The organism is Alkalimonas mucilaginosa (genome assembly GCF_036327005.1).
GTDB lineage: Bacteria > Pseudomonadota > Gammaproteobacteria > Enterobacterales > Alteromonadaceae > Alkalimonas > Alkalimonas mucilaginosa.
In genome coordinates this window covers 57672-173014 of sequence record NZ_JAUGZK010000001.1, presented here as the reverse complement: position 1 = coordinate 173014, position 115343 = coordinate 57672, and the positions used below count along the sequence as shown (strand labels likewise).

General features: G+C 51.9%; 96 protein-coding genes, 7 tRNA genes and 1 other RNA gene (2 of these 104 cut by a window edge). 31 read left to right on the top strand and 73 right to left on the bottom strand.

The window, feature by feature from the left end; genetic code table 11:
- Nucleotides 1-362, top strand: the end of a protein-coding gene (gene lipA, locus QWF21_RS00770) for a lipoyl synthase (protein WP_330086123.1). It extends 622 nt beyond the left edge of the window; the window shows 362 of its 984 coding nt (coding positions 623-984); its start codon lies beyond the left edge, outside the window; the stop codon is at nucleotides 360-362.
- Here the strand turns inward: lipA and QWF21_RS00765 are convergent, their stop codons facing one another.
- Nucleotides 363-1883: a sensor domain-containing diguanylate cyclase gene (locus QWF21_RS00765; RefSeq protein WP_330086122.1), complete on the bottom strand. Its 1521-nt coding sequence runs from the start codon at nucleotides 1881-1883 to the stop codon at nucleotides 363-365.
- 110 nt (nucleotides 1884-1993) lie between these two features.
- Here QWF21_RS00765 and QWF21_RS00760 point away from each other — a divergent pair, with 110 nt between their 5' ends.
- Nucleotides 1994-2383, top strand: a complete 390-nt coding sequence (locus tag QWF21_RS00760; protein WP_330086121.1) for a PilZ domain-containing protein — start codon at nucleotides 1994-1996, stop codon at nucleotides 2381-2383.
- Here QWF21_RS00760 and QWF21_RS00755 read toward each other — a convergent pair.
- From QWF21_RS00755 to rlmE, 21 genes are all read right to left on the bottom strand, one after another.
- Nucleotides 2295-3584 carry a hypothetical protein gene (locus tag QWF21_RS00755; RefSeq protein ID WP_330086120.1) on the bottom strand — a complete coding sequence of 430 codons (1290 nt, stop codon included), beginning with the start codon at nucleotides 3582-3584 and terminating at the stop codon, nucleotides 2295-2297. The genes QWF21_RS00760 and QWF21_RS00755 overlap by 89 nt on opposite strands.
- Nucleotides 3571-4464: a lipoprotein NlpI gene (nlpI, locus tag QWF21_RS00750; RefSeq protein ID WP_330086119.1), complete on the bottom strand. Its 894-nt coding sequence runs from the start codon at nucleotides 4462-4464 to the stop codon at nucleotides 3571-3573. Before nlpI ends, QWF21_RS00755 begins: the two co-directional genes overlap by 14 nt.
- On the bottom strand, nucleotides 4457-6580 hold the full coding sequence (gene pnp, locus QWF21_RS00745) for a polyribonucleotide nucleotidyltransferase (protein ID WP_330086118.1): 2124 nt from the start codon (nucleotides 6578-6580) through the stop codon (nucleotides 4457-4459). The genes nlpI and pnp overlap by 8 nt, the downstream gene beginning before the upstream one ends.
- Before the next feature lie 227 nt (nucleotides 6581-6807).
- Nucleotides 6808-7107 carry a helix-turn-helix domain-containing protein gene (locus tag QWF21_RS00740; protein WP_330086117.1) on the bottom strand — a complete coding sequence of 100 codons (300 nt, stop codon included), beginning with the start codon at nucleotides 7105-7107 and terminating at the stop codon, nucleotides 6808-6810.
- Nucleotides 7100-7414, bottom strand: a complete 315-nt coding sequence (locus QWF21_RS00735) for a transcriptional regulator (RefSeq protein WP_330086397.1) — start codon at nucleotides 7412-7414, stop codon at nucleotides 7100-7102. The genes QWF21_RS00740 and QWF21_RS00735 overlap by 8 nt, the downstream gene beginning before the upstream one ends.
- Before the next feature lie 45 nt (nucleotides 7415-7459).
- Nucleotides 7460-7744, bottom strand: coding sequence for a hypothetical protein (locus QWF21_RS00730; protein WP_330086116.1), 285 nt, complete (start codon nucleotides 7742-7744; stop codon nucleotides 7460-7462).
- 411 nt (nucleotides 7745-8155) lie between these two features.
- Nucleotides 8156-8425: a DUF2442 domain-containing protein gene (locus tag QWF21_RS00720; RefSeq protein WP_330086115.1), complete on the bottom strand. Its 270-nt coding sequence runs from the start codon at nucleotides 8423-8425 to the stop codon at nucleotides 8156-8158.
- 81 nt (nucleotides 8426-8506) lie between these two features.
- Complete coding sequence (rpsO, locus tag QWF21_RS00715; RefSeq protein WP_330086114.1) at nucleotides 8507-8776, bottom strand: 30S ribosomal protein S15; 270 nt, start codon at nucleotides 8774-8776, stop codon at nucleotides 8507-8509.
- A gap of 109 nt (nucleotides 8777-8885) precedes the next feature.
- Nucleotides 8886-9824 carry a tRNA pseudouridine(55) synthase TruB gene (truB, locus tag QWF21_RS00710; protein WP_330086113.1) on the bottom strand — a complete coding sequence of 313 codons (939 nt, stop codon included), beginning with the start codon at nucleotides 9822-9824 and terminating at the stop codon, nucleotides 8886-8888.
- Entirely contained in the window at nucleotides 9825-10268 is a 444-nt protein-coding gene (gene rbfA, locus QWF21_RS00705; protein WP_330086112.1) for a 30S ribosome-binding factor RbfA, read from the bottom strand.
- Nucleotides 10269-10340: 72 nt separating this feature from the next.
- Nucleotides 10341-13022 (bottom strand): translation initiation factor IF-2, encoded by a 2682-nt coding sequence (gene infB / locus QWF21_RS00700; RefSeq protein ID WP_330086111.1) that lies wholly within the window; start codon nucleotides 13020-13022, stop codon nucleotides 10341-10343.
- 25 nt (nucleotides 13023-13047) lie between these two features.
- Nucleotides 13048-14544 (bottom strand): transcription termination factor NusA, encoded by a 1497-nt coding sequence (gene nusA, locus QWF21_RS00695; protein WP_330086110.1) that lies wholly within the window; start codon nucleotides 14542-14544, stop codon nucleotides 13048-13050.
- A gap of 32 nt (nucleotides 14545-14576) precedes the next feature.
- Complete coding sequence (gene rimP, locus QWF21_RS00690; RefSeq protein WP_330086109.1) at nucleotides 14577-15032, bottom strand: ribosome maturation factor RimP; 456 nt, start codon at nucleotides 15030-15032, stop codon at nucleotides 14577-14579.
- A 364-nt stretch (nucleotides 15033-15396) separates the two neighbouring features.
- Nucleotides 15397-15473 (bottom strand) — tRNA-Met (locus QWF21_RS00685).
- Nucleotides 15474-15557: 84 nt separating this feature from the next.
- Nucleotides 15558-15642: transfer RNA gene (locus QWF21_RS00680), tRNA-Leu, on the bottom strand.
- A 13-nt stretch (nucleotides 15643-15655) separates the two neighbouring features.
- Nucleotides 15656-15982: a preprotein translocase subunit SecG gene (secG, locus tag QWF21_RS00675; RefSeq protein ID WP_330086108.1), complete on the bottom strand. Its 327-nt coding sequence runs from the start codon at nucleotides 15980-15982 to the stop codon at nucleotides 15656-15658.
- A gap of 5 nt (nucleotides 15983-15987) precedes the next feature.
- A complete protein-coding gene (gene tpiA, locus QWF21_RS00670) occupies nucleotides 15988-16731 on the bottom strand; it encodes a triose-phosphate isomerase (protein WP_330086107.1) in 744 nt (247 codons plus the stop codon).
- A 79-nt stretch (nucleotides 16732-16810) separates the two neighbouring features.
- The gene (gene glmM, locus QWF21_RS00665; RefSeq protein WP_330086106.1) at nucleotides 16811-18145 is read right to left on the bottom strand and encodes a phosphoglucosamine mutase; all 1335 of its coding nucleotides are present in this window, start codon (nucleotides 18143-18145) and stop codon (nucleotides 16811-16813) included.
- A complete protein-coding gene (folP, locus tag QWF21_RS00660) occupies nucleotides 18142-18981 on the bottom strand; it encodes a dihydropteroate synthase (protein ID WP_330086105.1) in 840 nt (279 codons plus the stop codon). Before folP ends, glmM begins: the two co-directional genes overlap by 4 nt.
- A gap of 67 nt (nucleotides 18982-19048) precedes the next feature.
- Complete coding sequence (gene ftsH / locus QWF21_RS00655; RefSeq protein ID WP_330086104.1) at nucleotides 19049-20977, bottom strand: ATP-dependent zinc metalloprotease FtsH; 1929 nt, start codon at nucleotides 20975-20977, stop codon at nucleotides 19049-19051.
- Between the two features lie 40 nt (nucleotides 20978-21017).
- Complete coding sequence (gene rlmE / locus QWF21_RS00650) at nucleotides 21018-21650, bottom strand: 23S rRNA (uridine(2552)-2'-O)-methyltransferase RlmE (RefSeq protein ID WP_330086103.1); 633 nt, start codon at nucleotides 21648-21650, stop codon at nucleotides 21018-21020.
- A gap of 83 nt (nucleotides 21651-21733) precedes the next feature.
- Here rlmE and yhbY point away from each other — a divergent pair, with 83 nt between their 5' ends.
- Entirely contained in the window at nucleotides 21734-22030 is a 297-nt protein-coding gene (yhbY, locus tag QWF21_RS00645) for a ribosome assembly RNA-binding protein YhbY (protein ID WP_330086102.1), read from the top strand.
- On the opposite strand, the gene QWF21_RS00640 is transcribed toward yhbY, so the two are convergent.
- The 5 genes from QWF21_RS00640 to dapB all read right to left on the bottom strand — a co-directional run bounded on the left by QWF21_RS00640 (nucleotide 22012) and on the right by dapB (nucleotide 28490).
- Nucleotides 22012-22437, bottom strand: coding sequence for a hypothetical protein (locus tag QWF21_RS00640; protein ID WP_330086101.1), 426 nt, complete (start codon nucleotides 22435-22437; stop codon nucleotides 22012-22014). The two genes, yhbY and QWF21_RS00640, sit on opposite strands and share 19 nt — an antisense overlap.
- A 134-nt stretch (nucleotides 22438-22571) precedes the next feature.
- The gene (gene greA / locus QWF21_RS00635; protein ID WP_330086100.1) at nucleotides 22572-23045 is read right to left on the bottom strand and encodes a transcription elongation factor GreA; all 474 of its coding nucleotides are present in this window, start codon (nucleotides 23043-23045) and stop codon (nucleotides 22572-22574) included.
- Complete coding sequence (carB, locus tag QWF21_RS00630; protein WP_330086099.1) at nucleotides 23042-26263, bottom strand: carbamoyl-phosphate synthase large subunit; 3222 nt, start codon at nucleotides 26261-26263, stop codon at nucleotides 23042-23044. The genes greA and carB overlap by 4 nt, the downstream gene beginning before the upstream one ends.
- 32 nt (nucleotides 26264-26295) lie before the next feature.
- On the bottom strand, nucleotides 26296-27426 hold the full coding sequence (gene carA, locus QWF21_RS00625; protein WP_330086098.1) for a glutamine-hydrolyzing carbamoyl-phosphate synthase small subunit: 1131 nt from the start codon (nucleotides 27424-27426) through the stop codon (nucleotides 26296-26298).
- Between the two features lie 254 nt (nucleotides 27427-27680).
- Nucleotides 27681-28490: a 4-hydroxy-tetrahydrodipicolinate reductase gene (dapB, locus tag QWF21_RS00620; RefSeq protein ID WP_330086097.1), complete on the bottom strand. Its 810-nt coding sequence runs from the start codon at nucleotides 28488-28490 to the stop codon at nucleotides 27681-27683.
- Nucleotides 28491-28707: 217 nt separating this feature from the next.
- On the opposite strand from dapB, the gene QWF21_RS00615 reads away from it, so the two are divergent.
- Nucleotides 28708-29304, top strand: a complete 597-nt coding sequence (locus QWF21_RS00615) for a phage tail protein (protein WP_330086096.1) — start codon at nucleotides 28708-28710, stop codon at nucleotides 29302-29304.
- 558 nt (nucleotides 29305-29862) lie between these two features.
- A complete protein-coding gene (locus QWF21_RS00610; protein WP_330086095.1) occupies nucleotides 29863-34467 on the top strand; it encodes an InlB B-repeat-containing protein in 4605 nt (1534 codons plus the stop codon).
- A gap of 30 nt (nucleotides 34468-34497) precedes the next feature.
- Here QWF21_RS00610 and QWF21_RS00605 read toward each other — a convergent pair whose 3' ends face one another.
- Nucleotides 34498-35652: an iron-containing alcohol dehydrogenase gene (locus tag QWF21_RS00605; protein ID WP_330086094.1), complete on the bottom strand. Its 1155-nt coding sequence runs from the start codon at nucleotides 35650-35652 to the stop codon at nucleotides 34498-34500.
- 212 nt (nucleotides 35653-35864) lie between these two features.
- On the opposite strand from QWF21_RS00605, the gene QWF21_RS00600 reads away from it, so the two are divergent.
- The gene (locus QWF21_RS00600; protein ID WP_330086093.1) at nucleotides 35865-36296 is read left to right on the top strand and encodes an NfeD family protein; all 432 of its coding nucleotides are present in this window, start codon (nucleotides 35865-35867) and stop codon (nucleotides 36294-36296) included.
- Nucleotides 36297-36322: 26 nt separating this feature from the next.
- A complete protein-coding gene (locus tag QWF21_RS00595; protein WP_330086092.1) occupies nucleotides 36323-37252 on the top strand; it encodes an SPFH domain-containing protein in 930 nt (309 codons plus the stop codon).
- Between the two features lie 52 nt (nucleotides 37253-37304).
- Here the strand turns inward: QWF21_RS00595 and QWF21_RS00590 are convergent, their stop codons facing one another.
- On the bottom strand, nucleotides 37305-38330 hold the full coding sequence (locus QWF21_RS00590; protein ID WP_330086091.1) for an SGNH/GDSL hydrolase family protein: 1026 nt from the start codon (nucleotides 38328-38330) through the stop codon (nucleotides 37305-37307).
- A gap of 347 nt (nucleotides 38331-38677) precedes the next feature.
- Between QWF21_RS00590 and QWF21_RS00585 the strand changes: the two genes are divergently transcribed.
- A complete protein-coding gene (locus tag QWF21_RS00585; RefSeq protein ID WP_330086090.1) occupies nucleotides 38678-40021 on the top strand; it encodes a Na+/H+ antiporter NhaC family protein in 1344 nt (447 codons plus the stop codon).
- Nucleotides 40022-40032: 11 nt separating this feature from the next.
- On the opposite strand, the gene QWF21_RS00580 is transcribed toward QWF21_RS00585, so the two are convergent.
- From QWF21_RS00580 to kduD, 17 genes are all read right to left on the bottom strand, one after another.
- Nucleotides 40033-40848, bottom strand: coding sequence for a M48 family metallopeptidase (locus QWF21_RS00580; RefSeq protein ID WP_330086089.1), 816 nt, complete (start codon nucleotides 40846-40848; stop codon nucleotides 40033-40035).
- A gap of 142 nt (nucleotides 40849-40990) precedes the next feature.
- Nucleotides 40991-42124 carry a molecular chaperone DnaJ gene (gene dnaJ / locus QWF21_RS00575; RefSeq protein WP_330086088.1) on the bottom strand — a complete coding sequence of 378 codons (1134 nt, stop codon included), beginning with the start codon at nucleotides 42122-42124 and terminating at the stop codon, nucleotides 40991-40993.
- 56 nt (nucleotides 42125-42180) lie between these two features.
- On the bottom strand, nucleotides 42181-44088 hold the full coding sequence (gene dnaK / locus QWF21_RS00570; protein WP_330086087.1) for a molecular chaperone DnaK: 1908 nt from the start codon (nucleotides 44086-44088) through the stop codon (nucleotides 42181-42183).
- Nucleotides 44089-44263: 175 nt separating this feature from the next.
- The gene (locus tag QWF21_RS00565; protein ID WP_330086086.1) at nucleotides 44264-45889 is read right to left on the bottom strand and encodes an NADP-dependent glyceraldehyde-3-phosphate dehydrogenase; all 1626 of its coding nucleotides are present in this window, start codon (nucleotides 45887-45889) and stop codon (nucleotides 44264-44266) included.
- Between the two features lie 76 nt (nucleotides 45890-45965).
- Nucleotides 45966-46922, bottom strand: coding sequence for a sugar kinase (locus tag QWF21_RS00560; protein ID WP_330086085.1), 957 nt, complete (start codon nucleotides 46920-46922; stop codon nucleotides 45966-45968).
- A gap of 10 nt (nucleotides 46923-46932) precedes the next feature.
- A complete protein-coding gene (gene eda, locus QWF21_RS00555) occupies nucleotides 46933-47577 on the bottom strand; it encodes a bifunctional 4-hydroxy-2-oxoglutarate aldolase/2-dehydro-3-deoxy-phosphogluconate aldolase (protein WP_330086084.1) in 645 nt (214 codons plus the stop codon).
- A complete protein-coding gene (locus QWF21_RS00550; RefSeq protein WP_330086083.1) occupies nucleotides 47577-49043 on the bottom strand; it encodes a mannitol dehydrogenase family protein in 1467 nt (488 codons plus the stop codon). The genes eda and QWF21_RS00550 overlap by 1 nt, the downstream gene beginning before the upstream one ends.
- A gap of 34 nt (nucleotides 49044-49077) precedes the next feature.
- Complete coding sequence (uxaC, locus tag QWF21_RS00545) at nucleotides 49078-50523, bottom strand: glucuronate isomerase (protein ID WP_330086082.1); 1446 nt, start codon at nucleotides 50521-50523, stop codon at nucleotides 49078-49080.
- Between the two features lie 112 nt (nucleotides 50524-50635).
- The gene (locus tag QWF21_RS00540; RefSeq protein ID WP_330086081.1) at nucleotides 50636-52219 is read right to left on the bottom strand and encodes a UxaA family hydrolase; all 1584 of its coding nucleotides are present in this window, start codon (nucleotides 52217-52219) and stop codon (nucleotides 50636-50638) included.
- 65 nt (nucleotides 52220-52284) lie between these two features.
- Complete coding sequence (locus QWF21_RS00535; RefSeq protein WP_330086080.1) at nucleotides 52285-53733, bottom strand: glycoside hydrolase family 28 protein; 1449 nt, start codon at nucleotides 53731-53733, stop codon at nucleotides 52285-52287.
- Nucleotides 53734-53954: 221 nt separating this feature from the next.
- Nucleotides 53955-54989, bottom strand: coding sequence for a LacI family DNA-binding transcriptional regulator (locus tag QWF21_RS00530; RefSeq protein WP_330086079.1), 1035 nt, complete (start codon nucleotides 54987-54989; stop codon nucleotides 53955-53957).
- Between the two features lie 31 nt (nucleotides 54990-55020).
- Nucleotides 55021-55800 (bottom strand): IclR family transcriptional regulator, encoded by a 780-nt coding sequence (locus QWF21_RS00525; protein ID WP_330086078.1) that lies wholly within the window; start codon nucleotides 55798-55800, stop codon nucleotides 55021-55023.
- Nucleotides 55801-55825: 25 nt separating this feature from the next.
- A complete protein-coding gene (locus tag QWF21_RS00520) occupies nucleotides 55826-57124 on the bottom strand; it encodes a TRAP transporter large permease (protein ID WP_330086077.1) in 1299 nt (432 codons plus the stop codon).
- On the bottom strand, nucleotides 57124-57624 hold the full coding sequence (locus QWF21_RS00515) for a TRAP transporter small permease (protein WP_330086076.1): 501 nt from the start codon (nucleotides 57622-57624) through the stop codon (nucleotides 57124-57126). The genes QWF21_RS00520 and QWF21_RS00515 overlap by 1 nt, the downstream gene beginning before the upstream one ends.
- Nucleotides 57617-58609 (bottom strand): TRAP transporter substrate-binding protein, encoded by a 993-nt coding sequence (locus QWF21_RS00510; protein ID WP_330086396.1) that lies wholly within the window; start codon nucleotides 58607-58609, stop codon nucleotides 57617-57619. The genes QWF21_RS00515 and QWF21_RS00510 overlap by 8 nt, the downstream gene beginning before the upstream one ends.
- A gap of 109 nt (nucleotides 58610-58718) precedes the next feature.
- Complete coding sequence (kduI, locus tag QWF21_RS00505; protein ID WP_330086075.1) at nucleotides 58719-59561, bottom strand: 5-dehydro-4-deoxy-D-glucuronate isomerase; 843 nt, start codon at nucleotides 59559-59561, stop codon at nucleotides 58719-58721.
- A gap of 34 nt (nucleotides 59562-59595) precedes the next feature.
- Nucleotides 59596-60354, bottom strand: coding sequence for a 2-dehydro-3-deoxy-D-gluconate 5-dehydrogenase KduD (kduD, locus tag QWF21_RS00500; RefSeq protein ID WP_330086074.1), 759 nt, complete (start codon nucleotides 60352-60354; stop codon nucleotides 59596-59598).
- A gap of 411 nt (nucleotides 60355-60765) precedes the next feature.
- Between kduD and QWF21_RS00495 the strand changes: the two genes are divergently transcribed.
- The 3 genes from QWF21_RS00495 to QWF21_RS00485 are packed head-to-tail and all read left to right on the top strand — an operon-like array spanning nucleotide 60766 to nucleotide 67161.
- Entirely contained in the window at nucleotides 60766-63528 is a 2763-nt protein-coding gene (locus tag QWF21_RS00495) for a TonB-dependent receptor (RefSeq protein ID WP_330086073.1), read from the top strand.
- Between the two features lie 27 nt (nucleotides 63529-63555).
- Nucleotides 63556-66099, top strand: a complete 2544-nt coding sequence (locus tag QWF21_RS00490) for a glycoside hydrolase family 88 protein (RefSeq protein ID WP_330086072.1) — start codon at nucleotides 63556-63558, stop codon at nucleotides 66097-66099.
- 51 nt (nucleotides 66100-66150) lie between these two features.
- Nucleotides 66151-67161: a pectinesterase family protein gene (locus QWF21_RS00485; protein WP_330086071.1), complete on the top strand. Its 1011-nt coding sequence runs from the start codon at nucleotides 66151-66153 to the stop codon at nucleotides 67159-67161.
- Between the two features lie 104 nt (nucleotides 67162-67265).
- Here the strand turns inward: QWF21_RS00485 and grpE are convergent, their stop codons facing one another.
- Nucleotides 67266-67862, bottom strand: a complete 597-nt coding sequence (gene grpE / locus QWF21_RS00480; protein WP_330086070.1) for a nucleotide exchange factor GrpE — start codon at nucleotides 67860-67862, stop codon at nucleotides 67266-67268.
- Between the two features lie 69 nt (nucleotides 67863-67931).
- Nucleotides 67932-68945, bottom strand: a complete 1014-nt coding sequence (hrcA, locus tag QWF21_RS00475; protein ID WP_330086069.1) for a heat-inducible transcriptional repressor HrcA — start codon at nucleotides 68943-68945, stop codon at nucleotides 67932-67934.
- A 140-nt stretch (nucleotides 68946-69085) separates the two neighbouring features.
- Between hrcA and nadK the strand changes: the two genes are divergently transcribed.
- From nadK to QWF21_RS00460, 3 genes are all read left to right on the top strand, one after another.
- Nucleotides 69086-69967 carry an NAD(+) kinase gene (gene nadK, locus QWF21_RS00470; protein WP_330086068.1) on the top strand — a complete coding sequence of 294 codons (882 nt, stop codon included), beginning with the start codon at nucleotides 69086-69088 and terminating at the stop codon, nucleotides 69965-69967.
- A 137-nt stretch (nucleotides 69968-70104) separates the two neighbouring features.
- Nucleotides 70105-71772: a DNA repair protein RecN gene (gene recN / locus QWF21_RS00465; protein ID WP_330086067.1), complete on the top strand. Its 1668-nt coding sequence runs from the start codon at nucleotides 70105-70107 to the stop codon at nucleotides 71770-71772.
- A 62-nt stretch (nucleotides 71773-71834) separates the two neighbouring features.
- Nucleotides 71835-72194, top strand: coding sequence for an outer membrane protein assembly factor BamE (locus tag QWF21_RS00460; RefSeq protein ID WP_330086066.1), 360 nt, complete (start codon nucleotides 71835-71837; stop codon nucleotides 72192-72194).
- 88 nt (nucleotides 72195-72282) lie between these two features.
- On the opposite strand, the gene QWF21_RS00455 is transcribed toward QWF21_RS00460, so the two are convergent.
- The gene (locus QWF21_RS00455) at nucleotides 72283-72633 is read right to left on the bottom strand and encodes an RnfH family protein (protein ID WP_330086065.1); all 351 of its coding nucleotides are present in this window, start codon (nucleotides 72631-72633) and stop codon (nucleotides 72283-72285) included.
- Nucleotides 72626-73069: a type II toxin-antitoxin system RatA family toxin gene (locus QWF21_RS00450; RefSeq protein ID WP_330086064.1), complete on the bottom strand. Its 444-nt coding sequence runs from the start codon at nucleotides 73067-73069 to the stop codon at nucleotides 72626-72628. Before QWF21_RS00450 ends, QWF21_RS00455 begins: the two co-directional genes overlap by 8 nt.
- A gap of 105 nt (nucleotides 73070-73174) precedes the next feature.
- On the opposite strand from QWF21_RS00450, the gene smpB reads away from it, so the two are divergent.
- Nucleotides 73175-73654 carry an SsrA-binding protein SmpB gene (gene smpB, locus QWF21_RS00445; RefSeq protein ID WP_330086063.1) on the top strand — a complete coding sequence of 160 codons (480 nt, stop codon included), beginning with the start codon at nucleotides 73175-73177 and terminating at the stop codon, nucleotides 73652-73654.
- 156 nt (nucleotides 73655-73810) lie between these two features.
- Nucleotides 73811-74171: a transfer-messenger RNA gene (gene ssrA, locus QWF21_RS00440) on the top strand.
- Between the two features lie 71 nt (nucleotides 74172-74242).
- Here ssrA and rlmM read toward each other — a convergent pair.
- From rlmM to mutY, 6 genes are read right to left on the bottom strand one after another with little or no spacing between them, the layout of a single operon-like run.
- A complete protein-coding gene (gene rlmM / locus QWF21_RS00435; RefSeq protein ID WP_330086062.1) occupies nucleotides 74243-75316 on the bottom strand; it encodes a 23S rRNA (cytidine(2498)-2'-O)-methyltransferase RlmM in 1074 nt (357 codons plus the stop codon).
- Nucleotides 75313-75687, bottom strand: a complete 375-nt coding sequence (locus QWF21_RS00430) for a DUF423 domain-containing protein (protein ID WP_330086061.1) — start codon at nucleotides 75685-75687, stop codon at nucleotides 75313-75315. Before QWF21_RS00430 ends, rlmM begins: the two co-directional genes overlap by 4 nt.
- Complete coding sequence (locus QWF21_RS00425) at nucleotides 75672-76319, bottom strand: alpha/beta family hydrolase (protein WP_330086060.1); 648 nt, start codon at nucleotides 76317-76319, stop codon at nucleotides 75672-75674. The genes QWF21_RS00430 and QWF21_RS00425 overlap by 16 nt, the downstream gene beginning before the upstream one ends.
- Nucleotides 76282-77217 carry a transcriptional regulator GcvA gene (locus QWF21_RS00420; protein WP_330086059.1) on the bottom strand — a complete coding sequence of 312 codons (936 nt, stop codon included), beginning with the start codon at nucleotides 77215-77217 and terminating at the stop codon, nucleotides 76282-76284. Before QWF21_RS00420 ends, QWF21_RS00425 begins: the two co-directional genes overlap by 38 nt.
- A gap of 42 nt (nucleotides 77218-77259) precedes the next feature.
- Nucleotides 77260-77532 carry an oxidative damage protection protein gene (locus QWF21_RS00415; protein ID WP_330086058.1) on the bottom strand — a complete coding sequence of 91 codons (273 nt, stop codon included), beginning with the start codon at nucleotides 77530-77532 and terminating at the stop codon, nucleotides 77260-77262.
- Nucleotides 77533-77581: 49 nt separating this feature from the next.
- Nucleotides 77582-78622 carry an A/G-specific adenine glycosylase gene (mutY, locus tag QWF21_RS00410; protein ID WP_330086057.1) on the bottom strand — a complete coding sequence of 347 codons (1041 nt, stop codon included), beginning with the start codon at nucleotides 78620-78622 and terminating at the stop codon, nucleotides 77582-77584.
- A 131-nt stretch (nucleotides 78623-78753) separates the two neighbouring features.
- Between mutY and trmB the strand changes: the two genes are divergently transcribed.
- From trmB to QWF21_RS00395, 3 genes are read left to right on the top strand one after another with little or no spacing between them, the layout of a single operon-like run.
- The gene (gene trmB / locus QWF21_RS00405) at nucleotides 78754-79479 is read left to right on the top strand and encodes a tRNA (guanosine(46)-N7)-methyltransferase TrmB (RefSeq protein ID WP_330086056.1); all 726 of its coding nucleotides are present in this window, start codon (nucleotides 78754-78756) and stop codon (nucleotides 79477-79479) included.
- Nucleotide 79480: 1 nt separating this feature from the next.
- Nucleotides 79481-80497 carry a methyltransferase gene (locus tag QWF21_RS00400; protein ID WP_330086055.1) on the top strand — a complete coding sequence of 339 codons (1017 nt, stop codon included), beginning with the start codon at nucleotides 79481-79483 and terminating at the stop codon, nucleotides 80495-80497.
- A 4-nt stretch (nucleotides 80498-80501) separates the two neighbouring features.
- On the top strand, nucleotides 80502-80822 hold the full coding sequence (locus tag QWF21_RS00395) for a hypothetical protein (RefSeq protein ID WP_330086054.1): 321 nt from the start codon (nucleotides 80502-80504) through the stop codon (nucleotides 80820-80822).
- On the opposite strand, the gene QWF21_RS00390 is transcribed toward QWF21_RS00395, so the two are convergent.
- The gene (locus QWF21_RS00390) at nucleotides 80805-81203 is read right to left on the bottom strand and encodes a DUF3293 domain-containing protein (RefSeq protein ID WP_330086053.1); all 399 of its coding nucleotides are present in this window, start codon (nucleotides 81201-81203) and stop codon (nucleotides 80805-80807) included. The genes QWF21_RS00395 and QWF21_RS00390 overlap by 18 nt on opposite strands.
- 131 nt (nucleotides 81204-81334) lie before the next feature.
- On the opposite strand from QWF21_RS00390, the gene QWF21_RS00385 reads away from it, so the two are divergent.
- Nucleotides 81335-82954 carry an ATP-binding protein gene (locus QWF21_RS00385; RefSeq protein ID WP_330086052.1) on the top strand — a complete coding sequence of 540 codons (1620 nt, stop codon included), beginning with the start codon at nucleotides 81335-81337 and terminating at the stop codon, nucleotides 82952-82954.
- A 194-nt stretch (nucleotides 82955-83148) separates the two neighbouring features.
- Complete coding sequence (arcA, locus tag QWF21_RS00380) at nucleotides 83149-83859, top strand: two-component system response regulator ArcA (protein ID WP_330086051.1); 711 nt, start codon at nucleotides 83149-83151, stop codon at nucleotides 83857-83859.
- On the opposite strand, the gene QWF21_RS00375 is transcribed toward arcA, so the two are convergent.
- On the bottom strand, nucleotides 83860-86154 hold the full coding sequence (locus tag QWF21_RS00375; RefSeq protein ID WP_330086050.1) for an ATP-binding protein: 2295 nt from the start codon (nucleotides 86152-86154) through the stop codon (nucleotides 83860-83862).
- Between the two features lie 420 nt (nucleotides 86155-86574).
- On the opposite strand from QWF21_RS00375, the gene QWF21_RS00370 reads away from it, so the two are divergent.
- From QWF21_RS00370 to QWF21_RS00350, 5 genes are all read left to right on the top strand, one after another.
- The gene (locus QWF21_RS00370) at nucleotides 86575-89613 is read left to right on the top strand and encodes a TonB-dependent receptor plug domain-containing protein (protein ID WP_330086049.1); all 3039 of its coding nucleotides are present in this window, start codon (nucleotides 86575-86577) and stop codon (nucleotides 89611-89613) included.
- A 66-nt stretch (nucleotides 89614-89679) separates the two neighbouring features.
- Nucleotides 89680-91170 (top strand): putative basic amino acid antiporter YfcC, encoded by a 1491-nt coding sequence (yfcC, locus tag QWF21_RS00365; RefSeq protein WP_330086048.1) that lies wholly within the window; start codon nucleotides 89680-89682, stop codon nucleotides 91168-91170.
- 10 nt (nucleotides 91171-91180) lie between these two features.
- Nucleotides 91181-92362, top strand: a complete 1182-nt coding sequence (gene iadA, locus QWF21_RS00360) for a beta-aspartyl-peptidase (protein ID WP_330086047.1) — start codon at nucleotides 91181-91183, stop codon at nucleotides 92360-92362.
- A gap of 360 nt (nucleotides 92363-92722) precedes the next feature.
- Complete coding sequence (gltB, locus tag QWF21_RS00355) at nucleotides 92723-97186, top strand: glutamate synthase large subunit (RefSeq protein ID WP_330086046.1); 4464 nt, start codon at nucleotides 92723-92725, stop codon at nucleotides 97184-97186.
- Between the two features lie 10 nt (nucleotides 97187-97196).
- A complete protein-coding gene (locus QWF21_RS00350; RefSeq protein WP_330086045.1) occupies nucleotides 97197-98609 on the top strand; it encodes an FAD-dependent oxidoreductase in 1413 nt (470 codons plus the stop codon).
- Nucleotides 98610-98676: 67 nt separating this feature from the next.
- Here QWF21_RS00350 and QWF21_RS00345 read toward each other — a convergent pair whose 3' ends face one another.
- The 5 genes from QWF21_RS00345 to QWF21_RS00325 all read right to left on the bottom strand — a co-directional run bounded on the left by QWF21_RS00345 (nucleotide 98677) and on the right by QWF21_RS00325 (nucleotide 103250).
- Nucleotides 98677-99018: a hypothetical protein gene (locus QWF21_RS00345; RefSeq protein ID WP_330086044.1), complete on the bottom strand. Its 342-nt coding sequence runs from the start codon at nucleotides 99016-99018 to the stop codon at nucleotides 98677-98679.
- A 151-nt stretch (nucleotides 99019-99169) separates the two neighbouring features.
- The gene (locus QWF21_RS00340) at nucleotides 99170-99532 is read right to left on the bottom strand and encodes a DoxX-like family protein (protein ID WP_330086043.1); all 363 of its coding nucleotides are present in this window, start codon (nucleotides 99530-99532) and stop codon (nucleotides 99170-99172) included.
- 11 nt (nucleotides 99533-99543) lie between these two features.
- Nucleotides 99544-100017: a DUF2269 family protein gene (locus QWF21_RS00335; protein ID WP_330086042.1), complete on the bottom strand. Its 474-nt coding sequence runs from the start codon at nucleotides 100015-100017 to the stop codon at nucleotides 99544-99546.
- Nucleotides 100010-101143 carry a saccharopine dehydrogenase family protein gene (locus QWF21_RS00330; RefSeq protein ID WP_330086041.1) on the bottom strand — a complete coding sequence of 378 codons (1134 nt, stop codon included), beginning with the start codon at nucleotides 101141-101143 and terminating at the stop codon, nucleotides 100010-100012. Before QWF21_RS00330 ends, QWF21_RS00335 begins: the two co-directional genes overlap by 8 nt.
- A gap of 73 nt (nucleotides 101144-101216) precedes the next feature.
- Nucleotides 101217-103250 carry a spermidine synthase gene (locus QWF21_RS00325; protein ID WP_330086040.1) on the bottom strand — a complete coding sequence of 678 codons (2034 nt, stop codon included), beginning with the start codon at nucleotides 103248-103250 and terminating at the stop codon, nucleotides 101217-101219.
- Between the two features lie 165 nt (nucleotides 103251-103415).
- Here QWF21_RS00325 and QWF21_RS00320 point away from each other — a divergent pair, with 165 nt between their 5' ends.
- Nucleotides 103416-104867, top strand: coding sequence for a YfcC family protein (locus QWF21_RS00320; protein WP_330086039.1), 1452 nt, complete (start codon nucleotides 103416-103418; stop codon nucleotides 104865-104867).
- Nucleotides 104864-105721 (top strand): PA4780 family RIO1-like protein kinase, encoded by an 858-nt coding sequence (locus QWF21_RS00315; RefSeq protein ID WP_330086038.1) that lies wholly within the window; start codon nucleotides 104864-104866, stop codon nucleotides 105719-105721. Before QWF21_RS00320 ends, QWF21_RS00315 begins: the two co-directional genes overlap by 4 nt.
- 96 nt (nucleotides 105722-105817) lie before the next feature.
- Here the strand turns inward: QWF21_RS00315 and QWF21_RS00310 are convergent.
- The 7 genes from QWF21_RS00310 to dnaQ all read right to left on the bottom strand — a co-directional run bounded on the left by QWF21_RS00310 (nucleotide 105818) and on the right by dnaQ (nucleotide 108621).
- Nucleotides 105818-105908 (bottom strand) — tRNA-Asp (locus QWF21_RS00310).
- A 55-nt stretch (nucleotides 105909-105963) separates the two neighbouring features.
- Nucleotides 105964-106040, bottom strand: a tRNA-Asp gene (locus QWF21_RS00305).
- Nucleotides 106041-106089: 49 nt separating this feature from the next.
- Nucleotides 106090-106166, bottom strand: a tRNA-Asp gene (locus tag QWF21_RS00300).
- A 42-nt stretch (nucleotides 106167-106208) separates the two neighbouring features.
- A tRNA-Asp gene (locus QWF21_RS00295) sits at nucleotides 106209-106285 on the bottom strand.
- Between the two features lie 23 nt (nucleotides 106286-106308).
- Nucleotides 106309-106385, bottom strand: a tRNA-Asp gene (locus tag QWF21_RS00290).
- A 107-nt stretch (nucleotides 106386-106492) separates the two neighbouring features.
- Complete coding sequence (locus QWF21_RS00285; RefSeq protein ID WP_330086037.1) at nucleotides 106493-107926, bottom strand: TIGR03503 family protein; 1434 nt, start codon at nucleotides 107924-107926, stop codon at nucleotides 106493-106495.
- Entirely contained in the window at nucleotides 107911-108621 is a 711-nt protein-coding gene (gene dnaQ, locus QWF21_RS00280) for a DNA polymerase III subunit epsilon (protein ID WP_330086036.1), read from the bottom strand. Before dnaQ ends, QWF21_RS00285 begins: the two co-directional genes overlap by 16 nt.
- 101 nt (nucleotides 108622-108722) lie before the next feature.
- Here dnaQ and rnhA point away from each other — a divergent pair, with 101 nt between their 5' ends.
- The gene (rnhA, locus tag QWF21_RS00275; protein WP_330086035.1) at nucleotides 108723-109196 is read left to right on the top strand and encodes a ribonuclease HI; all 474 of its coding nucleotides are present in this window, start codon (nucleotides 108723-108725) and stop codon (nucleotides 109194-109196) included.
- A 6-nt stretch (nucleotides 109197-109202) separates the two neighbouring features.
- Here rnhA and QWF21_RS00270 read toward each other — a convergent pair whose 3' ends face one another.
- On the bottom strand, nucleotides 109203-109754 hold the full coding sequence (locus QWF21_RS00270) for a glutathione peroxidase (RefSeq protein ID WP_330086034.1): 552 nt from the start codon (nucleotides 109752-109754) through the stop codon (nucleotides 109203-109205).
- Between the two features lie 174 nt (nucleotides 109755-109928).
- On the opposite strand from QWF21_RS00270, the gene QWF21_RS00265 reads away from it, so the two are divergent.
- Nucleotides 109929-112886: a bifunctional diguanylate cyclase/phosphodiesterase gene (locus QWF21_RS00265; protein ID WP_330086033.1), complete on the top strand. Its 2958-nt coding sequence runs from the start codon at nucleotides 109929-109931 to the stop codon at nucleotides 112884-112886.
- 63 nt (nucleotides 112887-112949) lie between these two features.
- On the opposite strand, the gene folE is transcribed toward QWF21_RS00265, so the two are convergent.
- A complete protein-coding gene (gene folE / locus QWF21_RS00260; RefSeq protein WP_330086032.1) occupies nucleotides 112950-113597 on the bottom strand; it encodes a GTP cyclohydrolase I FolE in 648 nt (215 codons plus the stop codon).
- A gap of 92 nt (nucleotides 113598-113689) precedes the next feature.
- Nucleotides 113690-114043 (bottom strand): DUF2750 domain-containing protein, encoded by a 354-nt coding sequence (locus QWF21_RS00255; RefSeq protein ID WP_330086031.1) that lies wholly within the window; start codon nucleotides 114041-114043, stop codon nucleotides 113690-113692.
- A gap of 144 nt (nucleotides 114044-114187) precedes the next feature.
- Between QWF21_RS00255 and ettA the strand changes: the two genes are divergently transcribed.
- Nucleotides 114188-115343, top strand: the 5' portion of a protein-coding gene (gene ettA / locus QWF21_RS00250; RefSeq protein WP_330086030.1) for an energy-dependent translational throttle protein EttA. The gene runs 506 nt beyond the window's last position; the window shows 1156 of its 1662 coding nt (coding positions 1-1156); it begins with the start codon at nucleotides 114188-114190; its stop codon lies off the right edge, out of view.

Genomic DNA, 115343 nt, shown 5'->3' with positions numbered 1-115343 from the left:
GCGCTGATTACAAATGGTCTTTGCAGCTGCTTAAGCGTTTCAAAGAAGCCCACCCGCATATTTCCACCAAATCCGGCCTGATGGTTGGTCTTGGTGAAACCACTGAAGAGCTGATTGAAGTACTAAAAGACTTGCGGGCGCACGATGTCGATATGCTGACCGTTGGTCAGTACCTGCAACCCAGCAAACACCACTTGCCGGTAGAGCGCTATGTACCACCAGCCGAATTTGATGAAATTAAGCGCATTGCTTATGAGCTGGGCTTTAAACATGCTGCCTGCGGGCCTTTTGTGCGGTCCAGTTACCATGCTGATCGCCAGGCTGCTGGTGAAGAGATTGTCAGCAGCTTTAGCCCTGCTTAACTAGTCCCTGCTAGCCGCCTTGCGCTGTTGCTTCACCTGATACATGGCCTGATCTGCTTGCTGGATCAGGCTTTCCATATCTGCGCCTCCCGGCTGCCACAGTACCATGCCAATGCTGGGCCCAGCGTATTGCAACGATACCCCTTGTAAGACGAAGGTACCGCTGGTGGCTTGCTGCAGCTTTACGGACAGGCTATTACTAGCCCGATTGGCATCGTCCTCGGCTGCCAGGCAAGCCATCACAATAAACTCATCGCCGCCATAGCGCGCTACCAGATCGCCTTCACGCATCACGGCCTGCAGACGGCTAGCCAGCGCCACTAAAAAAGCATCCCCGATTTGATGGCCATGTTCATCATTGATCTGCTTAAACTTGTCCAAATCAATAAAAGCCAGCAACAACTGCCCACCATGGCGGCTTTTTTGCGCCATGGTGCGTTGCAAACTTTCCTGCAAATAACGCCGGTTGGCTAAACCAGTTAAGGGATCATGCAGTGCATGCACACTGAGTTCTTTGTTCATTTGCAGCAAACGGCTTTGGTCGTATAAGCGGGTAGCCAGCAGTGACAGGTAATTGGTGCAGCTAAGAATTAAGGATGGGTCCGGTAAGTCGTCGCTTTGGCTGAGCAATAAAATACCGCCTTCCAGTTCATCATGATTCTCGGCCGTAATACAGGCCACGGCACCGGTCGGTTTTAATCCCAGCATGGCTCGCATGGCACTGACCGCTTCATTTTCTTCCTGGCACAACCAGAGCACCTCGCCCTGCTCCATGGCTTTTTTGCTGTAACAGCGGATCAGGTAATACACGGCTTCATGTTGATCAGGCGTCAGTTTAAGCGTTACCAATAGTTCCGCCTTAGCTGCACGCTGCCGGAACGGCAGCACCAGGGGCCAGTCGGGCAAACGCTGCAATAAGACACTGGCTTTTTGCAGCACTTCGGTCAAGGAACTGGCCAATAAACACAGATCACCCAACTCGGCCAGTAATGACATGCCATGCAACCGATGCTCCGCATCCTGCGCCCGTTGAGATTGCAGCGACAATTGCCGTTCCCGTTCCAACTGCCAGGCAATCAGTTGAGCAAACAGCTGTAAAATCTTACTGTGTTTGGCCTCGACTTCGGTGGGTACCGCACTGGCTCCACAAAGGGTACCAAACAACTCACCATCACTTAAATACACGGGGACACTGACATAGGTTTGCAGCCCAAGCTCCCGGGCTGCATCCGAATCGCCCCATATCGCAGGCACATCCTGAGTGACAAAACGCTCTTGTAAAATAGCCCGACGACATAGGGTATCTTCCCAGGGGACTTTAAGACCTTCAGGCAAGGTCAATTCAGCAGTATTCATTGCATAGAGAATTTGCTGGAAGCCAGCCGTTTGATCAACTTTGGTAAGATAGGTGGAGTCCAAACCGGTCATTTCCTGCAACAAAGCCAGTAAAGGCCTGGTCAGGCTTTCCAGGTCCGATGCGGTCGTTACCGACTGCGCCAACTGCTCCAGATAGACATTCATAGCCACCACTATCGATTGCCAAATATGCCGGATACCCAAAGTGTACTGCAGCGATTCGATGTTTGCCAATTCAGGCAGTAAAAGAGATGATAATGTGTACTGAACCAGCTATGCTTAACCAAATTCTTTCACGGGGTACTTTGATGGATAACCGCCGCTTTCATCGCATTTCATTTCATGGGCCGGCCAGTGTTAAAACGGCTACTAGCACTTATGCGACTGAGCTGTTGGATCTATCGCTCAAGGGTGCTTTGGTTGCAAGACCAGCAGATTTTCCCAGCGAAACAGACTTGCTGGAGTTACATTTCCCACTGCAAGACAGCGCTCTCTGCATTGTGATGCAGGCTCGGGTAGCGCATCAAACCGAGCAACTACTAGGCCTGCACTGTGAAAAAATCGATCTGGACAGCATCAGTCACTTAAAGCGGCTGGTGCAGTTAAATCTGGGCGATGATCAGTTACTGGAGCGGGAGTTATCGGAGTTAAGCCACGCTGACTAAGCAGCCGGCTGGCATCCGGATAGCCCAACAGTTCTGCTAATTGCATTAAACGCCACCAGTCTGCTTTCCAACCATGCACGCGTGCTTTATAGGCCAGATAATATTGTACCGGCATCAGCAACTCCGGTTGCTTTAATTGTTGCTGCACCAACTGCAGATAATAATCCGGTAAATCCAGCTGATAAAACTCCATGCTGTTGCTTTCAGCGATTAGCCGGTAGGCCTGATAAGGGCTATGCAAACAAGTGGCTACCGGAGTGAGCACCAAAGGCTCAGGCAACCGGCCCCAGTGTTGTTGGTAGGCAGGTAGTTGCTCCTTTCCTATCAGAATATTCGGATAGATCTGCTCAGGCTGGCAGACTTCAGCTGCCGCTGCCGGCGGTAAAGCGTATTCGTCCATAAAGCGGAAAATGTGTAAAAACTCATGCCGCAGCAACGACAGTTCAGCACGTTCCGGCAACTGAATAATGCCATTGTTGTAGCTGGCCTTGCCACGCCCTGCCAGAATGACCAGTTGCTGCGCCCGGTGATCGCGAATATAGGGGACCAACTGTTGATAATCGCAAGCTATGCGGCTGTCAGAGCTTTCGCTGCAGGCAAGCTCAGTACTGCTCACCAATTGCAGTGCGCTAAAGCAGACCGGTAGCTGCGCCAATTGCGTATCCTGTTGCCAGGCCTGCTGTAAGCTTAACCACTGCTCGGCAGCAGCGGCATTAACGGCAACAGGCTGAATGGTCAACTGACAGCCCAGCTCGGGCTGCCAGCCAGGTTGGTCGGTCAGGCCTTGCTGCTGCCAAAAAGGCCAATCCATGCTTTGTTGCGGCTGTAAGTGCCAAAGGCCAAGTTCCGCCAGCTCAAGCCCCTGCTCGCTTAATTGCTGCATTTGCAGTTGCTGCTCCAACCACTGAGCTGTTGCTAATTTTCCTGACTGGCGCTGCCTTAGCATCAAGGCAGGTGTTGCGGCAGCATTTTGCCCCAGTACCCAGGCATGTTCAAACCAGTGCAATGCTGCATCCAACTCTTGCCGGGCCAAGCGCCGTTGTGCCAGCCGGTAAGCTGCTTCGGCATCCTGATGAGCAGCATCCATCAGTGCTTGTTCCGGGCTGGGCTGTTGTGGCTGGCACCCCAGCAGCAAACCAAGAGCAAAAAAGCCAGCAAGCTGGCTTTTCGATAAACAACGGTTGAGTTTAGAAGAACTCATCTTCCACGCTCAGAGGTTCATCACGCAACCGGGCTAACTCCAGCCGGGCATAGCGATGCTCGAGGAACTCGAACACATTGGTGGCCAGCGACAGCTTAAAGTTATGTATGGCACGCTCGGTATCTCCTTGCATGCTGTGCCATTTGGCCAGATAAAAATAAGCCTCACACAAACGCTCTGCCAGTTGCTTCTGGCTGGTCAGTTCATTGGTGACGCTATACAACAAGTCGGCTTCACTCAGGCGTCCTAAAAAGAAATCCGCTAACTGAGTCCCCCAGTTGTTGTCATTCAGAGTCGCGCGCTGCATAGCCAGCTGCTCTGCCGCTGTAGCAGGATCCAATTCCGACTGAGCCAGAAACAACCAGACTGCCCGGTATGGATCGGTCACATCACGCTGCTGAAACTCTACAAAGTCGTACAAGGACAAATCAATACGGCCGGCGTAGTACAGGGCCAGCGCCCGGTTTAAATAAGCAAATTCGTAACCTGGGTCCAGTTCCAACACAGAGTCAAAAGCCTCATAGGCTTGATCAAAGTTACCGGCCAGGGTGTAGTGAATGCCCATGAAGTTATAAGCACCCGCCAGATCCGGCTGCAACCGTAATGCCCGCATAAAGTCAAAGCGCGCCAGTGATGTCAGGCCAACACTTTCGTACATCACTCCACGATCATAGTGCAATTGCGCCGATTGCTGTTCCGTCAATTCCGCGCGATGCAGAATTTCCGTCAAACGGGCAATGGCCACTTCAGTTCGCTCTGGAACAGGCAAAGGTTCTGGCGTTAACCAGTAGGCAGGAGCATGGCTGTGCTGAGTTGCACAGCCAGTCAGTCCCAGCAGCAAAGCTGCTGCCAGGACACACAGCTGGATAGACTTAGGCATCAGCAGATTCAGCAGGTGCATCCTGCTTGCTTTGTGCTTCTTTGATGCTCAGGCGAACCCGTCCTTGCTTATCCACTTCCAGCACTTTGACCTTGACCTTCTGGCCCAAGGTCAAATGATCCGATACAGTATTCACCCGCTCTTCCGCGATTTGTGAAATGTGGACCAGGCCGTCTTTGCCAGGCAGCACATTAACAAAGGCACCGAAGTCTACGATACGGACTACTTCACCGTCGTAGATCCGCCCCACTTCCAGCTCAGCAGTGATCAGCATGATCTTATCGATCGCAACCTGTGCCTGCTTGCTGTTGGTGGCAGCTACTTTGACCGTGCCGTCGTCTTCGATTTCGATGGTACAGCCAGACTCTTCGGTGATCTGACGGATCACAGCACCACCTTTACCAATCACATCACGGATTTTTTCCGGGTTGATGCTTAAGGTGTAGATACGTGGCGCATGCTCAGACAGCTCTTCACGGTGCGAAGAAATCGCCTGATCCATCACTTGCAGAATGTGCAAACGAGCCGCTTTGGCTTGCTTTAACGCAATTTGCATGATGTCACGGGTAATGCCATCAATTTTAATGTCCATCTGCAGCGCAGTGATGCCTTCGGCAGTACCGGCTACTTTAAAGTCCATATCACCCAGGTGATCTTCGTCACCCAGAATATCGGACAGTACGACAAAGTTATCGCCTTCTTTTACCAGACCCATGGCAATACCGGCCACAGAGGCTTTAATCGGTACACCGGCATCCATCATCGCCAGTGAAGAACCACAAACAGACGCCATCGAGCTGGAGCCGTTCGATTCGGTGATTTCAGATACCAGACGAACCGTGTACGGGAACTCGTCAAAAGCTGGCATTACCGCTTGCACACCACGCTTGGCTAAACGGCCGTGACCGATTTCGCGACGCTTCGGTGAACCGACCATGCCAGTCTCGCCCACACAGTACGGAGGGAAGTTGTAATGCAGCATGAAGTAGTCTTTTTTCTCGCTCAGCAAGTCATCGACGTTCTGTGCATCACGGGCGGTACCTAAAGTACAGGTAACCAGCGCCTGAGTTTCACCACGGGTGAAGAGTGAAGAACCGTGGGTACGTGGCAGTACACCGGTCATCACGCTCAGGGCACGTACCATATCCGGCTCACGGCCATCGATGCGCGGCTCACCGGCAATGATGCGGCTACGCACGACCTGGCTTTCCAGGTTATGGAAAATCTCGCCAACTTCGTTTTCATCCAGCGTCTCGCCTTCGGCCAGTTGCTCTTTTAAGCTAGCGATCAGCTCTGCTTTGATTTCGCCAACGCGCTCATAGCGTTTGGCTTTTTCAGTAATGCGGTAAGCTTCGCCCACAGCGTCGGCAGACAGGCTGCGGATTTTTTCAATCAACGGCTCGTTCTTCGCCGGAGGTTGCCAATCCCAAACTGGCTTGCCAGCTTCGGCTTTCAGTTCGTTGATGGCAGTGATAGCGACCTGCATTTGCTCATGGCCGTAGACCACAGCGCCCAACATGATGTCTTCCGACAGCAGGTTGGCTTCGGATTCCACCATCAGCACGGCATTGTTGGTACCAGCGACTACAAGGTCCAGCTTGCTTTCTTTCAGCTCTACTTCTGATGGGTTCAGCACGTACTGGTCGTTGATGTAACCAACCCGGGCGGCACCGATAGGGCCAGCAAACGGAATACCAGACAGCGCCAGCGCCGCGGAGGTACCGATCAAAGCCACGATATCCGGCTGGATTTCAGGCTGCACAGAGACCACAGTCGCAATCACCTGAACTTCGTTGGTGAAGCCTTCAGGGAACAGCGGACGAATTGGGCGGTCGATCAGGCGCGATGTCAGGGTTTCACCCTCAGACGGCCGGCCTTCACGCTTGAAGAAACCGCCAGGCACACGGCCAGCAGCGTACATTTTTTCTTGATAATTTACGGTCAGTGGGAAAAAGTCCTGACCTGGTTTTGGTTGTTTTTTACCAACTACAGTGACCAGTACGGTGGTATCACCAATGCTGGCCAAAACAGCTGCGTCGGCCTGACGGGCGATAACGCCGGTTTCTAAAGTACAAGTGTGTTGGCCGAACGGGAAAGATTTAATGATGGGTGTCACGTGGGATTTTCCTTACAATTAACGCCTCATGGCGCATTCTATCTGTTTTCATTTCATTCCTGGCTAGTATACGCGTTCAGCGCGGGAAAAAGAAGCAGTGGGCCAAGGTTTCATCGGATTGACATAATCGGCAGTCAGTTCAAGCCACACCGTGCCTCTTGCTGGCACAGTGAGTGTTGCAAGTTGCTTGAATAGGGGAGAGTTATAGCAGGCGCTATAATTGGTTGTTACCCCTTAAGTGCAAGGTCTTCCCGAATAACTTCGGGATGGCGGAAAGCAATCTCGATCAATGCTTTTGCAGGACCAGAGGGTTGGCGACGGCCTTGCTCCCATTCTTGCAAGGTACGCGGGGAAATATGCAGTACCTCAGCAAATTCAACCTGGGTAAGGCCAGTCTTGCCCCGCGCCTTTGCAACCTCGTTGGGCTCAACACGGGTAGTTCGGGCCACTTTGCCAGCTTTCATTTCTTTAACGGATTGGAGCAACTTGTTCCCTAGTTCCTCTGCACTCAATATCTCGCTACTCATTTTCCAGTACCTCACGAACTGCCTTCAGGATATGTGCGGGTATATTTTCCTTCACGGCTTTTTTGTAGATCACTAATAACCAGATTTCACCATTAGCCATCTTGGTGAAGTAAATGACTCGCACCCCACCGCGCTTCCCTGCCCCCGCAACCGACCAACGAACCTTTCTACAACCACCACTGCCAGGAATGGGAGCGCCGACCTCAGGATTAGCCGCCAACCAAGCGAAAAACGAATTTCGTTCCTCTTCTGTCCAGATTTTTCTGGCATCCACTTCGAATGTAGGGGTTTCGATGATGGTAAACATACCAACATTATACGTCATTGACGTATATCCGCAAGGTTCAAACTTTTAAATACGCGTTGTTTGTAATTTTGAAGTAGTGATCATAATTTCTTTGTCTACTTTTGTTATTTGAGGATCTAAAAGCAGTAACTCCATATTTCTATTGATGATTCTCAAATTAAACTGATTAGGCTCATCGGTAACGAGAGCACTCTTTATTAGAGACATTTCGAAAGGCTCTTTTTCAGGAATGAGCACAATCACATCACCAGAATAAGTTACGATGTTTTGGTCCTGTGATACAACCACTGATTCTGCTTGAACTATCACCCCCGTGGACGCAGTTGACACCGTAGCAACCAGAGCACTTCCAAACAGTGCAAATACAAAACTCAGAATAAAGATAGGCTTCTTTGTAGGAGTAGGTCGTTTTTTACCACCTCCTTTGTTCTCTCTTAAAGCGATGTCTTTGACATCGATTCCAAAAGCCGAGCACAGCGCTTTTTGCGTCTCATAGGAAGCATTGCCTTCATTTTCTGCTCGTTGAATGGTCCTTAAGCTTACGTCACAAACATCAGCTAAATGCTGCTGGCTCCACGCTTTGTCTTTTCTTTTTTTTTATAACAATTTCAGAGTTAATTTTCATTTCCATTTTTGAGCACCTTTTGTCATGTCAGCTTTGACTTTAAGGCACAACCTCCTCATTCTGATACGACATTTGTATGCCAATCTAACGTCAAATGCATGCCAGGCTGGAAGCGCTCAAAGCAGCTGCGCAGTCCGCTTCGGCTGGCTTTGCATGTTATGTAGTCCTTTTAGAAACTCTGGAGCCAGATCTGCGCCGTTCGGCCAAACAACGGTCTCAAGCTCTGGATCAACCGATACCTTTCGGAAAACAGCAATATCCTTCAGCGGTTCAAATACAGGTCCGTTTAGTTCACCATCCAGATTGATTTCTCCAGCAGTACCATCATCAAACGCGACCCAAATGGTGTAATCAGCCACGTATTTTGCAGATTTAATATGCAACATAATGCACTCCAGCGGTGTGTGAATGCTGATTTTCAGGCATAAAAAAAGGGCTGAAATTCAGCCCTTATTCTTTGCGTTGAATTAACGACGCAGGCCAAGACGCTTGATCAAATCAGCGTAACGGTTTTGATCTTTGCCTTTCAGGTAATCCAGCAATTTACGACGCTGGCTAACCATACGCAGCAGACCGCGGCGTGAGTGGAAATCGTGCTTGTGATCAGCAAAGTGACCTTGCAGGTGGTTGATGTTTGCAGTCAGCAAAGCAACCTGTACTTCTGGTGAACCTGTGTCACCTTCTTTTTGTGCGTAATCCGCAACGATTTTTGCTTTTTCAGCAGCAGTTAAAGCCATGGTGTACTCCAATTCTGAGTGAGTTAATGAATGTATTGCCGCCGATCACTCATTCAGCCAACAATAAAAAGCGGGCGCATTGTACCATGCCGGTACGGCTTTACAAGCTTTATTGCTTGTTGGTACTTAGCAAACGCCGCGGTTTCAGCTCGCCCTGCTCCCGTTTGCCAATGCCTAAAAATTGCTGCTCAGCACTGTACAAGCGCACCGCTTCGGCATCCGGCAGCTCGCAGCCAAAACTTTGGCCGTGGGCAATACGGCGTTGCTGCTCGGCGCTTAGGGTTAAGGCCTCCAGACCGTGCAAGGCCGCATCGAGTGGCAGCAGCAGTTGATCCAATTCCGAAAAATCACGGCTTTGATGGCACGGCTCTGCCAGGGCTTCCAGTTTAGGCAGTGGCTGCATGGCTTCGGCCTGAAAAGGCCCGACCTGAGTACGGTGCAAAGCACTGACATAAGCGCCGCAGCCTAAGGCTTCGCCCAAATCATCAATCAGGGTGCGGATATAGGTTCCTTTGCTGCAATGCACTATAAAATCGGCGTCAGTTTGATCGCTGCTTTGGCGCAGGGCCAGCAACTCAAAACGAAAAATGCTGATCGGTCTGGCTTCGCGCGGTACCGTGATGCCCTGCCGGGCGTACTTGTACAGCGGCTGGCCCTGGTATTTCAGCGCCGAAAACATGGTTGGCACCTGCAGAATATCGCCCCGAAAGGCCTGCATCGCCTGCTCCAGCTGCTGCTGGTTGAACGCCACCGGCCGGGTACTGACCACCTCACCGGCTGCATCGCTGGTATCGGTACGGATGCCAAAACGGGCGCTGACCAGATAGGTTTTATCGGTATCCAGCAAAAACTGACTGAACTTGGTGGCTTCGCCAAAACAAATCGGTAGTAAGCCACTGGCCAGTGGATCCAGCGCACCGGTATGGCCGGCTTTTTGCGCCTGATACAGCCAGCGTACCTTTTGCAAAATACCATTGCTGGTAAATTCCAGCGGCTTGTCTAAAAGCAGAATGCCGTCGACGGCACGGCGTTTGTGTTGCTGTGTCATTTAATCCTGCTTGTCGGACTCAGTCGTGTTATCAGTGTCATGCTCTGCGGCATCATCGGCAGCACCAGCCGGACGCTTGGCTTCATCGGCGCGACGGGCAGACTCGACCAACGCGGTCAGACGAATGCCTTCATCCAGCGTGCTGTCGTAGTAAAACTGCACCTGAGGCACGATGCGGGTTTGGATCCGCTTGCCAATCAGACCGCGGATAAAACCTTTGGCATCGTTTAAGATCTTCAGGTTGTCTTTTACCTTGTCCTGCTCCAGGCCAAGAAAAGTGACGTAAATTTTGGCGTAGGATAAATCGCGCGACACATCGACCTGCGACACCGTAATCATATGGTGCAAACGGGGATCTTTGATTTCGCGCTGCAGGATCACGGCCAGCTCTTTTTGCAGCTGCTGCGACAGCCGGTCGACACGGGAAAACTCTTTGTGTGCCATCTTTTTTTCCTTTAAAAAAACAAACACCACCAGAAAGCACAGCCCCTGATGGTGTCTGATTAAGCGGTCGGATTACAGCGTACGTTCGACCTGAACCACCTCAAAGACTTCGATTTGATCGCCTTCGCGGACATCGTTGTAGTTTTTCACACCGATACCACACTCGAAGCCATTACGAACTTCGTTGACATCGTCTTTAAAGCGGCGCAGTGACTCCAACTCGCCTTCGTAGATCACCACGTTATCACGCAGTACCCGGATAGGGGCATTGCGTTTGATCACGCCTTCACTGACGATACAGCCGGCAATAGCGCCGAACTTCGGTGAGCGGAACACATCACGTACCTGTGCCAAACCAATGATTTGCTGTTTGAACTCAGGGGCCAGCATACCAGTCATCGCCTGCTTCACTTCATCCAGCAGCTCATAAATGATGCCGTAGTAACGCAGATCCAGACCTTCATCTTCAACGATACGGCGGGCTGACGCATCCGCACGCACGTTAAAGCCGATAATAATGGCTTGCGAGGCAGCGGCCAGGCTAACGTCGGTCTCGGTAATACCACCCACACCACTGCCGATGATTTTGATTTTGACTTCATCGGTCGACAGCTTGCTGAGTGATTCGGTGATGGCTTCCACAGAGCCCTGTACATCGGCCTTCAGTACGATGTTCAGTTCAGACACATCGCCTTCCGCCATGTTGGCAAACATATTTTCCAGCTTGGCTTTTTGCTGACGCGCCAGTTTCACATCGCGGAACTTGCCCTGACGGTACAGTGCGACTTCACGGGCTTTACGCTCGTCTTTCACCACGGTGACTTCATCACCAGCCTGCGGTACACCCGACAAGCCAAGGATTTCGACCGGAATGGACGGGCCAGCTTCGCTGACGGTACGGCCATTCTCATCACGCATAGCGCGAACTTTACCGTACTCGAAACCACAAAGCACCACGTCGCCCTGATTCAGCGTGCCTTCCTGCACCAGGATGGAAGCAACCGGACCACGACCTTTATCCAGGCGTGATTCAATCACTACACCACGCGCCAGACCCGCGCGAACGGCAGTCAGTTCCTGAATTTCGGCCAAATCAAGCACCGCATCCAGCAACTGGTCGATGCCGGTACCCGCTTTGGCAGACACTGGCACGAACTGGGTGTCACCGCCCCACTCTTCCGAAATAACATCGTACTGCGACAATTCGTTGCGCACCCGATCCGGATCGGCTTCTGGCTTATCCATTTTGTTGATGGCAACAATCAAAGGAACCCCAGCTGCCTTGGCATGCTGGATCGCTTCTTTGGTTTGCGGCATGACGCCATCGTCGGCAGCCACGACCAGAATTACGATATCAGTTGCTTTGGCACCACGGGCCCGCATCGAGGTAAAGGCAGCGTGACCTGGGGTATCCAGGAACGTCACCATACCGCGATCGGTATCCACGTGGTAAGCACCGATATGCTGGGTAATACCACCGGCTTCGCCATCGGCGACTTTGGCTTTACGGATGTAATCCAGTAACGAGGTTTTACCGTGGTCAACGTGGCCCATCACGGTCACTACCGGTGCACGTGGCTCCAGCTCACCGGTCTCGCCACGCTCAGACATCACCGCTTCTTCCAGCTCGTTCTCTTTGGTCAGCACGAACTTATGGCCCATTTCCTCACAGACAATGGCCGCAGTTTCCTGATCAATCACCTGATTGATGGTCGCCATAGCGCCCATTTTCATCATCGCCTTGATCACTTCCGTCGCTTTTACCGCCATTTTAGCAGCGAGTTCAGCCACAGTAATGGTTTCACCAATACGGACCTCACGCTCAACCGGCTGAGCTGGCTTGTTAAAGCCGTGCTGCATGCTGGACGGGGTTTTCTTTTTCTTGCTGTGTTTGTTGGCACGGTTGAAGGCTTCACGATCATTCCGATCATCTTTCTTTTTGCCTTTGGCCGGTGCTACTTTTTTCGCAGCAGCACCACGACGGCCAGCCCGCTCTTCGCGTGCATCGACTTCGTCTTCAGCTTGTTTGGCAAATTCGTTGCTGGTCAGGTGATAATCGCCATCTTCAGTACCTTTGGCTTTTTCTTCCTGCTCCCAACGCTCACGATTTTCTTCCGCCAAACGCTTGGCTTCTTCTGCCTGTTTGCGCGCTTCTTCCTCCAGCTTACGCAGAGCTTCCGCTTCTTGCTGTTGCTTCAAGCGCTCAGCTTCTTTCCGTGCTTCTTCACGGGCAGCACGACGGGCTGCTTCTTCAGGATCGTCTTTTTTCTGCTCTTCACGACGCTTGGCTTCAGCAGCTTTACGCTCAGCTTCTTCCTTCGCCCGACGCTCCGCTTCGGCTTTGGCTTTACGCTCTGCTTCCTGACGCTCACGCTCGGCACGCTCGGCCTCGGCCTTGGCTTTTTCTTCAGCCAGTCGAGCCTCTTCCTGAGCCTTTAAAGTGGCCTCATCCAGCATCGGCTTTTTGATGTACGTCTTTTGCTTACGCACTTCCACCGTCACTTCACGATTACGGCCAGCACCGCCTGGAATACTCAGGGTGCTTTTCTCTTTGCGTTTTAACGTCAGCTTGGACGGCGTCGCCGCCTCCGCACCATGCTGCCGGCTTAAATGTTGCAGCAGGGTACGTTTTTCATCTTCAGTGACCATGGCACCAGCAGTTTTACTGATACCGGCGTCTGCAAATTGTTGCACTAAGCGATCAACAGTTGTGTTTACATCTGTGGCGAGCTTTTCTATGGTGACATCTGCCATATAGGTTGTTACCTCCGTTGATCCATTAATTTTCTTCGCTGAACCAGACAATATTTCTGGCAGCCATGATCAGCGCCGCAGCCTGATCTTCACTCATTTCGGCTAAATCCAGCAGGTCATCAACGCCCTGCTCGGCCAAATCATCCAATGTCGCCACACCTTTGCTGGCCAGCACATAGGCGGTATGGGTATCCAATCCTTCAAGTGCTAACAATTGCTCGGATGGCTTAGCACCTTCCAGCGACTCTTCTGAGGCAAGCGCCTGAGTCGTCAGATAGGCTTTAGCGCGATTACGTAGTTCTTCTACAATCTCTTCATCAAAACCATCAATGGACAACAACTCAGAGACCGGAACATAGGCAATTTCTTCCAGGGTGGAGAAACCTTCGTCCACCAGCACAGAGGCAAAATCTTCATCAAGCTCCAGCGTGCTGGTGAAAAGATCCATAACTTTACTGGCTTCTTCCTGATGCTTCTTCTGCATGTCAGCAACCGTCATCACGTTCAATTCCCAACCAGTTAACTGGCTGGCAAGACGGATATTCTGACCATTGCGGCCAATGGCCATCGCAAGGTTGCCTTCCTCGACCGCGATATCCATGGAATGCGCTTCTTCATCTACTACGATGGAGGCAACTTCAGCAGGTGCCATCGCATTGATGACAAACTGGGCATCGTTATCGTCGTACAACACAATATCCACCCGCTCACCGCCCAGCTCACCGGAAACCGCCTGCACGCGTGAACCACGCATACCAACACAGGCACCGACCGGATCGATACGACGGTCATTGGTTTTTACTGCGATTTTAGCGCGTGAACCCGGATCGCGGGCAGCACCACGCAGTTCAATCATTTCTTCACCGATTTCCGGCACTTCAATACGGAACAATTCGATCAGCATTTCCGGGCGGGTACGGCTTAAGAACAGCTGAGCGCCACGGGCCTCCGGCTTTACTTCAAATAACAAGGCGCGTAAACGATCGCCGGTACGGTAAGTTTCACGTGGCAACATGTGCTCACGGGTCAGAATCGCTTCGGCGTTGTTACCAAGGTCGACGATGATGTTGTCGCGGTTGGCTTTTTTCACCACACCGGTTACCAACTCACCCACCTGATCCACATACGCTTCTACCACCTGAGAACGTTCTGCTTCCCGTACTTTTTGTACAATGACCTGTTTAGCCATCTGGGTGGTGATACGGTCGAATACGATGGACTCAATTTGCTCTTCCACGTAGTCGCCTACGTTGAGTTCCGGCTGCTCATACTGTGCTGCCGATAAAGTAATTTCCCGATAAGGATGTTCAATCGGTTGATCATCCGGCACCACTTCCCAGCGGCGGAAGGTGTCAAAAGAGCCGGTTTTACGATCGATGCTAACCCGAACTTCAATATCGCCTTCATTTTTCTTTTTAGTGGCGGCGGCCAGTGCGTATTCCAGCGCTTCGAAAATTTTCTCTCTAGGCACGGACTTTTCATTTGAAACCGCATCAACAACCAATAAAATTTCTTTTGCCATTTTTTTGCTGCCTCTGTTGGACCTGTCTGCAATCAGAACACAGGTACAATATTTGCTTTTTCAATATTATCCATCAGCAAACGAAACTGCTTGCCATCGATTTCCATTACCAACATATCCTGCTCAATCGCCAGCAATTGACCTTTAAACTTACGACGCCCATCCTGCGGGATCGCAAGTTTCACCTCAACCTTACCGCCAACGGCCTTCGCAAAGTGCGCAGGCGTGAATAAAGGCCGATCCAATCCTGGCGAAGAGACTTCCAGCATGTATTCATGCGAAATAGGATCTTCAACATCCAAAATAGCACCCACTTCACGACTGATGTTGGCACAATGCTCGACGGTTACCCCGTCTGGATGATCAATGTACAAGCGCACGGTGGAATGCTTGCCTGCACGCAACACTTCTATACCAAGCAATTCAAAACCAGCTGCCGACACTGTGGGTGCAAGCAACTCCATTAACTGCTGTTCCTGCTTCGCCAAGAAAACCTCCAGAGCCACTGGCCGGAATCGTCTCCATGCCAGCTACAGGTGTTAAATAAAAAATGGGCGAAACGCCCATTCCACAAACTCAGTTTGCAGATATAAAAACGCCCCGAACAAGCGGGGCGAATTTACTATCCGTAAGCACTGATTTATCGCCAAAATCAATGCTGAATTAATCGTGGCGAGCATCACTACTGACGATCGCTCCACAGTTCGGTGACTGTGAATTGGTCAAATTTAAAATTAATACAAATTTTAAATTGACTAAATTTGGTTGCGGGAGCCGGATTGAGACCTTCGCCCCGTGGTTATAAAGAGGAGCCCGAGGGCGCTTTCTTAATAACCATGCACACAACAAATTTGGTTGCGGGAGCCGGATTTGAACCGACGACCTTCGGGTTATGAGCCCGACGAGCTACCAGGCTGCTCCATCCCGCGTCCGTAATTGGCAGCTATTATATCGCTGTGAGGTTAGTATCGCAAGAGCTTCGCCTATTTAAGCCAGCGCTTGCTGATGTTGTTTGGTGCCGAGAGCGGGACTTGAACCCGCACGTCCGAAGACACTACCCCCTCAAGATAGCGTGTCTACCAATTTCACCACCTCGGCAGAAAAAACTGTATTAATTTCCTACTGGAATGTCGCTTTCAGCAGGACGCTGTGGTGCAGAATCGCTCATAGGAATGGACAGGTCTTGCCATGCATCAACCTGACTGCTTTGGCCTGCGGTATAACGACCCAACACAATACTGAGAACGAAGAAAACAACAGCTAAAATAGTAGTCATTTTGGTTAGGAAATTGCCTTTACCAGCAGAACCAAACACCGTAGAAGAAGCGCCTGCACCAAAGGCTGCGCCCATATCAGCGCCTTTGCCATGCTGGATCAGGATCAAGCCGATCAACGACAATGCCACCAACAAATACAACACCATAAAGACTTCAAACATATTCGTTAACCTTTTGCGCTTTGGCAAATCTGGAAAAATTCTTCAGCATTCAGGCTGGCACCACCGACCAAACCGCCATCAATGTCTTGCTGAGCAAACAGCTCTGCAGCATTTTTACCGTTAACGCTGCCACCATACAAAATGCGGACAGCCGCTGCCGCTTTGGCATCATAAGTCGCTAGCTGCTGACGGATACTGGCGTGTGCCTGCTGCGCCTGCTCTGGGCTTGCTGCCTCGCCCGTACCTATAGCCCAAACCGGCTCATAGGCAATCACCGATTTGGCGATGAATTCGGGATGCGCAGCATACACTGCAGCCAGTTGTTTCGCAAGCACTTGCTCGGTTTTTTCTTGCTGACGCTGCTGCAGGTTTTCACCAATACAAAACACTGGAGTTAAACCATGGCCAATGGCAGCTTGCATCTTAGCAGCCAGCAGCTCATCACTTTCACCAAATAGCGTACGGCGCTCGGAGTGGCCTATCAATACGTATTGGGCACCGGCCTCCATAAGCAGGGAAGCACTCAGCTCTCCGGTATAAGCGCCGGATGAAAACTGGCTAATATTTTGGGCTCCGATCAGACACTGCCCAGTAGCAGCTAGCCCTGGCAATAAAGTCGCTGGAGGACAGAGCAATACATCTATTTTGGACCAGTTGGTGGATGCCAATAGCGCAGTGATCTCTGCTAGCAGAGCTTGACTGCCATTCATTTTCCAATTGGCGGCGACCAGTGGCTTACGGTGTGTCATGCCTGTTCCTTGTAATTGCTGCGGGCAGATAGTACCCAATGCCCGCTGCTATCTCAAGTTTCCTGTCGAATTTGCCGCTTTAACTGGCTATTTTTACTGCATCGGCGATGGTTCGGGCATAGAGTTCAACCTCGGTTAACACTTCCCCCTCCACCATCACCCGGATTAAAGGCTCAGTACCAGACTTACGAATCAGCACCCGGCCTTTGCTGCCAAGCTTAGCCTCTACATCGAGGATAGCTTGCTTAACGTTTTGTTTTTCCAACGGGGCAGTCCCCTTTTCAAACTTCACATTAACCAGGACTTGGGGCAGTTTTGTCATGCCCTGACTGATCTCAGCTAAGCTCTGCCGCTCCTGGATCATGGCTGTCAGCACCTGCAAGGACGCAATAATGCCATCTCCGGTACAGGTATGATCGAGATTCAACACATGGCCAGAATTCTCTCCGCCAATACGCCAATCGTGCTCGCGCAGCAACTCCATCACATAACGGTCGCCGACCTTGCTGCGTAAGAATGGAATACCCAACTCTGCCAAGGCCAGTTCAAGGCCCATATTGCTCATCAGGGTGCCGACCACCCCCCCATGCAGACGATTCTGGCGTTGGGCGGCACGGGCAATAATGTACACAATCTCATCGCCATCAATCACACGACCATGCTGATCCACCATCATAACCCGATCCCCATCGCCATCGTAAGCGATACCCAGATCAGCCTTTAGCTCAACCACCTTTTCCTGCAACGGCAAAGTATGAGTTGCTCCACAATCTGCGTTGATGTTCAAACCATCCGGGCTGGCACCAATGACAGTGACCTCCGCCCCCAGCTCCCGAAACACATTGGGTGCGATATGGTAGGTGGCGCCATGCGCGCAATCGAGCACCAAACGAAAACCTTTCAACGACATATGGTTGGGCAGATGACTCTTGCAAAATTCGATATAGCGGCCAGCGGCGTCATCCACCCGCACAGCTTTACCAAGCTGTTCAGACGACACACACACCATCGGTTGCTCAAGCTCATTTTCAATGGCCAGTTCTACCTCATCCGGTAATTTGGTACCATCGGCAGAGAAAAACTTAATGCCATTGTCATAATAGGGGTTGTGTGACGCGCTGATCACTATGCCAGCTTCAGCCCGGAAGGTTCGGGTTAAATAAGCTACAGCAGGAGTTGGCATTGGACCAAGTAAGCGAACATCAATACCGGCAGCTACCAAACCTGCCTCCAGTGCCGTTTCCAACAGATAACCGGAAATACGGGTATCTTTACCGATCAATACTTTGCGGGTACCGCTTTTCGATAGCACCCGGCCAGCGGCCCAACCAAGCTTCATTGCAAATTCCGGGGTGATAGGGAAATCCCCGACTTTGCCGCGAACACCATCGGTACCAAAATATTTTCTGCTCATTGTTCTACTCCATGCAGGGTGGCATTGACCACAGCCAATGCGTCCACGGTTGCTTTGACGTCATGCACCCGGATTATCTGGGCTCCTTTCATGGCGGCTATTGTGGCACAGGCCAGACTACCTGCCAATCGCTCAGCTACTGGTTGATCCAACAAATGACCAATCATGGACTTGCGTGACATCCCCACCAATACAGGCAATTGCAATGCCTGCCATTGCTCCAGTTGTTGCAGCAATTGATAATTTTGTGCCAGTGTTTTACCAAAACCAAAGCCAGGGTCCAGCAGCAGTTGCTGACGTGCTATGCCAGCCGCTACGCAGCTTGCTATCCGCTGTTGCATGAAATCCAGTACATCAGCTGTCACATCCTGGTAGGCAGGCTGCTGCTGCATCGTTTTTGGTTGTCCCAACATATGCATCAAGCAAACCGGTACTCCAGTTGCCGCCGCTGCCGCTAAGGCACCGTCACCCCGTAGCGCATAAACATCATTAATCATATCGGCACCAGCCTGAACCGCAGCTGACATGACGCTGGCTTTGCTGGTATCAATGGATATCACACAATCAAAACGGCTGCGGATCCCCTCAATAACTGGCAGCACTCGATCCAGCTCCAGTTGCAACGACACGGGCTCCGAGCCTGGCCGGGTGGATTCACCACCAATATCCAGAATCACGGCCCCTTGTTGCAGCATTTGCTCGGCTTGGTACAGCGCGTTATCCAGCCGTTCAAAATGGCCACCATCGGAAAAAGAATCTGGGGTGACATTTAAAATACCCATCACTTTGGGATGCGATAAATCGAGCTTACGCTGACGGGGTAAAATTAATTGCATGGCAAAGTCTCAGGTTAATCAGCCAGAAAAAAACCCGGCAAGCCGGGTTTTTTCAATCATTGAACTATCAGTGCAGCTTACCCTCAGATGGTTCAGCGCTCGGGCCAACTGCCTCTTCCGCATCTGAATCATCGCTGGAGCTGCCTTTACCGCCTTTATCTCGTGGCTCCCAGTTTTCCGGGTCACGTACTGGCCGACGCTCCATCAAATCATCAATCTGACGGGCATCAATGGTTTCGTACTTCATGAGCGCATCTTTCATCGAATGCAGAATATCCATATTGTCTTTAATCAGATTCAATGCACGCTCATAATTGCGATCGATGAAGCTGCGAATTTCAGCATCAATGGTTTTTACCGTTTCTTCAGACATATGCTTGTTCTTGCTGACAGAGCGGCCTAGGAAAACCTCCCCATCTTCATCAGCATACAGCAACGGTCCCAGCTTCTCTGAGAAGCCCCATTGCGTGACCATTTTCCGCGCCAGATCAGTGGCACGTTCGATGTCGTTCGATGCGCCTGTGGTCACCATTTCAGAGCCGTAAATCACATCTTCGGCGATACGCCCACCAAACAGGGAGCTGATCATGCTTTCCAACTGCTGTTTGCTGTAGCTGACCCGATCACGCTCCGGTAAGTACATAGTGACACCCAGCGCACGGCCTCGCGGAATAATACTGACCTTGTACACCGGATCATGCTCTGGTACCAGACGACCGACAATGGCATGGCCAGCTTCATGGTAAGCTGTCATTTCTTTGTCTTTTTCGGTCATCACCATGGAGCGACGCTCTGCACCCATCATGATTTTGTCTTTGGCTTTTTCAAACTCGTCCATCGATACCGTACGGCGGTTACCACGAGCAGCAAATAAAGCAGCTTCATTCACCAGGTTCGCCAGATCAGCACCAGAGAAGCCAGGAGTTCCACGGGCAATGACCGAAGCATCGACATCTTCGCCCAGAGGTACTTTGCGCATATGCACTTTCAGAATTTGCTCACGCCCTTTTACATCTGGTAAGCCGACAACGACCTGACGATCAAAGCGGCCTGGACGCAGTAAGGCTGGGTCTAACACATCTGGACGGTTGGTGGCAGCAATCACAATAATGCCTTCATTGCCATCAAAGCCATCCATTTCAACCAGCATCTGGTTTAAGGTCTGCTCACGCTCATCATGACCACCGCCTAAGCCGGCACCACGTTGACGGCCGACGGCATCAATTTCATCGATGAAAATAATGCAAGGCGCTGCCTTCTTGGCCTGTTCAAACATATCCCGCACACGGGAGGCACCAACACCAACGAACATTTCAACAAAGTCAGAACCAGAAATGGTGAAAAATGGAACCTTGGCTTCACCAGCAATCGCCTTAGCCAGTAAGGTTTTACCAGTTCCTGGCGGGCCCACCATCAGAATACCAGTCGGGATTTTACCACCCAGCTTCTGGAAACGGGACGGATCGCGCAGGTAATCCACCAGCTCAGTCACTTCTTCTTTGGCTTCATCACAACCAGCCACATCCTTGAAGGTGGTTTTGATCTGATCTTCGCCCATCAACTTGGCTTTGCTCTTACCAAAAGACATTGCACCCTTACCACCACCACCTTGCATTTGGCGCATAAAGAATATCCAGACGCCAATTAACAACAGCATTGGGAACCAGGAAATAAAAATGGTGCCGAGTAAACTGCCTTCTTCCGGTGGAGTGCCAACAATGCGGACGTCGTGTTTGTAAAGATCGTCTATCAGTTTGCTGTCATAACCGCCAGGGATCACCGTATCAAAACGATCACCATTGCGATTCACACCGCTGATAACGCCAGAGCGCTCAATCTTAACTTCACGAACTTGCCGTTGCTCAACCTGCTTTAGGAACTGATCGTAACTGGTCATACGCTCGGTACTATCTCCAGGACCAAAGCTATTGAAAATCGACATCAAGACGACGGCGATCACCAGCCAGACGATAAGATTTTTAGCCATATCACTCAAGGTTGTAACCTCTTTCTTGCCGTTAAATTAAATCAGGCCACTACTGCGACTTGAAACCTGTTGCCACTATGTAGGCTTCACGGGAGCGGGAGCGCGAGGAATCCGGCTTTCGTGATTTTACTGTGGTAAATGCTTGTCGGACCGCTTTCAAATAGTCTTCAAAACCTTCACCATGAAATACTTTGACCACAAAACTACCATTTTGCTTCAATACCTGATGACACATATCGAGCGCCAGTTCGACCAGGTAAATTGCCCTTGCCTGATCGGTTGCCAGATTGCCACTCATATTGGGTGCCATATCCGATAATACCACATCTACGTTACGACCTTCGATTCGGCTCAGTAATGCTTGTAGAACAGCATCCTCACGGAAGTCACCCTGTAAAAATGATACGCCAGGTAACGGATCCATCGGAAGTATATCACAAGCTATCACCCGGCCCGAACCCTGCACTAATTTTGCTGCCATTTGTGACCAGCTGCCTGGTGCGGAGCCTAAGTCTACCACTGTCATACCGGGTTTGATCAGTCTGTCTTGCTGCTGGATTTCTTCCAGTTTAAAAGCGGCCCGGGAACGTAAGCCCTGCTTCTGCGCTTTTTGCACAAAATGATCATCAAAATGCTCTTTCAACCAGCGGGTTGAGCTGGCTGAGCGCTTTTTTCGCGTCATCTTACTACTCTGAAATGGCTATGACCTTTAGATGGCGGTACAATAGCATGAATTCAAGATTAAATTGTGGAAATCGTATCAAGATGGCACTAAGCAATAAGCAAAAACAATTTTTAAAATCCAAGGCACACGACCTCAAGCCTGTTGTACTGCTTGGCAGCAATGGTTTGACAGAGGGTGTGCTGGCAGAAATCGACCAGGCATTAGAGCATCACGAATTGCTGAAGGTGAAAGTTCCTGGCGAAGATCGTGAGCAGAAAGTACTGGTGATGGATGCCATTATCCGTGAGACCAAGGCAGAAAAAGTTCAGGTGATTGGCAAAACTCTGGTGTTGTTTCGGCCAGCAAAGGAGCCAAAAATTCAGCTGCCCAAAGCCTGAGACTCTTCCTGTTCAAGAAAACCAGCTCGCGTCAGGATAACGCGGGCTTCCGCTTTGTCAGCAACAATAGCTCGCTGATAATCCGCAGGCTTGGGGACATCGGTTGCCTTGGTAAATTGCCAGCGAAACAACGGATGCTCTGGTAATAGCACCACCCCAAACTTCAACTGATGTTGAAAGCACCAGCTTGAGTTGTCTTGCAAGGTTGCAAAAACATTAGCCGGACAAGCCTGCCAGCGGGTACCATCCAATATCATGGCCCATGGGGCCCCATCAAAAGTGCCCACCATCTCCCGCAACTGCTTGATGTAATCCTCGACCGTCCGAGTAGTCCAGGTATCCCAGGCCGTTAACCAGAGGGTATTGCTCTCTTTGACCAACTCAAACTTGATTTTTCCTGAATGCATCAAACAACCTCATCACTTGGTAATGCAACTACTGTAATAGATACGCAGTCACTATCAGGTCTGACCCTGTGCCGTCGTGCGACCAAAGTGCAAAAAAAAGCGGCCGAAGCCGCTTTTCAGTTGTGCAGGATCAATTAAAGGTACTGCACATCGGTAATTTCAAACTCAACCATGCCTTTAGGTGTGTTGATGGTGACCACATCGTCCTGTTCTTTGCCAATCAGGCCACGGGCGATGGGTGAATTGACCGAGATAAGATTCTTTTTAATATCGGCTTCATCATCACCTACAATGCGATAGCTCACTTCTTCCTCGGTATCAAGGTTTAAGATCGTGACGGTGGCACCAAAAATTACCTTGCCATTGTTTGGCATGCTACTGACATCAATAATCTGAGCATTGCCAAGCTTGCCTTCGATATCCTGGATACGCCCTTCACAGAAACTTTGGGCTTCACGGGCCGCATGGTATTCAGCATTCTCTTTCAAATCACCATGTTCACGCGCATCGGCAATGGCTTGAATAATCTGCGGCCGTTTCACCGATTTCAGTTCATTCAGTTCAGTACGCAGCATTTCTGCGCCCTGAACCGTCATTGGTATTTTCATCCGTTTACTCTCTTATGCAGCTCCTGCACCGAAGCTACCCGCTCAAAGGCACTGGCAGCACTGGCTTTACACGTTGCAAAAGCAGCATTTAATGTGGTTGTGTAATTGGCTTTATGCTGCAAGGCACCACGACGCAATACTCTGGAGTCTTCGATCGCCTGGCGGCCTTCGGTAGTATTGACAATGTAGCTGTACTCACCGTTTTTAATTCTATCCAGAATATGCGGCCGGCCTTCCAGCACCTTGTTGACCACCCTGCACTCAACACCTGCCTGTTGTAATGTGGCAGCAGTGCCCTTGGTAGCATCCAGCTCAAAACCTAGTGCCAACATATGTTTGGCTAGCTCAATCACCCGCACTTTATCGCTGTTACGGACCGAAAGTAAAGCACGGCCTCCGGTTGGGATCAAGGTACCACAGCCCAGCTCGGCCTTGGCAAAAGCTTCTTCAAAAGTATCGCCAACGCCCATCACTTCACCGGTAGACCGCATTTCCGGGCCCAGGATAGGATCAACACCCGGGAATTTATTGAAAGGGATCACCACTTCTTTTACCGAGAAATAGGGCGGAATCACTTCCTTCGTCACCCCTTGCTCGGCCAGGCTACGCCCGGCCATGCAGCGTGCCCCTACTTTGGCGATCTGAATGCCGGTTGCTTTGGAGACAAAAGGCACGGTCCGGGCAGCGCGCGGGTTCACCTCAATCAGGTAGACTTCCCCATCTTTCACTGCAAACTGGGTATTCATCAGGCCGACGACGCCCAATTCCAGTGCCAATTTACGCACCTGCTCGCGCATCACGTCCTGAATAGCCGCAGACAAGCTGTGCGGTGGCAAGCTACAGGCCGAATCACCTGAGTGCACGCCCGCCTGCTCGATATGCTCCATAATGCCGCCAATGACGACCTCTTTGCCATCACAAATGGCATCGATATCCACTTCAATGGCATCATCAAGGAAATTATCCAGCAGCACCGGCGCTTCATTCGATACACTGACCGCATCGGTCATGTAGCGTTTTAAATCAATGTCATCGTAGACAATTTCCATCGCCCGGCCACCCAACACATAGGAAGGACGTACCACCATTGGGAAACCAATATCACCGGCTTTCAGCAACGCCTCTTCCAGGCTGGTTACTGTGGCATTTTTCGGTTGCTTCAGGCCAAGACGCTCTACCGCTTGCTGGAAGCGCTCGCGGTCTTCCGCCCGGTCAATCGCATCCGGCGAGGTGCCGATAATAGGCACGCCGGCAGCTTCCAGTGCCCGCGCCAGCTTTAATGGCGTTTGACCGCCATACTGCACAATCACCCCTTTCGGTTGTTCTTTGGCAACAATTTCCAGCACATCTTCCAGGGTAATTGGCTCGAAATACAACCGATCAGAGGTATCGTAATCGGTAGAAACGGTTTCCGGGTTGCAGTTCACCATAATGGTTTCGAAGCCGTCTTCGCGCAGTGCCAAGGCCGCATGCACACAGCAATAGTCAAACTCAATACCCTGACCAATCCGATTCGGGCCACCACCTAAAATCATGATCTTATCGCGATTAGATGGCGCAGCCTCACACTCTTCATCGTAGCTGCTGTACATGTAAGCTGTGTTCGAAGCAAACTCAGCGGCACAGGTATCCACCCTTTTGTAGACCGGGTGCAAACCATAACCATGGCGCTTTTTGCGCACTTCATTTTCACTGACACCCAGCAGCTCGGCGATGCGCTTATCGGCAAAACCTTTGCGCTTGTATCGACGCAGGCTGGCTTCATCCAGGCCGGAGAAACCAGCATCGTGGATTGTCTGCTCTTCGCGCACCAAATCTTCAATTTGTACCAGGAACCAGGGGTCTACCTTGGTCAGCTCAAAAATTTCCTGCTGGCTCATGCCCATTCGAAACGCATCAGCAATGTACCAGATGCGGTGTGCGCCTGGTTCTTTCAGCTCACGCACAATGCGCTCTTTCGCATCGGCAGCGGTTAGATCCTGGATTGGATCCAGCCCGGAGACACCAATTTCCAGGCCACGTAAGGCTTTTTGCAGTGACTCTTGCTGGTTGCGGCCAATGGCCATTACTTCACCCACCGATTTCATCTGGGTAGTTAAACGATCATTGGCACCAGCAAATTTTTCAAAATTAAAACGCGGTACCTTGGTCACTACGTAATCAATGCTGGGTTCAAATGACGCCGGCGTGATGCCACCGGTAATTTCATTGGCCAGTTCATCCAGGGTATAGCCAACCGCCAGTTTGGCAGCCACTTTGGCAATAGGGAAACCTGTGGCTTTGGAAGCCAAAGCTGAGGAACGTGAAACCCGCGGATTCATCTCAATAATGACCATACGGCCATCTTCCGGATTGATACCAAACTGCACATTGGAGCCGCCGGTTTCTACACCAATCTCACGTAACACAGCCAAGGAGGCATTGCGCATCAGTTGGTATTCTTTATCGGTCAGGGTTTGTGCAGGGGCAACGGTAATAGAGTCGCCGGTATGCACGCCCATAGGATCAAAGTTTTCAATCGAGCAGACAATGATGCAGTTATCGTTTTTATCGCGCACCACTTCCATTTCATACTCTTTCCAACCAATCAGTGACTCGTCAATCAGCAGTTCTTTGGTGGGCGACAAATCCAGACCACGGGTACAGATTTCTTCAAACTCTTCACGATTGTATGCGATACCACCGCCAGAGCCCCCCATGGTGAAGGACGGGCGGATAATGCATGGGAAGCCAATGTCTTCCAACACGGCATAAGCTTCTTCCATCGAGTGCGCCATGCCAGCGCGCGGGCATTCCAGACCAATGGCACGCATCGCTTTATCAAAGCGGCTGCGGTCTTCCGCTTTGTCGATGGCATCGGCGGTCGCCCCAATCATTTCGACCTTGTATTTTTCAAGAACACCATGACGCTCCAAATCCAGCGCACAGTTTAGTGCTGTTTGCCCGCCCATGGTGGGTAACACCGCACAAGGCCGTTCTTTTTCAATGATTTTTTCCACCACCTGCCAGTGAATCGGCTCGATGTAGGTGGCATCGGCCATCTCAGGATCCGTCATGATGGTGGCAGGGTTGGAGTTCACCAGAATAACCCGGTAGCCCTCTTCGCGCAGGGCTTTGCAGGCCTGGGCGCCCGAGTAGTCAAATTCACAGGCCTGGCCAATGACAATAGGGCCGGCACCAAGGATAAGAATGCTTTTTAAATCAGTACGTTTTGGCATAATTTACTCTGTCTTTCCTCGCTAGCCTGAAATTAGTGCTGACGCTGACGCATCAGATCGATAAAGTGATCGAACAACTCGGCCGCATCGTGTGGCCCCGGGCTCGCTTCCGGGTGCCCCTGAAAACTGAACGCTGGCTTGTCAGTGCGGTGAATACCTTGCAAGCTGCCATCAAACAAGGATTTATGGGTTGCCCGTAAATTGGCTGGCATGCCGTCCTCTTCCACCGCAAATCCATGGTTCTGCGCCGTGATCATCACTTTGTTGTTATCGAGGTTTTGTACCGGGTGGTTACCGCCATGGTGACCAAATTTCATTTTGGTGGTTTTAGCACCACTGGCTAATGCCAACAACTGGTGACCAAGACAGATGCCAAAAATAGGCAGATCGGTCGCCAGCAATGCTTTGATGGCGTTAATGGCGTAGTCGCAAGGCGCTGGATCGCCAGGGCCATTCGATAAGAAAATGCCATCCGGATTCAGCGCCAGCACCTCGCTGGCCGGTGTCTGCGCAGGCACCACCGTCAAACGACAGCCTCGGTCAACCAACATCCGCAAAATATTGCGTTTTACACCGTAATCGTAAGCCACTACATGAAAGGGGGTCGATTCCGGTTTGACAAAACCTTTGCCCAGTTGCCAACTGCCTTCAGTCCAACTGTAGGGCTCGGCGACTGTGACTTCTTTGGCAAGGTCCATGCCTTTAAGGCCAGGGAAGGCCTTTGCCTGAGCCAGGGCTTGCGCGGTATCCAGTTCAACACCCGCCATCAGGCAACCATTTAAAGCACCTTTTTCACGTAAAATACGGGTGAGCTTGCGGGTATCGATATCGGCAATACCTAAAATACCACGCTGTTTTAAATAATCGGAGAGTGATGTCTGATTGCGGAAGTTGCTGGCTAACAGCGGGAGGTCACGAATAATCAGGCCTTTGGCCCAGATCCGGCTGGATTCTTCATCTTCATCATTGGTGCCGGTGTTGCCAATGTGCGGGTTGGTCAAAGTGACCATTTGTTCAGCATAGGAGGGATCGGTTAAGATCTCCTGATACCCGGTCATCGAGGTATTGAATACCACCTCTCCGACTGAAACTCCTTCGGCACCGATGGCCGTACCATGAAATACAGTGCCATCTTCTAAAACCAGCAAGGCAGACGTCGTCAAAATAACCTCCAAACAGCAAAAAACGGGCTTAAACCTGTTCGTTCAACACCCGTTTTTAATCCAAAGCAACTAGCAGCCCAAAACAGAATAAATATGCTAATTAACTGCATACCTACCCCACATTGAGAGACTCTCAATTCGCCCAGGCAAATTCTCGATATTTTATGTCAACTTGGCTGATACGTCTAATGCTTTTTTGAAGTTTGTGGAAAACAATCACTTTCAGTGCTTTTTAGTAACTAAACAGCAAAAACTTAATTCAACTCTGCCAATCCAAGCACTTGTTGCATGGAATAAAGTCCAGGCTGTTTATTTTGCAACCAGACGGCAGCCCTGATAGCACCTTGTGCGAAGGTGATTCGGCTACTTGCTTTGTGAGTTATTTCTAATCTTTCGCCTAAATCAGCAAAGAGTGCAGTATGATCGCCAATTATGTCGCCACCACGAACCGTAGCAAAACCTATGGTGTTGTGCTCCCGTTCGCCAGTCATGCCTTCCCGGCCATAGACAGCGCAGTCTGCGAGATCGCGCCCAAGCGTTTTTGCAATGCTGGCACCAATGGCCATGGCCGTGCCGGACGGCGCATCTTTTTTAAAACGATGGTGTGCTTCAATGATTTCGATATCTGCCGTTTGCCCCATCACTTTGGCCGCAGTTTGCACCAGATGCAGCAATAAGTTAACTCCCACACTCATATTAGGAGCCCAAACGACCGGGATTTGCGTGCTGGCCTGCTGCACGCGCTGATATTGCGCATCCGTCAGGCCGGTAACCCCAATCACCATCGCTTTTTGGGCTGCAACGGCCAGGGACAGATGCTCCAGCATCGGCTCAGGCATAGTGAAGTCCACCCAGACATCGGCACTTTGCACCGCTTCGGCAGAAGTAGCCACCAGCGGCAAACCAAAGCGGCCACAACCGGCTAGTTCACCGGCATCCTGTCCCAACCAACTGGATCCAGCCCGCACTGTAGCAGCAGCTAAATCCAACTGCTGCTCATGACAGACCTGCACCAAAGCACGCCCCATCCGGCCGTTGGCACCAAAAATTCCTATTTTTGCCATTGTGTTTTCTACCCATTGAATCATCGCGCAATATTAGAACAGAAGTAAGCCCAACTTTGAAGCAATAACACGGTCCACCAAGCAGCAGCCCCCATTGTTGTGCTGAAAAAATATTTATCAGAGATTTATCAGGTTTATTTTTTTCGCTTGGTCTATGACTAACTTTATAACCTGCCAAATTGTGTTGCAGAGTTTTACCACGACTAAGGAGTCATTCATGATTGAAGCCTATTTGGGTGAAATACGGATGTTTGCTGGTAACTATGCCCCTGAGGGCTGGGCTTTTTGTGCCGGCCAGGAGCTTGCTATCAGTAGCAATACCGCGCTTTTTTCAATTTTAGGCACCTCTTATGGTGGTAATGGCACCACGACATTCAAACTTCCTAACTTGCAAGGACGCGTGCCCATTAGTGCCGGCCAAAGCCCTGGTTTTAGTCATTTTCAGGTCGGCCAAAGCGGGGGCCAAGAGCAGCAGAGCCTAACACCAGCACAGATGCCTCCACACAGCCACGCCATTGATTTGCATGCAACCGCAGCCGTTACCATTGCACAGCAAGCATCCAGTGAAGCTGCCAATGCCAGTACGCCGGGTGAAACTGTGGTGCCGGCCAAAATAATGTCTGGCTTTAATGCGACCAATGCTTACAGCAGCTCCCCCAACACTACTTTAAAGCCAATGAGCGGGAATGCCGCTGTCGAGCTGAAAGGCAGCAGTGGCAACGCAGGCGCAGGAGCCCCTGTCAGCCTGATGCAACCTTATACGGCAGTGAGTTTTATTATTGCACTGCAGGGGATTTACCCAAGCCGTAGCTAGCCAAAAGGTATTGCCTTACCCAGGCTCCACCTTAGATGCTTTCATGGTTCATGATGAACGATTGTTCAGTAAAAAGGATATAGCGCTATGTGGTCACTCTTATTCAGCAAAACCCCGACAACCCTAACACATTTTAGCGCTCTGCTTGTTCTGCTGTGTACGGTGCTGCTCTCAAGCAACCTGCATGCGGCTGAATGTACCATTACTTCCACGGTTAATGATCCCTCCGAAACGGAGAGCATGGAGCTTCGTCAATCCCCTTCAGGTCAGAGCTTTACTGCCTGCAGAGATGGCCGTATTAAAGAGTTGCGATTGCTGAGCCTATATGGGTCTTCATGGTATCAGAACTTAGCTATTGATGAGCTAACTCTAACTCTGTATCAGGGCGATGGGCTAATCGGTACTGTCCTGGGGACTTTTACTTTCAGTACTAGTTCGCTACATGCAGCCACAGGGCTAAATGATTACTCCATTATCCCTATGAGTGACGCAAACTTTAACCTTAGTAACAACGAGCCTTATACTTTTTATTTTGCTGGTGGCGGGACTAATATCTTTTTGGGTTTTACAAATTTTGCTTTTAACGGGGTGGCTGCACCTTATGCCGGCGGCTCATTTTATATCGATGAAACCCAAGACTCGCTTCACGATCTGTTATTCCAACTGGTGATGGAGGATGCTCCCGCCGCCAATGATCCACCCACCGATATTCTGCTAAGCAGCAGCAGTGTAGCCCAAAGTGGCGGCGTCAATGCCGTGGTTGGCAACTTAAGCAGCGTCGATCCGGATGATGGCGATATCCACAGCTACCAATTGGTTGCCGGTGTTGGTGATAACCACAATGCTCAATTTAATATCAGCGGCAGCCAGTTGCGCACCAACAATGCAGCTGCTATGGCCGCTGGTGATTACAGCGTGCGGATTCGCACCACCGACAGTGCCGCCAATACCTTTGCGAAAGCCTTCACCATCACGGTACTGGATGATGTTCCTCCTGTCGTGAACTCTGTAGCTGTGCCTCCTTCCGACATCTACAGCACAGGACACTCACTGGACTTCACCCTCAATGCCTCTGAAGCCCTTACGGTAAATACGATGGGCGGGACGCCCCGCATCACTCTGGATATCGGCGGTACCAGCCGCTTCGCCAGCTACCTGAGTGGCAGCGGCACCACAGCCGTGATGTTTCGTTACACGGTGCAGGCAGGCGATAACGATCTGGATGGCATAGAAGTAAGCACTTTACAGCTCAATGGTGGCACCATTCGGGACAACGCAGGCAACAACCTGAATGTAACCCTGAACAGTGTGGGTAATACAACGGGTGTTTTGGTGGATACCATGCCTCCTTCCATCACGGCCATCGCCAATCAAACGGTCGGTGTCGGCCAATCCACTGCTGTGCTGGGCTTTACCATAGCCGATAACCTGACAGCTGCCGGCAGCCTGTCGGTTAACCGGGCATCCTCCAATACCATTGCCGTGCCGCTAGCCAATGTAGTATTGGGAGGAAGCGGAGCCAATCGCACCGTCTCCATTACAGGGGCTGATACCGGCACGTCCACCATCACCATTACCGTAACCGATGCTGCCGGTAACAGTGCTCAGCAAGCATTCCAGGTTGAAGTCACTCCACCCAGCTACACCGTCAATTTTGTCGACTGGGATGGCACCGTACTGAAAACCGAAACCGTCAGCCATGGCAGCAGCGCCACCGCCCCAGCCAACCCCAGCCGTACTGGCTACAGCTTTACCGGCTGGAGTCCCGGCGACTTCAGCAATATCACGGCCGATACCACCATCACCGCGCAGTACAGCATCAATAGCTATACCTTGACCTTTGATTCTGCTGGCGGCAGTGCGGTCGCCGCCATTACGCAGGAGTTTGGCAGTGCCATTACCCCACCAGCCAATCCTAGCCGAACCGGTTATCAATTTGCCGGTTGGAACCCGGCTATTCCGGCCACCATGCCGGCAGCAAACCAGACCCTGACAGCGCAGTGGACTGCTGAAAGCTATACAGTCAACTTTGTTGACTGGGATGCAACGGTACTGAAAACTGAAGTGGTTAACCATGGCAGCGGGGCAACTGCACCAGCCAACCCCATTCGCCCGGGCTATACTTTTACAGGTTGGAGCCCCAGCGATTTTAGTGTGATTACCACAGATACCACCATTACGGCACAATACAATGAGGCCAGCTATACTCTGACATTCGACAGCGCAGGAGGCTCTGCTGTAGCTGCAATCACTGCCAACTTTGGTACTGACATCACCCCACCCGAACCACCTAGCCGAGAAGGCTTTGTCTTTGTGGGTTGGCAACCGGAGCTGCCTGCAACCATGCCAGCTGAGGATAGATTGCTCACAGCACAGTGGGAGCAAAGTCGCTTTCAGGTTTCAGCAAGCATCCATGGCGAAGGCAGCATAACGCCAGCCAGTCAGCAAATCGACTTTGGCAACAGTGCCAGCTTTACGCTCAGTGTGGCAGAGGATACATTTGTACAAATCGACAGCAACTGTGCCGCCGCTCGCTCAGGCAATCAGGTGATTACTGCGGCGATCAAAGCCGACTGCGATATCAGTCTAACCATCCATTTGGCCATAACGCTTGAAGTAGAAGACAGCAGCCCGGCAGCTAGCCAGGAAACACGACGTTTCCGCCTTAGCAATGGCGCAGGTGAGCAAGTGTTAAGCGCCCTGCAACAGACCCGTAGCGGTACCACCGATTTCCTCGACCTGGCCGATGCTGCAACGTTGCTTACCATGCAGGACGATGGCAGCTACCTATTTACTGCTGAGCGCACCGGGCGTTATAGCTTTGAATTTACCGACTCCGTTTCTGGTGAGCAAGTGATGGTCAGTTTTGACGTACTGCCATTTATTGCCTTTACCTCCGCCAGCCAACCAGTGCAGCAAAATGTTCCGGCTCAACTTAGCATTTGGTTAAGTGATGAGCCAATTGACTACCCGGTACAGGTGCAGGTTCAAGGCAATCAAGCTAATGTGGCGAGCCATTTCGAACTAAATGCAATCGATAACCTACGCCGTGCATACACCATAACCGCTACCAGCGGCGATGCAGGAAACATTTCACTGCAAGACAGCAACCTTACCCAGGCTTTGCTGGGCTCACCGCACCACCATCATTTGCTGGTACAAACAGCACCACTGCCTTTAGCACTTGATGCCACAGTGATGCAAGCGGGTACTGCAGGCTTGGTGGTGCAGCGCAGTGGTGGTTTGGTAGAGCTAAGTGCCACAGAGCTGTCAGGGATTGCCGCCGACTATAACTGGCAAGGTGCGGGGCTGGAGATTACTCAAAGCGGTGCCACGGCCAGCTTTGATCCGTCCAGCCTGGCGACAGGCCGTCACTACCTGCAACTGACAGCAGAAGCCGGCGACCGCTTAGGTGAGTTGGAGCTGGCACTAAACGTCATAGCCGATTGCCCGGTCGCTGACTGCAGCAACAGCGGCATCAGCGGCATCCCCTCCAGCCAGAACCAGTTCAGCAACCAACCCAACCGTCTGCCTTTATGCCCACAAGGTCATGGCAACAACCGGGTGGCTCAGTGTCAGGGCCAGGCTGTTCTCTTTGCTGAAATACCTGGTTTGTACCAACTAACGCTTGGTTTGCATAGTGAATTTGAGTCATGGCAAAGTGGCCAATTTGGCCTGGCACTGCGTGAGGGCAGTCTCAACGATACCGGTTTCCGTCAGTTGGGTTTTCTTGTTAATCTGGATGTGGTGGGACTGCAAAGCCCTGGCGAGTCGGTGCCAGTAGCCATCCCCTTACCTGCAGGGCAAAGCATTCCAGCCAACGCCGTCTGGCGGAAGCTGGTCAATGGCCGGTGGCAGAACTTTGTTGAAGACAACGCCAACCGCATCGACAGTGCTCCGCGCAATGCACTTGGCAACTGTCCGGTAGTTTCATCCGATAACTGGCGCTCCGGCTTGAACCAGGGTGATAGCTGCATCCGACTAACGATTGAAGATGGCGGACCCAATGACGATGATGGTCGTGCCAACAGTGTCATTCGTGATCCGGGCGTGCTGGCACAACAACAAATGGCCAGCGTTTCCTTTGACAGTTCTGGTGGCAGTGAAGTCGCCACCATCACTGCCTTGGTTGGTAGCGCGCTGACAGCACCTGAACCACCATCGCGTGAAGGTTATACCTTCACTGGCTGGCTGCCAGAGTTTCCAGCCACCATGCCAGAAGATGATGTACAGCTTACCGCACAGTGGCAAATCAACCAGTACGTGATCCGCTTTGATGTGGATGGAGGCCAGGCTATCCCTGATCTGCTGCTGGACTTTGGTGCCACCATCAGTGAACCGACAGCTACACGCTCCGGTTATACCTTTAGTGGTTGGTCACCGGCCCTACCCACCACTATGCCTGCACAAGATTTGCAGGTAAAAGCCCAGTGGCAACCGAGCAGTGTCACTGTGACTTCAAGTGGCAGTAGCCTGGGTTTCGTCAGTGCCATATTGCTGGTGGTGTTTGTGATGCTGCGCCGCTATCACCAAAACAACCGCCTTAGAAGTGGCCTAAAAATGTTGACTGCCAGCCTGTTACTGCTGCCCATAACAGTATTTAGTCAGGACTGGTATCTAGGCGTGCAAGGAGGTGAAGCCAAAAACCATAGCTCCGGTCATCTGGCAAGTGCAGTGGAACGCAAGCTCAATGCGGCAGGTGTCACTGGAACCGTCACGCTCGAATCGAACTCAGACAAAGCCTATCGTCTGTTTGCTGGCTACCGGTGGAATCACTGGTTAGCAACAGAGTTCGGCTGGCTGGATTTAGGTGAGGCGGTATTGCATTACGATGGCCTGCCGGAGAATCAGCCCCAAGCCACATTGAAGGCTCAACCACAACGAGGCAGAGGTGCCGAGCTCAGCATGGTCGGCTCCTTTGCTCTGAATGAGCTCTGGCAGCCATATGTCCGGTTGGCACTCTTTGATAACCGTAGCCGCTATCGATTTGAAGGGACTGCTGCGCAATCCGCCGAGCGCCGGCATCGCATTCGGCTGGGGGCCGAATTCGGTATAGGTTATCAGCTCAACACACAGCTACAACTAAGTGCTGCTGCTGCGCACTACAATACCGAGCACTTCAATACACGGATGTGGAGCCTGGGCCTGCGCTATTCATTCTAAGCACAAGCCCAGGATGTTGTAGATATGACGTTATAAAGCTGCTTGCAAAATACGCCGGGAAACATCCGGCGTTATATCGCCATGCTCGCCCAGTTTCACCATCTTATGCTGCACCAGACGGTCCACCATGCTATCGATGGCACTGGCGTCAATGCCATAATCGGCTAATCGGGTTGGTACACCAATCTGTTCAAAGAAAGCGCGGGTATGACTAATGGCTTCATCAATCAAACGCTCCTCGTCTTGATGGGCTAACTGCCAAACCCGTTTGCCATATTGCAGCAACTTGTCACGCTTCTGCTGACGTTGCTGCTGCATCAGAGCCGGCAAAACAATAGCCAGCGTTTGCGCATGATCCAGACCGTGCAAGGCCGTGATTTCATGGCCTATCATATGAGTGGCCCAATCTTGCGGCACTCCGACCCCAATAAGGCCATTCAGCGCCATGGTTGCCGCCCACATCACATTGGCACGAACCGCATAATCCTCCGGCCGTTCCAGCGCCTGAGGTCCCTGTTCAATCAGGGTTTGCAGCAAGCCTTCAGCAAAACGATCCTGCACCGGTGCGTTCGCCGGATACGTCAGGTACTGCTCCATCACATGAACAAAGGCATCGACCACACCATTGGCAACCTGACGGGGCGGCAAACTAAAGGTGGTGGTCGGATCTAAGATGGCAAATTGTGGATACACCAGTGGGCTGGAGAAGGCCATTTTTTCCTGGGTGCTGTAGCGGGTTACCACCGAGTTCCCATTGCTCTCAGAGCCAGTGGCAGGCAGTGTCAAGACACAGCCTAGCGGGATCGCTTGCTGCACTTTGGCTTTACCACAGAGCAGATCCCAAGCATCACCATCGTAGCAAGCTGCGGCAGCAATAAATTTGCTGCCGTCAATCACGCTGCCACCACCCACCGCTAAAATAAAATCCAGCTGTTCGCTTTTTAGCAAGTCCGATGCTTTTAGCAAAGTATCAAAGGACGGATTCGGCTCAATACCGCCAAATTCAAAATAAACTTTGCCCGCCAGTGCAGCCACAACTTGCTCATAAACCCCATTTTTTTTAATGGAGCCACCGCCATAAGTGAATAATACTCGTGCCCCCTCAGGAATAAGCGCAGCCAGCTCAGCAATTTGCTGTTCTCCGAATACAATTCGAGTCGGGTTGTAAAAAGTAAAATTTTGCATAAAAACTCCTGAGTAGATTGACGCCTATAGTACGCAACGCTTGCTTAACAGTATCACTTTTACTGATAAAAACACCGTACCTTCCCCACCGTTTGCCGAACTTTTACCCAAATAGTGGGCTGTCGCTAAACCCTGTTACAAAAAGAAAGTAGGGCTTAGCGTCAAAGCTTAGTATAGTAGTGTGAACCAAGTTGCAATTTAAGGAAATCAAGATGTTGGCATTGGTCTGGTTTATTATTGCCATTGCATTTGGCATTGTGGAACTGATGACAGGTACCTTCGTTATTTTAGCTATCTCAATGGGGGCATTTTCAGCCGCTATTAGCAGTTGGCTGTTTGCGCTGAGCTTTACCCAATCGCTGTTTGTGTTTGCTTTTGGCTGTCTGATGTTTTTACCACTATCATTCTGGTTGCGAAAAAAAGGGTTGGGCACTTCCAAAGCCGTCAATCTGGCAGAACCGGGTTACCAGCAAAGTGTGGTGTTAGAGCTGCATGGCGACAAATTAGTCGCTAAAATGAGCGGCAGTTTCTATCCGGTAAAAGCAGAGCCAAGCGGTGATAACTCGAGCTGGTTGCAAGCTGGTCAGGAGGTGAAAGTCTGTCGTATTGATGGCATTACCTTGCTGGTCGCACCAAAAGACTAGATCAACTTAAACACAAGGAGCAAAGTATGGATTTGGCATTGATTTTATTACTCGGGGTGGCAGGTTTTGCCATCGTTTTAATTCTGAACAATATCTTTATCGTGCGAAACAGCGAATGCATGGTAATTGAGCGCTTGGGTACCTACAACCGTACCTTGCAATCCGGCATTCAGATTACTGTACCTTTTATTGAGAAACCGCGCCCTATCATTATGCTGCGCAACCTGAAATTCGTTGAAACACCCCGTATTGATCTGCGTGAAGCGGTCCTGGACTTTCCAGGCCAGAGCGTTATCACCAAAGACAACGTCACGGTCACCATCAATGGTGTGCTCTATTTCCGGATCCTGGATCCGGTCAGAGCAGTGTACGAAGTGGAAAACATCATCCAGGCAGTCGAAGTACTGGCTAAAACCTCATTGCGGGCAGAGATCGGCCGGATGGAACTGGACTCTATTTTCGAGTCGCGTGAGGAAATCAACGAACGGCTGCGCCTGGTGCTGGATGATGCCGGCAATGGCTGGGGCATCAAAGTAGTGCGGGTAGAGCTGCTGGATATTGCACCGCCAATCGATGTTGAGGAAGCGATGCGCAAGCAAATGACCGCTGAGCGTCAGCGCCGCGCCACCGTGACCGAAGCGGAAGGTGAAAAGCAAGCCGCCATTGCCCGGGCTCAGGGTGAACGGGAAGCCGCCATTTTAAGTGCCCAGGGTGAAAAAGAAGCCGCAATTTTGCGCGCTCAGGGTCAGCGTAAAGCAATTGAGGAAGTATTATCATCCGGAGATGGCCAGCTCAGCTCCGATACGGTTATTGGCTATTTGCTTGGTCGTGAATATCTGCAAACCCTGCCCAATATCGCCAAAGAAGGTGATCGCATCTTCCTGCCAATTGAAACCAGCAATGTGCTTGGCTCCGTCGGAGCCATTCAGGAATTGCTTAGTGGTAAAAAGTTCTAACAGTTTTACCTAAGAAACGGGCCGCATCGCGGCCCGTTTTTTTGCTTCGAGCTTATGCCCGTCGACGCAGGCGTATCAACATCAAACCAGCAACCAGCAACAGCAAGGTAGCAGGCGCTGGTACCTGGAAAGTCACCGTTTGACCGGATGCAAGTAAAGCATAGGCTTCGCGACCAAGTACCTGATGTGCCCGGCTGGTAGGATGGATTTCATCCCAAAACACGTAGGTATGGGCATTGGCACAGCTGACCTCAGAAGCAGCTCCGAGAAAATTTCTCCTAATAGAGCGGCATTCTCCGGTTGTATTTACAAAACCTTCAGAAGCAGGATCTGACAGGATTGAATTAAAAATACCAAAGACATCCAGCATATAGATATCAACCTGATATTGGCTCGCCAAACTGATCAACATAAGTTGCAATGCCTGATTCCACAAGGTACTAACTTCATTGCCTGAGCCACTGTTTGCCCCACTGCGAAACTCTGGAATACTGCCAAGATCCGGCAAATTTGGTACTAATAAAGTAGAGGCTCCCCCCAGGATCATTTCAGTCAGCATGGTCTGAAAGTTCCCCATGATAGAGGTGATCATCATTAGTGGCGCAGAGCTTCCCACCAGATCTCGCATATCATTGCCACCAGCCCAGACTACATAAAGTGCAGCAGGATCCATCACAGCGCCACCAAAGCGATTTTGATAGGTATCCCACTGACGAAGCACACCAGCGGATACACCAGTAGCATTGTCAATTCGAGCACCTCCGTAGGCAAAGTTATTACCTCCGGCACTGGAGCGTGAAGTACTTAATCCCAAATCATCTGCCATAAACTCATGCCACAGATCGCCATTGGAAAAGCGTCCATTCGAACCATAGCCAGCCTCGGCAGCGATAGGTCCCCAACTACCCAATGGAACTGCCGCTCTGGTATTACCGGTATCGGACAAACTATCACCAAAGATATACATATCCGAGAACATCGGTGCAGACAGTGCGGGAGTTGCCAGTAAAGTGAAGACCAGTGCGGTGAAAAAGGTTTGAAGTCTTATGAGTTGTTGCTTAAATAGTTTTATTTTCATAGTTATCTACCCTGTTTGTTGTTTTTATTCAGGCGTTAAACCCGCCTTCGGAGATCTCACGGCAATAATCGTGCCTATTTTTCAAACAAAGGTCTCGTCGACTTGTCGGAGGTCTTATCAGCTGGGCGCTTGCTGCATTGTAAAATTATCAGACACAACCTGAATATACGCCATGCATGCACAAAGCAAGCTATCAGAACTGATCAGAGCAGTCAGTAGTTAAAAAAGCATTGAATACACAAAGAAAATACCGTAAAGGATAGTGACAGACAGATTGATAAGGCGTTGACAGGACGTCTGGACATCTATATAGTCAGCGCGATTTATTCACTGGTCGGAGATGATGCATGCCAGAACATTTGATGGTTACCCCACGCCAGTATGGCGCCCTCGCCTTTTTACCACTGGCAAGCTTTGTGCTGCTGTTTTTAGGCGCCGGGCTTTACTACCAAAGCCTGGGGGTGGATTATGCGTTTTATCAGCTGCCGGCCCATATTGCTGTATTACCGGCGCTGATCATTGCCATGCTGCTGCACCGCACCTCGATGCAACAAGCGGTGGAAACCCTGATCCGCGGTGCAGGCCAGAATACCATTTTAACCATGTGCCTGATTTACCTGCTGGCCGGTGCTTTTTCCAGTGTGGCGGTAGCCACCGGTGGTGTTGATGCCGTGGTCAATGCCGGCCTCAGTTTGGTGCCGCCCTCCCTGTTGGTCCCAGGGTTGTTTCTGATTGCTGCTTTAATCGCTTTGGCGATGGGTACTTCCATGGGTACCATTGGCGCTTTAGCTCCTATTGCGGTGGTAATGGCAGAGCAAACTGGCTTATCGCCGGTCTTGCTGGCTGGAGCCTTACTGGGCGGTGCCATGTTTGGCGATAACCTCTCCATTATTTCCGATACCACCATTGCCTCCACCCGTACCCAGGGCGCACGGATGAAAGATAAATTTCGCGAAAATCTGAAGCTGGCACTGCCGGCTGCTGCTATCGTGCTATTAGGCTACATCTGGTTTGGCAGTGTACCGGCCGAGATTGCTGCCAAAGAGTTCAGCTGGAGCGCAGCCCTGCCCTATGTAGCGATTTTGGTGCTGGCAGTAGCGGGACTCAATGTTTTTGCGGTGCTGGCACTTGGTATAGTGCTGGCAGCTTTGCAAGGGGCCTGGTTTGGTGACTATCCGCTGGGCAACCTTGGCCAGGATATGGCCTCTGGCTTTGCCTCGATGCAGGAGATTTTCTTACTATCGATGTTTATTGGTGGTCTGGGCGAGTTTATCAAGCAGCAAGGTGGCCTGGGCTGGCTGTCATCCCGGCTCAGTGCTTTCTTTGATAAAGTGAAAATGAAAGCCGAGCGCAGTGGCCAGCTTGGCATCGCCAGCCTGGTGTTTGGTACCAATCTCTGCGTCGCCAACAACACCGTTGCCATTGTGATCAGTGGTGATATCAGCCGTAAACTGGCAGAAAACCATGGCATCACACCTAAGCGCAGTGCCAGCTTGCTGGATATTTTTGCCTGCATCAGTCAGGGCCTGCTGCCTTATGGTGCTCAGGCCCTGCTGCTGGCTGCCAGCTTTGGTTTAAGCCCCTGGCAGGTGGTCAGTGCCAGCTTTTACTGCATGGCGCTGGCAGTAGTAGCCTTGCTTTGGTTGCTGTTAAAGCCAATCACAGCAACCAAGCCTGACTTACAACAGTAACTGGCAGAGTATTACAGCGGGCCCGGGCTGCCACAGTTCGGCAGATTACCCTGAGCCCGGCGCTGCTGGTAAGTCGCTAACGCTTGCGGCATCCGTTGTTGCAGTGCCCGGATACGGTTCTCAGGTACCGGGTGGCTGGATAGCAGTTCAGGGCTGCGCTGGCCGCCACTGGCCGCTGCCATATTGCGCCATAAATCCACCGCCTGCTCCGGGTTAAAGCCGGCCTGCGCCATCAGATCCAGCCCGATAATATCGGCTTCGCTCTCATGTTCACGGCTAAAAGGCAGCAACAAACCAACCTGTGAACCCAACCCCAGCCCAGCCATCATCTCCTGTTGAAAACGAAGATTGGCAGCACGGGTCGCCGCATCGGTTAACACCAACCCGGTTTGCACCAGTTGACTGCGTGATAATCGCTCATTAGCGTGCCCAGCCATCACATGACCAATTTCATGGCCCATCACCGCTGCTAATTGATGCTGATTCTCTGCTACTTTTAGCAAACCGGTGTAGACGCCAATTTTACCGCCAGGCAGTGCAAAAGCATTGACCTGATCATCGGCAAACACCACTACTTCCCACTCATTACCCATGTACTGCTCTGGCGTGACTTTCAACAAAGCATCAGCGATGCACTGCACATAACGTTGCGTTTGACGGTTGTCTGAAATGGTCAGCTCTTCTTTCATGGCTTCAAAGGTCTGTGCTCCCATGCCACTGAGCTGGCTTTCATTGAACAACATAATTTGCCGGCGCCCGGTTGGTGACTGAGCACAGGCGGCCAAGATAAGTACTGCCACTACGGCAATCAGGAAAAACTTACGCATGATGATATCCCTATGAAAGACTGTTTATTTATTGTATCTGAGGCTGGCAGAATCACCAATGATAAAAAAACCGCAGCACTATTGCTGCGGTTTAGGGCTGCGGTTCTGAGCTGTGGTTTCTAACAAAAAACCAAGCAATGATTTAACTGGTTAAATCATCAAAGAACTTTTTCACACCATCGAAAAAACCTTTGGATTTGGGTCTGTGCCTGGCTTCGCTGTCACCGGCCATGGTCGCATCCAGTTGGCGCAACAGCTCTTTTTGCTGCTCGCTCAGATTGACCGGGGTTTCAATCACTACCTTGCACACCAGGTCGCCAACGCCACCGCCACGCACCGACTGCACGCCTTTACCGCGCAACCGGAACATCTTCTCGGTTTGGGTCTCAGCCGGAATTTTTAGCTTAACCCGGCCATCCAGCGTTGGTACCGCAATTTCACCACCGAGCGCTGCCGTGGCAAAGCTAATAGGCACATCGCAGTACAGGTTGTTGCCATCACGCACAAAGATGGGGTGCTCTTTCACATGGACCTGCACATAGAGATCACCTGCCGGTGCACCATGCATGCCCGCTTCGCCTTCGCCACTTAAACGAATGCGATCGCCGGTATCAACACCGGCCGGAATTTTCACTGACAGGGTTTTGGTTTTCTCCACCCGGCCTTCGCCATGGCATTTACTGCATGGGTCCGGGATAATTTTACCGCGGCCATGACAGGTCGGACAGGTTTGCTGCACAGCAAAAAAGCCTTGCCGCATAGTAACCTGGCCCGCGCCATGACAGGTTGGGCAGGTCTTGGCCGAAGTACCTTTTTTCGCACCGCTGCCATCGCAGCTGTCACAAGACACCCAGGTCGGTACCTTGATATCGACCGATTTGCCGCGCACAGCATCTTCCAGGCTCAGTTCCAGGTTGTAGCGCAGATCGGAGCCACGCTGCGCCCGCGACTGACCGCGACGGCCACCGCCACCGAAAATATCGCCAAACACATCGCCGAAAATATCGCCAAAGTCGGCATTGCCACCAAAGCCACCAGCACCACGGCTTGGATCCACGCCGTCGTGACCATAGCGATCGTAGGCCGCACGCTTTTGCTCATCCGTCAGAACTTCATGGGCTTCCTGGATTTCCTTGAATTTCACTTCAAGATCCTTATCGCCTTTGGTTCTGTCCGGGTGATACTTCATCGCCAGGCGTTTGTAAGCCTTTTTGATGTCTTTGACATCGGCGCCTTTCTCGACGCCCAGTACTTCATAATAGTCACGCTTTGACATAGATACGGGCTAACTTATGTTAGAGGGCTGCGCCAGAGCGCAGCCCGGGTGGAACATTACTTGTCGTCTTTGACTTCTTCGAACTCGGCATCAACCACATCATCAGCCGCACCCGCATCCGTCGCACCGGCATCACCGCCCTGCTGAGCTTTTTGCTGCGCCGCTTCCATCAGTTTCTGCGCTGCCTGCATCAGAGCTTCGGACTTGGCTTCAATATCCGCCTTGTCGTTGCCTTTGATGGCCGTTTCCAGCTCGCTGATCGCCGCTTCAATGGCTTCCTTATCGTTGGTTGCCAAATCACTGCCAGCTTCTTCCAACTGCTTGCGGGTGCCGTGCACCAGTGCATCGGCCTGATTACGGGTTTGCACCAGCTCTTCGAACTTTTTGTCTTCCTCGGCATGGGCTTCGGCATCGCGCACCATGGCCTGGATTTCGTCATCGCTCAGGCCAGAAGACGACTTGATGGTGATCTTCTGCTCTTTGCCAGTGTCTTTGTCTTTCGCCGACACGTGCAGAATACCATCCGCATCCAGATCGAAGGTGACTTCAATTTGTGGCTCGCCACGACGGCCACCGCGGATGCCTTCTAAGTTAAACTGACCCAGCGATTTGTTGTCGGCTGAGCGCTTACGCTCGCCCTGCAGCACATGAATCGTAACTGCCGACTGGTTGTCTTCTGCCGTTGAGAACACCTGCGACTTCTTGGTCGGAATGGTGGTGTTTTTCTCAATCAGGCTGGTCATCACACCGCCCATGGTTTCAATACCCAATGACAGTGGGGTAACGTCCAGCAGCAGCACGTCTTTAACATCACCTGACAGTACAGCACCCTGCACCGCAGCACCTACCGCAACGGCTTCGTCCGGGTTGACGTCTTTGCGTGGCTCTTTGCCGAAGAATTCAGTCACCGCCTGCTGCACTTTTGGCATCCGGGTTTGACCACCGACCAAAATAATTTCGTCGATATCGCCAACGCTCAAGTCGGCATCGTTCAATGCTACTTTTAATGGATCCAGCGTACGCTTCACCAAATCTTCCACCAGCGACTCCAGCTTGGCGCGGGTCACCTTGATATTCAAGTGCTTAGGACCAGAAGCATCGGCCGTGATGTACGGCAGGTTGACTTCGGTCTGAGAGGCAGAAGACAGCTCAATTTTGGCTTTCTCGGCCGACTCTTTTAAGCGCTGCATCGCCAATGGATCGTTGCGCAGATCAATGCCCTGCTCTTTTTTGAACTCATCGACCAGGTAGTTGATCAAGCGGTTGTCGAAGTCTTCACCACCTAAGTGAGTGTCACCATTGGTGGCCAGTACTTCAAAAGTTTGCTCGCCATCAACATCGTCGATTTCGATGATGGAAATATCAAAGGTACCGCCACCTAAATCGTACACTGCGATTTTGGCGTCGCCTTTTTTCTTGTCCATACCATACGCCAGTGCTGCTGCCGTTGGCTCGTTGATGATGCGTTTTACATCAAGGCCTGCAATGCGACCGGCATCTTTGGTGGCCTGGCGCTGTGCATCGTTAAAGTAAGCAGGTACAGTAATAACCGCTTCGGTTACTGCTTCGCCCAGGAAATCCTCGGCGGTTTTCTTCATCTTTTTCAGCACTTCGGCAGAAATCTGCGGCGCTGCCATTTTTTTGCCTTTGACTTCAACCCAGGCATCGCCATTGTCGGCTTTGACAATTTTGAATGGCATGATGCTGACATCGCGCTGCACTTCTTCGTCTTCAAAACGACGACCAATCAGACGCTTGATGGCAAATAAGGTATTTTGTGGGTTGGTGACCGCCTGACGCTTGGCCGGCTGGCCAACCAAAGTTTCGCCATCGTCGGTGTAAGCGATGATGGAAGGCGTGGTGCGGGTGCCTTCGGCATTTTCAATCACGCGTGGTTTGTCGCCGTCTAATACAGCAACACAAGAGTTGGTTGTACCCAAGTCGATACCAATAATTCTACCCATAACGGCTCTCCAAATCTAATTCAGAACAGATAATTTCGTGTTAGCAGCTTAATGGGGATTAACCTTACTGGATTCAAGGATACGGATTTAAATTTTTTCTACCTCCGGCCACGGTTCAGCCATCCGACAGAGCAAAGGGGCACCAAGTCCCCTTTTATCTGCCGCTCATGTGTGGCTAAAACAAAAAGTCGGTCGAGACAAAGTGCGAGCTGCGTTGCTGCACCATGGCTTTGATCAGCTCGATATCTGCCGGTTGGTACTTGGCAGCCACCACGGTCGGAGTGGAAAATTGCCGCAGCGCATCCACCACAGAGAGCGTGCCTTCGGCCGAGTCTTTACGGCCATTGAACGGAAAGCTGTCCGGTCCACGCTGACACTGGCTGTTGATATTGATGCGCCCCACCTGATTACTAAACAGATCCACCAGTTCACCCAGTTGAACCGGATCCTGACCAAACAGGCTCAATTGCTGACCAAAATTGGAGTGAATCACATAATCAATCGCCTGCTGCACATCCTGATACGGTACCACCGGAATCAAGGGGCCAAACTGCTCTTCATGATACAGCCGCATCTTGGCATTGACCGGATACAAAATCGCAGGCCGAAACAAAGAACCCATACGTTCGCCGCCGTCGGCATTGCAAACCCTTGCACCCTTTGCGGTCGCATCGTCCAGCAACGCCCGAAGAAAGTCGGTTTTGCCTGGCTCTGGCAACGGAGTAATTTTCACACCCGACTGCCAGGGCATGCCCAGGGGCAATTGCTCTACCGCCGGAGTCAGCGCCGCCAAAAACTCATCGACCAGGCTTTGATGCACAAACAAAATTTTTAATGCGGTGCAGCGCTGGCCATTAAACGACAAAGTACCGGCCACGCATTCTGCCACGGTGCGGTTAAGATCAGCACCCGGTAGCACGATGGCCGGATTTTTAGCATCTAGCCCCAGCACAGCACGCAGTCGGTGCGGTTTGGGGTGCATTTTTTTCAGATCACTGGCCCCTTTGTTGGTGCCAATAAAAGCGAAGAGGTCAATCTTGCCACTTTCCATCAAAACACCAACCGTATCGCGGCCCCGGCCATAAATCACGTTGATCACCCCGGCAGGGAAGCTGTCGCGAAAGGCCTGCAGCAATGGCTCTATCAACAAGACACCGTACTTGGCCGGCTTAAAGATCACGGTATTGCCCATAATCAGCGCTGGGATCAAGGTGGTAAAGGTTTCATTCAATGGGTAATTGAAGGGCCCCATGCACAAGGCAACCCCCACCGGCACCCGGCGAATCTTGCCTAAGGTCCCCTCTTCAATCACAAAGTGGCTGGCTGCTCTGTCCTGCTGTTTCAGCGCCACTATGGTATCGCGGATGTAATCGCAGGTGCGGTCAAATTCTTTGGCTGCATCGGGGTAGGTTTTGCCGATTTCCCACATCAGCAGTTGGATCACCTGATCGCGTTTTTGCTGCATCTGTGTCAGAAACTGTTCGACATGCTGAATGCGTTCCAGTACCGGCATGCGTGGCCAGACACCGCGCCCTAAGTCGTAGGCTGCTACCGCTGCATCCAACGCTTGCAGCGCTGTGTCGACATCCAGCAGTGGCGTATAGCCGAGCAACAACGGCTGTAACGCCTCACTCTCATCGTGCTGCACTCGTTGCTGGACAGGACTATACACTGGGCTAAGCTCACCGGGCCATGCCAGCAACTCACCATTAAGCAAATAGTCCCGCTGGGTCAGCGGATGCTGTGCCGGACAATCGGCCGGCAGCTCGGCTGCCGTTGGAAAAAAGCGTACTAAACTCATGTTGGACTCCTTCGTTTGCAGGGTTGCCTGAGGAGTGGCCTGGTTGTTGTTGTCCGGTCGTCCGGATCTTGCTTTATTAACTGATAAAAGTGGATGGGCGATGGCGTGACCAAAAGCGCTGAAAATGCTCTTTATTGACGATAGCGCCGGTATGCTCCACCACAAAAGCTGCCAGCCTGGCGGCGTATTTCACCGCATCTTCCGGCGCGACGCCGGCCAGCCGGGCCGCAAGATAACCCCCATTAAAAGAATCACCTGCAGCAGTGGTATCCACCACTTTTTTCACCTGATGCGCCGGCGCGGCAAAGCCTTCATCCAGATAAGTCCCAACCACGCCATTTTTGCCATCTTTCACAATAATCTCAGCCACATCCAGTTGCTGTAAAAATGCCTGCACCTCGGCCACAGTGCTGTGCTCAAACAACACCTTGTGATCGTCCAGCCCCGGCATGGCAATGTCCGCCAACTGATAGGCCTCGGTAAATGCTGCACGGCATGCGTCCTGGCTGCTCCAAAGCGCTGGCCGGTAGTTCGGATCAAACACCACCTGGCTGCCATGGGCTTTTAGCTGGTGAATCAGGTCGAACAAAGCCCGCCGATCGGCATCGGATAAAATGGCCAGGCTGATGCCGGAGAAGTAAAACATGTCCGCCCCCAGCAACTGTTCTACAGAGGACTGGCTGGCAAAGCACTGCATCACCTGACGGGCCGCTGAGGTTTCACGCCAGTAGACAAAACTGCGCTCACCATAGGCATCGGTGTTGATCATGTACAGGCCTGGCCGGGCACCTTTGGCTCTAAGCATCAACTGAGTATCCAGCTTCTCACGCTCGACCGCCCGCACCAGTTTATCGCTGATCAAATCGGTGCCAACCGCGGTGAAAAACTGCACGTCGACCGGCTGTTCGCAGCTGCGCTTCAGATACACAGCAGTATTAAACACATCACCGGCAAAGGACTGATGGTAGACATTCTCAACCAACTGATACATTTCCACCATGCACTCGCCCATCATCACCATGCGTTTTTTCATCCATTGCTCCTTAAGCCGCTGCCTTTTGTTGATTGGCGAGCTCGGTCGCCTGCTGTGCCAGTGCCGTGATCTGCGACCAGGCCTGGGCTTTCACCAGCGTAACAGGGGTTAGCCAGGAACCGCCAGCCACAAATACATTCGGCAATGCCAGAAAGTCTGCCACATTGTGCTGGCTGATGCCGCCGGTCGGACAGAAGCGCACCTGCTGAAACACGCCACGCAAGGCTTTCAGCATCTCGATACCGCCAGACAAGTGCGCCGGAAAAAATTTCACTTCATGAATACCCGCTTCCAGTGCCATCGCAATTTCGGAGGGCGTCGCCACCCCGGGAGCCAGCGGCAAACCAGTTGCCAGCATGGCATCCAACAGCGCCGGCGTACTGGCCGGGCTCACCAGAAACTCAGCACCGGCCGCTTTAGCGGCCAGGGCATCCCCGGCCGACAAAATGGTACCGGCGCCAACCAGCAGCTCGGGTAAGGCATCGCGGATGGCGGTAATGGCAGCCAATGCCTGACGGGTACGCAGTACCACTTCAACCGAGCCAATACCGCCTTGCTGCAAAGCAGCGGCAATCTGTACTGCTTCGTCCGGGCTATCGGCCTGAATAATGGGCAACAAGGCCGGTCCACGCAGTAGGGGAGATAATGCAGCCATCAGGCAACTCCTGTGTAATGCGACAAGGCACTGACCACCCCGTCAGTTAAATGCTGATACGCTTCGGTCAAAGCCTCGACAAAACGTGGTTCGGTAGCTAAATCGCGGCCAAAGACAGCGCTCAGACGCAAAAATCGCGCTACATCGGCGGTTGCATCGCCGGTGCAACTGGCAGCGACCGCCAGCAGTTGTTCGGCCAAAGGATCGACCAGAGGCACTGTGCTTTGCTGACGCAGACAGATAAAACGACACCAGGCCGCCACTGCCAGTGCCAGGTAGCGAATGGAGCTGCCACTGGCCAGATTGTCGCGCACTGCAGGCAGCAACCGCATCGGCAGCTTTTGCGAGCCATCCCAGGCAATTTGCGCCAGCAAATGACGAATGGCCGGATTTTGGAAGCGCTGAAGAATATCGGCGCTGTACTGACCGGTATCGAGCTCCGCTGGTGCGCGAAAGGATGGCATCAGATCCTCAGCAATCATCCGCTTGATCAGCGCAACCAGGCTGTCATCCTGCATCGCATCGGATACCGTTTCGTAGCCCAGCAAACACCCCAGGTAAGCCAGCGTGGAGTGCGGTGCATTCAACAAGCGCAACTTGGCTTTTTCAAAAGCACTGACATCAGCAGCAAAAATCACACCGGCACTTTGCCAGTCGGGCCGCTCTGCGGGTAGATCGTCTTCAATCACCCACTGCAAAAAGGACTCACGCTTAATCGGCCAGGCATCGGCCAGACCAAGCTCATTGGCGACCTGCTGCCGCAGTGCATCATCGGTGGCGGGAGTGATACTATCCACCATGGTGCAGGGGCTTTTCATGCTCTGCAACCAACTGGCAAATACCGGGTCCCATTCCCGGGCAAAACGAACCAAGGCGCGCTTTAGTTTATGACCATTGTCGGTCAGATTGTCGCAACTGATCGCACAAAAAGGAGCTTCCCCAGCCTGATACCTGGCTTGCAGTGCAGTGACCAGTAAGCCAATGGCGGTGATGGGTTGGGTCTGACGCTTCAGATCCTGACGGATCTCCGGGTGCTGCAGATCCAGCTCGCCGGCGGCATTCAGACAATAGCCTTTTTCAGTAATGGTCAAAGTGACAAAACGGGTTTCGGCAGCGCTTAGCTGCGCCAGCACCTCGGCATACTGCTCTGCCGCCACCAGCACCTTTTGCACGGCCCCAATGACCTGATAGCGGATCGCGCTATCCAGCTCCACCAGGGTATAGAGCCCATCTTGCGGGTTCAGCGCTTTAGCCACCTCGCCCGAGCGCATCGATACCGCACAAATACCCCAGTCACCGCCTTGCTTTAGAGCCTGCTCGGTGTACCAGGCCTGATGGCCACGAAAAAAAGCACCAGGCCCTAAATGCACCATGCCGATGCCTGGCTGCCGGGCTTGCAGCCGGTAGTCAGGCAAGGTCACCTTGCCTTGCAAACTGCTGAGCGTCTGATTGGATAATGGCTGCATAACGTTGTCTTGTCCCATGTTGTGGTACTGCCCTTTACGCCAGTTGATAGGCTTTTTTCACCAGACCATAGGTCAGATCGTAGGCGACCTGCATGGCCTCTTCTTCCGTCAACCGGTGCTCAGCGACCAGCGAGGCCAGAAAGCGGCAGTCAATACGACGCGCCACATCGTGCCGGGCCGGGATCGACAAAAATGCCCGGGTATCATCGTTAAAGCCAACGGTGTTGTAAAAACCAGCCGTTTCGGTAACCTGATGACGAAAACGCAGCATGCCCTCCGGGCTGTCGTGGAACCACCAGGCCGGGCCCAGCTTTAATGCCGGATAATGGCCTGCTAATGGCGCCAGCTCACGGGCATAAGTGGTTTCATCCAGAGTAAACAGAATAATGTTCAAACCTGCTTCGTTGCCGTATTTTTGCAGCAAGGGTTTAAGGTTGCTGACAAACTCAGTCGGGCTGGGAATATCGGCACCTTTATCCGGGCCAAAGCGCTCAAAAATGACCGCATTGTGATTGCGATGCGCGCCCGGATGGATTTGCATTGTCATGCCATCTTCCAGGCTCATGCCTGCCATTTCAGTCAACATCTGGCCGCGGAACAGCTCGGTTTCAGCCAAGCTGGATTCACCGGTAAGGCAGCGCTGAAACAAGGCTGCCGCTTCATTGGCCGGTAAATCGGCGGTGATGGCTGTTGGGTGACCATGATCGGTGGCAGTGGCACCATGCTCACGGAAAAAGGCCCGGCGCTTACGCAGTGCTGCCAGATAGCCTGGCCAGCTGTACGTATCTTCACCGGTAAGCTCGCCAAGTTTGGCGATGTTGGCGGCAAAGTCGGCTCTGTCGGCATCCACCACATCATCGGGACGGAAGGTGGTGATCACCCGCTGTTCGTAACCGCTGCCTTTAAGCTTGGCATGATGGCGTAAATCGTTTAACGCACCTTCGGTGGTGGCGATGACTTCAATGTTAAACCGATCCAACAAAGCGCGCGGTGCAAACTCCGGTTTTACCAACTGCGCATTGATGCTGTCGTAATAATGATCGGCGGTATCGGCCGACAGGGTGTCAGTCAGGCCAAAGACATCATGAAACACACTGTCGAGCCAGATGCGCGATGGCGTTCCACGGAACAGATAGTAGTGGCTGGCAAAAATACGGAAGATCTTGCGGTAATCCTGCTCTACCACCACACCATCGCGACGGCGAATGCCAAGCGATTCCAACGAGATGCCCTGGCTGTACAGCATACGAAAGACATAATGATCCGGCAGCAGCAGCAAACTGGTGGCATTGTCGAAATTGGTATTGTCACCAAACCAGCGTGGATCGGTATGTCCATGCGGGCTGACGATCGGCAAGTCCTTGATATGCTGATACAAGCGCTGCGCAATGGCCCGTACCGTCGGATCCGACGGGAATAGACGATCCGGATGAAGGGTTAAGGTGCTGTTCGCTGATGGCCTGCTATTAGCTGATATCATAGTGCATTCCTACGTTGTCGACAGTGAGCCGGGCTCACCAGATTATTCATTCTGTCCGGCACAACGCCTGACAGGGTATTCGGTTTTTGTCTGACCATCACCAGCCTGATCATCACAGGGTGACGCCATTTTTCCAGATCGCAATTTCACGGTTGTCCGATTCTTCATTGCGGGTTCGTCGACCAGAAGCGACCTCCAGCAAATAGCGGAAAAAAGCGTGGCTGAACTCGGTGGCATCCTGCCCTTGTTGCAGCAGGCCACCGGCGTCAAAATCAATCCATTGCGGTTTACGGGCCGCCAATGATGAATTGGATGAAATCTTCACCGTGGGTGCTGGAAAGCCAAGCGGCGTACCCCGTCCGGTGGTAAAAAGCAGCAAGGTAGCCCCGGCCGCCGTTAATGCCGTTGAAGACACCGCATCATTGCCCGGACCTTCCAATAGGGTAAGGCCGGCTTTGCTGACACGCTTACCGTAACGGATCACTTGTTGCACCGCCGCACTGCCGCCTTTTTGAATGGCTCCCAGTGATTTTTCTTCCAACGTGGTCAAACCGCCTTCTTTGTTGCCAGGACTTGGGTTTTCGTACACAGGTTGTTTGTTATCGATAAAGTACTGCTTAAAGTCGTTGACCAACTGCACCAGATCATCGAACACCTGCTGATTGCTGGCTCTGGCCATAAACACCTGCTCGGCGCCAAACATTTCCGGCGTTTCGGTCAAAACCACCTTGCCATCGGCAGCTGCCAGCAAGTCGGCAATGCGACCCACCAATGCATTGGCAGTCAGGCCACTTAAGCCGTCGGAACCACCGCATTTCATGCCCATCACCAGTTCGGAGACCGGGCAGGAACTACGCTGATCCTGGCTCATTTGCTGCAGCAATTCACCGACAGCAGCCAGGCCCTGTTCAATTTCGTCTTCCACTTGCTGGGCATTAAAAGCACGAATGCGGCTGGCATCGATGTCCGGGCTCGACTTCAGCAAATTGGCCAGTTGGTTGTTTTCACAGCCCAGCCCCAATACCAGCACACCACCGGCATTGGGATGCTGAATAAGGCCGGCCAAAAGTTCGCGGGTATTGCTTAGATCATCGCCCAGCTGCGAACAACCAAAGGGATGGGTGAAAGCATGAATGCCATCGATGGACGATTGCACCAGTAAATCGGCAAACTCGTTACGGGCCAGCTCCGCAATGCGGCTGGCGGCGCGATTGACGCAACCGACGGTGTTGATGATCCACAGCTCATTGCGGGTACCCACCTTGCCATTGGCACGGCGGTAGCCTTGAAATTCAGTTGGCAACGCGGCCGGATACTGCGGCTGCAGGGCTTCACAGCCCTGGTAGCGGTACTGCTGCTGGCCACTTAGCAGTGTGGCTAAATTATGCGAATGCACCTGCTCACCGGCCTGGATACCGCTGCTGGCTGCACCGATGGCAAAACCGTACTTAACCACAGGCTGGCCCTTGGCAATGGCGCTTAAAGCCACTTTGTGGCCGGCTGGAATGGCTTGCTTTGCTGTCAGATGAGCAAAAGGTTCCGGCAAGGCAGCACCTGCTGGCAATGGCTGCAAGGCCACCAGCACATTGTCGCGTGGATGCACCTGCAGCACCTGCAACTGTGCTTCCAGCCCACCGGCGCTGCCGGGCGTTGTCGTCAGACGAATGCTGCAGCCTGCTTTTTGCTCTGTACTCATGATGTTACCTGTTGCGTTATCCAAACAAAGTTATTTGCCAGCGGTGGCATTTTTGCCGCCAAAGCTCAGGGCAGAGCAAATGGCGCTCCATTCACCGTGACGTCGTAATGCGCAATGCCGGCGACATTATCCAGCAGCCCCAGCGATTCCACCTGCTTAAAGTGGACATGGTTCAAGGTGACGCCACTGATAGGCGCTCGCTCAAAGCCACGCAGTTCAAAAGCTCGCTGGGCTTTTGCGACCTGTAAATTGCTGATATGCAGGTTGCGTACTTCAGGCATAAAGTCACCGGCATCGCCCTCTTCGTAGAAGAAGTTGATCACGATGGCATCCTGCACTTCGCCAATATCAATATCGCGGATGTAGATGTTTTCTATCAGGCCACCGCGTACCGAGTTGGTTTTAATACGGATACCGCGCTTTAAATCCGGGCTGCTCATACGGCAACGACGGGCAAAAATATTGCGGGCCCCACCGGAGATCTCGCTGCCCATCACTACGCCACCATGACCAGAGCGCATGACGCAGTCCTGGATCACGACATTCTGTATCGGGGTGGCCAGTCGGCGCCCGTCATTGTTGCGGCCTGATTTCAGCGCAATGCAATCATCGCCGGTATCAAACAAGCAATCTTCAATCAGCACCCGGTTGCAGGATTCCGGGTTGCAACCATCGGAGTTCGGCCCATGGCTGACGCAATTGACCGAGCGCACCACCACATCTTGTGACAGCACCGGATTAATCAGCCAGAAGGGTGAGTTACGAATGGTGATACCTTCAATCAGCACCCGCTTGCAACGATAAGGCTGAATAAAAGGCGGCCGTAAAAAGTCGTTGTCCATCTGCCGCTCGGCAACAGGAACCCCCTGCTCTGCCATCTGGAAAATAGGGGTACGGGTCTGCACCTGATCGACCGAAGCATCGTAGTCCCAATTGCGCCGCTCCCAGACCCCTTTCCACGGCCACCAGTTGGTCGCACTGCCATTGCCTTCTAATATGCCGTCACCGGTTACAGCAATGTTTTCCTGCTCAAAGGCATAGATCAGCGGCGAATAGCCAATCAGCTCAACGCCTTCCCAACGGGTAAATACTTTCGGTAAATAGTGCGCGGCATCGGTATAAAACGACAGCACGGCATCGGTTTGCAGATGCAGGTTGACATTGGATTTCAGATGAATGGCCCCGGTCATAAAGCGGCCGGCCGGTACCAGTACCCGGCCACCACCAGCGGTGGCACAGGCAGCGATGGCAGCAGCAATGGCCTGGGTATTATCGGTGTGGCCATCGCCAACAGCACCAAAGTCCGTGATCGGAAAGTCCTGCGCCGGGAACGAAGTCGGGGCGATGCTGGCGATGATGGCATCGGCTTGCTGCCACAAAGCTTCATCAGCGGCATCGCTGGCATCCTGCATCACGGTCGGGGCTGGGTTGCAACCAGTCAGAGACATCAGGCTCAGGCCGCCGGTCAATGCTCCCAGAGTTTTCAGGCTTTGGCGTTTCATCAAATCGGTCATGGTACTGTCCTATCCTGTTAGCTGTGTTGTGGTAGTGGCCGCTGCAATGCACTGGATGCAACCAAAACGGACACCTCGTATGCTTCTATCATAATCAATTTGCCACCGGTGGCAAGTAAAAATCAAAAAAAATGTCTATCGGTGGCAGTCTACTGCTCTGCACCAAACAAAAGCAGAGCAGCAGTATGTTTAAAGTACTGATTTTTTCAAGCGCAGAGGGTTCAGGATTGCCGGACTTTGGCTGTAGACTCCCGTACCACCAGAGTCGGTGCTACCTTAGCCGCCACCTGCTCAGCGCCTTTATCGTTGTTTTCAATCGACATAATCATTTTGGTCGCTGCCAGCAATGCCATCTGTCGAACCGGCCGGCGAATGGTGGTTAAGGAAGGAATCACCCGGGAGGCCAGCATGTTGTCGTCGAAACCAGCCACCGATAATTGTGCCGGCACTGCAATGCCAAGTTCGTGTGCTACTTTCAGTACCCCTGCGGCCATCTGATCATTGTTGGCATAAATCGCTGTGGGGCGTTCACTGGCAAGCAAGAGTTGCCGGGCACACTCAATGCCTTTTTCGTAGCTGTTATCGCCTTCGACAATCCAATCCGCACGCAGCTGAATGCCATAGGCTGATAACCCCAGCTGAAAACCTTCCATCCGCTCGATGGTCGACTTATAGGCCTGAGGGCCCGTAATAAAAGCAATCTTTTCATGGCCCAGTTGGGCAAAATAGCGCGCCATTTCAGCCGAGGCCGCGCGGTCGTCCGATACCACGATGTGACAGGGTTCATCCAGTGCCACCGAGCTGAGCCGAACATAGGCCCGGCCGGAGTCTTTCAGTGCCTGAGCCAGCTCTTCGAGTTCCGATACCGGCGGTAATACAATGATGCCATCCAACTTGGAACGACTGATAAAGCGCAGGCAGTCCTGCACCAGGGTCGGGCTTTGGTAGCGGCACGGATGCACCACCAGTTCATAGCCCAGGTTGGAGCACACCTCCAGCACACCACGCTGCACCGAGTCGAGGTAAAGCGCATCCGGGTTGTCGTAAATCAGCCCCAGCAGATAAGAGCGGCTGGATGCCAGTCCTCGGGCCTGGGTATTGGGCGAGTACTTCAGCTCGTTGATCACGTTCTGGACCTTGGTACGGGTATGCTCTCCAACGCTGAGAGAGCCATTGATTACCCTGGAAACAGTTCGTTTTGACACGCCGGCTATGCGGGCAACGTCGTTGATGGTGGCTTGCTTCATTTTGATCATCTTTATCTGCACCTGTGCAATTGAGCCAACACTACTTCCCCATGGCCATCAGTTGTGGACGATAGGTTGCCAGGGAGATCTCGATGGCAGCTTGTTTGACTTGTGCAGCAATCTGTTGGATTTGTTGTTTTTTAAACAGTATCGCAGGCGCACTGACCCCGACGGCAGCAGCGACTTGTCCCAGCTCATCGCGAACCGGTGCCGCCAGGCAACGCACATCCGGGTGATACTCCTGCTCATCGGTAGCATACCCCCGAGCCAACACCCGCTGCAACTCCGATTTTAACGCTTCACCCGCCAGTAAGCTGTGTTCGGTGCGTCTGGCAAAGCTGGCTTGCAGCGCTGGATCGTGCAAACGGTCGAAGCAGCGAAACGCCAGAAACACTTTACCGGATGCCGAGCAGTTCAGCGGCACTACGGTGCCGGGTCTGGCAGCCAGCCGCAGTGGATTCGGGCTATCACAGACTTCAACCAGCAGGGAGCCATCGGCATGGGGCAAAGCCAGATGACAACTAAAACCGGTACTCAGTGACAATTGCTGCAACATCGGCAAGGCCTTTTGTTTTACCGGCATTGAGCTGAGTAAACTTAAGCCAAGACGCAGCAACTGACTACCAGCCAGGTATTTTTTACCATGCTTTTCAATCAGCTGCTGTTGGCAAAGCGTTTGCAAAATACGAAAGGCGGTGGTGCGTGGCACCGCCAGTTGCTGCTCCAGCTCGGACAAACTGAGTCCCTGCTCGGCACGGCTGATTTCATCAATCATCCGGCAGGCATTGGCCAGATTCGGGATCACGTAACTTACCATCATTGCCTCCTAAAGCAGCAGTTGCTGCTTAGTACAAGCCAAAGAGTTTCGGCAGAAACTCACTGATCGCCGGTACATAAGTCACCAGCATCAGCACCGCAAACATCGCCAGATAGAGCGGTAACAAGGGCCGTATAATGGCTTCAATCCGCGTTTTGGCAATGGCACAACTCACAAAAAGCACGCTGCCAACCGGCGGGGACACCAGGCCAATCGACAAATTAAGCACCATCATGATGCCAAAATGCAATGGACTCATGCCCAGCTCCACCGCCACCGGCAGGAAAATCGGCGTGAAAATCAACACCGCTGGAGTCATGTCCATAAAGGCGCCCACCAACAGCAGGATCAGGTTGATCATCAGCAAGATAAGCAGTGGATTCTCGCTTAAGGTCAGCATGGCAGCACTGATCACCTGCGGGATTTGCTCGTAGGACAAGATCCAGGACATCGCTGAAGAGGTGGCGATCAGCGCCATCACGATGGCCGTGGTCTCCGCCGCTTTCATCAGCACCGCCGGCAGTTCATTTGGTTTGACTTCCCGGTAAATGCCCACAGCCAGAATCAGCGAATACACCACAGCGATGGCGCCTGCTTCAGTGGCGGTAAAAACACCGCTGATAATGCCGCCAATCACCAGAAATATCATAAACAAGCTGGGCAGCGCTGCCGCTACTTTTGACACCACCAGTTTGAGCGGCAGCCGGGCGCCAACCGGATACCCTTTTAGTTTGGCGTAACCGGCACAAACCAGCATCAGTGCCATACCTAATAAAATACCCGGCAGGTAGCCAGCGACAAACAAGGCCGCAATGGAAACGCCGCCACTGGCGATGGCGTAAACAATCAGAATGTTGCTCGGTGGGATCAGCATCCCGGTGGTGGCAGCCGAGGCGGTGACCGCCGCGCTGTAATTGACATCATAACCCTGCTTTTTCATTTCGGGCAGCATAAAGCTCCCGATGGCCGAAGTCGCCGCCACCGCCGAGCCGGAAATGGCGCCAAAAAACATGCAAGACACCACATTCACCAGTGCCAGGCCACCCGGCAACATGCCAATCAAGGCCATGGCACATTCAATCAGCCGACGGGCGATGCCGCCCCGCCCCATAATCAAGCCAGACAGTATAAAAAAAGGAATGGCCAACAGCGCAAAGCTGTTGATGCCACCGGCCATACGCTGTGCCATGGTGGTAACAGCCGGCATAAAATCGATGCTGAGCAGCATGGTGGCTAGAGTAGCCAAACCAATGCAAAACGAAATCGGCACATTCAGCAGCAACAGGCCAAAAAACACCACCAGTAAGACTATAATTGCCAATTCCATCAATGCATCCCCTCTACCGGCTGCATCGGCTGCTGCCGAATACCAAAGTACAACTGGCTCAGACCATAAAACACAATCAACATGCCGGATAATGGAATGGCGATGTAGATGTACGCCATACGAATGCCCAAGGCTGCCGACATCTGATTCAGTTCATAGGTCAACCACACCAGGTTGCCACCACCAATCACCATCACATTGAAGGCAAACAGCACCACAGCCGCCGTTAAAACCAACTGAACATGCCGCTGACGCTCTACTTTTAAGCGCCGGGTCACAATATCCAGCCCCAGATGCACGCCGGTTCGATAGGCAAAGGCCGCACCTATCATGCCAATCCAAATCAGCAAACAGCGTGATAGCTCCTCAGTGATGGAGCTGGGTGCTCCTAACACATAGCGGGACACCACCTGCCAGCACACCACCACTACAATACCAGCCATCAAACTGGCCAGAAACCACTTCAACAGGGTATCGACCCAATGCACCAATTTAGTCATGCTCGCTCTCCTTGGGGCTCGACTGCGGTGTATCCAGCTCTGCAATGCGCTGCAGTAAAGGACCAATATCGGTCTGCATCAGGCTTTGATGAAAAGGCTGCACCGCCTGACGAAAGGGTTCTTTATCCGGGTAAATTACCGTAACTCCCGCCGCTTTCACCGCAGCCAGTGCTTCATCCGAGGCCTGCTGCCAGGCCTCGCGCTGGTACACAATGGAGTCCTGTGCCGCCCGGGTCACCCAGGCTTGTTGCTGTGGACTCAGGTTTTGCCAGACATGCAAACTCATGATCAACACATCCGGGACCGCAGTGTGTTCATCCAGGCTGTAGTAACGGCTGATTTCATAGTGGCGGGACAAGTAAAAACTGGGCGGGTTGTTCTCGGCCCCATCGACCACTCCTTGTTGCAAGGCGGTGTAAAGCTCCCCCCAGTCAATGGGCGTGGCTGCGCCGCCTAAAGCTTCCACCATCCGCACTGCGGTCTGGCTATTGAGCACGCGGAATTTTTTGCCACGCAAATCGGCCGGGCTATCGATGCGGGTATGGGTGGAGTAAAAGCTGCGGCTACCGGCATCGTAGTAGCCCAAACCATGCAAGCGGGCTTGTTCGATTTCCTGCAACAACTGCTGGCCCAAGTCGCTTTCCAGCACCCGCCAATAGTGATCGTTATCGCTGAAAATATAGGGCACACTGAACACCCGCATCGCCGGCACAAAGCCTTCCAGCGGACTGGCCGAAACTTTGGTCATGGCCAGGCTGCCAATTTGCAGCAGTTCAACCAGCTCGCGCTCGCTGCCCAGTTGACCGCCGCTGTAGATTTCGATGCTCATGCTGCCATCGGAGTACTCCGCCAGTCGCTCCGCCATCAGCGCCATGGCTTTGTGCACTACATGCTCCTGATCCAAGGTGTGAGCCAGGCGTAAGGTAGTGTGTTCAGTATCCGGCTGACACCCCAGCAGCCCCAGCAGCAAAACCGCTGCGGCCATCCGGTGTCGCCAGCCTGAGACAACGTCATTCTTCATAGTCAGTCCAACCCTGTTGCAGTTATGGCGCATCTGCTGTGCGCCTGATTTATGGGACTTTCCTTCTGGATGTTTAACGCATGGCACTGGCCGGAAATTTATCCATATCGTGGTAATCCAGGTTTTCACCTGCCATGCCCCAGATAAAGGCGTAATTGCTGGTGCCACAGCCACTGTGAATGGACCAGGCCGGTGATACTACGGCTTGTTCGCTGGCCACCCAGATATGGCGCGTTTGTTGCGGTTGCCCCATAAAGTGACAAACCCGCTGATCGTCTGCCAAATCAAAGTAAAAATAGGCCTCCATCCGCCGATCATGCTGATGCGCCGGCATGGTATTCCAGACACTGCCCGGCTTAAGCACGGTCAGGCCCATTTGCAGCTGGCAGGTTTGCACCACATCCCGGATCATCAATTGGTGAATGGCGCGCTCATTCGAAGTTTGCTGCGATCCCATTTGCAGCACGGTGCAATTGTCCATCGTTAGATGTTTGGTGGGGTAACTGCAGTGCGCCGGCGCTGAGTTCAGATAAAACTTGGCCGGTGTGCTGGCATCGTCGCTGTAAAAGCTGACATCCTTAGCACCCATACCGACATAGAGCCCTTCTTTGGTTTGCAGTGGGTACTCGGTGCCATCCACCACCACTTTGCCAGCACCCCCCACATTGATAACCCCAAGCTCGCGGCGCTCTAAAAAGTAATCGGCTTTGAGCGCATCTACCGCTTCCAGTACGATGCCGGCCTTTACCGGCACGGCACTACCGACCAGAACCCGCTCGTAGTGGGTGTAACACAGCACCAGTTTGTCGGCCTGCATCAGGTTATCTACCAGAAAGTGCTGGCGCAGTTGTTCGGTATCGTACTTTTTCACGTCATCCGGATGGGTTGGGTAACGACTTTCAAATTCAACAGTCATAACTTTCCTCACAAAATAAATAGGTGGCCGATGGTTAGCGGGCCAGCCAGCCACCATCAACAGCCAGAACATGGCCATTCACATACTGACTAGCTGCCGAAGCCAGAAAGACAGCTGCACCTGCCAAATCGGCTGGCTCGCCCCATTGACCAGCCGGGATCCGATCCAAAATAGCAGCATTGCGTGCTTCATCCGCCTGCAAAGCCGCAGTATTGTCCGTGCGAAAGTAGCCTGGCGCTATCGCATTGACCTGAATGTTGTGTTTGGCCCACTCATTGGCCAGGGCCTTGGTGACACCGGCAATGGCATGCTTACTGGCTGTGTAAGCGGGTACCGTGATGCCACCACTGTAGGACAGCATCGAAGCAATGTTGATGATTTTTCCCTGCTTGCGGGCAATCATGTCACGGCCCAGCAACTGGCTAAGTAAAAAAGCGGCGTCAAGATTTACTGCCATCACCTTGCGCCAGGCATCCATCGGGAACTCATCGGCCGGCGCCCGGAAAATCGTGCCACCACAATTAACCAGAATATCCACTGCGCCCTGTTCTGTCGCGGCGGCAGCTAAGGCACGCACTGCAGCTTCATCCGATAAATCGGCCGCCAAAGCCAAGCCTTCGCCACCTTGCTGCTGAATCGCAGCCACCGTTTCATAGCTGCCAGTTGCTGATGAACTGGCGCACAACACCCGTGCTCCCGCTGCTGCCAGTGCTAACGCGATGGCCTGCCCCAAACCTCGGCTGGCGCCCGTGACCAAGGCGGTTTTGCCCTGCAGTGAAAATAATGCGCTCATGCCACACTCCTTCAGCTTTTAACCGTTACCACAACGCTTGCCCGCACCATGGCTTTTGGTAAATCGTTCAAATATGGAACAGTTGCACTATTCAACCAACCAATATAAATTAAATAAATCAAACACTTAAAATGAAATAACCGATTTTCTATCCCCAAGCGGCTGAATTTATCGATTGGTTGAATTGACAGCAATTATCCGTTGGTGCTAGCTTTTTGCCATCGGTGGCACAAAATTGCAAGCTTTTTTTGCCACCGGTAGACAATGCTGCATAATCAGCCTAGTATTCGATACAGCAGTTTGCAAGCAAAGCGACGAAGACAAACAAAATCAACAGGGGCAGCCAGGCTGTTCCCATATAAAAAAGCCGCCAAGCGGCAAAACGACAAGATCTAGGAAGAGGTGAACAACATGGCTACCCCACAGAATTTATTTCGACCACACAAGCTCAGCCGGGCTTTAACCTTAGCCGGCCTGGTGACTTTATTTGGCGCCACACCACTGCTGGCGGATGAAGCCAACAGCGACCAGCAAGCAGAACCGGAAGAGCAGATTGAAGTGATCTCTGTGATCGGCAGCTTCCGCGGTAGCCTGGCCAGTGCACTCAACCAGAAACGCTTTGAAACCGGTGCCACCGACACCATCAAAGCAGAAGATATTGCCGACTTTCCGGATCTCAACCTGGCCGAGTCACTGCAACGGATTCCTGGTGTCGCCATTAGTCGGGTGGCTGGTGAAGGCCGGCAAATTTCTGTCCGCGGTCTGGGGCCGGATTTTACCCGGGTGCGGATCAATGGCATGGAAGCACAATCCACCAGTGGGGGTACCGATGCCATTGGCGGGGCCAACCGCGGCCGTGGCTTTGATTTCAATACTTTCTCATCGGATCTGTTCAGTGAATTGACGGTGCGTAAAACCGCTTCTGCCAATGTTGAGGAAGGCTCCTTAGGTGCAACCGTCGACTTACGAACCGCCCGCCCTTTTGATTACGATGGCCTGACGTTTGCAGCCAATGTGCAGGCTGGCTACAACGATCAATCGGAAAAAATCGATCCCAAAGGTTCTTTTTTATTCAGCAACATCAATGAGGATCGTACCTTCGGTTATCTGATTTCCGCTGCTTTTTCCGAGCGTAATATTGTGGATGAAGGCGCCAGTACCGTGCGCTGGAACAATGTGAACAACTTTGGCAGCTACCGTGGCGATGCCGAAGCCTCGGAGCTGGAAGAGATTAACGGTGCTTTCCGCCCTCGGCTACCGCGCTACGACTCCTATGTCCATAATGTAAAACGTATTGGTCTGGCATCGGCGCTGGAGTACCGGCCAACTCTGGAAACCCGCTTTAATCTGGATGTGCTGTACTCTAAAGATGACTCCACCCGGCAGGAGGCTTTTATGCAAGGCATCCTGAACAACAGCAGCCTGACCGGTGCGATGAATGTGCTGGATTATGAAATTGATAACACCAATACCGTGACCTATGCCTCTTTTGAAAATGCCCTGGTTCGCAATGAGCTGCGTTACGATGAACTTTCTACCGAATTCTTGCAGTTTACCTTAAGTGCGCAGCATCAGCTGACGGATAACCTCAGAATTGATGGCATGATTGGCCGTGCTACCTCCAAGTTCGATAACCCGATCCAAACCACAGTGGTAATGGAAAAAGCCGGATTGGACTTTAGCTACGACTATCGCGGCAATAGACGCGAAAACCCTGAGCTGATTTTTGGTGCCGGCGCTTATGATGCAGCGGGTTGGGTGACCAACAGTGTGCGTCTGCGTCCACTGGGGGCAGAAAACACCTTTGATAGTGCGGCCATCAACCTGGAATACATGCTGAATGACTACCTCACCCTGCGTGGTGGCTTGCATTACAAAAATTTTGAGTTTGAGACCTTTGAAGCGCGTCGTCAGTCCGAAAACGCCGCTGGCGTGGAAATGACACCAGACCTGATTATGAACTACAGCGCTGGCGTAGGAGCTTCAACCTGGTTAGTCCCTAACCTGGATGCTATTAATGCCCGCTACAACATTTACAGCAATACCGGTGATTTTGTGGTGAGCTCTGACTTCCGCCGGGTTGATAACTTTTCTGCCGAAGAACAAACCTTAGGGGCATACCTGCAACTGGCGTTTGAAACTGAAGTCGGCGACACCGTGATCCGCGGTGATTTTGGTGGCCGCTACGTTAGCACCGATCAAAGCTCTACTGCCTGGGCCACTATCGGTGGTACGCAGGAGCTAATTACCGCCAAACACAGTTACAATGAGTTTTTACCCTCACTAAACCTGGTATTCGAACCAATGGATGATGTCATTATCCGTTTTGGTTATGCGGAGGTGATGTCACGGCCTGGCTTATCCGGCATTCGCCCTAATGTGTCGGTGTCAGTCTCCGGCGGTGCCCGTACCATCAGTGGCGGTAACCCAACACTGGAGCCAACCCGGGCCAAAACCTATGATTTGGGCTTAGAGCTCTACTTCGATAACGAGTCTTTGCTAGGCGTTGCTTTATTCCGTAAGGATATTGAAAGCTACATTCAAAACCTGCGCGAAACCAAGCCATTCACTGAAACCGGCCTGCCGGTGCAAGCAGCGATTGATGCCTGTAATGCCGGGCCTGGTTATGGTGAAGCTTCTGGCTGTAACGAAAATGTCGAGTGGCAAACCACTACGCCACTGAACGGCCCTGGTGGTAACCTGTATGGCTACGAAGTCCAGTACCAGATGCCATTTAGCTTCCTGCCAGAATTCTGGGATCGCTTTGGCTTTATTGGTAACTACACTTACGTGAAAGCTCAGATGAACTATGTCAACAACACCGGTGTTGTGCTGGCTACCCGCGATCTGAACGGCTTGTCGGAAAATACCCGCAGTGCCACCTTGTATTACGAAGATGACAAATTCGCCGCCCGGGTATCCATGGCGTACCGCTCGCAGTATCTGACCAACGCCATTGGCCGTGATAACAACGATATGGAAGGCACCAATGCGACCCGTAATATCGACGCAGCGCTGTCGTATCAATTAACTGATAACTGGAAACTTACCTTCGAAGCGTTGAACCTGACCAATGAAGTCGATGATCAGTGGGTGGATTCGAGTGGTAATCGCTTAACCTACTACCACGCCACAGGCCGGCAGTATTATCTGGGCGCCCAGTACAAGTTCTAAACGTTGCCCTAAGGATCCCGTTGAGCCATGGATGGCTCCTTTTTATCCACCTTACTGATGCAAGCACAGGTAGAGATCGTGAAAATACACATGCAAGCAAGATCCCCTTTTCTTTCACTGACAGTGTCTTTATTCGCGCTGGCAGTCCTTAGCGGCTGCGATAGTAAACAACCTCAAACCAGTACGGTTGCCGAATCGACCAACAGCACCGCAGTGCAGCAGATTGCCAGCCTGGAGGTGCAAAACCCATCCGACTTTGCCCGGCCAGATCAACCGCTGCTATTGCCTTTTACCGATTTGGGAATAACCGCTGCTGAAGCAACTGCTCTGGTGGTGATGCAACAAGATCATCTGATCCCAAGCCAGTTGATCGATCACAGTGGTGATGGCGAAAAAGACACCTTGTATCTGCATCTTTCGATGGCCGCTGCTGAGCGCCAGCAATTGCAGGTACTGCAGGATCCCAACCGCTTCAGGCAACAAGCCTGGCCTGCCCGTACTCAGGCGGAAATATCCCATAAAGTCGGCGGTGAATGGCAGGGTGCCAAGTACCATGGCGGTGATTTTGTCAATGTGACTGAACTCACAGCTCCGGAGCAATACACCGATCACTCCGAATGGATCCGCTATGAAGGCCCTGGTATCGAATCGGATCGGGTCGGCTACCGGATTTATCTGGACTGGCGCAATGGCTTTGATATTTTCGGCAAAAAAACACCACAGCTGGTACTGCAGGATGTTGGCCAGGATGGCTATCAGTCCTACCATGCGATGGCCGACTGGGGCATGGATATTCTGAAAGTAGGCCTGACTTTAGGCGCTGGCGGCTATGGTTTCTGGGATGGTGAGCAGGTGCAACTGGTATCGGAGGTAGGCCAGCACAGCGCCCGCATTCACGAAAGTGGCCCCCTCTATTCCGGCATGCAGATCCATTATCAGGACTGGAAAATTGCCGGCAAAACCCTGGATTTAACGGCCAATTTTTCCATGACGCCGGGCAGTCGCCTGGTGCATACCCGGCTGGAACTGTCCGAGAGCTTGCCGCATATGGCGATTGGCTTGGTGAAGCACCCGGGAACCGAAGTAATCCATGGCCCGCACGAGATAACCGGTCACGCCTGGACCTATGTCGCTACCTGGGGCGACCAAAGCCTGGCTGGCGATCAACTGGGCATGGCACTGCTGTTTAAGCGCAGTACCCGGCTACAGCAAACCGAAGATGAACACAATCTGGTGTCGTTGATCCGGGTTCCCGACCAGCGGATGGAGTATTACTTTCTGGCCGCCTGGCAAGGCGAGCCGGGCGGCATTCAAAGCAAAGACGAATTCGTAGCCTATCTGGACCAGCAGATTGAAGCACTGACACTTACCCCCAGGGTACGACTGAATACAGCCCTGACCGATGCGCTGGTGCAGCAACCTCTGACGGCGGAGCGGGCACTGGATTGGTCTGAGCGACTGGCTGCCAGTGAAATGATCCGCCAAACCCCTTATTACCGCTACGGCGGCTGGGATTTTGAGCGCCGTAGGCCCGCTACCTGGGAATACACCACCGGCCTGTTGTTGCAAGCCTACGATGATTTATTCGAATTGCGTCCAAATGCTGAGTGGCAGCAAGTGATTGTCGATGTGGTCGACTCCTTTATCACCGAGCAAGGCGATATCCACACCTACGACATCAAAAAATACAACATCGACAGCATCAATACCGGTTTGATTCTGTTGCGTCATTACCTGCGTGATGCCAAACCTCATCACCGTCAGGCACTGGATTTGCTGCGCCGGCAACTGGCCGAGCACCCGCGTACTGCCGATGGTGCTTTCTGGCATAAACAAGTCTACCCTCATCAGCTATGGCTGGATGGCGTCTACATGGGCATGCCCTTCCTTGCCTATTACAGCAGCGAGTTTGAAGATGGCAAGGCACTGAAAGAGGTGGTGAAAGAGTTTGAACTGGCTTATCAGCTGCTGCGCGATCCAGCCACCGGCCTGTATTACCACGCCTGGGATGAAGCCCGTCAGCAAGTCTGGGCCGACCCAGAAACCGGTTTATCGCCGCATTTTTGGGGCCGTGGTCTGGGCTGGCTCACCATGGCACTGGTCGATGTGCTGGACTACATTCCTGCCGAGCAAACCGAGCTGCGTGAGCCACTGCTGCATATGATCAGCGATTTGGCAGCGACTTTGGCGCGCTATCAGGACAGCGAGTCCGGCACCTGGTTTCAGATCCTGGATCAACCGGAAGCGACCGGCAACTATCTGGAAGCTTCTGCCAGCGCCATGTTCACCTACTTTTATGCCAAAGCTCTGAACCAGGGATACCTGCCGCAGCAGTACCGGGATACCGCCTTAAAAGCCTATCAGGGCTTGCTGCAGGAGTTTGTGCTGGTGCATCCGGATGATAGCATCAGTTTCGTCAATACCGTACAGGTGGCCGGTCTCGGCTTTGGCCGCGATGGCAGCTACCAGTACTACATGAGCGAACCGGTTTTTCGTAATGACGCCAAAGCCAATGGCCCTTTCATCATGGCCGGCGTGCAAATTGCCAGGCTGCTTGGCATCGACCACTGAGTTCTTCTAAGGGTTGGGCCAGCGCAAGCTGGCTCTTTTTTTGGTAACCACATGCAGAAATGGCTTTTTCTTATCCTTGTTTGGTTTGGTCAGGCACAAGCAGCCGAACCGATTCAATTGCGGGTGGCCCAACTGGGGCCGGCCGATTACCGCAGCATTCAACAAGCCATTAATCAGCTACCAGCCAATGACCAATGGGGCATCATCCGGATTGGGCCCGGAGTTTACCCGGAAAAAATCTACCTGACACGGGACAGAGTGGTGCTGGCCGGTGCGGGCAAAGACCAGACCATCATTCAGGTCGCTGAGCTGCGGGCCAACTGGCTGGCGCAGCATCCAACGGACTGGGGCAGTGCGGTGGTCAATATCAACGCCACAGACATTGCTTTGGTCCAATTGACGGTACGCAATCACTATGGCGCTTTGACCGGCGATCACCGCCATCAGTTTGCCATCCGGGGTTTTGAGCGCGCCAGCCGTATCATCACAGCCGACTGCGCCGTGCTAGCCGACGGTGCTGATACCCTAAGTCTGTGGAATAAAACCGATGGCATGTATTACCACCATCAATGCCGTTTTGAGGGCCACACCGATATGGTGTGCCCCAGAGGCTGGGCCTTTTTCAGTCAAAGCCACTTTATCAACCATCGCCGCTCTGCCACTCTGTGGCACGATGGAGAGCTCGATAGCCAGCAAAAGCTGGTGGTACGGGATTCGGTATTTGAAGGGATCGATGGCTTCCTGCTGGGTCGTCGCCATTACGATGCGCAGTTTTATCTGATCCACAATGAGTACAGCAACAACATGGCCGATCGGGCTATTTTCCGGGTTAATTATCCGGATGAGCCAGGGCGTGACCAAGCCAATCAGTGGGGAGACCGTATTTACATCAGTCAGGCCGAAGGGAGCACTGCGCTCTACCCATGGCTGACAGATAACTTAGCCACCCACCCGCAGCAGCTCAGCGCCGATGACATCACTCCCCGCTGGGCATTTGAAGGCCGCTGGGATCCCGAGGCTGATTTGGCCCAAATTCAGCACTGGTTGGAGAGCGAGCCATGACCCTATCATCTGCCCTTATGGCAGTCGCTCTAACATTCGCACTGGCGCTATCACCATAAAAAAACCGGCCAAAAAAGCCGGTTCTTCTTAGACAAAAAACAAAATTACTCAGCAGCCGGCGCCTTGGACACACCCACCATAGCCGGGCGCAATAAGCGTCCGTTTAGCTCATAGCCTTTTTGCATCACAAAAGTGACGGTGTTGGGGGCCACATCGGCGGTTTCCATCATCGACATCGCCTGGTGCTGCTCCGGGTTAAACGGCTGGCCTTGTGGATCCAGTTGCTGCACGCCGAATTTTTCCACGGTGTCGAGGAAGCTTTTCAGCGTTAGTTCCACCCCTTCGGCCACGGAGTTCATGGTGTCGTTGTCTTTGTCGATAAAACCGAGTGCACGCTCCAGGTTATCAACCACTGGCAGCAAGTCGTTGGCAAATTTTTCCAATGCAAACTTATGGGCTTTTTCCACATCCTGACTGGCGCGGCGACGGGCATTTTCGGCATCGGCTTTAATCCGCAACATTGCATCCTGCTGATCGGCGACCTGCTTACGTAGTTGGGCAATTTCTGCTTCCAGTTTGTCGATCACGCTTTGCTCGGAGGATACCTCGACCGTATCTGCCGTATCTTGCTCTGCCTGCTCCGGGTTGCTCTGGGCCTGCACTTCCTCTTCCGGGGTCTGGGGGGCTTGTTGCTCAGTCATTCACTCAATCTCCAAAAATACCTGCTTCTTGGCTTAGCCAAAGGTCTGGTTGCTATATGGGGATGGATTTTACGGATTCAAGTTTAAATTTAACTGCCGGCTGCAAGCTTCAATGAGAGGCACAAATTGGCCATACGGCATGCGCCTCGGGCCCAGCAGCGCGATAAAACGATGCGGGCTTTGCTGATAGCACTGCACGATAAGACTGACACTGGAAAGCTCGGCAAAACCAGTTTCTTTGCCCAGCACTAGCTTGACATGGCCATCGCTGCTGAGTGTTTGCAGAAAACGCACCAGACCAGCCGGGTTTTCCAGCATGGAAAATACCTGCTGCAGCGCCGGATTACGCTGATACTCCGGCGAGAGCAGCAGTTGATGCTGGCCATAGATCAGCGGCTGATGCTGCTGCATTTCATCCAGCCCCAATTGGCCGAGCACCCGGCTAACCAGCTGCTGCAGGGTCCCCTGCTCACGCTGCGCCATAATTTCCAGCCGCGACATGCCTTCTTGCCACTGCACGCCGGATAAAGCCGCATTCAGCAAGCACAGGCCCTGGCTTAAGGTGGCGTTATCCACCTGGCTTTTGTGATGCAATACCCGGTGCAATATATCGCCATCTTCATCGATCACCACCAACAGCAGGCTATCGGCGGCAAGCCTTACCAAATCCACCTGGCGGATAATCCGCTCACCGGCCTTGGGTGGGCTGATAATGGCGACGCAACCGGTTAAGTTGGTCAGCAACTGGCCGGCGCGCTGGCACAGTAAAGACACCGGCAGCTCCAGCGGTAACTGCTTTTGCACCTGCTGCAGCCAGCGCATAGGCAGTGGTTGCAGTTGCAGCATACGATTGAAAAACTCACGAATGCCCTGGGTGGTGGGAATGCGGCCGGCCGAGGTATGAGGGGAGCGGATCAGGCCGGATTGCTCCAGCTGCACCATGGTATTGCGTACCGTGGCGGGGCTGACGTCCAGTCCTTCCTGAGCGGCAATAAACTTCGAGGATACCGGCTGGCCATCGGCCAGGTACTGCTCCACGATCATTTTTAAAATTACATCGGCGCGCGCAAGACGGGCATTCATAATCACTACCTGTGGTTGGTTCTGCTTAATCTGGGGGCACTTGTGTCAAAAACAAGTCAGCGCTAAAAACAAGTCAACAGTTGTGACGGCTTTATTTCCGGGTATACTGACCATAAGAACCCGCAGCAACAAAGAATGCCATGACCTCCGCATTTCAAACCATTGGCCTGATTGGCAAACCAAACCACGAAGGCGCCAACCAAACCCTGGTGGCCCTGCATCGTTTTCTGGAAGCCCGTGGCCTGACAGTCTATCTGGAACAAAAAGTAGCCCGCACGCTGGAGCTGACTGAAGCCAGGGTGCTGGACTTGGTCGATATCGGCAAACGCTGCGATCTGGCCATAGTGGTAGGTGGTGATGGCAATATGCTGGGTGCTGCCCGGGTCTTGGCCCGCTCCGATATCGCCGTGCTTGGTGTTAACCGTGGTAACCTGGGCTTTTTAACCGATCTGTCGCCTGAGGGCTTCGAACAGCCACTAAGCGAAGTGCTGGCCGGCAATTTCAAAACCGAGCTACGCAATTTACTGGAAATTTCGGTGCACCGTCACGGCACTATTAAAAGCAGCAACAGCGCAGTCAACGAAGCCGTACTGCACGCCGATAAAGTGGCGCATATGATTGAGTTCGAAGCCTACATCAACGACGAGTTCGTGTTTAGCCAGCGCTCAGACGGCTTGATCATCAGCACGCCGACCGGCTCCACCGCTTACTCTTTATCCGGCGGAGGCCCGATCCTGACACCGGATCTGGATGCAATGACACTGGTGCCAATGTTCCCACACACCCTAAGCAGCCGCCCTTTGGTGGTAGCAGGCAGCAGTGAAATTCAGCTAAAAGTAGCCGACAGCAACGATGCCCATCTACAGATCAGCTGCGACAGCCATGTGATCCTGGCCGTCATGCCGGGCGATGATATTTTTATCCGCAAACACCCGCGGCCACTGCGGCTGATACACCCACCAGGCTACAGCTACTACCATGTTCTGCGCAATAAGCTTGGTTGGGGCAGCCGGCTGTATTAAAACGCTGTTGGCGTACCGCCACTAGAATCGAAACCAACCTAAGCAAAAAATCAGCAGTGTGCTCTTGCAAAATGGCAAATTACTGTATAGATTTACACTGTCTATTTAAACAGTAAACTAGCCTTGCGAGGTGCCCTATGCTGTCCCATCTTCATATCAGTAATTTTGCCATCGTTCGTGCACTGGAGCTGGACTGGCAGCAGGGCATGACCAGCATTACCGGCGAAACCGGTGCCGGCAAGTCGATTGCACTGGACGCCTTAGCACTTTGCTTGGGAGAGCGGGCGGAAGCTTCAATGGTTCGCCCTGGTGCCGATAAAGCCGATATCGTCGCCAGCTTTGATGTCAGTCAATTGCCAGCTGCTCAGCAATGGCTGGAGCAGCAAGATCTGGCCATGGGCCAGGAGTGCATTATTCGCCGGGTGATCAGCAGCGAAGGCCGTTCCCGCGGCTACATCAATGGCGTGCAGGTACCGGCGCAGCAACTGAAGGCCCTGGGCCAGCATCTGCTAAGCATCCATGGCCAACATGCCCATCAGTTGCTGTTAAAGCCGGATTATCAGCGCCAGCTGCTGGATGCCTTTGCCAACCACAACAACAGCCTGCAGCACACCAAACAGCACTGGCAGCAGTGGCAGCAACTCAAGCGCGAACAGCAGCAATTGCAACAAGCCTGTCAGCAGCGTGAAGCACAGCAGCAGTTGCTGGAGTATCAGGTGGCCGAACTGGATCAGTTTGCACCGGGTGAGCAGGAATTTACCGAACTGGAAGCAGAGCACAGCCGACTGAGCCATGGCCAGCAGCTGCTGTGTGACAGCCAGAGCGCGCTGGCCCAGCTGTACGATAGCGATGACACCACCATTTATCAGGCCCTGAGCAGTACCTGCCAGCAACTGGAACAGCTGGCTGGGCTGGACAGCAGTTTGACGCCGGTGCAGCAGATGCTGGCCGAGGCCTTGGTGCAGGTTGAAGAAGCCAGCCGCGAGCTTCGGCATTACAGCGAAAAGCTGGAGCTGGATCCAGAACGGTTGCAACTGGTAGACGAGCGGATGAGCCAGTGGCTGCAACTGAGCCGCAAACATCAAATCAGCGAACACGAACTGTATCAACAGCATCAGGAACTGAGTGAGCAATTGCAGGCGCTGAGTCGTGATGATGCCCGGCTGGATGAACTGGCCCTGCAACTGCAACAAGCCGAACACGACTACCAGCAAAGCGCAGCCATACTGACGGAGCAGCGTCAGAGCGCGGCCGAAAAACTCAGTGCGATGATCAGCCAAAGCATGCATGAACTAAGCATGCACAATGGCCAGTTCCAGATTGAAGTCAGCCCGCAGCCACTGGATAAAGCCAGTGCCCTTGGGCTGGATAAGATCGAATTTCTGGTCTGCACCAACCCAGGCCAGCCACTGCAACCGCTGCATAAAGTCGCATCCGGTGGCGAGTTATCCCGCATCAGCCTGGCGGTGCAGGTGATTCTGGCCGATCAAATCACCACCCCAACCCTCATTTTTGACGAGGTCGATGTGGGGATCAGTGGCCCGGTCGCAGCCGGTGTTGGCCGCTTGTTGCGTCAGCTTGGCGAGCGCTGCCAGGTGATCTGCATTACCCACTTGCCGCAAGTCGCCAGTCAGGGCCATCAGCAATTGTTTGTGGAAAAATATACCGATGGCATTGCCACCGAAACCCGAATTCGTAACCTGAGTGACGAAGAGCGGGTTAGTGAGATTGCCCGCTTGCTGGCCGGCGAGAACATCAGTGCCAGCGCTCTGGCCAATGCCCGTGAACTTTTGTGCGCACCTTAAGTCTGAGGTTGTACGCTATTGGCCGCTTCAGGTATGATAGTGTGAATGAAACGGACAAGAAGATGAAAAGCATGAATGTAGTAGCAAAATGGCTGATTATCCTTAGCAGCGTGATCACCTTAAGTGCTTGCAGTAGCTGGATTTACCGGATTGATATCCCACAGGGCAATTACATGGAGCAACGCGACGTTGATAAGTTGCGGGTGCAAATGAGCAAAGAACAGGTACGCTTTGTGCTTGGCAACCCGGTGGCGCAAAACAGTTTTGATGACAATATCTGGCATTATTATTACGCCATCCAGTACGGTAATGGCAATAAAATGGAACGTGCCTTAGTGGTCCATTTTGACGAAGGCCGGCTGGCAAAGGTCGAAGGTGATTTTGAGCTGTCGGAAGAGTTTGATACGCCGTTGGATAACTAAGCCCAGTGCTACAATCTACGCGAAAGAAACCGGCTGAATGCCGGTTTTTTGTTGGTTGAACAAATATTCTTTGCCGCGGAAGCAACTATTACGTTTCGCTCTCTTTAGCCGAGTTGAGTGGCCTGCCACCGGTGACCTGATTGGCACGCCCTTCCTGTTTGGCTTTTTCTGCCCGTTTGCGGCGCAGCTCCTTTGGATCAGCAATCAAGGGCCGGTACAATTCGATGCGATCCCCTGCTTTGAGTGGATCAGCTAGCTTTACTGCCCTGCTCCAGATCCCTACCTTCTGCGTTGCCAGCTCCAGCTCCGGATAAAGCTCCAAAATACCAGATAAGCGGATTGCTTGTTCGACACTGGCATCTGCCGGCACGGTCACCGTTAACAAGGATTGTTTGTCCGGTAAGGCATAAGCCACTTCAATGGTAATGCTGTCAGACATTCGGGGCTCCATACACCTGTTTTGCCCGCTCGGTAAAGGCATTGACCATGGCTGCAGTCAGCTCTTTAAAAATTTTGCCAAAGGCCAGTTCCACCAAACGACTGCTAAATTCAAATTCCAGTTTCAGTTCAACTTTGCAGGCATTGCTTTGCAGCTCGGTAAAGGTCCAGCCACCCTGCAGCTTTTTAAAAGGCCCATTCACCAGGCTCATCCCAATACGATGGGGTGCTTCCAACTGATTCAAGGTGGTAAAGGATTTGCCCAAGCCTGCTTTGCCAAGCTCTAGCTCGGCTTCCATTTGCGCTTCACTTTGGCGTACAATCCTGGCAGCTTTGCAACCGGGCAGAAACTCAGGGTAGCGACTAACGTCATTCACCAGATCAAACATCTGCTGCGCACTGTAAAATACCAATGCACTGCGCTCTATTTGTGGCATAGTCTTTCCTCGTACAAGCAAGTCGCAGATTGTAACAGAAAAGTTCGTACCAACAAGGCTTCGACCATAGCAAAGCAAGCATCGGATCCCGTATACTAGACAGCTATGACAAAAAAGAAACCGAAAACTCAAAGCAGTACCATCGCGCTGAATAAAAAAGCCCGCCATGAATATTTCCTCGAAGACAAGTTTGAGGCCGGTATCAGTTTGCAGGGATGGGAAGTAAAAAGCATTCGACTGGGCAAAGTAAACCTGTCGGACTCCTACGTCATTATCAAACAAGGCGAAGCCTATTTGTTTGGCGCGCAAATTCAGCCACTAAACAGTGCGTCCAGCCATGTGATTTGCGATCCGGAGCGCAGCCGTAAACTGCTGCTAAAAAAACGCGAGCTGGCCAAACTGATTGGTTTGACCGAGCGCGATGGCTACACCTTGGTGGCAACCGCCATGTACTGGAAAGCCTGTTGGGTCAAAGTCGAATTCCACCTGGCTAAAGGCAAGAAGCACTTTGATAAACGCTCCGACTTAAAAGACAAAGACTGGGCGCGGGAAAAAGAGCGGATGATGAAACACACCCATCGTTAATTTCGCTTTGGGCTTGAAACTTTGACCGCAAGCCCTCATCTAACTAATAACGGGTTGAAATAACCCGCAATATACCGGCAGTATCTCTTGTACAGCTTGCGACAAGCCCGTACAATGCCGGTCACACGCTGAGTGGGCGTAATCACTACCGAATTCGGGGCTGATTCTGGATTCGACGGGATTCACGAACTCTTAGGTGCATGCCGAGGTGCGGTAGGCCTCGTAAAAAAACCGCAAACCAATAGTCGCAAACGACGAAAACTACGCAATCGCTGCCTAATAAGCAGTAGATAGCTCTCCCGCTCTTGCATGCCTGTAAGCAGAGGTAACGGGGGATCACCCTAAACAGGATCGCGTGGCGGCTTCGCCTGGAGCCAAGACGTTAAAACCAATCAGGCTCGCCCGACGATAGCCTGCCATTCGGCGCTCATAGGGTTAACTAAATGAATTGGCTAAGCATGTAGTACCGAGGATGTAGGTTTTTCGGACGGGGGTTCAACTCCCCCCAGCTCCACCAAACCAGAAGGCCAGCTCAATTGAGCTGGCTTTTTTTATTTAGCCTATGGAACCAAAACTGCGCGCATTGCACTAAGATTTGCGCTGAATATGCACCGTCACTTCTTCGCGGTCGTGGTACAAGTGCTTAGCCTGCAACTGATAGCGGATGCCGGCTTCGTGCAAACGCAGATGCACCTGTTCCAGCACCTGCTCCACCATCTCGTAGCGCTTTTTCATCGGCAGTTTCAGGTTAAAGATACTTTCCTGGCACCAGCCATTGCTCAGCCAATCGCACATCAGCATCGCCACCCGATCAGGTTTCTCTATCATATCGCACACCAGCCAGTAGACATTTTGCTTGGCCGGCTGGAATTTAAAGCCATCAACCTGCAGATGCTTGACCTGACCGGTTTCCATCAGCGCCGGATCCATCGGGCCATTGTCGATGGCGGTCACCATCATGCTGCGCCGCACCAGTTGGTAAGTCCAGCCCCCCGGGCTGGCTCCTAAATCCACCGCATTCATACCAGACGCCAGCCGCTGCGGCCGCTCACTGGCCGGAATAAAGGTTAAAAAGGCTTCTTCCAGCTTTAAGGTACTGCGGCTGGGCGCATCCTTGGGCGACTTTAACCGCATAATGCCATTTTCCAGCGGGCTGTTATTTTTCGGATAGCTCAGCCCCAGCATGGCCTCACTGCCGGAGAGTAAGAACAAATGCAGGACCGGCTTATCATCCCGCTCTTTGGCCGTTAAAGCCCCCTGATTACGGAGCGCCAACCGCAGCGGCACCGTCAGTTTTCGAGCCAGAGTCGATAAAGTTTTGCCGTCATTGGTTTCCGGATATTCCACCCGCAGTTGACCGCAGCCCTGTAGCTCATGGTTTGCCGCCGCCTCCAGCACGGTACTGACACGATCATGCGGCTGCAGCTCTAATAAAGGCTCCAGCAGCAAACACCACTGACGGGAAAACACCAATTGTGTTAAAGAAAAAGTGCGAAAGAAGTGCACCAGGGCTTCGCCATCATAGGCTTCAAAAATGACATAAGCACTGTGGTTGCTGAGCTTACAATAGCCAAACACATCGTGCTGAGCTGCTTTGTCCTGAATTTCAGCCGCACAGTCTTTTTCAAAACCAGAGCGACAGTAGAGCAATAATTGCTTCATGCGCGTTTCCCAAACCAGGGGCTGATGGCAAGCAGCAGCCAACCCAGGATCATTAATTGTCCACCTATAGGTGCTAACCGGCTAAAATGCAGTGGCAACAACCAGGCACCAGCCATTAAAGTGTATACAAAGAGCCAGCTACCCAAATGCCAACACAGCAAGGTAGCAGCAAGCAGTCGCCCAGCTGCGGGGCGGGCTGACACCGCCAGAATAGCCACTGTATGCAGCGCCAGCATCGACAGCGCACTGATCACCACGCTCAGTTCAGCAGCATCTAGTCGCTGTAAACCAAGGTGCATGGTAACAGCCGATAGCCCTACCACAGCCGCACCATACACAGCCGCCAGACTGAAGCTTATTTTATACAGCATAGTTTCTCCATCCAGCGCCGGGTCACCGCAGCCGCCTCCACGATCAGTTGCTCCTGGCTGTAGCCACTTTTTTTCCGAGGCTTAAAGCTGTGATCACCATCGTTCAGCCAATGCAAGGCGACAGACGGCCAATGCTGGCCTGCCATCTCCTGCTGATGACCAAAGGTATCGCGCTGACCTTGCAGGATCAACAAAGGTTTACTCAGTTCATTAAAATGCCCGGTACGATATTGCTGCTTACCCGGGGCGTGAAATGGATAGCCGTATGCCAGTACACCGGCCATTGGCAAGCTCGCATCAACAGCCAGCATGGAAGCAACCCGCCCCCCCATGGATTTACCCCCAATAAAAAGCGGCAGATCCGAAGGGCACTGCGCAAGCACATCCCGAAAGTCTTGCAGCAATACCGGCATAGGGTTTGGCGGTCGTTTTTTTTGCTCCACAACTTGCTGCTGCATGTACGGAAAATTAAAACGCCATACTTCGATATTCTGAGCCACCAAGGCACTCGTCAACCACTGCATAAAGTCGCTTTGCATGCCAGCACCTGCACCATGCGCCAACAGCAGACGAGCTATTGGCTGCTGCGGACGCTCAATCAACGGCGACGGCATTGGTAAATTGCTGCTCATTAAATTGTTCCTGCTCTTGCTGCACTACAGCAGTTAACCATTGGCGAAAGGCGGTGATTTTTCCCAGGTCGGCCTGACTTTCCCGGCACACCAGGTAGTAGGCATCTTTGGACAAAAGCACATGATTAAAGAGCACCATTAAACGGCCCGAGCTAATATCCGGACGGGCCAGTACATTATGAGCCAAAGCAACACCCTGGCCATGAATAGCGGCTTGCAATACCATGGAGGAGTGGCTAAAAATTGGCCCCTGGTTGACGTTAAAGTGTTTGTAGCCCTGGCTGGCAAACCAGGATTTCCAGGCTTTGCGCGAGCCATCGTGCAACAGGTTATGAAAGCGCAAATCCGTGACTTCTGCTAACGGCTTGCCTGAGCTTAGCAGTAATGGCGAGCAAACCGGCAACAGATACTCAGCCTGCAGCTTGTCTGAGCGCAGATTACGCCAGTTGCCACGGCCATAGTAAACAGCTACATCCACATCATCCGTTAACGAGCCTTCGTCCTGATCGACCGCTTTAATCCGCACATCAATATCCGGATGCCGTTCACTAAACAAATTTAGCCTGGGTACCAGCCACTGAATGGCAAAGCTAGGCTGCATACTAACCGTTAGTGAGCCTTTAGCACCACGCGCCAATAGCTTTTCGGTGGCATCGTGCAGTTGCAGGAAGATTTCCCGGATATCCTGAAAATACCCTTGCCCTTCTTCCGTCAGTAGCAAGGAGCGGTTTTTTCGTAAGAACAACTTCAGTCCCAGATGCTCTTCCAGTGCTTTAATTTGATGGCTGATAGCTGCCTGGGTTACAAACAGCTCTTCGGCGGCACGGGTAAAGCTCAGATGCCGGGCTGCCGATTCAAAAGCTTTTAAAGCATTCAGCGGGGGTAATCGTCGCGCCATGGCTTGGCCAGGTCTCCCATAAATCCGATGGAAAAAGCCGCATCAGCTTTTTGGCGGTGTATAGCCTTCAATAGCAACCTCTTTGCCTTCAAACAAGAAAGCTTTCATTTCAACTTCCAGTAGTTTGCGGTGCTCAGGGTCCATCATATTGAGCTTCTTCTCATTGATCAGCATGGTTTGCTTGACTTGCCACAAAGTCCAGGCCTCTTTGCTGATCGAGTCAAAGATTCTTTTGCCCAACTCGCCCGGATACAACTGAAAATCCTGGCCGGCGGCTTCTTTTTTTAAATACTGACAATAAACGATACGTGACATCACAACGCCTCTTCAGCTGTCTTAACCTGCTAGTTCCACTTAGTTTATCTTAATCCAGATCAGATTGCTTTAACTGCTGTTCAATCCACTTCCGAATGGGGGCCGGCAAGGCAATGTTGGCCAGTTGCCGACTGGCATACCAGCCATGCTGCGCTGTCTCTTGCACCTGCAATTGTGGCTGCCAGATGGTCGCATCCAACTGATAGTGACTGAACTGGTGACGAAAGCTGCCTATCGGCTTAGCCTGTTGCAACAGCGGGTGCTCCGGTTCCACCTCTGGCAAGGTTAGTAACGAAGACCAAATGCCTTTATCCGGCCGCTGCTCCAGCAACAACTGACCTTGCTGTTGTACCCATAGAAAATGGCCCTGCCGGCTCGGCTTAGCTTTTTTCGGCTTTGGCATTGGAAATTGTTCTACTTGCTGCAACGCATAGGCCTGGCAACCAGACTGTAACGGACAACTGTCGCAATCAGGCTGACGGGCCGTGCAAAGCGTAGCCCCTAAATCCAATAATCCTTGGGCAAAGCGGCGGTTGTGCTGTGTTGGAGTTAACTGTTCGGCCAATTGCCATAGCTGCTTTTCCAGCCGGCTCTGGCCGGCATAGCCTTCTAAGGCAAACAAACGGCAAAATAACCGGCGTACATTACCATCGACAATTGGACCATAGCTGTCGTAGGCAAAGGATAGAATAGCGCCGGCGGTATAGCGGCCAATTCCGGGTATTTGCTGTAAGCTGTGCAGATCATCAGGGAAGCTGCCACGTGCAGCAATGGCCTGCGCTGCCTTGTGCAGATTACGGGCCCGGGCATAATAACCAAGCCCCTGCCATAGCCCCATCACTTCGTCTTGCCCGGCCATGGCCAAAGCCTCAATGGTTGGGAAGCGCTGTAACCAACGCTCAAAATAGGGGATCACGGTTGCAACCTGGGTTTGCTGCAGCATCAACTCGGAAACCAGCACCTTGTAAGGCGTAATATCAAGCTGCCAGGGCAAGTCATGCCGCCCTTGCTGCTGTTGCCAGCCAATCACCAAAGCGGCAAACCGCCCGGCACCAAACGGATGAACATCGGATAAATCAGTACTCTGCACACAGCCTCCATAGTATTGCCCGCTAGTATACCCCAGCCCGGTAAAGCCCGGCTATGGTGGAAAAAAGCGGGTTGAGCTTCTGCTTCAGAACACCGATAATACGCGCCCTTATTGCAATGCCGGAGCCCGCCATGAGCGAACAGCCAACTACAGCCGCTGACGAAAGCGCAGAAACCACCTCTTATATGCGTAAAATTCGTAGCTTTGTGCTGCGGGAAGGTCGCTTAACCAAGGCACAAAAGCTGGCGCTGGAACAGCATTGGCCTACCCTGGGCGTTGATTACCAGCCCGAGCTGCTGGATTTAGCTGCTTTGTTTGGTCGCCAGGCCGATACAGTATTGGAAATCGGTTTTGGCATGGGTAAGTCCCTGGTACAAATGGCAGCCGCCGCTCCGGAAAAAAACTTTATCGGTATTGAAGTACACCGCCCAGGTGTTGGCGCCTGCCTGGCCGATGCTGCAACAGCCGACATCAGCAACCTGCGGGTTTTTCAACACGATGCCGTCGAAGTTTTGGCCCAAATGATCCCAGATCACAGCCTGGCCACTATCCAGTTATTTTTTCCGGATCCCTGGCCGAAGAAAAAACACCACAAACGCCGAATTGTCCAAGCCGACTTTGTGCAGCAACTGCGACACAAGCTTGCCATAGGTGGCGTTTTTCACATGGCAACCGATTGGCAGCATTACGCCGAACATATGCTGGAAGTCATGCAGGCGGCAGAAGGTTTTAGCAACCTGTCGGCCAGCGGCGATTATGTCGGGCGCCCGGCGCATCGCCCAATCACCAAGTTTGAGCTGCGCGGTAAAAAGCTTGGTCATGGTGTCTGGGATCTGATGTTTAAGCGGGAGCACTAAGATGTTAAGTTCTGCCAGCCAGATGCTGCTGCGTAACCTGGCCGATTTAGCCGGCTCCAGCCTGTTGATGGAACCACCTCTGGACCAACTGGCTGGCCAGTTGCCCGCCAGCTGCCGTCAACAGGTTGCTGTATTCAGCAGCCAGGTAACTGTAGCCTCACGTTGGCAACAGGCCGGCTACCGCTGTAGTACAGGGCTTAAACCTGACTTTTCTGAGCGCTTTCAGACAGCCGTACTGTTTTACCCGAAAAGTAAAGAGCAACTGACTTTAATGCTGCAGCAGTTGCAACCGATGCTGGCTGAAAATGCTGATATTTTTGTAGTAGGTGACAATAAAAGCGGTATCAAGACACTGCCCAAACAGCTGCAAAACAGCGGGCTTAGCGCCCATAAACTGGACAATGCCCGCCATGCGCTCTGGTTTGTAGTCAATGGTCGCCCGGCAGACTGCGCTATCAAAGCCCAAACCTTTGATGTCACAGTAAATAGTATTCAATTGCGCATGCACTCCTACCCTGGAGTATTCAACCATGGCAGCCTGGATCAAGGCACTGCCTTATTGCTGCGACATCTGACACACATTCAATCTGGCAAGGTGCTGGACTTTGCCTGCGGCTCCGGTGTAATCGGGGCTTACCTAAAAGCAAGCCAGCCGGCAATTGAGCTGTATGCCTCCGATGTCAGTACACTGGCTACTGCCGCGACGGAAGCGACCCTGGCAGCCAACCAGCTGTCTGGTACCGTGCTGGCGGCAGATGGTTTGCCAGAAGCTCCTGCTCAATTTGAGCATATTGTCAGCAACCCGCCCTTTCACACCGGCCAAAAAACAGACTACAGCATTGCTGAAAGCTTTATTCGCGCTTGTCCCGACAGGTTAGTACCTGGGGGCAGCCTGACCTTGGTTGCCAACAATCATTTGCCTTACCAGAGCTGGCTGCAGGAAAGCTTTGGCCATTGTACTATACTGGCACAGGAGCATGGGTTTACCATTTACCAGTGTTTGAAAACGAGGAAATAACGCTATGGCTGTTAGGGCAGTATTGCTGGGGGCAGGGCTGTATGGGCTGATTTTCTCAGCCGTTGCCACAACGGGAACGGAAACTTGCCTGCAACAGCCTAACCGAACCACCCCTTGCCCGCATCAGCTGTATCGGCTGATGCATTTGCCTGATCAGCCAACGGCTGGAGTCCGCTGTATCTGTGTAACCGATTTTCAGCCATTTTTACAACAACCGGGATCGGAAGTGGCACAAATCCGTCAACGCATGGACAGGCGACAACTGGAAGCACAACTGGGTATGGAGCTGGAACCCATACTGCGTATATTACGACGCGAGGATTAAACGTTGCTCAAACTGCCCCAAAGCTATGGGCTCACCTTGCAGCAAAACAGGCAGTAACCACAGCTCCCCCTGTTCGACCCAGTAGATAGCATTTTGCTGCCAGGCCAAAGCATATTGTAACGCCTGCGCCCGGCTACAAAATACTGCCCAGCTGGCCTCCTGAAATGTCAAGTCGACCGATGCACCTATGATCTGGCGGTAACGTAGCGAGGTGTCGTGCAGGCATGCTGCAAATGCCATATTACGGCAGTGATTTAAACCGGGCTCCGCAAGCTTACCGGCGGGATTAGCCACACTGATGATGGAAAAGCTATTTTCAGCGGCAAAAGGTTGATAACTGATAAATACAACATTCTGATTAAGTTGCCACAGGTCCATCATTGCGCCATCACTCCGAATGCAGGCCCCAGCTAAAAAAGCAGAGTACCGGTTTGCGTAATTGTGGTTTTCTGCATAACATCATAGTCAGGTAAATACTAGCATCCCATGCTGGCCTTGGATATGACAACTCTATGATGCAAAGAACTTTTTCAATAAAAGGTATGCTCATTGGCATTGTGATGCTGATCTGCAGCCTGACATTAATTGCATCACTTGTTATATCCGGCTTACACGATATCAATACCCAACATAAGAAGCTACAGCATCAGTTGCAGGCGTATGCCACCATCATTGCAAACAGTACCTCATCGGGACTGTATCATAAAGACAGCGATGCGTTGGAGCGCCAGTTAAAAGCATTTGCAGCCGTCCCAACCATCAATAATATTCATATCTATCGTATGGATCCTGACAGCCAGGAGCCATTTTTTTTTACCAGCTACAACAGGCAAACCGTTGGCCCGCATCCAACCCAATTTCATCGGATTGAGCAACTGCAGTCGCTGGTTCAAAGCCCGCATTATCTTGAGATGATGGTGCCTATTGAGCATTTGCAGCAAGTGATAGGTTATGCCTACCTCAGAGCAAATAAAGCCGAGATATCCGGTTATACCCAAAACCGGGTTTTAACCGATATCATCATTGCAACTCTGGCACTTTTAAGCGCATTTGTTGCAGCTAACCGGTTGCAGCTCTGGCTGACCAAACCAATAGAAACCTTATTGCTTCAGGTGCAAAACATCACCAAAACGCAGGATTTCAGCATACGGGCAGCAGAAACAAATTTAGATGAAATCGAATCCTTTAGTAAAGCTCTGAATCTGATGTTGGAAAAGATTGAACGTCAATTTGACAAGTTACAAAGTGCCGAGCAGGAAATACGTAAATTGAACCTAAGCCTGGAACAAAAAATTTCTGAACGTACTCAGGCATTAAAAGAGTCAAATCAGGAGCTGCTGAATACGTTGGAAACCCTGCATCAGTATCAGAGCCAAATTGTCGAAACAGAGAAAATGTCCAGTCTGGGCCAAATGGTTGCGGGTATTGCCCATGAAGTGAATACCCCCATAGGCCTTGGTATTACGGCCTCGACCTTGTTGCAGGACCGATTGAAAGTCATTGAACAAAAATTCCAGAATAAACAATTAACCTCTACTCAGTTAAACCGCTTTCTGGCGGAGTCTCATGAAAACCTGGGGATTGTTTATCGTAATCTGGAACGGGCAGCCAGCCTGATCCGTAGCTTTAAACAAGTCGCAGTAGATCAATCCAGTGATAGTGCCCGCGAGTTTAATATGCTGCAACTCATTCAGGAGGTACTGCTGTCCCTGCGACCCAACCTGAAAAAAACAGAGCATGAAGTCATCATTAATTGCGCTGATGATCTGTGGCTTGAGAGCAAACCGGGGCCTATCAATCAAATCTTAATTAATCTGATTATGAACAGCCTGATCCACGCTTTTGCCGATGGTGTACAAGGAAAAATTATTATCACCGTTGCCATAGAGAACAATCACTGCCAATTAATGTATCAGGATAATGGCGCTGGGGTACCAGAGCAAATTCGCAAGCGTATCTTTGATCCTTTTGTCACCACCAAACGTGGCGAGGGTGGCAGCGGTTTAGGCTTGCATTTAGTCTACAACCTGGTGACTCAGGCATTGCGAGGCAAAATTCAATTGGAAAGCTCAATTGGCGAAGGTGTGCACGTTTTTATTGAGTTCCCTGTACTGATTAGAAAAAATAAATAATTATAACTTACTGATTTAAAATGACTATACACCCAAAGAATGGCCCAATTATTTAGAAGCGCTAAATGTTAACAAAACCACTTGTTAACAAAGGGAAGTAAAGCTATAATTGAACACTAATTGACAATGTTCTGTCATATCAAAGCATCGCATTGAGTCATTAATTTAAACACAGTTCACATAAGGTTAATTGTATGCAGACCCCTGTCGTTCTAATAGTTGAAGATGAAGAAGTTACCCGCTTAAACCTGGTCAGCCTGTTTCAGGGTGAAGGCTACGATGTGATTGAAGCCATCAACGGTGAAGAAATGAACCAGCGACTGGCTGACAATAAAGTCAACCTGATCGTTATGGATATTAATCTGCCAGGCAAAAATGGCTTGATCTTGGCCCGTGAGTTACGCCAGAAAGAAAAAATTGGTCTGATTTTCCTGACAGGCCGCGACAGTGAAGTTGATCGCATCCTTGGCCTGGAAATCGGTGCCGATGATTATCTGACCAAGCCATTCAATCCACGCGAGCTGACCATTCGGGCGCGTAACCTGTTAAACCGCACGGTTGCCCAGCCGGTCGTGGAAGAGCACAAAAGTGTTGTAACCTTCAATGGTTGGACCCTGGATGAAAACAGCCGTAACCTGACATCGCCAAAAGGTGAGTCACGTCGCTTACCAAAAGGCGAATACCGCGCTCTGCGTCTGATGCTGGATACTCCGGGAAAAATCTTTACCCGGGAGCAATTGATCCGCCATATGACCGGTCGTGAGTTACGCCCGAATGATCGTACTGTGGATGTCACCATCCGCCGCATTCGTAAGCACTTTGAAACGGATATGGATACACCAGAGTTAATCAGCACCATCCATGGTGAAGGCTACCGCTTTGTTGGTAACATCGACAAAGACTAATTAGCTGTGCTGTTCCAGGTAATCGTACAGAGCGGCCAAGTGCCGCTCTGTTGTTAAATGAAAGTCTACCAACTGGCGTTCAAGCTGAGGCCAGTTCGGCTCAGTCAGAGCCTCATACTTCTTCGCTTGTCGTTGTACCCACTGCAAACCAACCGAAGCAGCAGCACCTTTTAAGGTATGAGCTGCATCCTGAAATTGTTCCAGATCCTGATGCACGGCTTCTTCCAGCATTTTATTGATGTAGCCTGGCAAGAGTTGGGCAAATAGCTTAGCACTACGCAGCATGGTCTCTTTGCCAAGAGAGTTCATATAGTCATCAAGGATAGCCAGATCCAGCATATAATCCGAGTCGTATACCGGCTTTGCAGAGGCTGTTTTCACCGCACTGGGCGAAAACAGCTGGGCAAGTAATTGATCAAGGTTATTGGTGTTGATAGGTTTAGCTAAGGAACCATCGATACGGATCCCATTTAACTGTTCTTCTGCTTTGCGAACATTGGCACTTAACACCACAATAGGAATATTTTTTAAATGCATTTCCTGGCGCATAATGCGGGCAATTTGGTCACCGGTCATATCCGGCAACTGCATGTCCAGCAACACCAGATCCAGATCATCTTCAGTTTCCAGTAATGCTAGCGCATCTTCGCCAGTTTCAGCATGAATTACAGTATGCCCGCGTTGTTCAAGTAAACTTATGGCAATATCTGCATTCAAAGGCACATCCTCCACCAACAAAATCGTAAGCTCAGGACAATCAATCCGCTCTTGCTCCGGGCGGCTTGCCATCCGGGTTGGTAACAGAATCTCGAAACAACTGCCCTCACCTACTTTACTTTGCAAACTGAGTTGTCCTTCCATCGCTTCCACCAAAGCTTTGGACACCGACAAGCCAATGCCAGAACCCACCACACTTAACCGCCGGCCATCGCTTGATTTATAATACATATCAAAGATGCGGGACTGTTCATGCAGGCTGATCCCTATGCCGGTATCTATCACTTGCAACAGCAACTGGTTGGTTTCATGTTGCAACAGCTCACAATAAAGGCGGATTTTTCCCTGACTGGTAAATTTAACGGCATTATTAATCAGGTTCCATAACACCTGACGAACCCGGGTTGGATCCAGCTGCAAATAGCAATCTGCCGGTATCTGCGCGTCCAGCTCAAATTCCAGTCCTTTTTGTTGGCAAATCAACTCTGCGAAATTCTGAATATCAATAACGAAGCTGTTTAATTCAACGCTCTGATATAAGATATCAAGATCTTGCCGATCAATTTTATCCAGATCGATAATATCGTTAAAAATATTACCCAGAGTTTCAGCACTGGTAAAAATAGTCTGCCCCCAGCTACGCTGCACTTCAGTCAAGTCGCTGTCGAGCAAGCGCCTGGTCAAGCCTACAATGCCATTTAAAGGCGTACGCAGTTCATGACTTAGGGTGGCAATAAATTTTCCTTTATCCTGATAGGCTTTCTCCAAAGCCTGTTCGGCAAGTTTACGCGATGTAATATCCCGACCAAATCCAAGTAAACCTATGTAACGCCCTTGCTTATCGAAAAATGGTACTTTCCGCATTTCAAACCAGAGGCTCTGACCTTTACTATCGGTAAATTCAACATCGAGAATAAGCTCAGATTGTTGTGCCGTTACTTCATGATCACTCAAAATCGCAGAAGGTGCGCTATCGTCGTTGAAAATATCCGAGGGGTGCTTACCTAGCAAGGCACTGGAGGATTTGCCCATAATGGCTTCAAACATTTTATTGAAGAATGCAAAGCGTCCGGTTTCATCCCGGTAGTAGAATAAATCGGGCGAACTATCCACAATAGAGCGGATCAACAACGTTTGCTCTTCCAGCTCTTGCTGTGCTTTCTTTCGCTCTAAAATCTCTTTTCGTAACTCATCAATGGCTCGCCGCTTCGCCTGAAACGCTTTTTTACGTTCTTCTATTTCAAAATTTAACTGACGAATATTTTCCTGCAAATGCTGATTCAAAACTTTTTCCTGATGACTGGAGTCCTCCAGGTACAAGAGCGTAGCATCCAGTTGTTCAATCAGATAAAACACCAAGGCCAGCACCAGAGGTCCTAACAACATCGCCAGCAAAAGCACAGCATGGACAGTATCCCAGTGAATGCGGGACTCCAGCAAAAAAGATATCCCCAGTGCAAGCAATACTGCCGCCATCACCACAAACAACTGCACCAACGCCATCAGCTTCAACCAGCCCCACTGACGCAAGCGTATTGCCAGTCCTTTCACCATCGGGTGAACAGGTTCAACTGCCATAGAGGCCTCTTTTGATTTTATGTACTGACTTCATGGCTTCATTTTATTGGTTATCGGATGGGATTGGGCTGTTTTTGTGATTATTTTTTATCGTCGCCTAGAGTATCCTGTATTGACTTCCTTGCCAATTAGAGATAAACCTATAGGACAGTATTTGACGCATTTTTGTTCCAGGGTAGCGATATGCTGAAAAAAGCCGTACAGCTTAGTTCATATCACTATTCGTCTTACTACCTCTCTGAGTGGTTTAACGAATAGCACAACCGGTCAGCCTTTGACCGGCAGGTGTTATTGGTTCCTGCCCACTAAATTTTACCTATATTAACAATAAAATTTTCGACGCCAGTCGCTTGTCTGCCTGTGTATTGCTATACCGGTCAGTCGTTGTGTCTGGTGCTCGAGCAGCACAGGTGTAACATCATGCGTAAAATCTCTGTATTAGCAACAGCTATTGCTTCAGCTCTGGTTTCAGGCTCCTTGTTTGCTGATGAGCAAACCATCGGCGAAGCAAAGGTTGAACGAATTGAAGTCACCGGCTCCCGTATCCGTGGGGTCGATCTGGAAGGTACTCAGCCTTTGGTAGTGATTTCCAATGAGGATATTAAAAACTCTGGTGCCAGCGATATTTATGAATTGCTGCGTGATCTCGGACAGGTACGTGGCGGTAGCGGTACCTTCTCCACATCTGAAAGTGGCGCCACCTCCACCTCCACCCCTGGTGGCCAGGCTGCCGCGTCATTGCGTGGTCTTGGCCCGGCTTCGACGCTGACTCTGATCAATGGTCGCCGGGTGGCAGCCTCTTCATTTGCGGCTGGCACCCAGAACTTTGTCGATATCAACAGCATTCCCCTGGCTGCCATTGAGCGGGTTGAAATACTGGCCACCGGTGCATCCGCCATTTACGGTGCTGATGCAGTAGCCGGTGTTATCAACTACATTTTAAAAAGTGATTACGACGGCGCTGAGCTAAACCTGAGCTATGGCAACAGCACCGCTTCGAGCAATGATGGCCGAGCCAATGTTAACTTTGTAATCGGCCGTCAGGTCGCTGGCGGTAACCTGACCGTTTTTGCGGATTACTTTGACCGTAAAATGCTGACCGCGCAGGATCGCAGTTTTACCCGTGATCCGGCACTGGTCAGCAACTATTCGTATTTACCCAAACTACAGGACGGCGCAAATATTTATTACACTTACATTGGCCGCATAGGGCCCGGCGGCTACTTTCAACCTCGGGGAGCAGGCGATCAATACGAAGTAAATCCTCGCTGTAGCAATGAGCTGACAGAAACTGAGCTTGATGAACTAATTTGTGCATACTACCCAAATCAGGATGATGTTCTGACATCTCCTTTCAAAAGCGCTTCCGCTGGTTTTATGTTCAATGTTGAACTAGGCAAAGTGCGTTGGAGCACCGACTTTTTCTTTAGTGAAACAAAGTCTTCTGCGTTTTCAAGCCCAGCTCCCATCGACCAGGTGAACGATGCGGAAGGGCCCATGGCTCACTTGTCAACTTTGGATATCTTTCGTGACACCAATGGCGCTTTCTTTATGCCAGCCATCAACCCAGACTTTTTAGCCGGTGTTGCTGGAGCCCCTAAATACATTGCTACTGAAGACTTTGATCTGGTCTGGGATGACTTCTTCGACACCCCTATCCACGATCGCTGGGTTGGTTATGGCCTTGGTTTTGATGCGCGCTTTAATGATCCTCGTACTATTGATATCAAATCCAGATCCTTCCGATTGGTCAGTGGACTGCAAGGCGAAGTCGGCCACTGGGATTGGGAAACTGCACTTACCTATTCCCGCTCAAGCTCGAATCAAGAGGCCAGCCGGGGCATCTACAACCGCTACAAACTCCATGCTGCTTTAGGTGGTGAGCTTTGCTCAGATGGACAAATTTCCAGTTACAATGCCGATACCGACACCATGAGTTGCAGCGGAGGAGCCGAGCTGCTCGGTTATTTCAATCCATTCCTGGTCGGTGATGCCACCAATGATGCCCAGCTTGCTCTGGCACAAGAGGTGCCAACCCGTAAAGGATTAAGCACGGTATTAGGCTGGGATGCTCGCTTCAGTGGCGAATTGTTTGAAGTGCAACACGGCTTTGTCAGCGCAGCACTTGGCCTGGAGTTGCGCCGGGAAAAAATTACCGATACGCCATCGCTGAATGCCAGAGCACGCTTTGAAAATGACTACCTGGTCGATGTATTTGGTTTTGGTTCCAGTTTGTCTGCTGCCAGCCGTAACCAAGCAGCGGCTTTTGCCGAAATCTATGCGCCACTGGCCGAGCGGGTTGAGCTGCTTGCAGCCGGTCGCTACGATCACTACAACGACTTTGGCGGTACTTTCAACCCGAAAGTAGGTCTGACCTGGCGTCCGGTCGATGAGCTTATCCTGCGTGGTTCCTGGGCCACCTCGTTCCGGGCTCCCTCATTGACTCAGGCCGGTGTACAACTTCGCACGACCACCGCCACTTACGATTGCTCTGCCAACCAAACCGTATCGGACTTGTACTGTGATGGTCAGAACTTTAGCAGCAGCCCCAATGTGCTCGAGCTGGGTAACCCGGACCTGCAAGCTGAAACATCTGAATCGATCAGTTTGGGACTAGCCTGGAGCCCAAGCCGCGATACCACCATCACCGTCGATTACTGGCAGTTTGATCACAAACGGCTGGTTGATACCGATATGACGGCCATGTTGGCCCGAACAATTACCGATGCATCTGTGCGTCATTGTGGCCTGGTCCCTCAAGGACAAACAGGCATTGCCTACACCCCATCGGTCTGCAATGTGACCGATGGGTCCGGTTTGCGTATTGATCAACAAGGTGCCAGCCTAAGTGAGATCCTGGCTGCATTTATCGAGGCGGTTGAGCCACGGGATAATGTTTTACCTTTGATGCGTGATCATGTGATTCAGTTAGAAAACGTTGGTAAGCAAGAGGTTAAAGGCCTGGATATCAGCTTTAAGCACACACTGGACTTTGCCGGCGGCCGTTTAGGCCTGGATATCGACTGGACCAACTACTTGTCGTTTAAGCGCAACAAAGCAGGCTCAGATGAAATTGAGTCGCTGGTTGGAACTTACCGCTATCCCCGTAATATTGGTAGTGCCCGTGTCTCCTGGCGTAACGATGACTTATTTCTGGGGTTAACTGCACTCTATACCTCTTCCTACCAAGATGATATTGGCCGTTTGAGCCGTCGTAATATCTGGGAGCTGGAAGACTTAGGTGAGCTAGATGCTGATGGTAACCGTCAAGTAGCATCCTGGACCACCCTGCGGGCCAGCGTCGGCTACGACTTTGACAACGCCGCCATTAATCTGAGCATCGACAACTTGCTTGATCGGGACCCACCACGGGTATTCGGCAGCAGCCGTGGCTTTGATTCCATCAATCACAATGCCATGGGCCGCAGTTATCGTTTATCCTTTACTTACTTCTTCTAAGAAGCAATCTCAGGGGAGCTTTGCTCCCCTCCTTCTTTCCAACAGAACGATACAGGCTAATTCGTTATGAAAACCGCGGTGAAACAACCGGTCAACATGCCTGATGCTTTTGTGATCCTGTTTTTCGTGATGGTGCTGGCCGCAATTGCCAGTCATCTGATCCCGGCAGGCAGCTTTGGCATGCAGCAGGTAGAAGTTGAACAAAACGGCGAGATCGAGCTGCAACAACGCATCGTTCCGGCCAGCTTTGCACTGGACACCGGGCAACAACATGGCGTGCCCCTCTTCGCTGAAGGCGGTGGCATAGGCTTTTTAAATTATGCCTTTGAAGGCATGGTCTCTGGTTCCAAATGGGGCTCGGCGATTGGCGTGATTGCTTTTATTCTGCTGACAGGTGGCGCTTTTGGCATCATCATGCGTACCGGCGCCATCCACAACGGCATCCTGGCATTGATTGAGAAAACAAAAAACATGGAGGCGCTGTTTATCCCCATCATGTTTGTGCTGTTCTCGTTAGGTGGCGCTATCTTTGGTATGGGCGAGGAGGCGATTGCCTTTTGCATCGTGCTATTGCCGCTGATGTATGCCCTGGGCTACGATGCCATTACCACAGTGCTGGTGACCTATGTCGCGACTCAAATCGGCTTTGCCGCTTCCTGGATGAACCCTTTTAGTATTGCAATTGCTCAGGGGATTGCCGATATCCCTTTGATGTCCGGTGCAGAGTTTCGCTATGGGTTATGGCTGGTGCTAACGGTATTTGGTACCATCTTTACCATGCGCTACGCCAGCCGCATCAAAGCCAACCCCGAGCTGTCGCCCAGTTATGCCAGCGATGTGCAAGTGAAAGCACAGCAGCAAGGCAAGCAACAGGAACACAGTCATTACACCGGCGTGGATACGGTCATTTTACTGGCTTTCTTTGCTGGCCTTAGCTGGATCATTTGGGGTGTCACTACGCGTGGTTACTATATTCCGGAAATTGCCAGTCAGTTCTTTACCATTGGTTTAGTGGTAGCAGTACTGGGTATTTTAGGCGGCCGCTTAACCGTCAATGGTGCTGCGGATGCCTTTAAGCAAGGTGCCGCCGAGCTATTGCCTGCCGCCCTTATTGTTGGTATGGCCAAAGGCATCGTGTTAATTCTGGGCGGTGATAATCCGGAAACCCCGTCTGTCCTCAATACCCTGCTGCACTACTCCGGCCAGGCGCTGGGCGATTTACCAGCCTGGCTATCGGCCTGGTTTATGTTGGTACTGCAATCGGTATTTAACTTCTTTGTTGCCTCAGGCTCTGGTCAGGCAGCGCTGACCATGCCTTTGATTGCTCCTTTGGCAGATCTTGTCGGTCTCTCCCGACAGATTTCGGTGCTGGCTTTTCAGCTCGGCGATGGCCTGACCAACATTATTATCCCAACCTCAGCAGCACTGATTGGCTGTTTGGGGGTAGTACGGGTGGACTGGACCCTGTGGGCCCGCTTTGCCTGGAAACTGTATTTGTGGCTGTTCTTACTGGCCAGCCTGGCGATGCTGCTGGCTGTAGCAATCGGCTACCAATAACGAGGTGTCTGTGAACGGATTAATTTTATTTAAAGGAGCCGAAGTACTGGCTCCAGAGCCACTGGGTCAAAAGGATGTGCTGATTGCTGGTGGTAAAGTTCTGGCAATTGCTGAATCGTTATCGCTGGGTACCAGCAATGTACCGGTGACCGAAGTCGATGCCAGTGGGCATTATCTGGTGCCCGGCTTTGTCGACTCGCTGGTGCACTTTATTGGTGGCGGCGGTGAAGCAGGTTTTGCCAGCCGCACGCCGGAAATGCAACTGACCGATGCAACCTTAGGCGGTGTCACTACCGCTATTGGTGTGCTCGGCACCGATGCGACCACCCGCACCCTGACCAATCTGTTGGCCAAAGCCCATGCGCTGGAAGCCGAAGGTATCAGCACCTGGTGCCACACCGGCTCTTACGAGATCCCCTGCCGCACTCTGACAGGCAATATCACCGACGATTTAATCTTGATCGATAAGTTTATCGGTGTTGGTGAAATTGCCATCAGCGATCACCGCTCGTCACAGCCGACCATCAGCGAAATTCGCAAAGTGGCGGCAGCGGCCCGTGTAGGTGGCATTCTGTCAGGTAAAAGCGGTATTGTCAGCGTGCATATGGGGGCTGGCGACAGCATATTGCAGCCGATTCTTGATGCAGTCAGCGGCAGCGAACTGGAACTGACCCAGTTTTATCCTACCCATATGAACCGAAATCAGGCGGTGTTTGCAGCTGGCCTTGCTTATGCCAAACAAGGTGGCTATCTGGATTTTACCACCAGCACCACCGCCTATGACTTAGCTCATGGCGAAGTTGCCGCGGCCGAGGCGTTAGCACTCAGTCTGGTCGAAGGGATCCCGGTTCTGCAACTGACCATGAGCTCCGATGGCAATGCCAGCCTGCCGATTTACGATAAAAAAGGCAGCATGCTGGGGCTGGAAGTTGGTCAGGTACAAACCTTGTATCAATCAGCCCGTCAGGCCGTGCAGCAATTTGATGTTGCTTTAACGGATGCCATTTGCAGCATTACCGCCTCCCCGGCCGATATTCTTGGCTTAAAGCACAAAGGGCGTATTGCCATGGGTAAAGACGCCGATTTGGTGCTACTGCGCCGGGACGATCTGGTGATTAACCAGGTCTGGGCCAAAGGCCGGCAAATGGTAGCCAATGCTAAAGCCGTGGTCAAAGGGACCTTTGAAGCCTAAACGCATAGTTTAAGAATAATTTGGCATTTACCAAAAGCTGCTTCGGCAGCTTTTTTTCAGTTTTCAGCACCATAGATAGCCGAAATAACCGCAATTCGTGTAATTTATTTTCACATTCAACTGCTTACTTTCTATACTTTAAGGTGCGAAAAGTCTGCTTGCTTTTTCACATTAAAGCCGGTATACCTATAGCTTGATATTATTTAGACGGCTAGACGCTCTAAGAGCTTTTACTCTAGAAACACTGAAAAGCTGAATGTATTTTGTTGTTTTATTTCAGTTTAACGCCGCGCACACAAATAGAATAAAAATTCATAAAATCTATATTTATATCCATTTGGACAAGTTTGGAGGTGTGTTATGGCGTTGTACCAACACGCACAAGCCCGGGAAAACTGCGGCTTTGGCCTGATCGCCCACTTAGAGGGAGTAGCCAGTCATAAGCTGGTGCGAACTGCCATCAATGGTTTGGACCGCATGCAGCATCGCGGCGGGATTTCCGCCGATGGCAAAACCGGCGATGGTTGCGGCCTCTTGATGCAAAAACCCGACAGTTTTTTTCGCGCTATTGCCGAAGAAAATGGCTGGAGCTTAGGCAAAAAATACGGCGTTGGCATGTTGTTTTTAAGCCAGGATCCGGACAAAGCGGCTTTTGCCCGCAAAGTGATTGAAGAAGAAGTGGGCCATGAAACCCTGAGCCTGGTGGGTTGGCGTAAGATGCCGATTGATGCATCCGTGCTAGGCCCTATTGCGTTGGACTCGATGCCACAAATTGAGCAGGTCTTTGTCAATGCCCAGCCCGGCTGGCGCAAGCGCGATCTGGAGCGCCGCCTGTATATGGTGCGCCGGCGCATTGAAAAACGGCTGGCCGATGACAACGATTTTTATATCCCCAGTTTTTCCTGCCTTGTGACGGTCTTTAAAGGCCTGATGATGCCAGCCGACTTGCCACGCTTTTATCTGGATCTGGCCGATATCCGGCTTGAAACCGCCATTTGCGTGTTCCATCAGCGCTTTTCCACCAATACCATGCCACGCTGGCCACTGGCGCAGCCATTTCGCTTTTTAGCGCACAATGGTGAGATCAACACCATTAAAGGCAACCGTCAGTGGGCCCGTGCCCGCCAGTACAAATTTGGCTCGCCGCTGCTGCCTGATCTGCAGCAAGCCGCTCCTTTTGTCAAAGAAGACACCTCGGACTCCAGCTCACTGGATAATATGCTGGAGCTGTTTTTAGCCGGCGGCATGGATTTATTCCGCGCCATGCGCTTGCTGGTGCCACCCGCCTGGCAAGGCAACCGGGTGATGGACGATGATTTAAAAGCCTTTTACGAGTTTAACTCCATGCATATGGAGCCCTGGGATGGCCCGGCCGGTATCGTCATGACCAATGGCCGCCATGTCGCCTGTAACCTGGATCGCAATGGTCTGCGCCCGGCCCGCTTTGTCATTACCAAAGATCAGGTACTGACACTGGCCTCCGAAGTTGGGATCTGGGATTACAGCCCGGATGAAGTACAGGAAAAAGGCCGGGTCGGCCCGGGCGAAATGCTGGCGATCGATACCTACACCGGCAAGGTCTGGCGCTCCTGCGATATCGATGAAGATTTAAAGCAGCGCCATCCATATCGAGCCTGGCTGAATGAAAATGTGCAGCGCTTAATCCCCTACGAAAAATACGAGTTGGATCTGATTGGCAAGCGGGTGTTTGACGATGCCACCATGCAGGTCTACCACAAGCTGTTTAACTACAGCTACGAAGAAATCGATCAGGTGATGACGGTACTGGCCAAAGACGGTCAGGAGGCTGTCGGTTCGATGGGTGACGATACGCCGATGGCGGTGTTGTCGCAAAAGCCACGCACCCTGTTTGATTACTTCCGTCAGCAGTTTGCTCAGGTCACCAACCCGCCCATTGATCCGCTGCGGGAAAACCACGTGATGTCGCTCGCCACCAGCATTGGTCGTGAGCACAACGTATTCAGTGAAACCGCAGGATACGCCCGCCGCATTCAGTTTGAGTCGCCGGTGATGATGTACTCGGATCTCAAGCAGTTAAAAGCAGCTGACGACGAGTTCTATCGTCACCGCCAGTTCGCGCTGAACTTTGACCCAGAGCAGCAGACCCTGCAACAGGCGCTGGAAAGCCTGTGTCAGGACGTAGTGACCGCAGTGCGTGAAGAGCAGGTGGTGCTGGTGATGTTATCCGATCGCGCCATTGCTCAGGGCAAGCTGCCCATTCCTGCCGCCATGGCTGTCGGTGCTGTACAGCAAGCGCTGGTCAAAGCGCAGCTGCGCTGCGACTCCAACATCATTGTCGAAACCGCCACCGCCCGCGATCCACACCACTTTGCTGTGCTGGTCGGTCTGGGTGCCACTGGGGTCTACCCCTTTATGGCGTACGAAACCGTCGAGCAGCTGGTGGAAAAAGGCGTGCTGAATTTAAGCGCCCGTCAGGCGGTACTGAATTACCGCAAAGGCATCAACAAAGGCCTGTACAAGATCATGTCGAAGATGGGGATCTCCACCATCGCCAGTTACCGCTGCTCCAACTTGTTTGAGATCATCGGCCTTGGCAACGACATTATGCAGCTGTGCTTTGCCGGCATCGACTCCCGCATCGGCGGTGCCAACTTCGACGACATTCAGCAGGATTTGCAGCAACTGGCGCATGTCGCCTGGCTCAAGCGCAAACCACTGAATCACGGTGGCCTGCTAAAATACGTGCACGATGGCGAGTACCATGCCTACAACCCGGATGTGGTGCAAACCCTGCAACAGGCAGTGCGTAGTGGCGAGTACCACGATTACCAGCGCTACAGCCAACTGGTAAATGAGCGGCCCATTGCTCATATCCGCGATCTGCTGCGCATTAAGCCGGTGGATAAACCACTACCGCTGGAGCAGGTGGCACCCGATAGCGAGCTGTACCCCCGCTTTGACAGTGCAGCCATGTCGATTGGCGCCTTAAGCCCTGAAGCCCACGAAGCCCTGGCTATTGCGATGAACCGGCTGGGTGGCCGCTCGAACTCCGGCGAAGGTGGTGAAGATCCACGCCGTTTTGGTACCGAAAAAAACTCCAAAATCAAGCAAATCGCATCCGGCCGCTTTGGCGTGACGCCACATTACCTGGTCAATGCCGAAGTGCTGCAAATCAAAGTGGCCCAGGGCGCGAAGCCTGGTGAAGGCGGCCAGTTACCGGGCGAGAAAGTCACCGCTGAAATCGCCCACCTGCGTTATTCGGTGCCTGGCGTGACCTTAATCTCACCCCCGCCGCATCACGATATCTACTCGATTGAGGATTTAGCCCAGCTGATTTTCGATTTAAAGCAGGTCAACCCCAAAGCCCTGGTATCGGTAAAACTGGTATCAGAACCCGGCATCGGCACCATTGCTACCGGCGTGGCCAAGGCTTATGCCGATTTGATTACCGTGTCCGGCTACGATGGCGGTACCGGCGCCAGCCCACTTACCTCGGTAAAATACGCTGGCAGCCCCTGGGAATTGGGCCTGGCTGAAGTGCATCAGGCACTGGTGGATAACGGCCTGCGCCACAAAGTACGGTTGCAGGTCGACGGTGGCCTGAAAACCGGCTTGGATGTGGTCAAAGCCGCGATTTTGGGTGCTGAAAGCTTTGGTTTTGGCACCGGCCCCATGGTAGCGCTTGGCTGCAAATTCCTGCGAATTTGCCATTTGAACAACTGCGCCACCGGGGTAGCGACGCAAGACAGTACCTTGCGCAAGAACCATTTCAATGGTTTACCAGAAATGGTGATGAACTACTTTACCTTCCTGGCGCGCGAAGTGCGTGAGTTGTTGGCTCAGCTTGGAGTCGAGAAGCTGGAAGATTTAATCGGCCGCACCGATTTATTGGAACTGGTAGAGCCGCAAACCCAGAAACAAAGCCGGTTGGATTTGAGAGAAATTCTGGACTCTTCCGGTGTGCGCTCTGAAAAACCACTCTATTGCGTTGAGCCCAATACGCCTTTTGATGCCGGCGATCTGAACTTAAAGCTGGTGGAGCTACTCGGCGATGCAGTCAAGCGCAAGGCTGGCGGCAGCGTCCGGCTGCCCATTCGCAATACCGATCGCTCGGTTGGCGCTATGTTATCAGGTTTAATTGCCCGCCAGCATGGCAATCAGGGCATGGCGGTCGAGCCGGTGCAGGTCCGGTTAACCGGCACTGCCGGCCAGAGTTTTGGTGTCTGGAATGCCGGCGGCCTGCATTTATCTTTGCAAGGCGATGCCAACGATTATGTCGGTAAAGGCATGACTGGTGGCCAGATTTCGGTGTTCCCGCCCAAGGGCGTGGGTTATGCCAAAGAGGGCGCGACCATTATCGGCAACACCTGTTTGTATGGTGCCACCGGCGGACGCTTGTTTGCCGCTGGTAAAGCCGGAGAGCGTTTTGCCGTGCGCAATTCCGGGGCTATTGCTGTGGTGGAAGGCACCGGCGATAACTGCTGCGAATACATGACCGGCGGTGTAGTAGTGGTGCTGGGCGATACCGGTGTCAACTTTGGCGCTGGCATGACCGGTGGCTTTGCTTACCTGCTCGATGAGCAAAATGATCTGGAGCTGCGGGTCAATCCGGAGCTGGTCGAATGCCTGGATATCAGCATGCCGATTTTGCAGGAACACTTGCGCAGCCTTCTGCACCAACACGTTGAGCAAACCGGCAGTGAGCTGGCGCACCAGATCCTGTCGGACTTTAAAACCTATTTACCCAAATTCCGTCTGGTCAAACCGAAAACCAGCGATGTACACACCCTGCTAGGTCACCGGGCTCGTTCTTCCGACGAGCTGCGCGTGCAAGCGATGTAAGGAGACGGTGATGGCGCAGAATGTTTATCAGTTTATTGATGTCGAGCGGATCGATCCGCCCAAGCGCTCCTTGCAGGAGCGCACTATAGAGTTTGTGGAAATTTACCAGCCAATGACCGATACCCAGGTTGCCGGTCAGGCCGATCGTTGCCTCGATTGCGGCAACCCTTACTGCGAATGGAAGTGCCCGGTGCACAACTACATTCCGCAGTGGTTAAAGCTGGCCAATGACGGCAAAATTATTGAAGCGGCCGAGCTGTCGCACAAAACCAACAGCTTGCCGGAGGTCTGTGGCCGGGTTTGCCCGCAAGACCGGCTGTGCGAAGGGGCCTGTACCCTGAATGAAGGCTTTGGTGCCGTTACCATCGGCAGCATCGAGAAATACATTACCGACAAAGCCTTTGAAATGGGCTGGCGGCCGGATTTATCGGATGTGACCAAAACCGATAAAAAGGTCGCCATTGTCGGAGCAGGCCCGGCTGGCCTGGCCTGTGCCGATGTGCTGATCCGAAACGGCGTCACGCCAGTGGTGTTTGACCGTAATCCGGAAATCGGCGGCCTGCTTACCTTCGGCATTCCGGCCTTTAAGCTGGAAAAAGAAGTGATGCAGCTGCGCCGGCAGATCTTCAGCGAGATGGGCATTGAGTTTCGCTTAAACACCAGCATTGGCAGCGACATCGCCTTTGAGGCTCTGGTGCAGGAGTACGATGCGGTCTTCCTTGGGCTCGGTACCTACACGCCGATGAAAGGCGGCCTTGCCAACGAAGAAGCACCAGGGGTGCTGGAAGCCCTGCCCTTTTTGATTGGCAACACCAATCAGTTAATGGGCTGGCAGACCGAGCATCCGTTTGTCAGCATGGAAGGCAAGAAAGTGGTGGTGCTAGGCGGTGGCGATACCGCCATGGACTGCGTGCGTACCTCCATCCGTCAGGGCGCGCACCAAGTGATTTGTGCCTACCGGCGTGATGAAGCCAATATGCCGGGCTCGCGCAAAGAAGTGCAAAATGCCCGCGAGGAAGGCGTTGAGTTCCAGTTCAATCTGCAACCTCTGGGGATTGAGGTCGATCCGGCCGGCAATGCCTGTGGCGTGCGGGTGGTGCAAACCAAACTGGGCGAGCCGGATGCCAATGGCCGCCGCAGCCCAGAGCCGATTGCTGGCTCTGAGCAGGTACTGGAAGCCGATGCCATCATCGTTGCCTTTGGTTTTCAGCCAAGCCCACCGGCCTGGTTGCAGGACTACGGCATTGCGCTCGATAGCAAAGGCCGGGTCAAAGCCAGTGAGAAAAGCACCTATGCGCTGCAAACCAATCAGCACAAGATCTTCGCCGGCGGCGATATGGTGTTGGGCTCTGACTTAGTAGTCACCGCCATCGCCCAGGGCCGCAAAGCAGCCGAAGGCATACTGGATTATCTGCAGGTATAAAACAAAGCGCCCGGCTCATGCCGGGCACTTTTTGATAACTAAATCCAACTACAATAGAAGCTAAGTATCAACGCCTGAAAATGTATCGCCCAATAGGCGTCTGAATATGAAGATGCTCTTCACCCACTTCAACGATCTCCCAGCGTACTACTTCATCACCAACGGTTAAAGTAAGCAGATTTCCTTCCTTAAGGTAAGGATATTGCCGGGATCCCATGCTGCTAATAACCTCGGTAATGTAGTCCGGCGTCACTTCAACAAAATTACCAGCTCCGGGATTGTTTTTACTACCATCATCAAAAATAATGGCTTCTAAGGCCCACTTATCATAAATAAGTGCTGCCTGCTCAGTGTTGGCACAAGCGATTATTGAGTACAGCAAGATAAAATGTACTATCAAATGTTTCATGGTCATACTCGACGATCAAGTTACTCGTTGCCAGCTATGCTTTACTTTCAACGACTACAAGAAGCTATGTGACTGCTGCAATCTACCGCGGAGGACATTTCCCCTACGTATCATAGCAGCAACGCTGTCCGACATAGGCAGTGAACCGCTATTACGCTTCCCGATATAAGCAGTAGATAAGCACTAACAAAGGAATATTTTTCGTAACAGGTCCAAAGGGGTGCAGCCAAAAGCCCGGAGCAATAACAGTTAATAGTAAGGTATAGGCTGAAATCACTACCAGCTGTGCCAGGTAGCAAAGCCTCAGGCTTTTGCCAGTGAGCAACCAGATCCCAATCACTGCATTTAGCAGACTGCCAGACAGAATGCAAAAACTTGCCAGCCCGCCGGTAATACCCCTGCCAGCCAATACCTGATAGCCAATCTCTTTGGCAAAAAATGCTGAGGTAATAGCGGTAAAAATCCATAAAAAACTGAGACTAAGCCTTGCGGCGAAACGCACACCTGAACTCAAGCTACTAGCTCCTATATCAATGGTAGTGGCTTAAAGACCATAAGCCAGAAAAGCAGCAATATTGCGGCAAAGGCAGGGATCCCTAAGGCAGTCCATAATTTCATCATTTTCTTAAAACCAGGATCAAGCACACCAGCTTTTACAGAGGAGTCAGCCAGAGCCTTGAGTTTATACTGAATAAAGATCACCGGTATCCAGCAAATACCTATAAATAGAAACAGCGCCATCACAGCGTAAAACCAACTGGAGCTAAACGAATACCCGAGCATCATCATCAGCAGTATGCCACTGACGAACTGAGCGACAACAGCTGGTGCAGTAAACAGCCAATCAGCCAACACCACATGCCGTGCTGTCACAGCTAAGGCTTCCAGATTAGAAGAACGATTGGCCATAAACATAAAAAATGCAATCCCGGTTCCGGTGCCAGCCACCACTACAGCACTGACAATATGGATCAGCTTTACCAAAAGATAATTATCCAAGGTGAGTCTCCGTTTTATGATAAATACCAAGTGACGCGGCCTCTTGGTCAAACTCGGCCATGGTATACAAGCCCAGACAGGGCGTGGCTCCCCTGGAGTCCAGAGTGCCTGCGATAAGTTTTTTTGCCAGAAGGATGGCCGAAATCGTCGGGATATAGGGGCCTACACCATTCTCGGCATAGAGTGTCCAGCGAATCTGTTTCACCTGTTGACGCCAGTCCAGGCCGGAAAGGTTGACCTGCATAGCCCCCATATCGGTGCCTGCTTTTTGAAAAAGTGTGCTCAACCTGAAAATAGTACGGGTAAACACAGACCAATCTCTGACCAAACCACACTTGGCCAAAAAGGCCATAAAAACCATGCCCAGATGTAACAAAGGCAACTCAAGGCCAGCCTGGAACCTGACAGTGCGAACGGGCGTGTATCGCTTCGGAAAGAGTTCCAAATCAGGGATATCAACGTTGGCCAGCCAGCGCGGTCCAATCTTGTCACCAAATTGCACTCTCCTGGGAGACATCCAGCCGTATTGATGAACCCAGTTACCATCCGAAAATACCATAAAGGGGTGGCCGGTATAGGAGAGGATCCCCCGAACCGTTGCTTCACCACGTTCAGCCTGGTTACCGGGAGCTATGGCAAAATCGATGCTATCAAGCTGTGCAAACTGATTGCTAAAACTATCGATAACGGTTGAAGACAAGCCTGGCACCGAACTTGCGCCTGATACAATCAACACATTTGCCGCACATGCTTTCTCGTTAAGAGCTGTAATATCGCAGACAAACCGACGATCATCCGCCAGATCAATGTAATGACAGCCTGCCGCAATACAAGCTTCAGGAACCCTATAGTCTTGCCCTTGAAAAGGGCCTCCGGTGTGAATAACCAGCTCGGGGGATAACGCCCTGAGCTTAGCAACAAACTCTGGCTGATAAATATCAAGCACCGCAGCTTCCAGGGTCGCATTCGCTCCTTGTGCAGCCAGTTGCTGACACAAGCGTCCGCCCTTCTTGGCACATCGACCGGCAATTATAATTTTTATACCGGGGATAGCCGCCAGGTTTTCGGCAATGCGTTTACCAAAATTGCCGTAGCCACCCAGGATCACTACACTAGTTACCGTCATGCATACCTATCCTTTCATACCATGGTGTTCAGTGCAGTACGCAACTGTCTATAGGAAGAAAGCCCTCAGTCACCTACTTTTTCAACACCCGCAGTAAATTGCTAAAATCATCCGTCCACTGAATAGCCGGGTTTAGCTGTGTCGGCCAATTGCCTACCGCCTGCTGAGTAGCTTCTTGCCGGATAAAGTCCTGATTCCTGGTGAGCAACACCCATTCGGTCGCCGCCGGGTTTTGGCTATCGGCCGGGGTGTGAAAAAACAGCGCGTCCAGCCCAAAGTGATGGGCGTGATTGCGCACCACTGAAGTCAAGTCCAGGTAGTTATTCGAGATATGCACTGCCAATACGCCATCGGCGCGCAGATGCTGCAGATAGAGTGCAAAGGCTTCGCGGGTGAGTAAATGCTGCGGGATAGCATCGCTGCTAAAGGCATCCAGCACCAGCACATCAAACTGCTGGCTGCCCTGTTGCTGCAGTTGCTGTTGCAGCACCAAGCGGCCATCGCCCAGCAACACCTCAACGGTCGCAGCGCTATCGGCCAGATAACTAAAGTGCTGCTGCGCCGTGCTGATGACCGCCGGATTCAGCTCGTAAAACTGAATGCGATCCCCGGCCCTGCCATAGACAGCCAGAGTACCAGCCCCCAACCCAACCATACCAAAATGCCTGCCTGCACTTTTACTACTATTGGCCAGGCCAGGATCCGGTTGACGATACTGCAGCGCCAACGCCACGCCTGTGCCTGGGCGGTAGTAGCTCAGCGCCTGTTGCCGTTTATCCGCGGCCAGATACTGAGCACCATGACTGGTGGTGCCATCAATCAGAATGCGCTGTAACTCACCGGCCACTGGGATATCCCGCACCACAAGGCTGCCGTAGAAATTACGCTCTTGATGCACGGTAAACTGGTTTAGCAGCAAGTGCAACCAAATCGCCAACAGCACAAAACTTGCAGCGCCACTCAGCCAGGCGACTTTTCGCCACAGCGCCAGTTGACGCTGCCAGGGCAGCACTGCCAGCAGCAGGATAGCCAGCAAGACGACTGGGAATTCATGAAAATCGTTTAAAAGAGCCGGGGCTAAAAGATTAACCAACAAGCCGCCTAACACGCCGCCAAGTGCCATCGCCAGATAAAACCGGGTGAGCTGACTTGCTGCCGGCTTTAACCGTGCCAACTCGCCGTGACAGAGCATGCAGCCGCTAAACAGAATCAGCAGATACAAAGCCAGCTGCGAATAGAGGTCAAATAGCCGGCCGAAGTGGATCAGCACCAGCGCCAGCACCAGGCCAATACCAAACAGGTACAGCCAGAGCGCACGTTGATACCAGTGCTCGCGGTTAAATACCAGAATAAAGCTCAGCAGGTAAAGTGCCAGCGGCACCACCCACAAAAATGGCACTGGCGGTACGTTTTGCGTCAGTTGCTGCGTCACCGCCAGCAATAACACCACCCCTGCGGCCGATAAACTGAGCCAATAACCCCACTGCCTGCTACTGGCAGCAGCAACAGCTTCAGAAGTAGTACTGGCCTTCGGCAACTGCCATCTAAGTAAGACCAATAGCAACAAGGCCAAGCCAGTAAAGCCCCACTGCCAACCAGTAAATTGCTGCGACAATGGCAGCCAGGGTTCCACAATAAAGGGGTAACTGAGCAAAGCCCCTAAGGAGCCGACATTGGATAAAGCGTACAGCCGATACGGTGAGCGCAGAGGGAAGCGATCGGCAAACCAGCGCTGTAGCAAGGGGGCACTGGCCGCAATCACCAACAACGGCAAACCAAACAACAGCAGCAGCCAACTTAAAATGCTAAGCAATGGATAAGCAGATGGTTCGGGCGCTGAGACGGCACTGCCAGCCCACCATAACCAAAGCAGCGCCAGCAGCACCAGGCTACCATGCACAGTCCGTTGCTGCTTTAAACTCAGCCTATGAGTCAGCCAATGCGCATAGCTGTACCCGGCCAGCAGCATCAGTTGAAAGAACAGCATGCAAGCGGTCCAGACTGCAGCGCCACCACCGAAATAGGGCAACAACCAACGCGCTGCCAACGGCTGGATCAAAAACAGCAACAGTGCACTGAGGAAAATAGTGACAGCAAATAAAGGCACAACAGCATCCGGCTGATATTACAAGGCGCTAAGCCTATCCAAAGCAGCCTTGCTGTGCAAGCTTGTCAAAGCACAACAAAAAGCCAACAAGCCCTTGGTTGCCTTTAGCGCATCAGGTAGACTTGGCGGGTTTGTATTCACAACCATAACGAAAAAGGTCTTTCCATGAAGAAAGCATTCAAGGTACCCCATACCCTCACCTTACTGTTTAGCATGATGATAGTGGCAATGATTGCCACCTGGATCGTGCCGCAAGGTTTTTTTGAAACGGCCCTGACTGATACCGGCCGCACGGTAGTCATCCCCGGTACTTATACCCTTGCTGAAGAACGTGGCTTACTTACCCCCTGGCAACTGCTGACTGCAGTACCCCGCGCCTTTGCCGCTGCCCAGGATATTATTTTCTTTGTATTCATCGTTGGTGGCGTACTGGCTATCGCCCGAAAAACTGGTACTGTCGATGCGTTGATTGGTCGTTTGCTGGAAAAGCACAGTGACGCACCGCATAAATTGATTTTTATGGTAATCTTCTTTTTCTCACTGGCATCTGGCGCCATCGGCACTGCCGGTGAGTACATTCCCTTTGTACTGATTTTAGTGGCACTGTGCAAAGCGATGCGGCTCGATAGCATGACCGCGGTCGGTATGACTGTAGCAGGCTATGGTGTCGGCTATGGGGTGTCTGCTTTTAACCCCTTTACCGTGCTGATTGCTCAGGGTATTGCCGAAGTACCACCTTATTCCGGTATGTGGCTACGCCTGGCGCTGATCCTGCCATTTTGTATTATTGCCTTCCATCATGTCTGGCGATACGCTCAGAAAGTCATTGCCGACCCAAACGCTTCCATGGTGGCCGACTTGCCCTGCCCGGTTGGTGATATCAGCAACAAGAACTACCCCAGCCTGAACAAGCGGCATCAACTGATCCTGGCAACTTTCCTGGTAACTATTGGCATTGCGATTTATGGTATTTCCCAGCACGGCTGGTATCTGTATGAACTGGGTGCTTGTTTTGTCGGCTGGGGTCTGCTGACCACCCTGATTGGCCGGCTAAGCTTTGACGAAGCCTCCGATAGCTTTATTGAAGGGGTCAAAGATTTAACCACCACCGCCGTACTGATTGGTATTGCCCGGGGTATCGCGCTGATATTAGAAGATGGCCAGATCCTGCATAGCATCGTGCATGGGCTGTCGCTTCCACTGTCGCATGTGCCGGCTACCATTTCTGCTTTTGGTATGTTGGTGATTCAAACCATTTTAAACCTGTTTGTGCCCTCTGGCAGCGGCCAGGCCTTTGTGACCATGCCGCTGATGGCACCTTTAAGCGATTTAGTGGGCGTACCGCGCCAGGTGGCAGTGCTTGCCTATCAGTTTGGTGATGGTTTTTCCAATATGATCGTCCCCACCAATGCGGTTTTGATGGGCATTATTGGTATTGCCGGGGTGCCTTATGATCGCTGGTTCAAGTTCTGCATGCCACTGTTGTTAAAGTTAATGGCTGCAGCGACTGTAGTACTAATGCTGGCGGTGGTCTTCGGTTATGGCGCCGATGTACAACCTGAAGTTGTACTTGCACCGGTGGAAGCAGTCACTGCCCTTACCTCAGGTTCTGAATGAAAACACCAAAACGCATTCAACCCCTGATCGATGAAGGTCTGGTTGATGAAGTAGTAAGGCCGCTGATGAGCGGTAAAGAAGCCGCAGTGTACATAGTTCGCTGCGGTCACAGGCTGCGCTGTGCAAAAGTCTATAAGGAAGCCAGCCAGCGCAGTTTTAAAAAAGCGGTGCAATACCAGGAAGGCCGTAAAGTCCGAAGCTCCAGACGGGCCCGGGCCATGGAAAAAGGCTCAGGGTTTGGCCGCAAGCAAGCCGAAGAAAGCTGGCAACATGCCGAGGTAGACGCTTTGTACAAGCTGTCAGATGCAGGAGTGCGCGTACCTACCCCCTACGGCTGTTTTGATGGTATTTTGCTGATGGAGTTGATTCTGGATGAAGACGGTGATGTTGCGCCGCGCTTAAATGATATTGAGCTAAGCGCCGAGCAAGCACGGCGTGATCATAAAAGCATGATGCAAGACATCCTGCGGATGCTGTCCGTCGGTTTGGTGCATGGTGACTTGTCTGAATTTAATGTGCTGCAAGCGCCAGAAGGCCCGGTCATTATCGATCTGCCCCAGGTGGTGGATGCCGCCGCCAATAACAATGCCCAATGGATGCTAGCGCGTGATGTTAACAACATCACTCAGTACTATGCGCAGTTTGCGCCTGAACTTGCAAACACCCAGTATGCTAAAGAAATCTGGGCTTTGTTTGAAGCCGGCAATCTGAACCCCGATACCGAGCTAACCGGAGTGTTTGATGAAGTTGAGCAAGCAGCAGATGTGGCTGGCGTGCTGGATGAGATCAATGCCGTATTCGAAGAAATGCAAGAACGAAAAGCCCGGCAACTGTCGGCAAAAGAACAGGATTAATTGATTATAACCGGTACCATCAATCTTGGTACCTGTCTCCCCTTCACGAGCTTACTCAAAGCGATTTAAAGTCAAAATTAAAGGGTGTAACAGAAGTGGCGGAGCGGACGGGGCTCGAACCCGCGACCCCCGGCGTGACAGGCCGCTAAGTTCGTAGCAAAAAGCTAACCAACTGAACTACCGCTCCGCGAAAAGCGAAAGCGATTTGGCCATAAGCTGGAAATTAAAGGGGTGTAAAGAAGTGGCGGAGCGGACGGGGCTCGAACCCGCGACCCCCGGCGTGACAGGCCGGTATTCTAACCAACTGAACTACCGCTCCGCGAAAAGCGATCTGGCATCAAAGCCAACTAGTGTGATGTACAAAGAAATGGCGGAGCGGACGGGGCTCGAACCCGCGACCCCCGGCGTGACAGGCCGGTATTCTAACCAACTGAACTACCGCTCCGCAGCGGTATACACCAACTAATGTTTTGCAAGGGTCCGATAGTGGCGGAGCGGACGGGGCTCGAACCCGCGACCCCCGGCGTGACAGGCCGGTATTCTAACCAACTGAACTACCGCTCCGCTATCGGATGCTGCAAAAGGTTTGGCGGAGCGGACGGGGCTCGAACCCGCGACCCCCGGCGTGACAGGCCGGTATTCTAACCAACTGAACTACCGCTCCAAACCAAGGTGCACTTCACATCATGTCAGGGATGTTGCAGTGCGGCGGGAATGATAAGGGTTCGGGTTTTCTGCGTCAACTCCTTTTTGGCCGCAATTGCGCAAAGCTTAATCATCCGGTAGCGATAAGTCGAGAATATCATCCAAATCGGCTTTTTTTGCCGCTGGGCCCTCACTTTTCCCTTCGCTGCCTTGGGTGTTTTCTTTACTCTTTGAGGCCGCAGTCGTTTTCTTTAATTTCGACGGCATCAAATCACGCCAGGATTTTCCGGTCAGCATAAAAAAGATAAATACTCCCCCAACCGCCAAAATCAAAACATTCACGGTGATAACCCAACCCCACGGGAATGTCTGTTTTTGCTGCTGTTGCAATCTGGCAGCTTCTTCGGCCAATATCTCCTCAGGTAAACGCTCCAACTCTGGTGCTAAAAAGGTCTCCAGATTGACAGAGAAATCGACATTCGGTAATGCCAGCATAAATTCACGCCCATTTGCCAGCTCGCCAAAGGCCTCGGCTTCAACCATATAACTACCATAGCCACGATGTTCTAGCTGCAGGCGGTGCCCCCCCTGTTCAGGCCGTTGCAAACTAAAGGTTTCGGTATCCCCATCGGGATAACGTATCCGACCTTGCAAAATCAACGAACGAGCTTTGACTTCAGGATCCACTACCACAAAGTTCAATTGATGAGAATCTTCGGTATGCTCTGCTTTTATCAATTCAGGCTTCACCGGTATTGGATGAATTAACACTGCCGCTTGTTCCACTTCCCGGGTGTACAGCGGTGTTTTCACCAGATACTTAGGAACCCATTCACCAGCCGCAAAATTCAGCTGGAATTCACCGGTAAAAACACCATCACGGGCGCGCTCATCCAGACCCCGCCCATCATCCCTAAATTGGGCAACCTGGATAATACCCCGGCCAAAATTATCGTAATCCGGATTATTGGTGCTAATAAAAATCACTTCCAGTGTCAGAATCTCCCGAAAATCCCTGGCATTAATCGGTTCTCCGGCATTTTGTAACCGAGCCGTCACCTTGAGGGTTTCACCACTCATCAGATGCTCGGGCAAGGGATCGACATCCAGAATAATATCACTTAACACCATAATGCGACTTTCCGGCAAAATGCGCCCCAATGCTTGCCAGGGACCGGCCATTGGCTTTGGGATATGGATCAAGTCGTAGTTACGGCTGGCATGCCACTCTACATTCTGTGCTTCTGCATTGTGCAGATTGATCTTACTGCCATCAGGACGCACCAGAATAACCGCAGGCGATCCTGGTCGACGGAACATCAATAAGGTAATTTCGTCGACATCATTGTCAATGCGAAAACGATTATCAAACATGGCGATTTGATTGCGGGTTGGTAATTGCTGCAGCATTTCAAAACCAACATCAGGGAGAGCCTCTGCTACCACTTGTGGCAATGTCAGCTCCATCAGCTCCAATTGCTCAATATCAGGCTCTGGCTCTGCATTTAGCGATACCATAAAAAGCGTGAATAGCACTGCACAGATCATGCCTCTGGCCATAACAAGGCTCCTGATTTTTTAGCAATCACTTGTAGACGCTCCTGATGTGCCTGCAGCTCCTCGGCGCTGGCAGGAATGACTTTCAGTGCACCATTACGGCGGATCTGAACAGGTTGATTAAGATTTGTCGATTGATCCTGCTGCCGATCGGCGGATAAGTTAAGGCTGACCTGACCGCCCGTCATCCGCAAATAGACATCGGCCAGAATTTCCGCATCCAACAAAGCGCCGTGCAAGGTACGGTGGCTGTTGTTGATATCGTAACGCCGACAAAGTGCATCCAGATTATTTTTCTGGCCAGGGTGTAAATCCCGCGCCAGCTTCAACGTATCCAAAATAGCGCAGTAACCAGCAACTGCAGGCAAGCTTGGCCGTAACATGCTGAATTCATGGTCAATAAAACCAACATCGAAGGCTGCATTGTGAATAACCAACTCAGCCCCCTGAATGTACTGGTAGAAATCCTGTGCAATGTCGCGAAACTTCGGTTCATGCATCAAGCGTTCATTGGTGATACCGTGTACTGCGATGGCTTCGGCTTCAATCTCACGCTCAGGGTTAATATATACATGGTAATTGTTGCCGGTAAAACGCCGGTTAATCAGCTCGACACAGCCAATCTCAATGATTCGGTGCCCTTCTTTCGGGTTGATGCCGGTTGTTTCTGTATCAAGTATTATCTGACGTTTTGCCATCTTTGGTTCCGCTGCCATCGCTTTTACGGTAAATTATAACAAGGAAGCCACTGCTCTGCGCTACTTGCCTGCTCAGCCAACTTATTTCGTAGGACATCTGTATGCAAAAAAACGTTACCATCTTTACAGATGGCTCTTGCCTTGGCAACCCTGGGCCTGGCGGCTACGGTATCGTGTTGCGCTACCAACAACATCAGAAAGAGTTAAGCGGCGGCTTTGTGCAAACCACCAACAATCGAATGGAGCTTCTGGCGGCTATTATCGCGCTGGAGACATTAAAAAAAGACTGCCAGGTAGACTTGTACACCGATAGCCAGTACGTACGGCTGGGTATCACCCAGTGGCTGGCAGGCTGGAAACGCAACAACTGGCGTACCAGCCAGAAAAAACCGGTGAAAAACCAGGATTTATGGCAGCGGCTGGATGCCGCCAGTCAACGTCATCAGATCAACTGGCACTGGGTGAAAGGCCACTCTGGCCACCCTGAAAATGAACGCTGCGACCAACTCGCACGTGAAGCGGCAACGCACGGCGCTACCGCGGTTGATCAGGGTTTTACACTCAACCAGGAGTGATTAGACTTAGCCCCCCGAAGCCAATAGCTTTTCCAGTTCGGCAACAAAAGCTGGATCCGTGGGACTAACCCGACTGCCAAAGTGCAACACCGTTTGCTCATCGGCACTCACCAAATACTTGTTGAAGTTCCAGGACGGTTGCTCCCCGCTTTTATCAATCAAAGCACGGAAAACCGGGTTCGCGTTGCGTCCTCGCACAGGAGTGGTTGAAAACATCGGAAATTCAACCCCGTAATCTAAATAACAAACCTCCGCAGTTCTGGCTTCATCGCTGTGTTCCTGCCGAAAGTCGTTGGAAGGAAAGCCCAAAACCACCAAGCCCTGCTCGCGATAGTTTTGATACAGCTGCTGCAAAGCATCAAACTGCGGAGTAAAACCACAACGACTGGCAGTATTCACTACCAGCAATGTTTTACCTTTGAATTCTGAACAGAGATCGACACTCTCACGGGTATTCAATTGCTGCATCGAATGACCTAACACAGCCCCACATTGGCTAGCCAGCAGTTGACCACTAAAAACAATGGCAGCAACTGCTACCCCAAATGATGCTTTCATCGGAAAACTCCATACCATTAGCGAACATAAAGTTTGAGTGATACGCGGCAGCTTTGCAACCGGATCGGCTTTTACAGCATTAAATGTTTGATTGGTCTACAATACAAAATAATGATCGCCCTAGCTTCCCATTAAGCACGATGCAACAGCGGCTTACTGACTAACCAAAGACCCATGAATACATTGCGTACCTTATCCCAGTTGAAGTACCACCCAGCTGCTCTTGCCATTTTAGTTGTAACTTTGTTGCTCAATGCTGCCTTTGTCTGGTACCTGGATGCTCAACGCACCAGCCGGCAGCAACTAACCAGTGCTCAGATGGCTCAGTCGTTTATCAATCAATTACAGCTGCGCTTTGAACGCAATATCACCGCAGCTTACGCCATTGCCGCAGGTATCAACCAATCCAACCAGGTTGACTTTACCGCCTACGCCAGCCAATTGCTAAATTATTACCCGGATATCCTAGCCATCTCATTGGCACCCGATGGTATTATTCGGCAGGTATATCCGCCGGAGACAAATGAAGCTTTGCTTGGTTTTGATATGTTTGCACACCCAGAACAAAGCCGGGAAGCAGTACAGGCCAGAGCTGCAGGAAACCTTCAAGTGAACGGCCCCTTTGCTTTGCTGCAAGGCGGGCATGGCGTGGTAGCTCGCTTGCCGCTCTTTGATGGCGGCAAGGATGCTTTTTGGGGCTTTATCAATGTCACTCTGTTACTTGATCCAATACTGGACAACTTGCATCAGGATTACTTTGCAGACCGCAGGATCCATTATCATTTGTGGCGTAATGGTACAGAGCAGCCACAAAAGACTATTCGACAACATCAGAACCTAACCACCCCTCAGCAACAATTCTCCATTGCCATGCCTGATACCTCCTGGCAACTGGCGATTTCCTATCAGCCCAGTTGGCAGGAGCGGCTTCCTTTTTGGCTTGAATTGTTATTTGGTTTGCTGTCGAGTCTGCTGCTGTATAGCTTCACCCTGCTTTATTTGCAACTCAGACGTCAGCACCTGTTGCTAAGCCAGCAGGTTGCAGAGAAAACCAGTGAGCTACAACAAACCCTGCAGCGCTATCGCTCTTTTATTCAGGCATCCAATACCGGGGGCTGGGAGTACGACCATAACCGTCACTTCTTAAAATGCAGCCAGGAATACTTCAGTATGCTCGGCCGGAAACGACAGAATTATGATCAATCGGGACAGGAGAACCTGACAGCGACCTGGCTGGATTTACTGCACCCAGATGATGTTACGCCTGCCAGCCAGGCTTTTATTCATTATCTGCAGCAAGCCAATGGCATGTACGAGAATCAATTCCGTATGCGCCATCAAGACGGGCACTGGGTCTGGATTTTGTCACGTGGGCGAACCTTGCTTGATCACGATGGCAATCCGACAGCAATTACCGTGGGTACCCATATTGATATCAGCGCGCAAAAACAAACCGAGATGAAGCTGCGGCTGCTGGAGCAGTTGTTTGAGCAAAGCTCTGAAGGCATGCTGGTGACGGATCCAAACCACACCATTGTATTAATAAACAAAGCTTTTACCACCATCAGTGGCTACAGCAGCGCCGAAGCAGTGGGCCAAACACCCAAACTGCTCTCCTCTGGTAAGCACAACAAGGATTTTTACCAGGCAATGCAGCAAGCCATTCAGCGCCATGGTAATTGGCAGGGCGAGATTTGGAATCGTCGCAAAAATGGCGAGCTTTACCCGGAGTGGTTAAGCATTTCACAAATCAAAGATGCCAAAGGGAAACTCAGTCATTATGTGGCGCTGTTTAGCGATATTAGCAATTACAAGCAAGATCAGGAAAAGCTCAACTTACTTGCACATTTCGACTCCCTGACTCAGTTACCAAATCGCACTTTGCTGATTGACCGCACCGAGCAAGCGATACAACGAGCCAAGCGCATTGGCCAGCAAATTGCCATGCTGTTTATTGATTTGGATCGTTTTAAGAAGATCAATGATGCGCTTGGTCATGAAGTTGGCGACGAAGTTCTGGTGCAAGCAGCAAAGCGACTGCAGGCCATGACACGAAGTCAGGATACCCTGAGCCGCCTAAGCAGCGATGAGTTTATTTTATTACTGCCGGATACCAATCAGGAAGCCGCCGGCAGATTAGCGAAACGCATCCTTGAGAGCATGCAATCACCCTATCAGTTTGCCAAAGAGCCGCTGAGTATCTCAGCTTCGATCGGCATCGCTATTTACCCTAATGATGGCGACAACTTCTTTGAGCTAAACAAGCATGCTGATATCGCTATGTTTAAGGCCAAAGAAGATGGCCGCAATAAATACTGCTTTTTTACCGCAGGCATGCAAAGTCAATTCAACCGGCAATTGCAACTGGAAAACGCGCTAAGGCACGCGATTGAACACAACCAGTTGCAGTTGGTCTATCAACCTCAGTTCTGCCTGCATCACAAGAAACTGAGTGGCTTTGAAGCCCTGCTACGCTGGCAACATCCGGAACTGGGTTTTATCTCACCGGCAGAGTTCATTCCGGTGGCAGAGCACAGCGGTTTGATGATCCAATTGGGGGAGTGGGTATTGCAGCATGCCATCCAGCAGCAAAAGCGCTGGTACCAACAAGGTTATTCCGGGCTGGTAATGGCCATCAATTTATCGCCGGTACAATTTCGTCAACCGGAACTACTGACTATCATCAGTGCTCAACTGGAACTGGCCAAGCTTCCGCCCCATTGCATTGAGCTGGAAATTACTGAAAGTGCCATGGTAGAGGATGCCGAGCAAGCCATCAAAACGGTGGATGCAATCCGGCACAAAGGCATCAGCATTGCCATTGATGATTTTGGCACTGGTTACTCCTCACTCAGTTATTTAAAGCGTTTTCAGTTAAACAAGCTGAAAATCGATCAGTCTTTTGTGCGTGAACTGTTAGAGAACCATGAAGACAGAGCCATCGTTACCGCCATTATTCGCATGGCGCAAAGCCTGGGGTTAAAAACCATTGCCGAAGGGGTGGAAACAGCCGAGCACCAAGGTTGGCTGCAACAACTGGGTTGTGATGAAATTCAGGGATATCACTATGGCCGCCCGATGTCGGCGGCAGAGGCAAGCCAATTTATCATCAAGCATCTATCTGACAGATAAGCCTGCCCTAAAAAGCAAAAAAGCCGACATAACATGCCGGCTTTAAACTGGAACAGCGATGAATTAGCTTAACCGCGAAAAAAACTCGGAGCGGGTACGGGCATCTTCGCGGAATGAGCCGCCAAGGGCTGTGGTTTGGGTTTTGGAGTTGGTGTCCATCACCCCACGGGCTTTGACGCAGTAATGCACCGCTTCAATGCTAACCGCCACATTGTCGGTTTCCAGCAAGGTTTGCAGCGCTACCAGCACCTGCTCGGTTAAACGCTCCTGCACCTGAGGGCGCTGGGCAAAAAAGCGGACAATCCGATTAATTTTTGACAGACCAATCACTTTGTTGTCTGGGATATAAGCCACTGTGGCGGTGCCATCTATGGTAATGAAGTGATGCTCACAGGTACTGGAGACACTGATATCCCGTACCTTAATCATCTCTTTGACCTTCATTTTGTTGTCAATCTGAGTGACCTTGGGAAAATGACGGTAATCCAGTCCGGAGAAAATTTCATCGACATACATTTTGGCGATACGGTGCGGCGTTTCGGCCAGGCTATCGTCGGCCAAATCCAGCCCAAGGGTTTGCACTACCTCAGTCATTAGTGCTGAAATTTTCTGGTACTTCTGATCACGACTTAGGCCAGTCTCCAACATCGGAGTTTCCAGACCTTTTTTCTCAAGTGCGCTGCGAACGCGAATGGCTTCTTCAGATAACATAGCTTTTCCAAAACAGAGGGTAGTCAAACCCTTTATACAGTGGCGGCCTGCAGCTGGTTCAATCGGAACAGGTGCAGGCGCATCACTACCACTTATTGTACCAGACGAAGCGCAGCCAGCAAAACAGTTGGCTCTACCTCAGGGCCGCTCAGCTCACTGTCCCAATTGGTGCCAATCAACAGGCCGTCGTCGTACATTTCTTTCAACCAGCCATCACAGAATACATCCAGCGGAATAGCCTCAGGCTGATAACTGGCCCATTCATCGCTGCAATGCGCTTTGGCATCGGCTTCAGAGGACCAGAATGGGATCACATCGGTTTCTTCGTATTCAACCGACTCTACCACCAGCAAATCTTCGCCTTCTGCCAGAGCATAGACCACACCATTGGTTTTCGCGGCTTCGACAAACTGTTGATATTTCGGATCGTGTTGAGCTTCAGACATAAGACTTCACAAAGTTGGCTGCAATACCGTCTATTAGAACAGAAAGCAGGGGCAAAGTGCCAGTATTATTGGCACGCCTTCGGCTTCACTGCGTGTATGAAATCACGTACAATCCCTGCAATTGCAACCAATGATGTGGACGCTATGGCACAGTACATTTACACCATGCATCGGGTCTCGAAAGTAGTCCCGCCGAAAAAAACCATTTTAAAAGATATTTCGTTGTCGTTTTTCCCTGGCGCCAAGATAGGCGTACTGGGTTTAAATGGCGCCGGTAAATCCACCCTGCTACGGATTATGGCTGGGGTAGATCAGGACTTTGAAGGCGAAGCCCGGCCACTGACCGGCACTAAAATTGGCTACTTGCCGCAGGAACCTCAGTTGGATACCAGTAAGACCGTGCGGGAAATTGTTGAAGAAGCGGTCGCGGATGTAAAACAGGCCTTCAGCCGGCTGGATGAAGTCTATGCCGCTTATGCCGATGAAAATGCCGATTTTGATGCGCTGGCCAAAGAGCAAGGCGAGCTGGAAGCCTTAATTCAGGCCAAAGACGGTCATAACCTTGATAATACGCTGGAGCGGGCAGCCGATGCGCTGCGTTTGCCCGCCTGGGACGCCAAGATTGAGCATTTGTCCGGTGGTGAGCGACGCCGGGTAGCTATTTGTCGACTGCTGTTAGAGCGCCCGGATATGCTGCTGCTCGACGAGCCAACCAACCACCTGGACGCTGAGTCCGTTGCCTGGCTGGAACGCTTCCTGCACGATTACCCGGGCACTGTGGTGGCTATTACCCACGACCGTTATTTCCTCGACAATGTGGCGGGCTGGATTTTGGAGCTGGACCGTGGCTACGGCATTCCGTGGGAAGGCAACTACTCGTCCTGGCTGGAGCAAAAAGAAGCCCGCCTGGCACAGGAAGAACGCAGCGAGCAAGCTCGCCAGCGCTCCATCAAGCAGGAACTGGAATGGGTACGCACCAACCCGAAAGGCCGCCATGCCAAGAGTAAGGCGCGGATGGCCCGCTTTGAAGAGTTGCAAAATACCGACTTCCAAAAGCGCAATGAAACCAACGAGCTGTTTATTCCACCAGGCCCTCGCCTGGGAGATAAGGTATTGGAAGTCAGCCACCTGCGTAAGAGTTTTGGCGACAAGCTGCTGATTGAAGATTTAAGCTTCAGCATCCCGAAAGGCGCCATTGTCGGCATTATCGGCCCGAATGGGGCTGGTAAATCCACCCTGTTTAAGATGATCACCGGCTCCGAGCAGCCGGACTCAGGCAGCATTGAGCTCGGCGATACCG

Excerpts from the sequence above, each read along its gene's own strand:
- QWF21_RS00765 (WP_330086122.1), bottom strand. The coding sequence starts at position 1,883 with ATGAATGTCTATCTGGAGCAGTTGGCGCAGTCGGTAACGACCGCATCG.
- QWF21_RS00760 (WP_330086121.1), top strand. The coding sequence starts at position 1,994 with ATGCTTAACCAAATTCTTTCACGGGGTACTTTGATGGATAACCGCCGC.
- QWF21_RS00755 (WP_330086120.1), bottom strand. The coding sequence starts at position 3,584 with ATGAGTTCTTCTAAACTCAACCGTTGTTTATCGAAAAGCCAGCTTGCT.
- nlpI (WP_330086119.1), bottom strand. The coding sequence starts at position 4,464 with ATGCCTAAGTCTATCCAGCTGTGTGTCCTGGCAGCAGCTTTGCTGCTG.
- QWF21_RS00740 (WP_330086117.1), bottom strand. The coding sequence starts at position 7,107 with ATGAGTAGCGAGATATTGAGTGCAGAGGAACTAGGGAACAAGTTGCTC.
- QWF21_RS00735 (WP_330086397.1), bottom strand. The coding sequence starts at position 7,414 with ATGTTTACCATCATCGAAACCCCTACATTCGAAGTGGATGCCAGAAAA.
- QWF21_RS00720 (WP_330086115.1), bottom strand. The coding sequence starts at position 8,425 with ATGTTGCATATTAAATCTGCAAAATACGTGGCTGATTACACCATTTGG.
- rpsO (WP_330086114.1), bottom strand. The coding sequence starts at position 8,776 with ATGGCTTTAACTGCTGCTGAAAAAGCAAAAATCGTTGCGGATTACGCA.
- truB (WP_330086113.1), bottom strand. The coding sequence starts at position 9,824 with ATGACACAGCAACACAAACGCCGTGCCGTCGACGGCATTCTGCTTTTA.
- rbfA (WP_330086112.1), bottom strand. The coding sequence starts at position 10,268 with ATGGCACACAAAGAGTTTTCCCGTGTCGACCGGCTGTCGCAGCAGCTG.
- infB (WP_330086111.1), bottom strand. The coding sequence starts at position 13,022 with ATGGCAGATGTCACCATAGAAAAGCTCGCCACAGATGTAAACACAACT.
- nusA (WP_330086110.1), bottom strand. The coding sequence starts at position 14,544 with ATGGCAAAAGAAATTTTATTGGTTGTTGATGCGGTTTCAAATGAAAAG.
- secG (WP_330086108.1), bottom strand. The coding sequence starts at position 15,982 with ATGTTTGAAGTCTTTATGGTGTTGTATTTGTTGGTGGCATTGTCGTTG.
- tpiA (WP_330086107.1), bottom strand. The coding sequence starts at position 16,731 with ATGACACACCGTAAGCCACTGGTCGCCGCCAATTGGAAAATGAATGGC.
- glmM (WP_330086106.1), bottom strand. The coding sequence starts at position 18,145 with ATGAGCAGAAAATATTTTGGTACCGATGGTGTTCGCGGCAAAGTCGGG.
- folP (WP_330086105.1), bottom strand. The coding sequence starts at position 18,981 with ATGCAATTAATTTTACCCCGTCAGCGTAAGCTCGATTTATCGCATCCC.
- rlmE (WP_330086103.1), bottom strand. The coding sequence starts at position 21,650 with ATGACGCGAAAAAAGCGCTCAGCCAGCTCAACCCGCTGGTTGAAAGAG.
- yhbY (WP_330086102.1), top strand. The coding sequence starts at position 21,734 with ATGGCACTAAGCAATAAGCAAAAACAATTTTTAAAATCCAAGGCACAC.
- QWF21_RS00640 (WP_330086101.1), bottom strand. The coding sequence starts at position 22,437 with ATGCATTCAGGAAAAATCAAGTTTGAGTTGGTCAAAGAGAGCAATACC.
- greA (WP_330086100.1), bottom strand. The coding sequence starts at position 23,045 with ATGAAAATACCAATGACGGTTCAGGGCGCAGAAATGCTGCGTACTGAA.
- carB (WP_330086099.1), bottom strand. The coding sequence starts at position 26,263 with ATGCCAAAACGTACTGATTTAAAAAGCATTCTTATCCTTGGTGCCGGC.
- dapB (WP_330086097.1), bottom strand. The coding sequence starts at position 28,490 with ATGGCAAAAATAGGAATTTTTGGTGCCAACGGCCGGATGGGGCGTGCT.
- QWF21_RS00615 (WP_330086096.1), top strand. The coding sequence starts at position 28,708 with ATGATTGAAGCCTATTTGGGTGAAATACGGATGTTTGCTGGTAACTAT.
- QWF21_RS00605 (WP_330086094.1), bottom strand. The coding sequence starts at position 35,652 with ATGCAAAATTTTACTTTTTACAACCCGACTCGAATTGTATTCGGAGAA.
- QWF21_RS00600 (WP_330086093.1), top strand. The coding sequence starts at position 35,865 with ATGTTGGCATTGGTCTGGTTTATTATTGCCATTGCATTTGGCATTGTG.
- QWF21_RS00595 (WP_330086092.1), top strand. The coding sequence starts at position 36,323 with ATGGATTTGGCATTGATTTTATTACTCGGGGTGGCAGGTTTTGCCATC.
- QWF21_RS00590 (WP_330086091.1), bottom strand. The coding sequence starts at position 38,330 with ATGAAAATAAAACTATTTAAGCAACAACTCATAAGACTTCAAACCTTT.
- QWF21_RS00585 (WP_330086090.1), top strand. The coding sequence starts at position 38,678 with ATGCCAGAACATTTGATGGTTACCCCACGCCAGTATGGCGCCCTCGCC.
- QWF21_RS00580 (WP_330086089.1), bottom strand. The coding sequence starts at position 40,848 with ATGCGTAAGTTTTTCCTGATTGCCGTAGTGGCAGTACTTATCTTGGCC.
- dnaJ (WP_330086088.1), bottom strand. The coding sequence starts at position 42,124 with ATGTCAAAGCGTGACTATTATGAAGTACTGGGCGTCGAGAAAGGCGCC.
- dnaK (WP_330086087.1), bottom strand. The coding sequence starts at position 44,088 with ATGGGTAGAATTATTGGTATCGACTTGGGTACAACCAACTCTTGTGTT.
- QWF21_RS00565 (WP_330086086.1), bottom strand. The coding sequence starts at position 45,889 with ATGAGTTTAGTACGCTTTTTTCCAACGGCAGCCGAGCTGCCGGCCGAT.
- QWF21_RS00560 (WP_330086085.1), bottom strand. The coding sequence starts at position 46,922 with ATGAAAAAACGCATGGTGATGATGGGCGAGTGCATGGTGGAAATGTAT.
- eda (WP_330086084.1), bottom strand. The coding sequence starts at position 47,577 with ATGGCTGCATTATCTCCCCTACTGCGTGGACCGGCCTTGTTGCCCATT.
- QWF21_RS00550 (WP_330086083.1), bottom strand. The coding sequence starts at position 49,043 with ATGCAGCCATTATCCAATCAGACGCTCAGCAGTTTGCAAGGCAAGGTG.
- uxaC (WP_330086082.1), bottom strand. The coding sequence starts at position 50,523 with ATGATATCAGCTAATAGCAGGCCATCAGCGAACAGCACCTTAACCCTT.
- QWF21_RS00540 (WP_330086081.1), bottom strand. The coding sequence starts at position 52,219 with ATGAGTACAGAGCAAAAAGCAGGCTGCAGCATTCGTCTGACGACAACG.
- QWF21_RS00535 (WP_330086080.1), bottom strand. The coding sequence starts at position 53,733 with ATGACCGATTTGATGAAACGCCAAAGCCTGAAAACTCTGGGAGCATTG.
- QWF21_RS00530 (WP_330086079.1), bottom strand. The coding sequence starts at position 54,989 with ATGATCAAAATGAAGCAAGCCACCATCAACGACGTTGCCCGCATAGCC.
- QWF21_RS00525 (WP_330086078.1), bottom strand. The coding sequence starts at position 55,800 with ATGATGGTAAGTTACGTGATCCCGAATCTGGCCAATGCCTGCCGGATG.
- QWF21_RS00520 (WP_330086077.1), bottom strand. The coding sequence starts at position 57,124 with ATGGAATTGGCAATTATAGTCTTACTGGTGGTGTTTTTTGGCCTGTTG.
- QWF21_RS00515 (WP_330086076.1), bottom strand. The coding sequence starts at position 57,624 with ATGACTAAATTGGTGCATTGGGTCGATACCCTGTTGAAGTGGTTTCTG.
- QWF21_RS00510 (WP_330086396.1), bottom strand. The coding sequence starts at position 58,609 with ATGGCCGCAGCGGTTTTGCTGCTGGGGCTGCTGGGGTGTCAGCCGGAT.
- kduI (WP_330086075.1), bottom strand. The coding sequence starts at position 59,561 with ATGACTGTTGAATTTGAAAGTCGTTACCCAACCCATCCGGATGACGTG.
- kduD (WP_330086074.1), bottom strand. The coding sequence starts at position 60,354 with ATGAGCGCATTATTTTCACTGCAGGGCAAAACCGCCTTGGTCACGGGC.
- QWF21_RS00495 (WP_330086073.1), top strand. The coding sequence starts at position 60,766 with ATGGCTACCCCACAGAATTTATTTCGACCACACAAGCTCAGCCGGGCT.
- QWF21_RS00490 (WP_330086072.1), top strand. The coding sequence starts at position 63,556 with ATGGATGGCTCCTTTTTATCCACCTTACTGATGCAAGCACAGGTAGAG.
- QWF21_RS00485 (WP_330086071.1), top strand. The coding sequence starts at position 66,151 with ATGCAGAAATGGCTTTTTCTTATCCTTGTTTGGTTTGGTCAGGCACAA.
- grpE (WP_330086070.1), bottom strand. The coding sequence starts at position 67,862 with ATGACTGAGCAACAAGCCCCCCAGACCCCGGAAGAGGAAGTGCAGGCC.
- hrcA (WP_330086069.1), bottom strand. The coding sequence starts at position 68,945 with ATGAATGCCCGTCTTGCGCGCGCCGATGTAATTTTAAAAATGATCGTG.
- nadK (WP_330086068.1), top strand. The coding sequence starts at position 69,086 with ATGACCTCCGCATTTCAAACCATTGGCCTGATTGGCAAACCAAACCAC.
- recN (WP_330086067.1), top strand. The coding sequence starts at position 70,105 with ATGCTGTCCCATCTTCATATCAGTAATTTTGCCATCGTTCGTGCACTG.
- QWF21_RS00460 (WP_330086066.1), top strand. The coding sequence starts at position 71,835 with ATGAAAAGCATGAATGTAGTAGCAAAATGGCTGATTATCCTTAGCAGC.
- QWF21_RS00455 (WP_330086065.1), bottom strand. The coding sequence starts at position 72,633 with ATGTCTGACAGCATTACCATTGAAGTGGCTTATGCCTTACCGGACAAA.
- QWF21_RS00450 (WP_330086064.1), bottom strand. The coding sequence starts at position 73,069 with ATGCCACAAATAGAGCGCAGTGCATTGGTATTTTACAGTGCGCAGCAG.
- smpB (WP_330086063.1), top strand. The coding sequence starts at position 73,175 with ATGACAAAAAAGAAACCGAAAACTCAAAGCAGTACCATCGCGCTGAAT.
- rlmM (WP_330086062.1), bottom strand. The coding sequence starts at position 75,316 with ATGAAGCAATTATTGCTCTACTGTCGCTCTGGTTTTGAAAAAGACTGT.
- QWF21_RS00430 (WP_330086061.1), bottom strand. The coding sequence starts at position 75,687 with ATGCTGTATAAAATAAGCTTCAGTCTGGCGGCTGTGTATGGTGCGGCT.
- QWF21_RS00425 (WP_330086060.1), bottom strand. The coding sequence starts at position 76,319 with ATGAGCAGCAATTTACCAATGCCGTCGCCGTTGATTGAGCGTCCGCAG.
- QWF21_RS00420 (WP_330086059.1), bottom strand. The coding sequence starts at position 77,217 with ATGGCGCGACGATTACCCCCGCTGAATGCTTTAAAAGCTTTTGAATCG.
- QWF21_RS00415 (WP_330086058.1), bottom strand. The coding sequence starts at position 77,532 with ATGTCACGTATCGTTTATTGTCAGTATTTAAAAAAAGAAGCCGCCGGC.
- trmB (WP_330086056.1), top strand. The coding sequence starts at position 78,754 with ATGAGCGAACAGCCAACTACAGCCGCTGACGAAAGCGCAGAAACCACC.
- QWF21_RS00400 (WP_330086055.1), top strand. The coding sequence starts at position 79,481 with ATGTTAAGTTCTGCCAGCCAGATGCTGCTGCGTAACCTGGCCGATTTA.
- QWF21_RS00395 (WP_330086054.1), top strand. The coding sequence starts at position 80,502 with ATGGCTGTTAGGGCAGTATTGCTGGGGGCAGGGCTGTATGGGCTGATT.
- QWF21_RS00390 (WP_330086053.1), bottom strand. The coding sequence starts at position 81,203 with ATGATGGACCTGTGGCAACTTAATCAGAATGTTGTATTTATCAGTTAT.
- QWF21_RS00385 (WP_330086052.1), top strand. The coding sequence starts at position 81,335 with ATGATGCAAAGAACTTTTTCAATAAAAGGTATGCTCATTGGCATTGTG.
- arcA (WP_330086051.1), top strand. The coding sequence starts at position 83,149 with ATGCAGACCCCTGTCGTTCTAATAGTTGAAGATGAAGAAGTTACCCGC.
- QWF21_RS00375 (WP_330086050.1), bottom strand. The coding sequence starts at position 86,154 with ATGGCAGTTGAACCTGTTCACCCGATGGTGAAAGGACTGGCAATACGC.
- QWF21_RS00370 (WP_330086049.1), top strand. The coding sequence starts at position 86,575 with ATGCGTAAAATCTCTGTATTAGCAACAGCTATTGCTTCAGCTCTGGTT.
- yfcC (WP_330086048.1), top strand. The coding sequence starts at position 89,680 with ATGAAAACCGCGGTGAAACAACCGGTCAACATGCCTGATGCTTTTGTG.
- gltB (WP_330086046.1), top strand. The coding sequence starts at position 92,723 with ATGGCGTTGTACCAACACGCACAAGCCCGGGAAAACTGCGGCTTTGGC.
- QWF21_RS00350 (WP_330086045.1), top strand. The coding sequence starts at position 97,197 with ATGGCGCAGAATGTTTATCAGTTTATTGATGTCGAGCGGATCGATCCG.
- QWF21_RS00345 (WP_330086044.1), bottom strand. The coding sequence starts at position 99,018 with ATGAAACATTTGATAGTACATTTTATCTTGCTGTACTCAATAATCGCT.
- QWF21_RS00330 (WP_330086041.1), bottom strand. The coding sequence starts at position 101,143 with ATGACGGTAACTAGTGTAGTGATCCTGGGTGGCTACGGCAATTTTGGT.
- QWF21_RS00320 (WP_330086039.1), top strand. The coding sequence starts at position 103,416 with ATGAAGAAAGCATTCAAGGTACCCCATACCCTCACCTTACTGTTTAGC.
- QWF21_RS00315 (WP_330086038.1), top strand. The coding sequence starts at position 104,864 with ATGAAAACACCAAAACGCATTCAACCCCTGATCGATGAAGGTCTGGTT.
- QWF21_RS00285 (WP_330086037.1), bottom strand. The coding sequence starts at position 107,926 with ATGGCCAGAGGCATGATCTGTGCAGTGCTATTCACGCTTTTTATGGTA.
- dnaQ (WP_330086036.1), bottom strand. The coding sequence starts at position 108,621 with ATGGCAAAACGTCAGATAATACTTGATACAGAAACAACCGGCATCAAC.
- rnhA (WP_330086035.1), top strand. The coding sequence starts at position 108,723 with ATGCAAAAAAACGTTACCATCTTTACAGATGGCTCTTGCCTTGGCAAC.
- QWF21_RS00270 (WP_330086034.1), bottom strand. The coding sequence starts at position 109,754 with ATGAAAGCATCATTTGGGGTAGCAGTTGCTGCCATTGTTTTTAGTGGT.
- QWF21_RS00265 (WP_330086033.1), top strand. The coding sequence starts at position 109,929 with ATGAATACATTGCGTACCTTATCCCAGTTGAAGTACCACCCAGCTGCT.
- folE (WP_330086032.1), bottom strand. The coding sequence starts at position 113,597 with ATGTTATCTGAAGAAGCCATTCGCGTTCGCAGCGCACTTGAGAAAAAA.
- QWF21_RS00255 (WP_330086031.1), bottom strand. The coding sequence starts at position 114,043 with ATGTCTGAAGCTCAACACGATCCGAAATATCAACAGTTTGTCGAAGCC.